Source organism: Pseudomonas sp. R28(2017) (assembly GCF_002112505.1).
In the GTDB taxonomy this organism is placed as follows: Bacteria; Pseudomonadota; Gammaproteobacteria; order Pseudomonadales; family Pseudomonadaceae; genus Aquipseudomonas.
This window is the reverse complement of sequence record NZ_NEHW01000007.1, coordinates 1-114549: the sequence shown is the minus strand read 5'-3', so window position 1 is coordinate 114549 and position 114549 is coordinate 1. Positions and strand designations below refer to the sequence as shown.

Here is a 114549-nt window from a genome sequence, read left to right as displayed (position 1 = left end):
ATCAAGCTCGGTGCGGGGGGTATCCGTGAGGTCGAGTTCATCGCCCAGGCCTTCCAGCTGATCCACGGCGGGCGCGACCTGAGCCTGCAGCAGCGGCCGCTGCTCAAGGTGCTGGCGACCCTTGAAGGCCAGGGTTACCTGCCGCCAGCAGTGGTGGCTGAGTTGCGCGAAGGCTATGAATTCCTGCGTTACACCGAGCATGCCATCCAGGCTATCGCCGACCGCCAGACGCAGATGCTGCCGGACAGCGAGCTCGACCGTGAGCGTGTCGCCTATATCCTCGGTTTTGCCGACTGGCAGCGCTTCCACGATCAACTGATGTACTGGCGCGGTCGGGTCGACTGGCACTTCCGCCAGGTCATCGCCGACCCGGATGAAGACGAAGGCGAAGGCGAGCTGGTGGTGGGTGGCGAGTGGTCGCCGCTGTGGGAGCAGGCCCAGGATGAAGATGCGGCGGGCCGCCAGCTGGAGGAGGCCGGCTTCAAGCAGCCGGCCGAAGCCCTGCGCCGCCTGGCCGGGCTGCGCGCCAGCCCGCAGCTGCGCTCGATGCAGCGCATTGGCCGCGAGCGCCTGGATGCCTTCATTCCACGCTTGCTGGCCCAGGCTGTGGAGCACGACAACCCGGACCTGGTGCTGGAGCGCGTGCTGCCACTGGTCGAAGCCGTGGCGCGGCGTTCGGCCTATCTGGTGCTGCTCACCGAAAACCCGGGTGCCCTGCGGCGCTTGCTGACCCTGTGCGCCGCCAGCCCGTGGATCGCCGAGCAGATCGCCCGCTACCCGTTGCTGCTCGACGAGCTGCTCAACGAAGGCCGCCTGTTCAGCCCGCCGCTAGCGCCGGAGCTGGCCGCCGAACTGCGCGAGCGGCTGACGCGCATTCCTGAGGACGATCTGGAACAGCAGATGGAAGCGCTGCGCCACTTCAAGCTGGCCCACAGCCTGCGCGTGGCGGCATCGGAAATCAGCGGCAACCTGCCGTTGATGAAAGTCAGCGACTACCTGACCTGGCTGGCCGAAGCCATTCTCGACCAGGTGCTGGCCCTGGCCTGGCGCCAGACCGTGGCCCGCCATGGCCAGCCCAAGCGCAGCGACGGCAGCCTGTGCGACCCGGGCTTCATCATCATCGGCTATGGCAAGGTCGGCGGCCTGGAGCTGGGCCATGGCTCGGACCTGGACCTGGTGTTCATTCACGATGGCGACCCGCAAGCGGAAACCGACGGCGCCAAGCCCATCGACAGTGCGCAGTTCTTCACCCGCCTGGGCCAGCGCATCATCCACCTGCTGACCACCCAGACCAACTCTGGCCAGCTTTACGACGTCGACATGCGTCTGCGCCCGTCCGGCGCGGCGGGGCTGCTGGTCAGCTCGCTGGGGGCGTTCGAACGCTACCAGCAGAGCGAGGCCTGGACCTGGGAGCATCAGGCCCTGGTGCGCGCTCGTGTGCTGGTGGGCTGCAAGCAGGTGGCGACGGCGTTCGAGGGCGTACGGGCCAAGGTCCTGGGCCAGGCCCGCGACCTGGGCAAGTTGCGCAGCGAGGTGAGTGAGATGCGCGCCAAGATGCGCGACAACCTCGGCACCAAGGCCACGGCCGCCGGTACCGCAGCCAATGCCTTCGACGCCGGTGTGGCGTTCGATATCAAGCAGGATGCCGGCGGTATCGTCGATATCGAATTTATGGTGCAATACGCCGCTTTGGCCTGGTCTCACGAGCACCCGGCCATACTCCGATGGACCGATAACATCCGCATTCTGGAAGAGCTGGAGCAGGCAGGGTTGATGCCGGCCAGTGACGCGGTGCTGTTGCGTGAGGTGTACAAGGCGTTCCGCTCGGCGTCGCACCGCCAGGCCCTGCAGAAGCAGGCCGGGGTGATCGATGCGGCGCAGTTTGCCGATGAGCGCCGCGAGGTGCGGCGGATCTGGGGTGAATTGGGCCTGAGCTGATACTGCGTTGGCTTCTTCGCGGGCAAGCCCGCTCCCACAGGGGCTGTGCGATACCTGTGGGAGCGGCGGTTCGGCGCCCCGACTTGCCCGCGAAGGGGCCATGCGAGTGGTACACTGTCCGCCACATAGCCTGAATATAAAGAGGGGAGGCCAGGCTGTATGCAGCCTGTAGCCTCCCCGAGCGTTTCTGGACTAAGCATGAGAATACTGATCATTGGCCCCAGCTGGGTCGGCGACATGGTGATGGCGCAGACCTTGTTCCAGTGCCTGAAACAGCAGCACCCCGACTGCGTGATCGACGTGCTGGCGCCCGAGTGGAGCCGGCCGATCCTCGAACGCATGCCCGAAGTGCGCCAGGCCTTGAGCTTCCCGCTCGGCCACGGCGCGCTTGAGCTGGCCACGCGGCGGCGCATCGGCAAGTCCCTGGCCGGCCAGTACGACCAGGCCATCCTGCTGCCCAACTCGCTGAAGTCGGCGCTGGTGCCGTTCTTTGCCGGCATCCCCAAGCGCACCGGCTGGCGCGGCGAAATGCGTTTCGGCCTGCTCAATGACGTGCGCAAGCTGGACAAGGCCCGCTACCCGCTGATGATCGAGCGCTTCATGGCCCTGGCCTACGCGCCCGGTGCCGAGTTGCCGCAGCCGTATCCGCGGCCGAGCCTGCAGATCGAAGCGCACAGCCGCGAAGCCGCCATGGCCAAGTTCGGCCTGGCGCTGGACCGCCCGGTGCTGGCGCTGTGCCCAGGCGCCGAATTCGGCGAGGCCAAGCGCTGGCCGAGCGAGCACTATGCCGCCGTGGCCGATGCGATGATCCGCCAGGGCTGGCAGGTGTGGCTGTTCGGCTCGAAGAACGATCACCCAGTCGGCGAGCAGATCCGCGACCGCCTGATCCCGGGCTTGCGTGAAGAGTCGTACAACCTGGCGGGTGAAACCTCGCTGGCCGAGGCCATCGACCTGATGTCCTGCGCCGATGCCGTGGTCTCCAACGATTCCGGCCTGATGCACGTGGCTGCCGCGCTGAACCGCCCGCTGGTCGCGGTGTACGGCTCCACCTCGCCAGGCTTTACCCCGCCACTGGCCGAACAGGTGGAAGTGGTGCGCACCGGCATCGAATGCAGCCCGTGCTTCGACCGCACCTGCCGCTTCGGCCACTACAACTGCCTGCGCCTGCTGGAGCCCGGCAAAGTCATCGCCGCCCTGCACAGCCTGGGTGGTCCGAACCTGATCGATACCGTGGCCGAGGTCGACTAAGTGCGGGTACTGATCATCAAGACCTCGTCGCTGGGTGACGTGATCCACACCCTGCCGGCGCTTACCGACGCCGCCCATGCCATCCCGGGCATCCGCTTCGACTGGGTGGTGGAAGAAGGCTTCGCCGAAATCCCCAGCTGGCACCCGGCGGTCGACCAGGTCATCCCGGTGGCGATCCGCCGCTGGCGCAAGAACATCTGGCAGACGATCCGCAGTGGCGAGTGGAAGGCGTTCAAGCAGCGCGTTCGCGCGCGCAAGTATGACCTGGTGATCGATGCCCAGGGCCTGGTCAAGTCAGCCTGGCTGACCCGCTACGTCAAGGCGCCGGTCGCCGGCCTGGATCGCTATTCGGCCCGCGAAGGCTGGGCCAGCCGCTTCTACGACCGGCCGCTGTCGGTTGCCGTCGGCCAGCATGCCGTGGAGCGGGTGCGCCAACTGTTCGCCATGGCCCTGGCCTACGACCTGCCAGAAGGCATCGGCCACTACGGCCTCGACCTCGACCGCCTGCAACTGCCGCCGGCTGCGCCCTACGTGGTGTTCCTGCACGGCACCACCTGGGCGACCAAGCACTGGCCCGAAGCCTACTGGCGCGAACTGGCCGAGCGCCTGGGCCGGCGCAAGCTGCAGGTGCGCCTGCCGTGGGGCAACCCGGCCGAGAAGGCCCGCGCCGAGCGCATCGCCCAGGGCTTGAACAACTGCCAGGTGCTCCCCAAATTGAACCTTGCCGGGGTCGCCCGTGTACTGGCGGCGGCCAAGGCCTGCGTGGCGGTGGATACCGGCCTCGGCCACCTGGCCGCAGCGCTGGACGTGCCGACCATTTCGCTGTTCGGCCCGACCAACCCGGGCCTGACCGGCGCCTACGGCCGCGTGCAGGTTCACCAGGCCAGCGATTTCCCGTGTGCACCGTGCCTGCAAAAGAAGTGCACCTACAAACCGAGCGCTGACGACCTGCGCCGGTTCGATCTGAAACGCGAGTGGCCGCTGTGCTTCACTCGCCTGAATCCCGAGCATGTAGCGAGCCGCCTGAGCGCGCTGCTGCTGGCTGAGGATGTTCGTTGATGCAACTGGCTTTCGTGCTTTACAAATATTTCCCCTTCGGCGGGCTGCAGCGCGACTTCATGCGCATTGCCCTGGAATGCCAGAAGCGGGGCCACCAGATCCGCGTGTACACGCTGATCTGGGAGGGTGACATTCCGCCGGGCTTCGAGGTGCTGGTGGCGCCGGTCAAGGCGATCTTCAACCACCGGCGCAACGAGAAACTGAGCGCCTGGATGGCAGCGGACCTGGCCAAGCGCCCGGTCGACCGCCTGATCGGCTTCAACAAGATGCCGGGGCTGGACGTGTACTACGCCGCCGACGGCTGCTTCGAAGACAAGGCGCAGACCCTGCGTGGCGGCCTGTACCGGCGCTGGGGCCGCTACCGGCACTTCGCCGAGTACGAGCGCGCCGTGTTCGCCAAGGACGCGCGCACCGAAGTCCTGATGATTTCCGAAGTGCAGCAGCCGCTGTTCATCAAGCACTACGGCACCCCGGTGGAGCGCTTCCACCTGCTGCCGCCAGGTATCTCCCAGGACCGCCGCGCGCCGGCCAATGCCGCCGAGATCCGCGCCGAGTTCCGCAAGGAATTCAACCTGGGCGATGACGACCTGCTGCTGGTGCAGATCGGTTCGGGCTTCAAGACCAAGGGCGTCGACCGCAGCCTCAAGGCCCTGGCCGCGCTGCCTTCGGCGCTGCGCAAGCGCACGAAGTTGATGGTCATCGGCCAGGACGACCCCAAGGTGTTCCAGCTGCAGAGCGCCACGCTGGGCCTGGGCGAGCAGGTGCAGTTCCTTAAGGGCCGCAGCGACATCCCGCGCTTTTTGCTGGGCGCCGACCTGCTGATCCACCCGGCCTACAACGAGAACACCGGCACGGTGCTGCTCGAGGCCCTGGTGGCCGGCCTGCCGGTGCTGGTGTCCAAGGTCTGTGGTTACGCCCATTACATCGCCGAGGCCGACAGTGGCCTGGTGCTGGACGAGCCGTACGAACAGGAACAGCTCAATGCCTACCTGCAGCGCATGCTCGAAGACGGGCAGGCCCGCGCCGAGTGGTCGCGCAACGGCCTGGCCTTTGCCGACAGCGCTGACCTGTACAGCATGCCGCAGCATGCTGCCGATGTGATCCTGGGGCAGGAGAACCCATGAAGCTGATACTGGCCGAACCCTTCAAGCGCCTGTGGGCCGGGCGTGACGCCTTCGATGCCGTGGAAGCGCTGCAAGGCGAGGTGTATCGCGAACTCGAAGGCCGCCGCACGCTGCGTACCGAGGTCGATGGCGAAGGCTTCTTCGTCAAGATCCACCGTGGCATCGGCTGGGGTGAGATCTTCAAGAACCTGCTCACCGCCAAACTGCCGGTGCTCGGTGCCGGCCAGGAATGGCAGGCCATCCAGCGCCTGCATGAAGTGGGCGTGCCGACCATGACCGCCGTCGCCTATGGCGAGCGTGGCAGCAACCCGGCCAGCCAGCATTCGTTCATCGTCACCGAAGAGTTGGCGCCGACCATCAGCCTGGAAGACTTCAGCATCGACTGGGTCAAGCACCCACCCGCGCCGCGCCTGAAGCGCGCGCTGATCGCTGAAGTGGCGAAGATGACCGGTGGCATGCACCGCGCCGGGGTCAACCACCGCGACTGCTACATCTGCCACTTCCTGCTGCACACTGACCGGCCGGTGACGCCGGAAGACTTCAAACTGTCGGTGATCGACCTGCACCGCGCGCAGACCCGGGCGAAAATCAGCCGGCGCTGGCGCGACAAGGACCTGGCCGCGCTGTACTTCTCGGCGCTGGATATCGGCCTGACCCAGCGCGACAAGCTGCGCTTCCTGCGCGGGTACTTCCAGCGCCCGTTGCGCCAGGTGCTGGCCGAGGAAGCCGCGCTGCTCGCCTGGCTCGAACGCAAGGCGCAGAAACTCTACGATCGCAAGCAACGCTATGGGGATGCACTCTGATGGCGGGTTGGACACTGGCGCCAGGCTACGAACACCTGGCGTCGGACTTCGGCAGCCTCGATGCGGTCTTTGCCCTCAAGGGCGAACACCTCACGCGTGACCCGCTCAGCGAGGTCATCCGCATCGAGCGTGACGGGGTCAACTACTACGTCAAGCGCTACACCGGCGCTGGCAAGCACATGCGCCGCTACCTGGGCCGGCCACGCATCAAGGCCGAATGGCAGAACCTCAAGCAGTTCGCCAAGTGGGATATTCCCACGGCCGAAGTGGTGGCCTGGGGCCTGGAACGCAAAGGCCTGGCCTTTGGCCGTGGCGCGATGATCACCCGCGAACTGCCACGCACCGAAGACCTCTCGGCCCTGGCCGAGCGCAACGATCCGCGCCTGGCCGATCGCGTCTGGGTCGACAAGCTGAGCCGCCAGCTGGCGCGCCACACCCGGGTCATGCATGAACACCGTTTCGCCCACAATGACCTGAAGTGGCGCAACCTGCTGGTCGACGACCTGGGCACGCTGTTCTTCATCGACTGCCCGACCGGCGACTTCTGGCGTGGCTTCATGTGGCGCCACCGCATGATCAAAGACCTGGCATGCCTGGACAAGGTGGCCAAATATCACCTGTCGGCGACCCAGCGCCTGCGCTTCTACCTGCAGTACCGTGGGCGTCAGCGCCTGAATGTGCGCGACAAGCGGCGCATTCGTCAGGTGCTGAGCTTCTTCGAGGGAAGGGAATGACCGACTACCTGGCCGGCGCGGACCTCGCGCTGCTCAAGCGCCATGGCTTGAACGACTTCGAAGCGCTGTGGGCGCTGCAGCTCGACGCCGTGGACGAACCCAATACTGGCCGCGGCGGCTGGAGCAGCGTCTACCGCCTGGAACTTGAAGGTAAAGGTTATTATCTCAAGCGCCAGAGCGATTACCTGACCCGCACCTTGCACCGGCCGTTTGGCGAACCGACCTTCGCCCGCGAATTCCGCAACATCAGCCGTTACCAGAAGCTGCGCATTCCGGCCTTGCAGGCCGTGTTCTACGGCGAGCGCAAGCACAACGGCCAGCACCGGGCGATCCTGATGACCCGTGCGCTGGACGAATGGAGCGACCTGGAGGGCCTGCTGGCCCAGTGGCCGCAGCTCGCCGATGAGGCCCGGGCGGGCATCCTCAAGGCGTGCGGCCAGCTGGCGCGCACCCTGCACGGCGCCGGTCAGGTGCACGGCTGCTTCTACCCCAAGCACATCTTCCTGCGCCAGCGCCGCGAGGGCTGGGAAGCGCAGCTGATCGACCTGGAAAAGACCCGGCCGCTGCTGTTTGGCATGCGCGACCGCCTGCGCGACCTGGAGCCACTGCTGCGCCGTGCCCGTGCCTGGAGCGAGGCGGACGTGCGCCAGCTGCTGGCCGCCTACCTGCAGCAGCCTGCCGACAGCGCCCTGGTCGGCACCTGGCTGCAACGCCTGACGCAACGCCGTCGTGAAAAAGAGGCCCGCTGATGCGTTTGTCCGAACTCAAAGACGCCGGGCGCAGCCCGTCTCTGCCATTGAGCATCACCTTGGCCGACGCCGCTGGCACGGCTGACCTGCAATTGCTCAGCCTGTTGCGGGTGCTGCCTGGCCAGCGTTATGTCGGCGCCGGCATCTGGCGTGGCACCCCGGTGCTGGCCAAGCTGCTGGTCGGCGGCAATGCCGCACGGCATTTCCAGCGCGAGCTGGATGGCGTGAAACTGCTGGCCAAAGAGGGCCTGACCACGCCACAGCTGCTCGCCGATGGCCTCAAGGAAGGCGAAGGCGGCTGGTTGCTGTTCGAATTCCTCGAGGGCGCCGAAAGCCTGGCCGACGCCTGGGCTGCGGTGGAAAGCCTGCCGGTGCTGGCTGACGAGCAGCACCTGGTGCTGGGCGAAGCTCTCACTGCCGTGGCACAGATGCATGCACAAGGCCTGTGGCAGGAAGACCTGCACCTGGACAACCTGCTGCGCCATGGCGGCAAGCTGTACCTGATCGACGGTGCCGGCATCAAGGTCGAGACGCCCGGCCAGCAGTTGTCGCGGCCGCGTGTGCTGGAAAACCTCGGGGTGTTCTTCGCCCAGTTGCCCAAGCGCCTGGAGCCGTTCATCGAAGAGCTGCTGGTGCATTACCTGCTGGCCAATGCCGAGCATGCGCTGCCGATGGAAGCGCTGCAGAAGCAGGTGGACAAGGTGCGCAACTGGCGGCAGAAGGACTACCTGGAAAAGGCCGGCCGCGAGTGCAGCCTGTTCAGTGTCGAGCGCAGCCTGTCAGGCCTGCGGGCGATACGCCGCGAAGAGGTGGGTGCCATGCTGCCGGTGCTGCAGCAGGCAGATGCACTGATCGACAAGGGCCATCTGTACAAGACCGGTGGCGCGGCCAGTGTGGCGCGTATCGAGGTGAACGGCCGCAAGCTGGTGCTCAAACGCTACAACATCAAGAACACCGCACACTGGTTCAAGCGCTTCTGGCGCCCGAGCCGGGCCTGGCACTCGTGGATCGAAGGGCATCGCCTGGCGTTTCTCGACATCGCCACGCCGCGCCCACTGGCGGTGCTGGAACAGCGGGTGATGGGCCTGCGCAGCCGTGCCTACCTGGTCACCGAGTTTGTCGAGGGGCCGGACCTGACCGCGTGCTTCGCCCCCTACGTGGAGAACGGTGACGCGCCCGAAGAGCAGGTCGACGCGCTGGTCCACGTGATGCAGCAGTTGATCCGCGAGCGCATCAGCCATGGCGACTTCAAGGGCCACAACCTGTTCTGGGACAAGGGCCAATGGTCGCTGATCGACCTTGATGCCATGTGTCAGCACGCTACCCAGCTCAGCTTCGCGCCAGCCTACGCCCGTGACCGGGCGCGGCTGCTGCGCAACTGGCCGAGTGGCAGCGCCCTGCATCAACGCCTGGACAGGCTGTTGCCGCGGCTCGGCGAGTAATCCTCTGGCAGGGCCAGCCAGTCGCTGCCGCGGCCTGGCTGGCGCACGCGGATCTGCCATGCGTCCTGTTCGCGGCGCAGGACTGCCCAGGCGGGAACCGTGCCGCTGAGCCCTGCGGGCAATATCAGGTGGTAGTGCCCGGGCAGCAAGTGGCGGCGTACCGGCAGCTGGTGGTTCAGCAGCTGCAGGTACAACGTGCTGCCATGGCTTAACAGATTGTTCTCGTGCTCATCGGCGACGCCCTCCAGGCGCGGTTCCAGCCGGCATTGGCCAAGCAGCTGCGCGATATCGGGCAGCCCCTCATGCCAGTGCACCGCTGAATCGACGATCCAGTTGCCGTTCTGGCTGCGCTTGATCGGCAACTTCAGGTACGCATAAGGCTGGTCAGGGTCGGTGGCGCGCCAGCGGTTGCCGTCAAAGCTCACGTTGAAGTAATGGCCCTGGTTGTCGCGCACGAAGTACTGGGTCAGGCCGGGGTTGACCGACAATTGTTCATACACCGCTTCGCCGTGTACCGAGTCGATCCGGTAGCGCAGCCTGCTCATGTCGGGCGCCACTTGGTAACGCTGCGGCAGCGGCACCGGTGGCGGCTTCGGCAGCCCGCGCAATGCGCGGCGCATGAGGCTGGACCCTGCCATTTCGTTGAGACCCGCGCTGGCGTGGCCAAGGGCGGCCACGGCATGGTGCAGGGCACCGGCATGGTCGTCCTGGTCGAATGCCTCGAAGCCATCCCAGATCGAGATCGCCATGCGGCCGAACGCCAGCGCCAGCAGTGCCCGTTGTGGCAGGACGAAGGTGACGAGGTCCAGCACCAGCCTGAGCACGTTGACCGAGAACTCGCCCAGCAGTTCTTCGTTGCTGCGGGTAGCGATGTCGGTTTGCGCGATCAGGCTTTTGACTTCGGCCCGGTACAGCGCTTCGAACAGGTTGCCGGTGATGGTCTGGCGCGTGACGATTGCGCCGATCCGGCCTTTTTTCAGCCGTGCGCCGAGGAGTTTGCCGCTGGCCTGTGGCAGGCGTTGGGTCAGGTAGCCCTGAAAGCCCGGATCATTGCGGGCAGCGTGAATCAGCGCTTTGGTGTCGCTGTACTCGCGCCAGAAGCGCCGGTCAGGTACATCCGGGCAGTACAGCACGATGCGTTTCGAGTTTTCCGGTGAAACCAGCAGCAACACGCCCAGCAGCGTGTCCCCCTGTACCAGCAGCTGCTGTGCAATCACCTGCTGTTCATTGTAGTGCGGGCGCGTATCGCTGTCGGGCGCGCTGATCACCGTGCTGGCCCAGCCATAGCCTTGCTCGAACGTATCCGGCAGGAAGTGCCTGACATAGCGCGCCTTGACCGCTTCGGCATTCATCCGCGTGCGGGTGATCTGCCCATGCGCGGCTTGGCGCCAGCGCCCCTCGGGTGACTCCAGCAGTTGGGTGCGCAGGTAGGCCTTGTAGCCACTGCCAGCATTCAGCCGCCGCACGATGGCCTTGACCCGTTGCGGGGTCAGGGCAGGTAGCGGCTGGTCATCGTTCAGGTAGACGCGGGCAGTCAGCCAGTAATCCACATCGAACCAGGCAATGTTCAGCAAGGCCAGTTCATCGAGCCTGTAGGTGTGGCGTACCACTTCGATGGTATCGCCGGCCTGCGGCCTGCTGGCTACCGGTATGTAGCCGCTGGTCCCGCCGATCGGTAGCGGGTTGACGATCGGCCCCGTCTGGCGGGCTAGCGTGACGCTGATGGAAATATCCCGTGGGTCGCAATCCAGGCCAGGGTCTCGTTGCAGGTATTCGCGCAGGCGCTCGTTGACCCAGTTCAGCAGGCTGTGCTGCTGGCGGAACTGCTCGAGGGTGAGAATGCCGGGTGCACTGGCCACCTGAATGGCGAGCACTTGTTCCTGCATGGCCTGCATGATGTGCGTGACACCTTGGCGCGACGTTGCGCGCAGCCAGTTTGGCAGGTGTTTTTCGAGCAGCAGCCCATAACGGTTGGCCATAGGGCCGCGGCTGCCGACCGTTCGCCTGATGTCCAGGGCGTTGGCCAGCGCGGCATCCAGCTGCTCGATGCTGCGTTGTTGCCCCTGTTCCCAGGCCTTTTGCCAGGCATGGCTGAGGTGGCTGGTTTGCGCGTCGCGTATGGCGAAGGCCAGAAACTCGGCAGGGTCCTCGGTGTACCAGTCATAGCGCAGGCGTTCGGCCTGGCGGGCCTGCTGCTGGTTGCCAGGCTCGCTCAGCATGGCCAGCAGGTGCCCGCTCTGCAGCGGGTCTTCCAGGCGCTCGCAGACCTCAGCATGGAGTGCGGCAAGGCTGTCGAAGGCTTCTATGCCATGGGCGACACTGCACAGTATCGCCAGGCCCACGGGTTCGTCGTGTTCGAGCAGGCGCCCTTCGGGCCCTTGTTCGGTGAGCACCAGAAAACCCGGCACATGGCAGCGCCAGTTGGGGGCGGTGCTGGCAAGGAGCAGGCGATAGGTTTGTGGCCGCGATGTGACGGGCAGGTGCCGACGCTGCCAGGGGCGCGGCAGCTCCAGGCAGGTCCTGAGCAACTGCGCATGCCCGGGCGACAGGGTCTGGTCGGTGCTGCGCAGGCGAATTTCTGCATCCAGCTGGTCACGATAATGGGAGGCCAGGCGAATCAGACGCGTCAGTCCCTTACTGTCGCGCTCCAGCCAGTAGCTTGCCAGGCGGGCATGCAGATCCTGGCGAATGTTCTTGCAGAAACCGTCGATATGGCTGGCGAAATTTGCCGGCAAGTTAAGTGTGGAGTAGCTGGCATGGCGCGCTTGACTGCCTGTGGGCAAGCGAAACGTGCCGCCGTCGAACAGATGGAAACCCACCAGCTGCAGCAACTGATGCGTGCCGAAATACAGCGTGCGTGCAGTGATCGTGAGGTCTGGAAAAAGCTGTGCGAGGGCGATGTCCAGGCTGGGCTCGACGCCGTCGATGGGGGGCAGAAGTGCTTCCAGTCTGCTGTCCAGGGTCTGGAAGCGGTGCAGTGTGGTCATGGTCCGTCTCCGGGGGAAAGGCGGACGATGGTGCGTGAGTGAGCCCTTGCGGCTGTGTTAGCCGGTTACCTCAGCGTCGGCAAAGGCCGCGTATCGATAGCCACGCCGGGACACCCAGGCCCAGCCAGGAAAGCACGTCCCACCCGCCGTCGCCGAGCAGCGCGGCGAACAGCCCCAGCGCACCGAGCACGGCGATCAGCAGCGGCCAGGCAAAGACCCGCGAGGTGGCCTGCGACTTGTGGGTCATGTGCGTGCCTCCCGGTGCTTGCGCTGCTTGCCCCACCACAGGTACAGGCCGCTGCCGAGCACGATGAGGGTCAGCACATCGAGTACTGCCCAGAGCATCTGCATCGGCCGGCCGCCATAGTCACCGAAGTGCAGCGGTTGCGACAGGCCCATGGCGTCCATGTACCAGGGGCGTTCGCCCACGGCCGTCACCGCCAGGGTGCGCGCATCGATCAGCACGGGCGTCAGCAGGTGCGAGGTCAGGTGCGTGGCGCCCTTCATGAACACGGCGTAGTGGTGCTCGCTGGAGAAGCGCGTGCCGGGGAAGGCGATGAAGTCCGGGCGCATGCCGGGCGCGGCGCGCTCGGCGATCGCCAGCAGCTCGGTGGCGCTGGCCCGTTCGGTGAGGGCCGGGGCGTCGCGGTAGGGGGCGACCATCGCCGCCAGGCTGTCGTTGCGCCATGCAGCGATGACCAGGTCGGAGAGGGCGCTGATGACACCGGTGACACCCACCGTCAGCGCCCAGGCCAGGGTGACCACGCCAATCAGGTTGTGCAGGTCGAGCCAGCGCAGGCGCCTGGACTTGTCGTGGCGCACGGTGGCGAAGTCCAGGCGGCGCATGAACGGTGCGTAGAGTACGGTGCCGGAGACGATCGCGACGACGAACAGCACACCCATGAACGCCAGCAGCAGTTTGCCGGGCAGGCCGGCGAACATGTCCACGTGCAGGCGCAGCATGAGCATCATGAAGCCGCCATTGGCGGCAGGCATGGCCACGGCTTCGCCGGTGCGGGCGTCGAGCATGAAGGTGTGTGACGCATTGGGCTCGGTGCCGGCAGTGGCGGCGGTGATCGCCAGCACGCCGTTGGGCTCGTCCTCGTCGAAGCCGAAGTACTGCACGACCTCGTCGGGGCGGTGTTGCTCGGCCTTGATCACCAGCTGCTGCAGGTCCAGCTGCGGGGTGCCGGCGGGCAGCTCGCGCAGTTGCGGGGCATCGCCGAGCAGGTGTTCGAGTTCGTGGTGGAAGATCAGCGGCAGGCCGGTCAGCGCCAGCAACAGCATGAACACCGTGCAGACCAGGCTGCTCCAGGTGTGGATCACCGACCAGCGGCGGATGGTTGGGCTTTTCATCACGGTACCGATTTATGTCTGTTGGACCGTGGGGCTGCGCAGCAGCCCCCGCTCACTCAGAACTTGTAGGAAGCGCTGGCAACGACGCTGCGCTCGTCGCCGTAGTAGCAGTAGAAGCTGTCGCAGGTGGAGATGTAGTCCTTGTTGAACAGGTTGGTGGCATTGACCGCCACCGACGCGCCCTTGAGGCTGGTGCTCAGGCGACCGAGGTCGTAGTGCACCGAGGCATCGAACACGGTGTAGGCGTTGGCCTTGCCCAGGTAGGTGTTGGCCTGGTCGCCGTAGGTGTTGCCGGTGTAGCGCGCGCCACCGCCGATGCCGAAGCCGTCGAGCACACCGCTGTGCCAGGTGTAGTCGGCCCACAGCGAGGCTTGCTGGTTGGGCATCAGTTGCAGGCGGTTGCCTTTGTACAGGCCGTCCTGTACTTCAGACTTGGCCAGGGTGTAGGCAGCGGTCAGCTTGAGGTTTTCGGTGACATCGGAAACCGCTTCCAGCTCCAGGCCATGGACTTTCACTTCGCCGGTCTGGCTGGTGACAGTAGTGTTCCCATCGTTATTGGTGACCAATACGTTCTTCTGGGTAAGGTCATACACAGCGGCCGACAGCAACGTGTTGGAGCCGGGCGGCTGGTACTTGACGCCCAGTTCCCACTGTTTGCCTTCGGTTGGCTTGAACGAGCTGGTCGGGTCTACGTCCGCCTTGCTGGCCGGTTGGAAAGATTCGGCATAAGACAAATAGGGAACGAATCCAGAGTCGAAGACGTAACTGATTGCGGCGTTACCGCTAAAGTTGCTGTCGCGTTGTGTGTTGGTGGCGTCACCTTTATTGAAGAATTTGGTGCTGGTATGTACCCAATCCTCACGGCCACCCAACGTCAAACGCCAGTTCCCGAGCGCCATCTGGTCTTGAATATAGACGCCTGTCTGGCGGGTTTTCTGGTCGTAGTCGTAGTAGGCAGTGGAACGATCCGGGCGAGTGATCGGCAAACCGTAAACGGGATTGTTCACGTTGATGCTGGGTGCAGTGCCGTAGATCGTCAGGAAATTGTTATTGGTGCGCTGGTGGTCCAGCCCGATCAGCAGAGTGTGGCTGATGTCGCCGGTGTTGAAGTTGCCCTCGAAATTGTTGTCGACGGCGAACTGGCTAATGTCCTCATCAACGTTTGTGGTACTCCGGCCAACATTGCCGTCGTTATCCACTACCATGCCGAACTCGGGGAAGTAGCTGTTTACGGTGATGGTCTGGAACGACAGATCCGACTTGGTGTAGCGAAGGTTCTGGCGGAACTGCCAAACTTCGTTGATGCGATGCTCGAAGGCGTAGCCCAGCGCGTAGTAGGTGCGATCGTAGAACTCGTAGTTCGGGTCACCCAGGTTCTTGTGGTGGGAGATCTTGCCGAACGGCATGTCGATCTTGGTGCCTTGAATCGGCCGGAACTGGCTGGTGACACCGGTATCGTCGCGGGTGAACTGGGTCAGCAGGGTCAGCGAGGTATCGTCGTCGATGTTCCAGGTCAGGCTTGGCGCGATGTTGTAGCGCTTGTCATCGATATGGTCGATCTGCGTGCCGCCATCGCGAATCACGCCACTCACGCCGTACAGGAACCGGCCATCGTCATCGATCTTGCCGGTGCTGGCGAAGTTGATCTGGCGATGGTTGTCGCTGCCGTACTGCACTTCGATCTCGTTGGCGCTTTCGGCCTGAGGGCGGCGGCTGACCATGTCCAGCAAACCGCCGGGCGGCGTCTGGCCATAGACTGAGGAGGCCGGGCCGCGCAGCAGGGCCAGGCGGTCGAGGTTCCAGGTTTCGGCTTTCGGGTTGGCATACACGCCACGTGGCAGCGGCAGGCCGTCGAGGAACTGGGTCGGCTCGAAACCGCGCACGCGCATCCAGTCGTAGCGGGTGTCGCTGCCGAAACTGGCGGAGACGATGCCCGGCATGTATTTCACGGCGTCATCGAGGCTGTGCACGCCACGGTCGCTCATCTGCTGACGGGTGGCCACGGAGATCGAGCGCGGTACTTCGACCAGTGCGGTGTCGGTCTTGGTACCGGCGGCGGTGCGCTTGGCCAGGTAGCCGTCGACCGGGCCCCAGGCGCTTTCGGAAGCGCTGGCGGCGTTGACGGTGGTTTCCGGCAGTGCCAGGGCGCCATCCGGCACGGCGACCAGGCTATAGCTGCCGACGCTGCTCTGTTGCAGTTGCAACCCGGTGCCGAGCAAGGCCGCCTGCAGGGCGCCGAGGCCACTGTACTGGCCATTGACCGGGGCCGAGGTACGGCCGCTGACCAGCGCCGGGTCGATGGCCAGGGCGATGCCCGACTGGCTGGCGATCTGGTTCAGGGTGGTGGCCAGCGGCGCGGCGGGCAGGTTGTAGGCGCGCGGCGCGGACTGCTCGGCGGCGAACAGGGCGGTGCTGGACAATGGCGCGGCCATGGCGATGGCCAGGGCCATCAGGCTGGGACGCAGGATACGATCAACGGCACGGGACATGCAGCGGCTCCTCGACGGATAAGTGCTAACTGCTTCCTTGCCGAGCGAGATTCCAGAAGTGACAGGGGGAATCGGAAAAAAAGTGAGAATTATTTGAATCTGGCTTTTTCCTGCACCGGCCCCTTCGCGGGCAAGCCCGCTCCCACAGGTGCGCCGCAGATTCAAGGGCTGCGGAAATCCTGTGGGAGCGGGCTTGCCCGCGAAGAGGCCAGTACAGGATTACTTGGGAACGACAGTCACCCACCACGGCGTATGCCGCTCGATCTTCACCGGCAGCGCCGGCGTCAGCGAAGCCAGGGCCAGGTCGGTGTCGGTCAGCGGGAAGCTGCCGGTCACGCGCAGGTCGGCCACTTCATCGGCCACACCCAGGTGGCCGCTGCGGTACTGGCCCAGCTGTTTCAGCAGGTCGGCCAGGCGCACGTTGTCGACCACCAGCATGCCGCGAGTCCAGGCGTCGGCCCCGGCCTGCACCGGGCCGATCCGGCCCAGGCCGTTGCTGTTCATCAGCACTTGCTGGCCTTCGCGCAGGACCTGCTCGTCGCCGCTGTTGTGTGGCATGGCGGCGACCGACGATTGCAGCACCTCCAGGCGCGTGCCCTGGTCTTCGCGACGCACCAGGAAGCGCGTACCCAGTGGCCGCAGGCGGCCATCGTCGGTACGTACCAGCAGCGGGCGTGGGTCGTCATGGCCGGTCTCGACCGAGATTTCGCCCTGATGCAGCACGATCAGGCGCTGTTCGCCCTGGTAGTCGATGTCGACGGCGGTGTGGGTGTTCAGGCTCAGCAGCGTGCCGTCTTCCAGGCGCAAGGTGCGCAGTTCGCCCGTGGCGGTGCGCTGATCGGCCAGCCAGTAGCTGGGCGCCAGTGACGGGGCACCGATCCAGGCCAGCAGCGAACCGAGCAGGAACATCCCGGCCAGCCCGCCACCGACTTTGCCGATGCGCCGTCGCAAACCGGCGCGCGATTGCAGCAAGGCCTGGCGAGCCGGGCCGGCAGCAGCGCTGACGCGTTGGTCGAGGGCGCCAAGCTGGCGCCAGGCACGGGCATGTTCTTCGCTGGCGGCATGCCAGCGGATGAATTCGGTGCGCTCGTCAGGCGTGCCACTGCTGTCGTCCAGGCTCATTTTCCAGGCGATGGCGGCTTCCAGCACCTGCGACGAAACCGGTGTGTTGTTCACGTCGGTTCCCCGTACAGGGCCACGTAGCACTGGCGCATGCCCTGGGCGATGTACTGGCGCACACGCGACACCGAAACGCCCAGGCGCTCGGCGATTTCGGCGTGGCCCATGCCATCCAGGCGGTTGTGCAGGAAGGCCGCGCGGGCCTTGCTCGACAGCTTGCCGAGCAGGCGGTCGATGGCCTTGAGGTCTTCGAGGATCAGGTGCTGAGTTTCCGGGGAGGGGTGTTCGGCTTCGGGGATCGACGCCAGCTCGGCCAGGTAGGCCTGCTCCAGCGCCGCGCGGCGGAAGTGGTCGAACATCAGGCCCTTGGCCACGGCGGCGAGGAACGCGCGTGGTTCGCGCGGGGTGTCCAGCTGCTCGCGGCCGAGCAGGCGCACGAAGGTGTCCTGGCTCAGGTCTTCGGCACGTTGGCGGCAGGCCATGCTGCGCTGCAGCCAGGCGAGCAGCCAGCCGCGATGGTCGCGGTACAGCGAGCCGACCAGATCGGCATGTGGGCTGTGGGCAGAAGACACGCAGCGTCCCCCCGGAACGAATGCATTAACTAACGATAATTATTCGCGATTGTTACAGAGGCAAGGGGGTGGGTGCAATGGACGCTTATCGGATGGCCATCATTCAGGATGTGTTGCTTGGGCCGGCCTCTTCGCGGGCGCGCCCGCTCCTACAGGGCTTTCGCCAACCTTGGAAGCTGCGCGTTACCTGTGGGAGCGGGCGTGCCCGCGAAGAGGCCAGCGATTAACTAAAGGCCGTGATGATGCGCGGCGCGCCTGCGCCATCCCCTCAGTCGCTGCTCCAGCTGCAACGGGCTGTCGAGCTGCTGGCGCCGGGCCTGGCTGAACAGGATCAGCGCCAGCTCCGCCGTGACCTGCGCATCGGCGCTGGCATGGTGACGCTCATCCACCTGCAGGCCGAAGCGCGCCACCCAGTCGTCCAGCCCGGCCTCGCGCAACACGGTGTCGGGGTTGAGCATCGGTGCCAGTTCCGCCACGTCGAGGAAGGGCAACTGCAAGCGATGGCCCAGGCTCTGTTTCAAGGCACGGGCCAGCATGCGCTGGTCGAACGGCGCATGGAACGCCAGCACCGGGCTGTCGCCGATGAATTCGAGCAGGTCGAGCAGCGCTTCGGCCGGGTTGCAGCCAGCCGCCAGGGCACTCGGGCCGAGGCCGTGGATCAGCACGCTGGCGTTGGTTTTCTGTTCAGGGCGGTGCAGGGTGCGTTCGAACTGCTGGGCGAAATCGATGGCCCCGTCCTCGATGGCCACCGCACCGATCGACAGCACTTGGTCGCGATTGGGGTTGAGGCCGCTGGTTTCCAGGTCGAGCACCACCCAGCGCTGCTCGCGCAACGGGCATACGCCCAGCGGCTTGGCCTTGGGCAACCGCGCCAGGCGCTGGCGCAAGACATCGTCCAGCAGCGGGGCAGCAGGGCGCAGCCAGGCGAACAGGCTCATAACTGATACCGCAGGGCCAGGCTGCTCTGCAGGCGCTGGGCCTGACGCAGGGATTCGCGCAGGATGCGCCGGTCCAGATGGTTGAGGCTGTCCGGGTCGAGACGGTTGGAGTACGGCAGGTTGTCGCGGGTCTGGCGCTGGTGCTGCTGCATGCGGGTTTGCTGGATGAAGTGGTAGGCCTCTTCATAGGCAGCGCCGTCGAGCGCCTCGATGACCCCCTTGGCGACCAGCTGGCGCAGGCGCTCCAGGGTGTTGCAGGCGCCAATGCCATTGGCCAGTGCCAGCAGGCGGGCGCCATCGACGAAGGGCGTCAGGCCCTGGACCTTGAGGTCGAGGGTGGCGGCCTTGTCGTTGCCCTGGCGGGTCAGCACGAACTCGCGCAGGCGGCCCACCGGCGGGCGCTGGCGCAGGGCGTTGTCGGCCAGCATGCGCTGGAAGATGCGGTTGTCCGCCACCTGCTCCAGCAGTTGCCGGCGCAGTTGTTCACAGCCCTGTTCATCACCCCAGACCACGCGCAGGTCGAAGTAGATGCTCGAACCCAGCAGGTTCTCCGGGCTGGCCTCGCGCACGAAACCGGCAAAGCGCCGTGCCCACTGCGCGCGTGACAGGCACAGCTCGGGGTTGCCGGCCATGACGTTGCCCTTGCACAGGGTGAAACCGCACTGGGCCAGGCACTGGTTGATGTACTGCGCCAAGGGCAGCAGGCGTGCGCGAATGGCCTCGGCTTCGGTGTCGTCGGCGGCTTCGAAGAGGATGCCGTTGTCCTGGTCGGTGTGCAGGGTCTGCTCGCGGCGCCCTTCGCTGCCGAAGCACAACCAGCTGAACGGCACACCGGGGTCGCCACGTTCGGCAATGGCCAGCTCGATCACCCGGCACACCGTGTGGTCGTTGAGCAGGGTGATGATCTGGGTGATCTGCGTCGAGGAGGCGCCGTGGGCGAGCATGCGCTCGACCAGCTGGCCGATCTCGCCACGCAGCTGCACCAGCGAATCGAGGCGCGGCGCATGGCGGATGGTGCGCGCCAGGTGCACCAGGTCGACCCGCTGCAGGGAAAACAGGTCACGCTCGGACACCACGCCACACAGGCGCTGGTTGTCCACCAGGCAGACGTGGGCGATATGCCGTTCGGTCATCGCCATGGCCGCGTCGAAGGCGCTGGCCTGGGGGCTGAGGTAGAACGGCCTGGCGGTCATGTGCTGATCGATCGGCGCACCGAGGTCGGCATCGGCGGCGGCCACCACCTGGCGCAGGTCGCGCAGGGTGAAGATACCCACCGGGTAGCGCTGCGGGTCGACCACGACAATGCTGCCGACCTGCTGTTCATGCATCAGCCGCACCGCCTCGCGCAGCGGTGTATCCGGCGCGCAGACCACCGGGTGACGCATGGCCAGTTCGCCCAGCGGGGTATTCAGCGAGTACTGGGTGCCGAGGGTTTCCACTGCACGTTGGCGTACCTGCTGGTTGACCTGGTCGAGCAGGCTGCTGACCCCACGCAGTGCAAAATCTCGAAACACTTCCGACATCGAGAACACGCGGATGAACGCGGCTTTGTTCAATTGCAGGCAGAAGGTGTCTTCGCCGGCCAAATGTTCGGTGCGCGTCGCCCGCTCGCCGAGCAGTGCCGCCAGCGGGAAGCATTCGCCGCTGGTGATCTCGAAGGTGGTTTCCACCCCGGGCTTGACCAGGTGCTGGCGCTCGCCGACCACACGGCCCTGCTTGACGATGTAGAAGTGCTCGACCGGCCCGTCCGTGGGTTTGATGATGCTTTCGCCGCTGGCATAGAAGCGCAGCTGGCACTGTTCCACCAGGAAGGCCAGGTGGCTCTGCTCCATCTGGTTGAACGGCGGGAAACGCTGCAGGAACTGCAAGGTGCCCTGGATGTTCTGCAGTACTGCCGTTCTGCCCGCCTGAGTGTAGGCGTCCTTTTTGCTCATGACACTGACCGTATCGCTACGCCGAACTATATATATCTATATATAGGTGCGGCCTTGTTGTTCTCGGTCCCCATGGTCGGCTGGCAGCGGGATGGTGCCCATTGGACGTAAGTCTATGGGCCGCGCTGTCAAAGACCCGACGAAAGGCGAACCGGGTTACCGGGCTTTTGCGGTCCTAACCACTGAGCGAAGTTTTTTTGACGAGATGACCATGGCTGAGCATGACGACATCCTGAGTGACGCCGAACGCGAGGCATTGGCCGTGGTGAGCGCACCCGTTGCGCCGAGTCCAGTGGTTTTGGTTGTCGATGACAACCCGGTCAACAGCGAGGCGCTGAAGCTGTACCTGAAGAGCAGGGGCATCGAGAGCATGACTGCTGACGGGGCGCAGGAGGCAATGCTCAAGCTGCATTACGAACCGCGCATCGCCCTGATGATCACTGACCTTCGCATGCAACCCAACGATGGCCTTGAACTGATCCGGCAGATTCGCGAGTCGGAGCGGGCGGCATTGTCGATCATCGTGGTGTCGGGCGACACCGATGTGAAGGAGGCGGTGGACGTGATGCACCTAGGGGTGGTGGATTTTCTGCTGAAACCGGTGGATCTGGGGAAGCTGCTGGGGTTGGTGAAAAGAGAGTTACGGATCGAATAGCGGAGTAGGGCATTCGCGGGCAAGCCCGCTCCCACAGGTAATGCGCTGCCTTTGAGAGCAGCGGTGTACCTGTGGGAGCGGGCTTGCCCGCGAATCGACCTTACAGCCCGTTACGCGCCTTGAACTCGCGACGACGGCGGTGCAGCACCGGCTCGGTGTAGCCGTTCGGTTGCTTGGCACCTTCGATCACCAGCTCGATGGCCGCCTGGAACGCGACGTTGTCGTCGAAGTTCGGCGCCATCGGGTGGTACAGGGCGTCACCGGCGTTCTGCTTGTCGACCACTGCGGCCATGCGCTTGAGGCTTTCCAGCACCTGCTCCTGGCTGACCACGCCATGGCGCAGCCAGTTGGCCAGCAGCTGGGCCGAGATGCGCAGGGTGGCGCGGTCTTCCATCAGGCCGACATCGTTGATGTCCGGGACCTTCGAGCAACCCACACCTTGGTCGATCCAGCGCACGACATAGCCGAGGATGCCCTGGGCGTTGTTGTCCAGTTCGTTGCGGATCTCTTCAGCCGACCAGTTGGTGTCGGCCGCCAGCGGGATGGTCAGGATGTCATCGACCGAAGCCGGGGTGCGTGCAGCCAGCTCGCGCTGACGCGCTTGCACGTCGACCTTGTGGTAGTGCAGGGCATGCAAGGTGGCGGCAGTTGGCGACGGTACCCAGGCGGTGTTGGCGCCGGCCAGCGGGTGAGCGATCTTCTGCTCGAGCATGGCGGCCATCAGGTCCGGCATGGCCCACATGCCCTTGCCGATCTGCGCACGGCCTTGCAGGCCGGTGGCCAGGCCGACGTCGACGTTGTTGTTCTCGTAGGCGCCGATCCACTTCTCGTTCTTCATGGCGCCCTTGCGCACCACGGCGCCGGCTTCCATCGAGGTGTGGATTTCGTCACCGGTGCGGTCGAGGAAGCCGGTGTTGATGAACACCACGCGCTCGGCGGCTGCCTTGATGCAGGACTTCAGGTTGACCGTGGTACGGCGCTCCTCGTCCATGATGCCGACCTTGACGGTGTTGCGCTGCATGCCCAGCAGGTCTTCGACGCGGCTGAAGATTTCGGCGGCGAAGGCGACTTCTTCCGGGCCGTGCATCTTCGGCTTGACGATGTACACGCTGCCGCTGCGGGTGTTCTTGCGGCTGGTGTTGCCGTTGAGGTTGTGCAGGGCGATCAGGTTGGTGAACAGGCCGTCCTGGATGCCTTCAGGGATTTCGTTGCCCTGGCCATCGAGAATCGCCGGGTTGGTCATCAGGTGGCCGACGTTGCGCACGAACAGCAGCGAACGGCCGTGCAGGGTTACGCTGCCGCCGTTGGGCGCGGCGTATTCGCGGTCCGGGTTCATGGTGCGGGTGAAGGTCTTGCCGCCTTTGCTCACGCTTTCGGCCAGGTCGCCTTTCATCAGGCCCAGCCAGTTGCGGTAGACGATGACCTTGTCGTCGGCATCGACGGCGGCGACCGAGTCTTCGCAGTCCATGATGGTGGTCAGGGCCGATTCCATCAGGATGTCTTTGACGCCGGCGGCATCGGTGCTGCCGACCGGGGTGCTGGCATCGACCTGGATCTCGAAGTGCAGGCCGTTGTGCTTGAGCAGTACGGCGGTCGGTGCCTTGGCGTCGCCATGGAAGCCGATCAGCTGGGCGTCATCACGCAGGCCGCTGTTGCTGCCGCCTTTCAGGGCGACGACCAGTTTGCCGCCTTCGATGCGGTAGCCGGTGGAGTCGACGTGGGAGCCGGCTGCCAGGGGCGCGGCTTCGTCGAGGAAGGCGCGGGCGAAGGCGATGACCTTGTCGCCACGCAGCTTGTTGTAACCCTGGCCTTTCTCGGCGCCGCCTTCATCGCTGATGGCGTCGGTGCCGTACAGGGCGTCGTACAGCGAACCCCAGCGGGCGTTGGCGGCGTTCAGGGCGAAGCGGGCGTTCATCACCGGGACGACCAGCTGCGGGCCGGCCATGTGGGCGATTTCTTCGTCCACGTTCTGGGTGGTGGCCTGGAAATCGTCGGCTTGTGGCAGCAGGTAGCCGATTTCCTGGAGGAATGCTTTGTAGGCTACGGCGTCGTGTGCCTGGCCTTTGCGTGCCTGGTGCCAGGCGTCGATCTTGGCTTGCAGCTCGTCGCGCTTGGCGAGCAGGGCTTTGTTCTTTGGAGCGAGGTCATTGATGATCTTCTCTGCACCGGCCCAGAACTGCTCGGCGACGATGCCGGTCCCCGGCATGGCTTCGTTGTTGACGAAGTCGTACAGGACCTTGGCGACCTGAAGGCCACCGACTTGAACGTATCCAGTCATTGCTTGCCTCACTCTGCTCAGCTATTTCGCTCTTCTGTATTAAGCCTGTAGCGCTTCTCTAAACACGTTCCAGTGCTTGCCCTCGTCGGATGGCGCGAGCGCGGCTGGGTGCGGCCTGCCAGACGGGCTGGCAGACAGTGTGCGTATTTTCACAGGCGCCTTGGCAGACATCCAAACGACGTTTTGTAGTCCGCGCCACGGGATACTACATGAAGCAGTAGGCGAGGCAAAATCAGACTAAAAGCGCCGTTATGCGACCGGTTGGTCGCGTATGGTCACGCTGGGAGAACGTATGTTCGCAAAAAACCGGTGGATTGTTCCAGATAAATCTTGAAACAGTACACGATTGTTTGTGCGGATTGCCCTGCGGCAGGTTGCCGCGCCTTGCCTATACTGAGTCGATCCCCCGTATTTACGCCGCCTCGGGCGGCCCGACGCAGAGGAAGGGCCTGTGGATCATCTTGTATTGACCGTGATTGCCCCGGACAAGGCCGGCCAGGTCGAACGCATTGCCCAGTGCATCGCCGATCATAACGGCAACTGGCTGGAGAGCCGCATGTCGCGGATGGCCGGGCAGTTTGCCGGGATCCTGCGGGTGGCGGTGCCGGCGGAAAACTACGACGAGCTGGTGAAGTCGCTGCAGGCGCTTGGGCAATACGATATTCGCGTGCTGATCGCCGAGAGTGGCATCGAACCGTCATGCACCTGGAAACCGATTGCCATGGAGCTGGTGGGCAACGACCGCCCAGGCATCGTGCGCGATATCACCCGCTTGCTGGCGGACCAGGGGGTGAACCTGGAGCGCTTCACCACCGAAGTGCGGCCGGCGCCGATGAGCAGTGAGCCACTGTTCCATGCCGATGCCTTGCTGGCGTTGCCTTTGACGTTGTCGCTGGACGAATTGCAGCAGAAGCTGGAAAGCCTGGCGGACGATTTGATGGTGGAGTTGAAGTTGCGGCCTGAGGATTGATCTGCAATTGCCGGGGCCGCTTCGCGCCCCATGGCGGTTATCCCGATTTCACGGGGACGGCCCTGTGGATAAGCTGGGGGTGCACCTCGCCAGCCCAGCAACGGCAAGCCTTCCCGAGGTTTGAGCAAAAAACGTACAGAAATCAGCCGCTTGTGCACAAAGCACGGGGACGAGGGTGTGGATAACCTTTGGAGATGTTGCTGCAGGCCACGAACGACGTGGCCTGCAAGGTTTTGATCGTTTTTTGATCAGGCGCGCTTGCGCAGATTGAGCCAGGCATCGACGCTATAGACCGCCAACCCCGCCCAGATGAACAGGAACGCCATCAAGCTGCTCGACGACAGGTGCTCATCGAACAGCAGCACCGCCTGCAGCAGCACCAAGGTTGGCGCCAGGTATTGCAGGAAGCCCAGGGTGGTGTAGGGCAGGTGGCGTGCTGCTGCGTTGAAGCACACCAGCGGCACCAGTGTTACCGGCCCTGCCGCGATCAGCCACAGCGCCTCGCTGGTGCTGTAGAAGTCAGCCTGAGCGCTTATCGCCGCCGGGTGCAGCAGCATCCAGCCCAATGCCAACGGCACCAGCATCCAGGTTTCCACCACCAGGCCGGGCAGCGCCGCTACCGGTGCCTGTTTGCGGATCAGGCCATAGAAACCGAAGCTCAGGGCCAGTGCCAGCGACACCCACGGCAGGCTGCCCACCTGCCATACCTGCTGCGCAACGCCCACCGCCGCCATGGCCACCGCCAGCCATTGCAGGCGGCGCAGGCGCTCGCCGAGCAGCAGCATGCCCAGCAGTACATTGATCAACGGGTTGATGTAGTAACCCAGGCTGGCTTCGAGCATGCGCCCGTTGTTCACCGCCCAGACATACGTCAGCCAGTTGCCGGCGATCAAGGTACCGCTCAGGGCCAAAATTGCCAGCCGGCGCGGGTTCTCGCGCAGCTCGCGCCACCAGCCGGGGTGCTTCCACACCAGCAGCAACAGTGAACCGAACAGCGCCGACCAGAGCACCCGATGGACGATGATCTCCACCGCCGGAACGCTCTGGATAGCTTTGAAGTACAGTGGGAACAAGCCCCAGATGATGTAGGCGCCAAGGCCCAGAAGGTACCCGCGGCGCGGGTTTGCAGCGTGCATGGAGAGTCCTTGCTCAGTAAAGCGAGGCCTATTGTAGACAGAGGCGCGCTTGCTTCTAGAACAATTTCAGTGGTTGCTCGTCCAGTGCTGCCAGTTGCTCGCGCAACGCGAGGATCTGGTCACCCCAATAGCGCGGCTGGCCGAACCACGGGAAGCTCGGCGGGAACGCCGGATCATCCCAGCGTCGTGCCAGCCAGGCGCTGTAATGCAGCTGGCGCAGGGCGCGCAAGGGTTCGATGAGGGCCAGTTCGCGCGGGTCGAAGTCGTGGAACTCGTTGTAGCCGTCGACCAGTTCGGCCAGTTGCCCCAGGCGTTCCTCGCGGCTGCCGGCGAGCATCATCCACAGGTCCTGCACCGCAGGGCCCATGCGGCAGTCATCGAGGTCGACCACGTGGTACACCTCGTCGCGGTGCATCAGGTTGCCGGGGTGCAGGTCGCCATGCAGGCGGATGACCTGGTGCGGGGTGCGGGCGTAGGCATCCTCGACCCGCTCGAGCAGGTGGCGAGCCACGGACTCGAAAGCGGGCAGCAGCTCCTTGGGGACGAAGCCACCGTCGAGCAGGGTGTTCAGCGAGGCGTGGCCGAAGTTGTCCACAGCCAGCGCTTCACGGTGTTCGAACGGGCGCGCGGCCCCCACGGCATGCAGGCGGCCGAGCAGCTGGCCGAGGCGGTAGAGTTGGTCAAGGTTGCCAGGCTCCGGCGCGTGGCCGCCACGGCGCGGGAACAGGGTGAAGCGGAAGCCCTTGTGTTCGAACAGGGTCTGGCCACCGTGTGGCAACGGCGCGACCACCGGCACTTCGCAGTCGGCGAGCTCGGCGGTGAACTGGTGCTCTTCGAGGATCGCCGCATCGCTCCAGCGGCCCGGGCGGTAGAACTTGGCGATCAACGGTTGCGAATCTTCGATGCCCACCTGATAGACGCGGTTCTCATAGCTGTTCAGCGCCAGCACCCGGGCATCGCTGAGAAAACCCAGGCTTTCCACGGCGTCCAGGACCAGGTCGGGGGTGAGGGTGTCGAAGGGGTGGGACATGGGGGCTCCGGGGATGGGCGACATGTCGGCATGGTAACCCATTCCATGGCCTGCCCAGGCTAAACCGGCACCCCGAGCAACACATAGGATGGATGAAACTGCACACGCACTTTGCTCCCCTCACTGACGGCCTGCCCGGCCAGCCAGCGCGCCTCGGCAAACGCACAGAGCGTCTGCCCATTGCCCAGCGCCAACCGCACTTCACTGTCGCCCTGAGCATCGGTCAGCACCTCTTCGACGGTGGCGTTCAGCACATTGCTGTCGGCCTCGGCTTCATCACCCGCTGCCAGCAACTGCACCCACCCGGCCTTGAGCAGTGCCATCACCGTGGCCCCCAGCGTCAGCTCCAGCCGCGCCGTGCTGTCATGGGTGATCAACGCGTCGATCTCCAGCCCGCCGCCCAGCGCCAGGCTGACCCGGTCATGGCGGCCCTCCCTGCGCAACCCGCTGACCTGCCCCTGCAACTGGTTGCGCGCACTGGTGCGCAGCATCAGGCGGCCTAGCAGGTCGAGGTCGCTGGACTCTTCCGCCGCTTCGAGAATCTGCGCCTGCAGTGCCTGCACTTTCTGGTACAGGCGCAGCACCCGCTCACCCTCCGCCGAAAGCCTTGCGCCACCCCCGCCTCGGCCGCCCGTGCTGCGCTCGACCAGGGGCTGGCTGGCCAGGTTGTTGAGTTCATCGATCGCATCCCAGGCTGCCTTGTAGCTGATGCCGGCAGCCTTGGCCGCGCGGGTGATCGAGCCTTGTTCGGCAATATGCTGAAGCAGGGCGATGCGCTGCGGGCGACGGGCGATGTGCTGGGTGAGGAGAGCGGGCAGGGACATGGTGGCGCCTATCTGAAACTGACCCGTCAAGCTTGCCCCGGTTTTGCCGTACGTGCCAGGCAATACACATCGATCCTTCGCGCACCGGCCTGACGCAGCAGTTGCGCGATAGCCTGGGCGGTGGCCCCGGTGGTCAGCACGTCATCGATCACGGCGACGTGCCTGCCTTTGAGCGATGCCGCGCTGGCCAGCGCGAACGCCCGGCGCAGATTGCGCTGGCGTGCCCGGGCATCCAGGTGTTGTTGAGCCGGTGTTTCTCGCGTGCGCAGCAACAAACGCTCATCGCATCCAATAGCCAGTGCTTGCGACAGCCAACGCCCGAGCATGCCGGCCTGGTTGAAGCCCCGCTCGCGCAGTCGACGCCGCGCCAGCGGTACGGGCAGCAGCAGGTCGGGTTTGGGCAGGCCTTCCTGAAAGCGGTGGCGCAGGTTCAGGCTCAGCATTTCGGCCATCAGCCGACCCAGCGGCCATTGGCTGTTGTGCTTGAAGCGGCTGATCAGCGTGTCCAGCGGAAACCCATAGTGCCAGGGCGCAACCACCTCATCGAAGGCTGGCGGGCGGCGGCTGCACTGGGCGCAGATCAGGCCGGCCATCGGCAAGGGCAAGGCGCAGCGCAGGCAGTGATCATTGAGCCAGGGCAGCTCCTGCTCGCAGGGCACACACAGTGGATAGTGCTGTTCGGCAGTTTCATTGCACAGCAAACAGGTATGGTTAATATTTATACACTTGTAAACCAGTGCTTTTAACCAAGGTTGACAGTTCATAGGCCTTCCATGACTATGCGAGCTATCCGTGATGCGCTGGCGGGCACTTGTGCCTCGGCGCCAGTTACAGCCTAAACAAGGAAACGCCGATGAGCGCCAGCACAACTGCAACAACACGTCACGACTGGTCCCTGCCTGAGGTCAAGGCATTGTTCCAGCAGCCCTTCAATGACCTGCTGTTCCAGGCGCAGAGCGTGCACCGCGCGCATTTCGACCCGAACCGAGTACAGGTTTCGACGCTGCTGTCGATCAAGACCGGCGCCTGCCCGGAAGATTGCAAATATTGTCCGCAGTCCGGCCACTACAACACCGGGCTGGAAAAACAGAAGCTGATGGAAGTGCAGAAGGTCCTCGAGGAAGCCGCGCGCGCCAAAGCGATAGGCTCCACCCGCTTCTGCATGGGTGCGGCCTGGAAGCACCCGTCGGCCAAGGACATGCCCTACGTGCTGGAGATGGTCAAAGGCGTCAAGGCCATGGGCCTGGAAACCTGCATGACCCTCGGCAAGCTCGACCAGGAGCAGACCGTGGCCCTGGCCCAGGCGGGCCTGGACTACTACAACCACAACCTCGACACCTCGCCGGAATTCTACGGCAGCATCATCACCACCCGTACCTATGGCGAGCGCCTGCAGACCCTGGCCTACGTGCGTGACGCCGGGATGAAGATCTGCTCCGGCGGCATCCTCGGCATGGGCGAGTCGCTGGACGACCGCGCCGGGCTGCTGATCCAGCTGGCCAACTTGCCCGAGCACCCGGAGTCGGTGCCGATCAACATGCTGGTCAAGGTCGCCGGTACCCCGCTGGCCGAGGAGGAGGACGTCGACCCGTTCGACTTCATCCGCATGCTGGCGGTCGCCCGTATCCTCATGCCCAAGTCGCACGTGCGCCTGTCCGCCGGGCGCGAGCAGATGAACGAGCAGATGCAGGCATTGGCCTTCATGGCTGGCGCCAACTCGATCTTCTACGGCGAGAAACTGCTGACCACCGCCAACCCGCAGGCCGACAAGGACATGCAACTGTTCGCCCGCCTGGGCATCAAGCCTGAAGCGCGCGAAGAGCATGCCGACGAGGTGCACCAGGCGGCTATCGAGCAGGCCCTGGTCGAGCAACGCAGCAGCGAGCTGTTCTACGACGCAGCAACGGCCTGAGATGGCCTTCGACCTGGCGGCGCGCCTGGCCGAACGGCGCGCCGCAGACCTGTATCGGCAGCGGCCATTGCTGGAGAGCCCACAGGGGCCTGAGGTCGTGGTCGACGGCCAGCGGTTGCTGGCCTTCTGCAGCAATGACTACCTGGGGCTGGCCAACCACCCTGAAGTGATCACCGCCTGGCAGGCTGGCGCCGAACGCTGGGGTGTCGGTGGCGGTGCCTCGCACCTGGTGGTCGGCCACAGCGCGCCGCACCATGCCGTCGAAGAGGCGCTGGCCGAACTGACCGGCCGCCCGCGCGCGCTGCTATTTTCCACAGGCTACATGGCCAACCTTGGCGCCATCACCGCACTGGTGGGGCAGGGCGACACCGTGCTGCAGGACCGCCTCAATCACGCGTCGCTGCTCGATGGCGGGTTGCTCAGCGGTGCGCGTTTCAGCCGCTACCTGCACAACGACGCTACCAGCCTGGCCAACCGCCTGGGCAAGGCCACCGGCAACACGCTGGTGGTGACTGACGGCGTGTTCAGCATGGATGGCGACCTCGCCGACCTGCCCGCGCTGGCCAGCGTCGCACGCGCACGTGGTGCCTGGCTGATGGTCGACGACGCCCATGGCCTGGGCACCTTGGGCAAGCAAGGTGGCGGCATCGTCGAGCACTTCGGCCTGGGCATCGACGAGGTGCCGGTGCTGATCGGCACCTTGGGCAAGGCCTGTGGCACCGCCGGTGCCTTCGTCGCCGGCAGTGAGGAGCTGATCGAAGCACTGGTGCAGTTCGCCCGTCCGTACATCTACACCACCAGCCAGCCCCCGGCGCTGGCCTGCGCCACGCTCAAGAGCCTGGAGCTGCTGCGCCGCGAAACCTGGCGCAGCGAGCACCTGGCCGCGCTGATTCGCCAGTTCCGTGAGGGGGCCGGGCAAATCGGCCTGCAGCTGATGGACAGCCCGACGCCGATCCAGCCGATCCTGATCGGCGACAGTGCCCAGGCCCTCAAGCTGTCGCGCATGCTGCGTGACCGTGGCCTGCTGGTGACCGCCATCCGCCCGCCCACCGTGCCTGCCGGCAGTGCCCGCCTGCGGGTCACCCTGAGCGCGGCGCACAGCGAGGCGCAGGTGCAGCTATTGTTGAATGCATTGGCCGAGTGTTATCCACAGCTGGAGGCCGCCGATGCGTAACCGTTTGATCCTTCTTCCCGGCTGGGGCTTGGGCACCGCCGCCCTCGAGCCGCTCGCCGCCAGCCTGCGGGCCCAGGATGCCCGCCTGCAGGTCGAGCTGATGCCGCTGCCGGAACTGGCCGATGCCGATGTGCAGGCGTGGGTTGACTACCTTGACCGCAAATTGCCCAGCGATACCTGGCTGGGTGGCTGGTCGCTCGGCGGCATGCTCGCCAGCGAGCTGGCGCGCAAGCGCGGCGACCATTGCTGCGGCTTGCTGACCTTGGGCAGCAACCCCAGTTTCGTGGCCCGCCCCGGCTGGCCCCACGGCATGGCCGACGACACCTTCGGCACCTTCCTCGACGGTTGCCGCAGCCACACCTCGGTGACCCTCAAGCGCTTCCGCACGCTGTGCAGCGAAGGTGCCCTGCAACCGCGCACGCTGCTGCGCCAACTGGGTGTCGGGGTGCCAGACACCGATCCGCTGTACCTGGCCACCGGCCTTGAAGTGCTGGCGCAGCTCGATACCCGTGAAGCACTGCAGGCCTATGGCGGCCCGCAGTTGCACCTGTTCGCCGGCAGCGACGCGCTGGTGCCGGCCGAGGCGGCCAAGGCGCTGAGCGAGCTGCTGCCCGATGTGGAAGTCGGCCTGGTCGAAGACAGTTCCCATGCCTTCCTGCTGGAATATCCACAGGAGCTGGCGGCGGGCATCAAGAGTTTCCTGCATGAGAGTGGCGATGACTGACCTTTCCCGTCCAACCCTGCCCGGCGCGTTGCCGGACAAGCGCCAGGTGGCCGCCTCGTTCTCCCGTGCGGCGGCCAGCTACGACAGCGTCGCGGCCCTGCAGCGCGCCGTGGGCGTGAGCTTGCTGAACCAGTTGCCCGATGACCTGGCGCCGACACGCTGGCTGGACCTTGGCAGTGGCACCGGGTATTTCAGCCGGGTGCTCGGTGAACGCTTCGAACAGGCAACCGGTGTGGCTGTGGATATCGCCGAAGGCATGTTGCGCCATGCCCGTGGCGAGCGCGGCGGGGCGCACTACCATGTTGCCGGTGATGCCGAGCGCCTGCCGCTGGGCGATGCCTGCGTCGACCTGGTGTTCACCAGCCTCGCGGTGCAGTGGTGCGGCCACTTCGCCAGTGTGCTGGACGAGGCCCGGCGCGTACTGCGCCCGGGTGGCGTGCTGGCCTTCAGCAGCCTGTGCGTCGGTACGCTCGATGAGTTGCGCGCCAGCTGGCAGGCGGTGGATGGCATGGTGCATGTCAATCGCTTCCGCAGGTTTGAAGACTATCAGCGCCTGTGTGCTGCCAGTGGCCTTGAACAGCTCAGCCTGCAGCGTCAGCCGCATGTGCTGCACTACCCCGATGTGCGTAGCCTGACCCATGAGCTCAAGGCCCTGGGCGCCCACAACCTCAACCCCGGGCGGCCCTCTGGCCTGACCGGCCGGGCGCGCATGCAAGGCCTTCTGCAGGCCTACGAAGCGTTTCGCCAGCCCCAGGGGCTGCCCGCCACCTACCAGGTGGTCTATGGTGTGATGCGCAAGCCACAGGCATGAGAGGAGCGACATGAGCCAGGCCTATTTCATCGCCGGGACCGACACCGATGTCGGCAAGACCACCATCGCCGCCGGGCTGCTGCATGCGGCGCGGCTGCAAGGGCTGAGTACCTTGGGCGCGAAGCCGGTGGCTTCGGGCTGCACCGTGACGCCAAAAGGCCTGCGCAACAGCGATGCCCAGGCGCTGATCGACGAAAGCTCGGTCAAGCTCGCTTACGAAGAGGTCAACCCGTTTGCCTTCGAGCCGGCCATTGCCCCGCATGTGGCTGCCCGGGAGGCGGGCATTGCGCTGGAAGTAGGTGTGTTGTCCAAGGCCATGCGCCATGTGCTGGACCAGGGGGCGGACTTCACCCTGGTCGAAGGTGCGGGCGGTTGGCGAGTGCCATTGTCCAATCACGCCAACCTGTCGGACCTGGCTATCGCCCTCAAGCTGCCGGTCATCCTGGTGGTCGGGGTACGGCTGGGCTGCATCAACCATGCCTTGCTCAGTGCCGAGGCGATAGCCCGGGACGGGCTGCAGCTGGCTGGCTGGGTGGCGAACATCATCGAACCGCGGACTTCGCGCCTGGAAGAAAACCTGGCCAGCCTGGCAGAGCGCTTGCCAGCGCCTTGCCTGGGGCGGGTGCCGAAGCTCAAGCAGGCAACGGCGGATGCAGTGGCGGAGCACCTGCAGCTCGACCTGCTGGATTGAGCGTTGCCAGGTATGCCCGTGGCCTATCAAGTAGCACGGGGCCATTAGGGATTTAAACGGGCCTTTTCGTGCCTGGCCTGCTTTAATTGGCCCTGTTCATATCCAGCGTCATTGGAGTTCTGACATGGAAATCACCGGCAGCACCGCGTATTACGCGGGCCTCAACGCCATCTACAACGGCCAGAACCGTGTCGATCAGGCCGCTGGGCAAATTGCCAACGCCTCGGTCGAGCGCGCCGCCACCAGCCAGTCCAGCGACTTCCAGGCCGAGCGCCTGCGTGGGGTCGACCGCAGCCAGCAGATGGACCTGGCAACCAGCACCGTGCAATTGGCCCTGGGCAAGACCGAGGTCGAACTCGGTGCAAAAGTGGCCAAGGCTTCCGACGAAATGCTCGGGCGGTTCATCGACACCTACGCCTGATCGGCCACTTCACCCGACTTGCACACAGCCCCTGTGGGAGCGGGCTTGCCCGCGAATGCGTCAGATCAGGCAGCTCTGTTGTCTGTCTTGGCCCTTTCGCGGGCAAGCCCGCTCCCACAGGGGCATTGTTTTTTCTCGGATTGGCATAAACGCCATCTTTCGCGGCGTAAATGGCACCATAGTCCCTTCTTGACATCAGGCGGTCCTAAACGTAAGTTTCAAACAACTGTTTGACCGAAAGCCGACAAGAGCTGGTCGGTACCAGCGGTCCCCTACCGAACTCATCACAGAGGTTCATCGCAATGCCTGATTACAAAGCCCCCTTGCGTGATATTCGTTTCGTCCGCGACGAGCTGCTCGGCTACGAGGCGCACTATCAGAGCCTGCCGGGTTGCCAGGACGCCACCCCCGACATGGTCGACGCGATCCTGGAAGAAGGCGCGAAGTTCTGTGAGCAGGTGCTGTCGCCGCTGAACCGTGTCGGTGATCAGGAAGGCTGTACCTGGAGCGAGTCGGGCGTGAAGACGCCGACCGGTTTCAAGGCAGCCTACGAGCAGTTCGTGGAAGGCGGCTGGCCGAGCCTGGCGCATGACGTCGAGCACGGTGGGCAGGGCCTGCCGGAGTCGCTGGGCCTGGCCCTGAGCGAAATGGTCGGTGGTTCGAACTGGTCGTGGGGCATGTACCCGGGCCTGTCCCACGGCGCCATGAACACCATCTCCGCGCACGGTACCGCCGAGCAGCAGCACACCTACCTGACCAAGCTGGTGTCCGGCGAGTGGACGGGCACCATGTGCCTGACCGAGCCACATTGCGGTACCGACCTGGGCATGCTGCGCACCAAGGCCGAACCCCAGGCCGATGGCAGCTACAAGGTTTCCGGCACCAAGATCTTCATCTCGGCCGGCGAACACGACATGGCCGACAACATCGTCCACATCGTGCTGGCGCGTCTGCCGGATGCTCCGGCGGGCACCAAAGGGATCTCGCTGTTCATCGTGCCGAAGTTCCTGCCCAACGCCGAAGGCGGCGTGGGTGAGCGCAACGGCGTGAGCTGCGGCTCGATCGAGCACAAGATGGGCATCCACGGCAACGCCACCTGCGTGATGAACTTCGACGGTGCCACCGGCTACCTGATCGGCCCGGCCAACAAAGGCCTGAACTGCATGTTCACCTTCATGAACACCGCACGCCTGGGTACCGCGCTGCAAGGCCTGGCCCACGCCGAAGTGGCGTTCCAGGGCGGCCTGAAGTATGCCCGCGAGCGCCTGCAGATGCGTTCCCTGACCGGCCCTAAAGCGCCGGACAAAGCGGCAGACCCGATCATCGTCCACCCGGACGTGCGTCGCATGCTGCTGACCATGAAGGCCTTCGCCGAAGGCAACCGCGCGATGGTGTACTTCACCGCCAAGCAGGTGGACATCGTCAAGTACAGCCAGGACGAGGAAGAGCGCAAGAAGGCCGACGCCCTGCTGGCCTTCCTGACCCCGATCGCCAAGGCGTTCATGACCGAAGTCGGCTTCGAAGCCGCCAACCATGGTGTGCAGATCTACGGCGGCCACGGCTTCATCGCCGAGTGGGGCATGGAGCAGAACGTGCGCGACAGCCGTATCTCCATGCTGTACGAAGGCACCACCGGCATCCAGGCACTCGACCTGCTCGGCCGCAAGGTACTGATGACCCAGGGCGAAGCGCTCAAGGGCTTCACCAAGATCGTGCACAAGTTCTGCCAGGCGCAGGAAGGCAACGAAGCGGTCAAGGAGTTCGTCGCGCCATTGGCTGCGCTGAACAAGGAGTGGGGCGAGCTGACCATGAAAGTGGGCATGGCCGCGATGAAGGACCGCGAAGAGGTCGGCGCTGCTTCGGTGGATTACCTGATGTACTCCGGTTATGCGTGCCTGGCCTACTTCTGGGCTGACATCGCCCGCCTGGCTGCGGAGAAACTGGCTGCCGGCACCAGCGAAGAGGCCTTCTACACCGCCAAGCTGCAGACCGCGCGCTTCTACTTCCAGCGCATCCTGCCGCGCACCCGTACCCACGTGGCCACCATGCTGTCGGGCGCCAACAACCTGATGGACATGAAGGAAGAAGACTTCTCGCTGGGTTATTAAGCCTATGTGAGCTACTGAAAAAAACGCCGCTCCTCGTGAGCGGCGTTTTTTTGTGGCTGTCATTTTTGTTTGCCTGCTTGCTTCAATATTTTTATTTGGGAATAGCTGGCGCAGCACAACTTTTAGGTGTGTGCAGTATTCGTGTTTCTGGAAGTTTTAGTTGGCTTGTATTTCCGAAATTTCCAACTATTGGTTTCTCGTTCAGTATGACGTAGCAAATACATTGCCAAGGTTTTCTGTTCGCATTCGCCGCGCAGCATGCCTCTGTGCCGGGGCTTGCGTGGTGTTTGTGAACGCTTTGTGAATTGACTTTGGGGAATGCCACCCACTAGTGGGGATGCGTTTGCACCAGAACTGAGTAAGTTGGGTCATCCTTATTTATCGGTATTGGCGTCTAAATAAACCGGTATAAAAAACCTTTGAATGTTTCATGCTGAAATACTTTGTTACAGCTATGGTGGCATTAAGCGCACTCGTTGCGTGAACGATCAGCCTGATAAATCTGCGCCGTCGGGAAGTCCATCATGGTCGACTATCTGAGTAATGTGCGAATCCCCCGCCTGGCCTGTGCGATCGCGATGACGTTCGCCGCCGGCCTTTCTTTTACCAGCGCCAGGGCTGCGGACCCGGCCGGGAGCGTGCCGGTGGTGCCGGATGTGCCCAGCCTGCAGTCGCTGCGTGGCATGACGCCGCCGGACCCTTCCGGTACCGAGGGTGGCCGCAAGGTCGACCTGATGTCCGACTATGTGATCAATCGCGGGGCGGTGGTGTTGTTGGGCAAGGCCCTGTTCTGGGACATGGCGATCGGCAGTGACGGCGCCACCGCCTGCGCTTCCTGCCATTACCACGCAGGGGTCGATCACCGGGTCACCAACCAGATCAACCCCGGCCAGGCCAATACCAACGCCAACGTCGCGTCGATCTTCAACAAACCGTTCACGGCCGCCGATATTCCCGGCGACGTGCCGAGCTACGCCACGCGCTCCGGTGGCAAGGGCGGCCCGAACTACACCTTGAAAAAAGGCGACTTCCCGACCCATGTGCTGGCCAACCCCCTGGACCGCAACTCGGCGATTGTCTATTCGAGCGATGACGTGATCGGCTCGCAGGGTGTGTTCGATGCCAACTTCGTCAAACCCCGCCAATCGCGCTTCGACAAATGCACCCAGCAACCGGACGGCATCTTCCAGGTGGGCGGCATCAACGTGCGCCGCAGCACCGGGCGCAATGCGCCGTCTGTGATCAACGCGGCCTTCAACGTGCGCAACTTCTGGGATGGCCGGGCCAACAACGTGTTCAACGGCTTCTCGCCGTTCGGTAACCGCGACCCTGACGCGGGGATCTTCGTGACCAAGGATGCCAGTGGCGCGGCGGTGAAGGTGCGATTGGCCCTCAAGGATGCCTCTGCCGCCTCGCAAGCGGTCGGCCCTCCCGGCAGCGCGGTGGAAATGTCCTGTGGCGGGCGTACCTTCGCCGACATTGGCCGGCGCATGCTCGACACCATGATGCTCAAGGGGCAGAAGATCTCGCCCACCGACTCGGTACTCGGGCCCGTCTCCAGTGCCCGCCGGCCGACCTATCGCGAGCTGATCAAGAATGCCTTCCAGCCGCGCCTGTGGAATGCCACGCAGCAGGTCTCGCTGGGCGGCGAGCCCTACACCCAGATGGAGGCGAACTTCCCGCTGTTCTTCGGGCTGGCGATCCAGATGTACGAGTCCACGCTGATCTCCGATCAGGCGCCTCTGGATGCCTATCTGCAGGGCGATCACACCGCCATGAACGCGCAGCAGGTGCAGGGCATGGAACTGTTCCTGGGCAAGGGCAAGTGCGTGGCCTGCCACGGTGGCGCGGAGTTGACCAACGCCGGCAGCCGGCTGCTGTTCCAGCCGCGTGAGCGCATCGAGCGCATGGTCATGGCGGACGGCCTGACCACGCTGTACGACAACGGCTTCTACAACACCGGTGTGCGCCCGACCTCCGAGGACCTGGCGCTGGGCGGCTCGGACGCCTGGGGCAACCCGCTGTCCTTCACCCGCCAGTACAACACCCAGCTGCAGGGCGGCAATATTCCTGACCCACTGGATGTCGATGTGTGCACCTTCGAGGTGCCGCTGAGCGCAGCGGTCCCCTGCGACCCGACACTCAAGCCCAGTGTCGGCTTCCGCGACTCGGTCGATGGCGCCTTCAAGACCCCGACCCTGCGCAACATCGCCTTGACCGGGCCGTACTTCCACAATGGCAGCCGGGCAACGCTGCAGCAGGTGATGGAGTTCTACAACCGCGGCGGCGACCGGCGTGGCGAAGACGCCAGCAACACCAGTGGCTTCGAGCACCCGGCCGTGAATCAGCACAACGGCTCCAACCTCGATCCGGACATGACCGCGTTGAACCTGACCCCGGATGAAGTGGATGCACTGGTCAAATTCATGGAAGTCGGCTTGACCGATCCGCGCGTCGCCTGGGAACGGGCACCGTTCGATCACCCGTCACTGGTGCTGCCACAGGGTGAGAAGGGCGATGAAAACTCGGTTGGGCAAAAACCGCCCAGCGCGCAGATCACCTCTCGGCAAGCACAGGACGCCGACTTCCAGCTCAACGCTGTTGGTGCCTCAGGCCGCTCCACAGCGCAGGGGCCACTGCTGCCGTTCAACAACGACTTGTAACGCTCTCCAGGCGTGCGCTGTACTTGTGGGAGCCGCGCTTGCCGGCGAAGGGCCGCAAAGCGGCCCCACGATTTCAAAGGTGTTGCATGAATTGCTGGGGCCGCTTTGCGGCCCATCGCCGGCAAGCGCGGCTCCCACAGGGACCGCGCCATTTTAAAGTCCAGTTACAAGAAATGCTCAAGCCCTCCACTCCCGCTGCCGTTAACCCACCGGTACTCATCTATTCACGTGTGCTGCCGATGAAGTAAAGGCACAATGCTATTATTGATCTGCCGGGTCGGAGATTGCCCTTGTTTCGTCTAAACGCTGTTCGCGCGAGCCATTTCCTGCCTTCGCTGTTTCTGTTGCTGGCTGGGCTTGCGGCGGCTTATGTAAGAGACCTCAGCGTCTTCTTCACCTCACTGTTCAACGTCCTTCCCACCCTGGTCCTGCTGCTGGGTGGCGCCTATTGCGCCGTGTATCGCCGCCAGCGTGAGCTGTTCCTGATGGTCACGGTATACATCGCCTATTTCCTGCTCGACACGCAGACCGACTACTACCGCGACAACGGCCGCGTGCGCGAGGACGCGGCGGTGATCTTCCACCTGGTGTGCCTGTTGCTGCCGGCGCTGTACGGCCTGTTCGGCGCATGGCAGGAACGTACCCACCTGGCCCAGGACCTGCTGGCCCGCTTCGCGGTACTGTTCGCCGTCGGCAGCGTGGCGGTGGCACTGGAGCAAAGCTTCCCTGAGGCGCTGCTGAGCTGGCTGGCGGAGATCCGCTGGCCGTCGCTGCATGGGCAGTGGATGAGCCTGATCCAGATGGTCTACCCAGTGTTCCTGGTGGTGTTCGCCCTGCTGGTGGTGCAATACCTGCGCGAGCCCCGGCCTTTGCACGCGGCGCAGCTGATCGGCCTGGTCGGTATCTTCTGGATGCTGCCCAAGACCTTCATCCTGCCGTTCACCCTGAACATCATGTGCAGCCAGGTGATGCTGATGATTGCCGCCGCGGTATCGCACGAGGCCTACCAGATGGCCTTCCGTGACGAACTGACCGGGTTGCCTGGGCGCCGCGCGTTGAACGAGCGCATGCAGCGCCTGGGGCGCAACTATGTGATCGCCATGACCGACGTCGACCACTTCAAGAAATTCAACGACACCCACGGCCACGATGTCGGTGACCAGGTGCTGCGCCTTGTCGCCAGCCGCTTGTCCAAGGTCACCGGCGGTGGCCGCGCCTATCGCTACGGTGGCGAGGAATTCGCCCTGGTGTTCGCCGGCAAGACCGCCGAAGAGTGCGTGCCGCACGTGGAAGCGGTGCGCGAGATGATCGCCAACTACACCATGCACCTGCGTGACCAGAACAGCCGCCCGCAGGACGATTCCGCCGGGCGTCAGCGCCGCAGTGGCAGCGCCGGCGGCACGGTTTCGGTGACCATCAGCATCGGCGTGGCCGAGCGGCTGGTCGACCATCGCAACCCTGAAGAAGTGCTCAAGTCCGCCGACCAGGCGCTCTATAGCGCCAAGGGGGCCGGACGTAACTGCGTCATGGTCTATGGTCAACAATCCCAGCGCGGGGCGGTGCGGATGGCGTGACCGTAATTGACTATATGGTCGCGTGATGACCCTATGTCTCGCAAAAGTTGTTCGGTTACACTGGATTCAACCCCGGGTTGCTTTTTTTTACCAACCCCGTGCCGCGGTCCGTGTGGCCGCCCCGACCCGACCAGCGAGAGGTTGTCATGGCTGACTATAAAGCGCCCCTGCGCGACATGCGCTTCGTACTGAATGAAGTCTTCAACGTGGCCGAGTTGTGGGCGCAACTGCCCGAACTGGCCGAGGCGGTCGATGCGGACACCGCCATGGCTGTGCTGGAAGAAGCCGGCAAGGTCACCAGCAAGAGCATTGCCCCGCTCAGTCGTGCCGCCGACGAAGAAGGCTGCCACTGGGACAACGGTGCCGTGCGCACGCCTGAAGGCTTCATCGAGGCCTACAACACCTACGCCGAAGGCGGTTGGGTGGGCGTGGGGGGTGACCCGCAATTCGGTGGCATGGGCATGCCCAAGGCGATCTCAGCCCAGGTCGAGGAAATGGTCAACGCTTCGAGCCTGGCCTTCGGCCTGTACCCGATGCTGACCGCCGGCGCCTGTTTGTCGATCAATGCCCACGCCAGTGAAGCGCTGAAGGAACAGTACCTGCCGAACATGTACGCCGGCGTATGGGCCGGCTCCATGTGCCTGACCGAACCGCATGCCGGTACCGACCTGGGCATCATCCGCACCAAGGCCGAGCCCCAGGCCGATGGCAGTTACAAGGTCAGCGGCACCAAGATCTTCATTACCGGCGGCGAGCATGACCTGACCGAGAACATCATCCACCTGGTGCTGGCCAAGCTGCCGGACGCCCCGGCGGGCCCCAAAGGTATCTCGCTGTTCCTGGTGCCCAAGTTCCTGGTCAATGCCGACGGCAGCCTCGGCGCGCGCAACCCGGCCAACTGCGGCTCGATCGAGCACAAGATGGGCATCCAGGCGTCGGCGACCTGCGTGATGAACTTCGACGAGGCGGTCGGCTACATCGTCGGCGAACCGAACAAGGGCCTGGCGGCCATGTTCACCATGATGAACTACGAACGCCTGGGCGTAGGCATCCAGGGCCTGGCGTCGGCCGAGCGTTCCTACCAGAACGCTGTGGAGTACGCCCGTGATCGCCTGCAGAGCCGCGCGCCAACCGGGCCGCAGGCCAAGGACAAGGCCGCCGACCCGATCATCGTCCACCCGGATGTGCGGCGCATGCTGCTGACCATGAAGGCGCTGATCGAGGGCGGTCGTGCCTTCTCGACCTATGTGGCGATGCAACTCGACAGCGCCAAGTACAGCGAAGACCCGGCTACGCGCAAGCGCAGCGAAGAGCTGGTGGCGCTGCTGACCCCGGTGGCCAAGGCGTTCCTCACCGACCTTGGCCTGGAGTGCACGGTGCACGGCCAGCAGGTATTCGGTGGCCATGGCTACATTCGCGAATGGGGCCAGGAGCAATTGGTGCGCGATGTGCGTATCACCCAGATCTACGAAGGCACCAACGGTATCCAGGCGCTGGACCTCATGGGGCGCAAGGTGGTGGCCAGCGGTGGCGCGTACTACAAGCTGTTCTCTGCCGAGATTCGTCAGTTCATTGCCGGCGCGGGCAGCGAGCTGGAGGAGTTTGCCAAGCCGCTGGGCGCCTATCTCGATCAGCTCGACGGGCTGACCGAATGGGTACTGGAGCAGGCCAAGGGCAATCCGAACGAGATCGGTGCCGCGTCGGTCGAGTACCTGCAGGCCTTTGGCTATGTGGCCTATGCCTACATGTGGGCACTGATGGCGCGTGCGGCCAAGGCCGGTGAGGGCGACGAGGCGTTCTATGCGGCCAAGCTGGGCACGGCGCGCTTTTACTTTGCGCGCTTGCTGCCGCGGGTGAATTCGTTGGTGGCCTCGGTGAAGGCGGGCAGTGAGTCGCTGTACCTGCTGGATGCCGAACAGTTTTGAAGTGTTTGCGAAAGATTACTTCTTGTAAGCCTTTTCCTACATCACGTGGTGACTTTTCGCCACTGGCGCCAGATTGGATCCACAGTTAATCTTTCTACATGGACGTTGCGCAGGAAGCGCAAAGGACAGAACAGGGACAACGAAGGATTACCTGCCAGGATGGTGGGGCGATAGGGATGTCACAGGGAAACAGTCTAGAGAACCCCGCTTCGGCGGGGTTTTCTTCGTCTGGGTGTTTTTCAGCCCAGCACATCCAGCGGCGTGGCGCCCAGCTGCCGGGTGTCGGCCTCTTCCTCCAGCAGCGTGCGCAGCAGCTCCACCGACGCCTGCTGGCGCTGGGCATCACGGAATACCAGGCCGACCTTGAGCGGCACACGCGGCTCACTCAGCGGCTTCCACAGCAAGCCCTGGTCATCCTCGGCGGCGTCCTTGGCCCGCCCCGGCAGGATGGTCGCCAGTGCCGTGTGCGCCAGGCTGTCGAGAATCCCCGCCATGTTGTTCATCTCGGCTTGCACCTGTGGCCTGCGGCCCTGGGCGGCCAGCTGTTCCTTCCAGATCTGGCGGATCTGGAATTCCTCACCCAGCATCAGCATGGGTAACTCGGCGGCCTGCTTGATGGAAACCTTCTTGAAGTCCTTCAAGGGGTGGGTATTGGGGATTACAACCTGCAACTCGTCTTCGTACAGCAGCGAGCCGTGTAGCCCAGGCTGGCGCGGTGGCAGGTAGCTGATGCCAATGTCCAGGTTGCCATTGAGCAGCCGCCGTTCGATCTCCAGACCCGACAATTCGTAGATCTGCACCACCAGATGCGGCTGGGCCTTGCGCACACGCTCCAGCAACTGCGGCACCAGGCTTGGCCGCACGGTCTGCAGCACGCCGATGGCCAGCGTGCGCAGCGACTGGCCCTTGAAGTTGCGCATGGCTTCATGGGCCCGTTGCAGGCCATCGAGCAGCGGCAGGGCATGGTTGTACAGGGTGTGCGCCGCCAGGGTCGGCAGCAGGCGCTTGTTGCTGCGCTCGAACAGGCTCAGGTCGAGGCTGTGCTCGAGCTGGCGAATCTGTTGTGACAGTGCCGGTTGCGACAGGGACAGGCGTTCGGCAGCGCGGCCGACATGGCCTTCTTCATACACCGCGACGAAATAACGCAGTTGGCGAAAATCCATAAGTAACACTTATCGAAAAAGCTGGGAAAACGAAATGGCCGCAAACGCTGCCGACGCCTAGTCTATCGCCGTATTCCAACGGGTTACAGCGATCAATCCGCTCATTGTTACCGCGTTTGAAAAACACTTTTGATAGGCAAGGCAAAATTATTCAGCGCCGGCAACAAGACCGGACCCCTGGCCGCCCTTTACCGTGATTGGTTGGAGCCCCGATGAACCTGTTCAACCTGCGCCGTTCGGCCCCTGCCGCGGTTGCCGAACCCAAGCGTACGCCGGTGACCGTGGCGGATGCGCCGCAGTTGTCCCGCGAGCGCCTGATGCCGAGCACCGAGCGTGCGGCGCAGGTGTTCGTGCGTGGTCAGGGCTCCTGGTTGTGGGACAACGAAGGGCACGCCTACCTGGACTTCACCCAGGGCGGCGCGGTCAACAGCCTCGGGCACAGCCCGACAGCACTGGTCAAGGCGCTGGGCAACCAGGCCCAGGCGCTGATCAACCCGGGGGCGGGTTACCACAGCCGTGGCCTGCTGGCGCTGGTCAACCGCCTGTGCCAGAGCACGGGCAGCGACCAGGCCTACCTGCTCAACAGCGGTGCCGAGGCCTGCGAAGGGGCGATCAAGCTGGCGCGCAAGTGGGGCCAGCTGCACCGCAACGGCGCCTACCACATCATCACCGCCAGCCAGGCCTGCCATGGCCGCAGCCTGGGCGCGCTGTCGGCCTCCGACCCGCTGCCGTGCAACCGGTGCGAGCCGGGCCTGCCGGGGTTCAGCAAGGTGCCGTTCAACGACCTGGGGGCGCTGCATGCCGAGGTCGATTCGCGCACCGTGGCGATCATGCTCGAACCGATCCAGGGTGAGGCGGGGGTGATCCCGGCGACCCGCGAGTACCTGCAAGGCGTGGCAAAGCTCTGCCGGGAACTGGGCATCCTGCTGATTCTCGATGAGGTGCAGACAGGCATTGGCCGCTGTGGGGCATTACTGGCGGAACAGACCTACGGCGTGCGTGCCGACATCATTACCCTCGGCAAGGGCCTGGGTGGTGGTGTGCCACTGGCCGCCTTGCTGGCTCGTGGGACCGCCTGCTGCGCCGAACCGGGCGAGCTGGAGGGCAGCCATCACGGCAATGCGCTGATGAGCGCTGCGGGCCTGGCCGTGCTGGAAACCGTGCTGGAGCCGGGCTTTTTCGAGCAGGTGCAGGACAGTGGTCGCCATCTGCGCGATGGCCTGAGCCGCCTGGCAGGCCGCTATGGCCAGGGCGAAGTGCGTGGCCAGGGCCTGTTGTGGGCCTTGCAGTTGCAGGAAAACCTGGCAAAGGGGCTGGTCGACGCCGCCCTGCACGAGGGCTTGCTGTTGAATGCCCCGCAGCCCGATGTGGTGCGCTTCTCGCCGGCACTGACCGTGAGCAAGGGCAACATCGATGAAATGCTTCTACGCCTGGCGCGGGCCTTTGCCCGCCTGCATGCGCAACAACAGGCCCGCCGCGAGATGCCGGCCTGACCACGAATTCAACGAACCGTCTGGCGTTCCTGCGCATCGCCCCGTGCCTGTTTCATTTGGCCCGGGGCGTTTTTTTTGGCCTGTGGAACCTCTGCGAGGCGCGGCTAGTCTTTCATGTAACCCCTTCAGGAGAGACCCGCATGGACTTCATTCGCATCATCATCGCCATCATCCTGCCGCCGCTCGGCGTGTTTCTGCAGGTGGGGTTTGGCGGGGCGTTCTGGCTGAACATTCTGTTGACCCTGCTGGGCTACATCCCAGGGATCGTGCACGCGGTGTATATCATCGCCAAGCGCTGAGGATGCCGGGGGCCGCAGAGCGGCCCCAAGGGCATCAGCCCTCCAGCACTCGGCAATAGAACTTCCACTCTTCTTCCAACGCATGCGCCAGATTCTCGGCCTTGCGGAACCCGTGTCGTTCCCCTGCGTAGAAATGTCCCTCGGCCTCGATGCCATTGGCCTGCAACGCCGCCAGCATCGAACGCGTCTGCTCCGGCACCACCACGGCATCCAGCTCGCCCTGGAAGAAGATCACCGGCACCTTGATCCGTGAGGCATGCAGCAGCGGCGTGCGCTGGCGGTAGCGCTCGGCATCCTGTTGCGGGTCGCCGATCAGCCAGTCCAGGTAATCGCCTTCGAACTTGTGCGTGGCCCGGCCCAGGGCTACGGGATCACTGACCCCGTAAAGGCTGGCACCGGCGCGGAACACGTCGTGGAAAGCCAGCGCGCACAGCGTGGTGTAGCCACCGGCACTGCCACCGCGAATAAAGGCCTTGCCGGGGTCGATCAGGCCAAGCCCGGCCAGATGCGCGACGGCGGCGCAGGCATCCTGCACATCGCTTTCACCCCAGCGCAGGTGCAGCGCCTGCCGGTAAGCCCGGCCATAACCAGTGCTGCCCCGGTAGTTCAGGTCGGCCACGGCGAATCCGCGTTGGGTCCAGTACTGGATGCGTGGGTCGAGTACCGGGTAGCAGGCCGAGGTCGGCCCACCGTGGATGAAGACCAGCAGAGGCGAGGGGCCTTGGGTGCCGGTTGCCGGATAGAAAAAGCCATGGGCAAACGTGTCGCCGCTGCCGTAATGGATCGACTGCGGCAGGCTGATTTGCGCTGCCGGCAACACTTCGGCGCCGCCGGCCAGCACGCTGACCTCATGGCTGGCGCGGGCAATGGCGATCACCGCCGGTGGGCTGATCGGCGAGGCCGCGACGGCATACAGGTGTTCGGCGTCCATGGCCAAATTGCGGAAGCGGGTGTAGGCGCTGGCGAAGCGTTCCGTACGGCCATTTTCACCGTACAGGCCCAATTGCCCGATACCGCCTTCGGACCAGGTGGCCAGGTAGTGTTGCGGGCCGACCGGCAGCCACGTGCTGGTGCCCAGTTGCCAAGGGGCAGCGGCATGGTCGGCCGGCTCGGCCGGCAGCGCTTGCCAGTGGCCATCCACCTCACCCCAGGGTTGCCAGAAGCCATGACGGTCAGACAGGCAGTACAAGCGGCCTTCGGCGTCGAAGCGCGGCTGCTGCAGCGACTCGTCCTCGGCGGCGATACAGTGCGCGGGCCCCCAGTCGCCGTTGGCGTCACGCTTGCGGCTTACCAGCCGGGTAACGGTCCAGGGTTGTGCCGGCCGGTCCCACTCGACCCAGGCCAGGCGTCGACCGTCAGCGCTGACCGTGGGCGAGGCATAGAAGTCGGCACCCTCGGCGAGCACTTCGCGGGTGGTTTCACCCAGTGCCACCAGGCGATGCTCGACGCTTTCGCCATGGCGCTCCTCGACTGCCAGCACCTTGCCGGCGTGCCACTGCAAATCGCCATAGCGGCAATCGCCCGCGGCGGTCAGGGCGCGTGGCGCAGTACCGTCGAAGCGCTGGGTGTAGACCTGCTGATCCTGCTCGTTGACGAACAGCAGCCCGTCACCCCCCAGGCAGAAGCTGCCGCCACCGTATTCGTATACCCGGCTGCGCACGCTGAAACCGTCGGGCGTCAGGCAACGCGCCTGGCGGTCATGCCACTGCCAGATACGGCAGGCGCCATCGGCGGGGCGGAACTCGTTCCAGAACAGCCCCTCGGCACCGACCTTGAGTTCGGCGAAGTCGGTACCGGCGGCGACGGCCTGGGCCGCGGTGAAGTCAGCTGCGGACGATGACACGGGAGTTGCGCTCATTGCGGAAGGTCATCTCGTCGATGGCGAGTTGGGCGGTTTCCGCCTCCTCGCGGGCCTTGAGGATGATGCCATGGTCGGCCGACTTGGCGCACACCGGGTCGGCCTTGCTGGCATCGCCGGTCAGCATGAAGGCCTGGCAACGGCAGCCGCCGAAGTCCTTTTCCTTCTCGTCGCACGAACGGCACGGCTCGGGCATCCAGTCGTATCCGCGGAAGCGGTTGAAGCCGAACGAGTCGTACCAGATGTGCTGCAGGTCATGGTCGCGCACGTTGGGGAACTGCACCGGCAGTTGCCGTGCGCCGTGGCAGGGCAGGGCCGTGCCGTCCGGGGTGATGGTCAGGAACAGGCTGCCCCAGCCATTCATGCAGGCCTTGGGGCGCTCCTCGTAGTAGTCCGGGGTGACGAAAATCAGCTTGCAGGGGCTGCCCTGGGCCTTGAGCTTCTCCCGGTACTCGTTGGTGATGCGCTCGGCGCGCTCAAGCTGCGCACGGGTCGGCAACAGGCCCAGGCGGTTGAGGTGCGCCCAGCCGTAGAACTGGCAGGTGGCAAGCTCGACGAAGTCCGCCTCCAGGGCAATGCACAGCTCGATGATGCGGTCGATCTTGTCGATGTTGTGCCGGTGGGTGACGAAGTTGAGCACCATCGGGTAGCCGTGGGCCTTCACTGCGCGGGCCATCTCCAGCTTCTGCGCGAAGGCCTTCTTCGAGCCGGCCAGCAGGTTGTTGACCTGCTCGTCACTGGCCTGGAAGCTGATCTGGATGTGGTCCAGCCCGGCCTCCTTGAAGGCGGCGATGCGTGCTTCGGTCAGGCCGATGCCAGAGGTGATCAGGTTAGTGTAGTAGCCCAGCCGGCGGGCCTCGCCGATCAGCTCGGCAAGGTCCTGGCGCACCAGCGGTTCACCACCGGAAAAACCGATCTGTGCGGCGCCCATCTCGCGGGCTTCGGCCATCACCTTGAACCACTGCGCGGTGCTCAGCTCCTGGCCCTGGGCGGCGAAGTCCAGCGGGTTGGAGCAGTACGGGCACTGCAGCGGGCAGCGGTAGGTCAGCTCGGCCAGCAGCCACAGCGGCAGGCCGACTGGCACCTCAGGCGAGGGTGATCCAGTGTTCGGCACGGGCCACCTCCATGAATTGCTCGATGTCGTCGCCGACTTCGGGCACACCTGGGAATTGCTGCTCAAGTTCGGCGATGATCGCCGCCACATCGCGCTTGCCGTCGATCAGCCCGCCGATCAGGCCGGCGCTGTCGTTGAGCTTGATCATGCCTTCGGGGTACAGCAGCACATGGCCTTTTTGCGCCGGCTCGTACTGGAAGCGGTAGCCGGGGCGCCAGTTCGGCGTTTGCTTGCGGTCGAAACTCATAGGGCGATCCCCTTGTGCCATACCCGTTGCTGGGTGACGGTGTGGTAAGGCGGGCGGTTCAGCTCGTAGGCCATGCTCATGGCGTCGAGCATGCTCCAGAGGATATCCAGCTTGAACTGCAGGATTTCCAGCATACGCTCCTGGCCCGCACGGGTGGTGTAGTGCTGCAAGGTGATTGCCAGGCCGTGCTCGACGTCACGCCGGGCCTGGCCCAGGCGGGTGCGGAAGTATTCGTAGCCGGCCGGGTCGATCCACGGGTAGTGCTGCGGCCAGCTGTCCAGGCGCGACTGGTGGATCTGCGGGGCGAACAGCTCGGTCAGCGAGCTGCTGGCCGCTTCCTGCCAGCTGGCGCGGCGGGCGAAGTTGACGTAGGCGTCGACGGCAAAACGCACGCCGGGCAGTACCAGCTCCTGGGAACGCAACTGGTCGGGGTCGAGGCCGACCGCCTGGCCCAGGCGCAGCCAGGCTTCGATGCCGCCGTCCTCGCCGGGCGCGCCGTCATGGTCGAGCAGGCGCTGGATCCACTCGCGGCGCACTTCGCGGTCCGGGCAGTTGGCCAGGATCGCGGCATCCTTCATCGGGATGTTGACCTGGTAGTAGAAACGGTTGGCCACCCAGCCCTGGATCTGCTCGCGGCTGGCGCGGCCTTCATACATCGCCACGTGGTAAGGGTGGTGGATGTGGTAGTAGGCGCCCTTGGCGCGCAGGGCCTGCTCGAATTCGGCAGGGGTCATTGGCAGTACGTCGCTCACGGGGCCTCCTTACAGCTCGATGCTCATGCCGTCGAAGGCGACTTCGACGCCACGGCGCTGGACTTCGGCGCGCTCGGGGGAGTCTTCGTCGAGGATCGGGTTGGTGTTGTTGATGTGGATGAGCACCTTGCGCTGGCGCGGGAAGCCGTCCAGCACTTCGAGCATGCCGCCGGGGCCGTTCTGCGCCAAATGGCCCATCTCGCGGCCGGTACGGGTGCCGACACCGCGGCGCTGCATTTCATCATCTTCCCACAGCGTGCCGTCGACCAGCAGGCAGTCGGCGCCGTGCATCATCTGCAGCAACGGGGCGTCGACCTGGCCGAGGCCGGGGGCGTAGAACAACTTGCCGCCAGTGCGAGTATCCTCGACCAGCAGGCCGAGGTTGTCGCCGGGGTGCGGGTCGAAGCGGTGCGGCGAGTAGGGTGGCGCGGCACTGCGCAGCGGGAACGGCGTGAACCTGAGGTTGGGGCAGGCTTCGATGACGAAACTGCCGTCGAGCTCGATGCGGTTCCACTGCAGGCCACCGTTCCAGTGGCTGAGCATGTTGAACAGCGGGAAGCCGGTGGTCAGGTCCTGGTGGACCATGTCGGTGCACCAGACCTGGTGCGGGCAGCCTTCGCGCAGGCTGAGCAGGCCGGTGGTGTGGTCGATCTGGCTGTCGAGCAGGACGATGGCGTTGATGCCGGTGTCGCGTAGGGCCCGCGCCGGCTGCATTGGCGCGAAGGCCTGGAGCTGGGCGCGGATGTCGGGTGAGGCATTGCACAGTATCCAGTGCTCACCGTCGTCGGACAGGGCGATGGACGACTGGGTGCGAGCCGTGGCGCGCAGGCTGCCGTCGCGAAAGCCCTTGCAGTTGACGCAGTTGCAGTTCCACTGCGGGAAGCCACCGCCGGCGGCGGAACCGAGAATCTGGATGTACATGGCCACTCCTTCTGCGAAAAGCCGTATCGGAAAAACGACAACGCCCCGGCGGGCCGAGGCGTCATGCCGCAAAGCAGGGCTTAGCGGTTGGCGAAGTACATGGTCACTTCGAAGCCGATACGCAGGTCAGTGTATGCAGGTTTGGTCCACATGGGCGTTCTCCTTCCGGATGAGTTGAGGGTGTTTCAGCTACTAATTGGGTGCCGCCTCGAGCAGGAGGTTCCATTGGCTGAGATAGCGTTATCTTACAAGAAAAATTTGTACCGAAAGGTTAATTCTTTGATAAGCGCCCTTGCAGCAAACGTAACAATCCCTGCGGGATCAGTGCCAGGACGCATCTGGCGCGGCGCTGTTGGCCAGGCATAGCCAGGCGCAATCGGTGCCGAGCAGGTCGCGTAGCAGGTCATCCAGATCCGCTTGTTGCGTCATCAGAATAGACCGCTGCAGCGCAAGCAGGTCGCCGGGTTGTGTGGCCAGGTGTGTCTGCCATGCCCATTCGGCGACCTCAGCGTTGGTCATGGCGGGCTCGTCGAACTGCTCGGCCAGTGCCTGCCGGGCGCCGGTGTCGAGTGTGACCCCTTGGCTTAGCAGCGCCCGCAGATGGCCGAGGATTTCGGCCTGGCTGGCATGCGGCGATTGCACGCCGAACAGCAGGCCACCGATGCCCTCGATCTGACGGAAGGTACTGAACACCGCGTAGCCGAGTTGCAGTTCGACCCGCAGGCGTTGATACACCGGGCCTTGCAGCAGTTGCGCCAGCAGGCGCCCGCTGGCTTGCCGATCGGCGGGCAGAGGGCAGAACAGCAGCAGGGCATGTTCACTGCCCGCCACCTTGGCATGCTGCCAGCGGTGGCCAGTCCAGAGTGCGGCTGGCATGGGCGCTGCACCTTGCCCTGGGCAGTGCTGCAGTACTGCACCGAGCGCCTGCGCGGCGCCGCTATCGAAGCCTGCGGCCAGCCCCTGCCAGTGGCTGTGTTGCCAGGCATCGTCGAGCAGCGCCTGGTCGAACGTGCTGGGCGGCGTTGCTTCGGGGCGAGTGCCGAGCACTGCATCAGGCAGTTGATTGATCAATGCCCTGATCGGTATCAGATTGAGCGCCTCAGGTGGCGCTGGCTGCCAGCGGGAGGGCGCCCGCAACAGCGCCAGGGCTTGGCCTGTGGCGCGTATCACAGCTGCTGGGTGGCCAGCGCAGCGTAACTGCCAGTACTCGCCTGTTGCACTGAACTGCAGTTGCACGCAGGCCTGCTCGCAACGCACTTGCAGGGGGTGCAAGGCGCGTTCAAGCAAGCCATGAAGCTGCTGGTGCATTGCCGATGGCACCTGCCAGCGCAGATAAAGTGCCGCGTATTGCCTGGCTGGAGGAAGCAGGTTGCTGATGCTGAGCGCAGGTGGCAGCGCTGCGGTTCGAGACGAGGGTAGTTCTTCGAGCAGCAAAGGCTCGGCTGCAGGCAGTTGCCATTGCCCATAGGCGCGGCACGGCAGCTGTGCCAGCAGCGCTTCAAGCGCCGCCAGCGCCTGTTTATCCAGCGCTGCAAACGGCTGCCCGGCGCTGTCGCGGCGGGCCAGCTCCAGCGCGCTGGCACTGCGTTCGCGGCGTTGTTGCAAAAGATTGAACGCGCTGTTGAGTGGGGTGGGGGCGGCATGACGGATGAAGTCGAACCAGCCGTGCAGCAGCTTCAGTGCCTCATCGGTGCCGGCTTGCGCGCCAAGTTTCAGGTCGATGTGCCAGAGCAATTGACCGGCGAAGGCATACAACTTTTCAACCTTGAACCCTTTGAGCCAGCCTCGTCGCTCCAGTGCATCCAGCCAACTGCCGGGGCGGTTGTCAGCGAGGTTGGCCATCAGCAGCTCCAGCGCCTGTTCTGCACCTGCGGGCAGGCCCTCGTGGGCGAACAGCAGCGACTGGTTGGCGGCCAAGGCGGGTGGCACGGCTTGTGGCGCAAGAGCGCCCGTTGCGAAGAGGCCAGTGTATTGCCTGCCGAGTTGCTCCAGTTCATCCAGCGGCTGCGGGCCGCAGAGACTCAAGGTGATCTGGCCACCCTGGTAGAAGCACTGGTGGAAGCCCGTGAGCGCTTGCTGAAAGGCAACATTGTGCAAAGCGAGGGTATGGCGGTTGCCTGCATGAAAACCGCTTAGCGGATGGCCGCCGGCCACCGATTGCAGCAAGGCGAACTGCTGCTGTGCTTGCGGGTTACGCGACCAGGCGATGAACTCGGCGTGGATGACTTCCCGTTCACGGTGCTGTCGCTCGATGCCCAGGTCCGGTTCGGCCAGCATCTGGCACAGGCGCTCCAGGCCACCGGCCAATGCGGCGGGTGGAACCTCGAAGAAGAAATCGGTGGTGCGCTCGCCTGTGCTGGCGTTGACCTGGCCGCCCAAGGCCTGGACGTAGCGCATCAGGCCGTCTTCCAGTGGGAAGCGCGTGCTGCCGAGGAAAAACAGGTGTTCGAGGAAGTGGGCCAGGCCCGGCCACTGGCGCGGCGCATCGTGGCTACCCGCGTGTACGCGCAGGGCTGCAGCCGAGCGCTTCAGGCGCGGGGCGTGGCGCAGGGTCAGCTGCAGGCCGTTGGCGAGTGTGAGGTGGCGGGTGGCGTCAGGCATGGAAACTCCGGGGCAGGAGTTCATGCTAACCCATTTGCAACAGCAGGCCCGGCCTCTTCGCGGGCAAGCCCGCTGCTACAGGGCCCAAGGCCTGTCAAAACCCTGTGGGAGCGGGCTTGCCCGCGAATGGGCTGCAAAGCAGCCCCCGGTTAGTCCTTGAGGTGATGCAGCTCCCGACGCAGATCGGTCAGATAAGGGAACGCCTCACGCCCCCGTACCACCCGTTCATGCTCAACCTCTGCCAGCAACTGGCACTCATCGCGCCCGGCCATGGCCAGCAGGCTGCCGTCGGGCCCGATGATGCTGCTCTGCCCGCAGTACTGGATCTCGTCCTCGGCCCCACAATAGTTGGCATACACCAGGTAGCACTGGTTCTCCTGCGCCCGCGAGCGCACGGTCACCTGGCATACGAAATCGTAAGGCGTCATGTTCGCCGTCGGCACCAGGATCAGCTCGGCGCCGGCCAGCGCGAGGCGCCGGGCGTTCTCCGGGAACTCGATGTCGTAGCAGATCAGCATGCCGACCTTCCAGCCCTCCAGCTCGACCACCGGAAAATGGTCGGCACCGGCGCTGAACATCGCCCGGTCCAGCTCGCCGAACAGGTGAGTCTTGCGGTAATTGCACAGGCTGCGGCCATGGGCGTCGATCAACTGCACGCTGTTGTAGATCGCGCCGTCATCGGCGCGCTCCGGGTAGCCGTAGACGATGGCGATGCGATGCGCCTGGGCGATCTCCACCACCGCCATGGCCGAAGGGCCATCGTCGGCTTCGGCCAGCCGTTCGACCTGGGCCAGGCCGATGTTGTAGCCGCTCAGGAACATCTCCGGGCACACCAGCAATTGCGCGCCACCCTCGGCCGCCCGTTGCGCCTGGTGGCGCAGCCGTTGCAGGTTGCCGGGCACGTCCAGCGGGTTGGGTGCGCCCTGGAACAGAGCGATGCGCATGCTGCCTCCTTGGTTTCAGTCAGCCAGGGCGATGGGGCCGATCTCGTCGAACACATCGCCCGGGCCTGGGTTGTCCGCGTGAGTGCGGCCACCGAAGTGGTTCATGATACCCCACACCGCATTCAGCGACGTCTGCACCGCGCCTTCGACCCAGGCCGGGGTCCACGACACGTCGTCGCCGGCGATGAACATGCCGCGTTGCTCGGCAGGCATGTCCTGCTGCATGAAGTGCGCATACATGCGCTGGTTGTAGCGGTAGTGGCCCGGCAGCGCGCCCTTGAAAGCGCCGAGGAAGTGCGGGTCGGCTTCCCAGGAAATGGTGATCGGGTCGCCGATGATATGCCCGGCGATGTCGGTCCTGGGGTAGATTTTCTTCAAGGCATCGAGGGCCAGCTGCACGCGCTTTTCCACCGGATGCGGCAGCATCTTCAGGGCGTCGCTCATCCAGGCGTAGGACAGGCAGATCACCCCTGGTTTATCGTCACCGTTGTCGAACAGGTAGGTACCGCGGGTGAGGCGATCGGTGAGGGTCATGCTCATCAGGTCGCGGCCGGTCTGCGGGTCCTTGTCCTTCCAGAACGGCCGGTCGACCATGACGAAGGTTTTCGACGATTGCATGTAGCGGGTGCGGTCCAGGGCCATCCACATCTTTTGCGAGAACAGCGATTCCTCGCAGTCGATCTGGGTGGTCAGCAGCCAGCTCTGGCAGGTGGCGAGCACCGCGCCGTAATGGCGGGTGTCACCCCAGTTGTCGGTGACTGCCAGGCGCCCGTCCGCGGCACGCGCAATGCGTTTGACCCCGGTGCGCGGCGCGCCGCCATGCAGCGAACTGAGGCTGGTGCCTTCCGGCCAATGGGCACAGCGCTCCGGCACATGGCGCCAGATGCCTTGAGGGACTTGCTCGACGCCGCCGACGATCAGGTGCTGGTGGTCGTCGCAGTTGGTCATCACCACGCGGAAGATTTCCAGCATCGAGTTGGGGAAGTCCGAGTCCCAGCCGCCGGTGCCGAAACCAACCTGGCCGAACACTTCGCGGTGCTGGAAGCTCAACTGGGCGAACGAGCGCGAGGTAGCGACGAAGTCGTAGAAGGTGCGGTCGTCCCACAGGGGTACCAGCTTGTTCCACAGTGCTTTCAGCCGAGGTACGTCACGGTCACGGATCGCCTGCTGGATGTCGGCGAACTGTGCGCCGCTTTCCAGCGCATCGGCCCAGGCGTCGGCCACTTCATGGAACAGCTTGGGCAGGTCACTGGCCTTTTCGGCGTAGTAGGTCTGGCCTTCGAGGTCGATCACCGTGCTGCCCGAGGCAGAGGTCAGCGGGTTGGGGAAGGGTTTGGTTTCCAGGCCCAGCTTGTCGACGTAATGGTAGAAGGCGGTGGAGGACACCGGAAAACGCATGCCGCCGAGCTCGGCGATGATGCCATCGGTGCCGTTGAAAGCCTGCGAACGCAACCGTCCGCCGAGTTTCGAGGCCTCGTACACCACGGGCTTGAGGCCCAGCTTCATCAGTTCGTAGGCCGCGACCAGCCCGGCGATGCCGGCGCCAACGATGGCGACTTCCTCACCATGGCGCTCGGCCGGGATGCTGCCCAGGCCGGCGGGGTGTTCCAGCCAGTCGTCGAAGGCGAAGGGGAAATCCGGGCCGAAGATGGTGATGGGCTGTTTGCCGTCGGCGGGGTGGCGGTTTTTCTTGTTCATGAATTGACCTTGCCAGAGCGGCTGCGCGAGGGACGGAGCCTGAGTATAGGAGATGGCTGTAGGTCATTTTATGAAGCGGGGTGTTCGTAATTAAGATACAAATTAGTGTCGTAATGTAGATGAAGTCGTCATTTTAACGATAGTTACATTGATTTAGACGTATTAGTTGAGAGTGGCAAGGTGCCTCACCGTTTCCGGGTACTTTTGTACCAAGCGGATCAAGGCGACGGCCTGGGCATTGGGTTTTGAGCGGCCTTGCTCCCAGTTTTCCAGGGTCCGCGCATTAGTCCGCAGATAGTTCGCGAAGAGCGCTCTGGACATGTTCAGCTGCTCGCGCAATTCAAGCAGCTCATGGGGAGCCAGTGGTGCGAGTTCCTCGAAGGTGACCTTGTGCGAGCGCAGGGTCTTCTTTCCTGCTCGCTCCTCGGCCAGGGCATCGAAGCCTTCGCTGAGCTCAGTGAAGAGGTTGCGGGGCATGGTGTGTCCTCATTAGGCATTCGCGTTCTAGCAACGTTCTCAGGGTCTTACGTTGTTGATCTGTCAGATCATCCTGCATGTCTTTCCCGTAGAGGGTGAACAACCAGAACTGCATGCCCGATAACCAGTAGTAGTAAATGACGCGGATGCCACCTCGTTTGCCCTTGTGTCGAAGGGGGTCAGAAAAGCGCATTTTTCTCAGCCCTCCGGTTCCTCTGATGACATCGCCTGCATGTGGGCAACTCAACAAGATCTGCTGTAGGCAGCGAAACTGCTCTTCGCTGAGCAACTCGGCGCGGTAGCGTTCGAAAGGTGGCAATTCAACAAAAACAGCGTCCATGATTGTACGTTATCTGCGTATAGTCTGGATGGATTGAAAGGGCTCGTCAATCGGCCTTTTTTCCAGCCTATACACCTCGGCGCGTTGCGGGGGCGCCATTGAATTGCAGCTTGTAACGCCCGCAGGAAAGATCGGAATTATCCCGCGAAATCTCGGATGGTTGCCGATTCAGACCGGCTGCCCGCGATCGACCTTGCTGCTGAGGATGATGGACGTGGTGGTCTTTTCCACCCCCTCGACACTGCCAATCTGGTCCAGCAGCTGGTCGAGTTGCTCCGGCGAATCGCTGTGCAGCCAGGCGACGTAATCGAACTCGCCACTCACCGCGCACAGCTGCTGTACCTGCCCCATGGCACTCAGGCGCCGTACCACTTCCTTGCCGGAGCGTGGCTGCACCTTGATCCCGACATAAGCCTGCAGCCCACCGCCAATCAGGCGCTGGCCAAGGCGTACGCCATAGCCGGTGATGACTTTGTTCTTCTCCAGCCGCTCCAGGCGTGAGTTGACCGTGGTGCGGGCGATGCCCAGCTGGCGGGCGAGGGTGGCGACGCTTTCGCGGGCGTTGATCTGCAGCAGGGCGAGCAGTTGACGGTCGATTTCGTCAAGGGTGATGGGGCGGGCGTCCGACATGGTGAGTCTCTACAGTGGGGCCGTTAGCCTAGCCAGCTGAAGACGAGCAGGGCAAGCCCTAAGGTTTTTCAAGCCATCGGGCACAAAAAAGCCCCGCTGATGCGCGGCTTTTTCATGTCTGGTGGGCCCACACGGACTCGAACCGTGGACCAAAGGATTATGAGTTCGCCAATGACACCGTTGCGCTAGGTTTCATTGGGTTGCGCGAGAAAACGGTACTGTACGTGAAAGCTGAGCGAAATCAGTACGTTAGCGAGCGGTACAAGTGAGGACCTTCGTGCTGTACCGCTAGCGTACCTGTTTTAGAGGTACATCAGCCCGGCATGAGGTCGGTGTTGACCTTGTTCGACTTATATCGTGTCCCAGAAAGTGGTGTAACTGAACCAGCGAAGGTGTCACTGGAACAGAGACAGTTCATGTGTTGAAAACGCGCATCAGTTTGCTGGAAATCGAGGGTATGGGCCGAGACCGTAGCATGCTGCAGAGGTAGAGAAACTTCTTCAAGGCTTAGCGTTTCTGATCAATGGAGTTAATCGGACACTTATCGAGCACTGCTTTGAATGCTAATGCGCCATCGTTCTGAACTAAGCCTAATTCAGGTAATTATGTAAGGCCAGTGAGTTTAGTTATGAGCGCGCCGATATAGGTAGTGGTTAGCCCCATGAGTAGAAGGCCCATCGGGCGTTCCCACCAGCTTTTTACCTCCCCTGGTGGCATGGGTAAGCTCAAAACCAGGACGTTTGCCGGCTGGTTGATCACGGTAGACTGGTCTTGAGGGAGCATGGAGCGAAGCCAGAGTTCGTCGCGCGCTTTCTTCCTGATTGTCGCAACATCAGCGGCGAGTTGCCTGCCGCAGTCGCGTATATATACGCCCGTTATAAAGACTACCACGATGCCGAACAGAAATAAGGTGTCGACACTCAACGGCCGGTAGATATCGATAAGAGGTGTGATTTTCCAAAGAGGCAGAAGAAAGGAGGTTTTTTGATAAGTCAAATTGCAAATATCTTGAAGGGCGTACCCCAATTGCGGGATTAGCCTGCTCAAATGTTCGCCAAACTGGTAGGCGAATAGCACGGTGAACATCGCGAATTGCAGGGCTGTGACGATCATCAGTGCCCAGCCTAAGCGCTTCATGCGGGTTGCTTTGCGAATTGCTTCTGAAACGGTCATATCGGTTGACTTTCCATTCAACGGGTCAGTGTCCATGTGCGCAGCGTCATCGCATGCAAAAAAGCCGCGCAGTGCGCGGCTTTGAAGGTGGTGGGCCCACACGGACTCGAACCGTGGACCAAAGGATTATGAGTCCTCTGCTCTAACCGACTGAGCTATAGGCCCTCAGTAAGTGCCCGGATTATAACGAGGGTTTTGAAAGCGTGCCATCCGAAAGATCAGACAGTGCTATACGAAGAAACGTCGCCGCGAATTCATCCGGCGGTAACGGCAGGCTGACGATATAGCCCTGGATCTGCTCGCACCCTTCAGCCGCCAGGAAGCGTTGCTGGGCCTGGTTCTCCACGCCCTCGGCGATGATCGTCAGTTGCATGCTGCGCCCCAGCGCGATGATGGCGCGGGCGATGGCTGCGTCGTGTGGGTCGTCTGGCAGGCCGCGGATGAATGATTTGTCGATCTTGAGAATGTCCAGCGGCAGGCGCTTGAGGTAGCTCAGCGACGAATAGCCAGTGCCGAAGTCGTCGATCGCCAGCTGTACGCCCAGCTGCTTGAGCTGGTGCAGCACGGCCAGGGCTTCTTCGGCCTGGCTCATGATGAAGTTCTCGGTGATTTCCAGCTGCAGGTCACCCGCTTTGAGCTGGTAGACCTTCAACAGGTGCTCGATACGCTTGGCCAGGTTGAGGTGGCGCAGCTGCGCGCCCGCCAGGTTGATCGACAGCGGGCCAAAGGCTTGGTAGGCCTTCTTCCAGCGGTGCATCTGCTGGCACGCCTGCTCCAGCACCCAATCGCCCAGCTGAAGAATGGTGCCGTTCTCTTCGGCCAGGTGAATGAAATGCTCGGGCGGTACCTCGCCGAATGTCGGGTGGCTCCAGCGAATCAGCGCTTCGGCGCCGACCAGGGCCTGGGTCTTGAGGCTCAGCTTGGGCTGGAAGCTCAGGCTCATCTCGTTACGCTCGATGGCACGGCGCAGTTCATGCTCCATGGCGATGCGTTCGCTGGCCTGCACGGTCAGGTCACGGGTGTAGGCTTCCACGCGGTTGCGGCCTTTGGCCTTGGAGCGGTACATGGCGGCGTCGGCGTTGCGAATCAGCGTGGCGACGTCGGTGCCGTCCTGCGGGTAAAGGCTGATGCCGATGCTGGCGCTGGTGAAGAACTCGTGCTCGCCGGCCTGGAACGGGGCGACGAAGCAGGCCAGCAGTTTATTGGCGATGGCATGGGCATCGCTGGGTTTGTGCAGGCCGGGCAGCAGAATGATGAACTCGTCGCCACCCAGGCGGGCCACGGTGTCGACGTCGCGCACCTGCTCCTTGAGGCGCTGGGCGATACCCTTGAGCAACAGGTCGCCGACCGGGTGGCCGAGGCTGTCATTGATGTGCTTGAAGCGGTCCAAGTCGAGGAACAGCACGGCGCCCTGGCGGTTGGACACCTGCGAGCAAGTCAGTACGGCCTGCAGCCGGTTTTCGAAGAGGGCGCGGTTGGGCAGGCCGGTCAGCGGGTCGTGGTGGGCCTGGTAGTCGAGTTTGGCCTGGGCGTGCTTGAGGCTGGAAATGTCGGCGAACACCGCGACGAAGTGGGTTATGTCCCGCTCGTTGTTGCGTACGGCGCTGATGGTCAGCCAGCCGGGATACAGCTCGCCATTCTTGCGCTTGTTGTAGATCTCGCCCTGCCAGTGGCCTTCAGCGGTGAGCTGGTGCCACATCGCGGCATAGAAGGCGCTGTCATGCTGGCCGGAGGCGAGCAGCCGCGGGGTCTGGCCAAGGGCTTCGATTTCGCTGTAGCCGGTGATCTCGCTGAAGGCGCGGTTGACCGCGCTGATGCGTTGGTCGGTGTCGGTGATCAATACGCCTTCGGCGGTGTTTTCGAACACGGTGGCAGCCAGTTGCAGTTTTTCCTGCATCAGGTGGCGTTCGGTGATGTCGCGGGCGATGGTCAGCATGCAGTCGACACCACCGATCGGCAGTGGCCGTGCCGACAGCTCGCACAGGCGAATCTGCCCGTCACTGCGGCGCAGGTGGCAGCTGAAGTCACGCACGAAGCCATCGCGGCCGAGCTGGTCGATCAGGCGCTTGCGCTCGTTGAGGTCGACCCAGATCCCCAGGTCGAACGAGGTCTGATCGATAGGCGGGTTGAACTCGTAGCCGGTCAGGCGGCAGAAGCCCTCGTTGACCTCCAGCAGCAGGCCATCGCTCTGGCGCGACAGCAGCAGGCCGTCAGGCGAGGCATGGAAGGCCTTGGCGAACTTTTCTTCGGAGGTTTGCAACTGTTGCTGGGTCTGCTTGAGCTGGCTGATGTCGCGTACTGCCACCACCAGCGCCGGGGTGCCGTCGAGCTCGAAGGTTTCGGCTGAGGTCAGGCCGGTGAACATCTGGCCATTGCTGCGGCGGAAGGTCATTTCCAGGTTGCGGATGCCACCTTGGTGCAGGCGTTCGAGCAGCTTCGGGCCCATGCCTTCGATGCCCCACAGGTTGAGCTCGGTGGCGGTGCGGCCGATGACTTCGCCTGGGGTCAGGCCGATCTGTTCTTCGAAGGCTTCGTTGACTTCGAGCAGCACGCCATCGCTGTGCCGGGCAATCAGCAGAATGTCCGGGCACTGCTCGAACACCGAGGCGAACTTCTGTTCCGACAGGCGCAGGGCGTCTTCGGTACGCTTGGTTTCGCTGATGTCGATCATCAGGCCGCGCATCACGGGGCGGTGGCCGTGTTCGATCATGCTGACGATGTTGCGCACCCACAGGGGCTGGCCATCGGCGCGCATCACCCGGTAATCGAGGCTGTGATCACGCCCGGCGGCGGTCTCGCTCTCGCAGAAGGCCTGGGCCCAGAGTGCATCGTCCGGGTGCAGTATGCTGCGCCAGAAGCCGGGCTTGAGCCAGTCGTGCAGCGGATAGCCCAGCAGGTCTTCGGCATGCGGCGAGACATAGCTGTAGGTGAAGTCGTTGGCGTCGGCCTCCCAGGCGATTGCCGACAGGCTTTCGATCAGGCCGCGGTAATGGTACTCGCTGCTGCGCAGTTCCTGCTCCAGGGCGATGCGCCGGGAGATTTCCGAACTGAGCCGGCGATTGATGCGGATGACCACGGCGAGGATGGCGATCAGCAACAGGACGGCGGGCAGGCCATAGAGCAATGTGTCATGCCAGAAGCTGCGTTGGTCCACCACATTGCCGACCCAGCGCTGCTGGATATGGCTGATTTCATCGCTGGACATGTCCGCCATGACCTTGTCGAGGATGCCGATCAGGACCTGCTGGTCACGGGGCGCGGCCATTGCCAGTTGATAGCGATAGGGCGTCTCGCCGCTGACATACAACCCTTCGAGCTTGAGCTGGCGCAGGCTCCAGATGCTCGAGGCGAGGTCGCCAACCACGGCGTCCACCGCATCGGTGGCCAGTGCCTGCAGGGTCGAGCTGACATTGGGCATCGCCACCAGGTTGAGGTCCGGGTGGTGGGTGCGCAGCAGTTCATGGGGGGCGTAGTTCTCTACCACGGCCACCTTCAACCCGTACAGGTCCTTGAGCGTGCGCGGTTGCGGGCCGCCGTCATGGGCCAGGATGACGATGGGGAAATCGAGGTAGGGGCGGGTGAATGCCAGGTAGCCCTGGCGTTCCGGCGTCGACATGATGCCGGGCAGCAAATCGATGCGGCCTTCGCGCGCCTGCTGCAGCACCTCGGTCCAGCTGCTGGGCTCGACCGGTTTCAAAGATACCCCCAGGCGATCCTGGAGCAAGGCGATGTAATCGGCGGCCAATCCCTGGTACCGGCCCTCTTGGTCACGAAATTCGAATGGTGGCCAGGAGGCGTCGACGCCCAGCCTCAACTGCGGGTGGGCAGTGAGCCAGGTTTTTTCCTCGTCTGTCAGGGTCAGGGCGCCGGCCGTCGTGTTCCACAGCATCAGGAACAACAACAGAATGGCCGGCATCGGCAGCATAGCGGCCTCGCATTCAGTTGGTCTGAAGTCGAGTGTAGACGGGCATTCAGCCAGCCGGCCAGCTGATCACAACTATTTGTCGGATAAGAAAAACCCCGGCCTGGGCCGGGGTTTGTCATCACTCGTCGAGGAAGGAGCGCAGATGCTCGCTGCGAGTCGGGTGGCGCAGTTTGCGCAACGCCTTCGCTTCGATCTGACGGATCCGCTCACGGGTCACGTCGAACTGCTTGCCCACTTCTTCGAGGGTGTGGTCGGTGTTCATGTCGATGCCGAAACGCATGCGCAGCACCTTGGCTTCGCGTGCGGTCAGGCCCGAGAGCACGTCACGGGTGGCTTCCTTGAGGCTTTCGACCGTGGCCACGTCGATCGGGGACTGCATGGTCGAGTCCTCGATGAAGTCGCCCAGGTGCGAGTCTTCGTCGTCACCGATCGGGGTTTCCATGGAGATCGGCTCTTTGGCGATCTTCAGTACCTTGCGGATCTTGTCCTCAGGCATTTCCATGCGCTCACCGAGCTCTTCCGGGGTCGGTTCACGGCCCATTTCCTGCAGCATCTGGCGGGAAATACGGTTGAGCTTGTTGATCGTCTCGATCATGTGCACCGGAATACGGATGGTGCGCGCCTGGTCGGCGATCGAGCGGGTGATCGCCTGGCGAATCCACCAGGTGGCGTAGGTCGAGAACTTGTAGCCGCGACGGTATTCGAACTTGTCCACCGCCTTCATCAGGCCGATGTTGCCTTCCTGGATCAGGTCGAGGAACTGCAGGCCACGGTTGGTGTACTTCTTGGCGATGGAGATCACCAGACGCAGGTTCGCCTCGACCATTTCTTTCTTGGCGCGGCGGGCTTTCGCCTCACCGATGGACATGCGACGGTTGATTTCCTTGATCTCGGCGACGGTCAGGCCGGTCTCGGTCTCGAGGTCGATCAGCTTCTGCTGGCAGGCGACGATGGCGGCGTCCTTTTCACCCAGGGCGGCAGCCCACTTGGTGCTGCGCTTGGCCAGGTCACCGGACCAGGTCTGGTCGGTCTCGTTGCTTGGGAACAGGCGCAGGAAGTCGGCACGCGGCATGCGGGCGTCACGCACGCACAGTTGCATGATCGCACGCTCTTGCTGACGCAGGCGGTTCAGGGCATCGCGCACGCGCTCGACCAGGACGTCGAACTGCTTCGGCACCAGCTTGATCGGCATGAACAGGTCAGCCAGGGCCTGCAGGGCCTCGATGCTTTCCTTGACGTCACGGCCGTTCTTCTTCAGGACCTTGGAGGTGGCCTGGAGCTGATCGGCAACGGCACCGAAGCGCTGAGCTGCAACGACCGGATCAGGACCGCTTTCGGTCTCTTCCTCGTCGTCACCGCCTTCACTTTCTTCGTCTTCGTCGTCCGATTCTTCCTTGGCCGCAGGTGCCTTGGCACCAGGAACCGGCACTTCGTCGGTCGGTGCGGCGATGTTGTCGTCAGGGTCGATGTAACCGCTGAGAACGTCGGACAGGCGGCCGCCTTCGGCGGTGACGCGGTCGTATTCGCCGAGGATGTAGTCGACAGTACCCGGGAAGTGAGCGATGGCGCCCATGACTTCACGGATGCCTTCCTCGATCCGCTTGGCGATTTCGATCTCGCCTTCACGGGTCAGCAGCTCGACGGTACCCATTTCGCGCATGTACATGCGCACCGGGTCGGTCGTGCGGCCGATATCGGTTTCAACTGCCGCCAACGCAGCAGCGGCTTCTTCGGCCGCAGCTTCGTCGGTGTCGGCTTCCGCCAACAGAAGGGCATCCGCATCCGGAGCACTCTCGAATACGTTGATCCCCATGTCGTTGATCATGCGGATGATGTCTTCCACCTGTTCCGGATCTGAAATATCCTCAGGCAGGTGGTCGTTGACCTCCGCGTAAGTCAGGTAGCCCTGCTCACGACCGCGGGTGATCAACTCTTTGATACGAGACTGCTGTTGCGCTTTTCCGGACATAACACCCTATCCACTGAAGGTCTTGGCGGGCAAAAAACAAGCCGAGGATTATACCCGAGCATGGGCCTCACGCGCCAGATGAGGTCGGCGTTTGTGCGGGAACATTCCGGCTCAGCAGGGCGAGGAGCTGTGATTTTTCCTCGCTGGTCAATTCGCTTTGACGTGATTTCCTGAGCAGTTGTTCCAGGCTGCGCTCGCGTTGGCGGGCGGACAAGCTAGTTATAGTGTCGAAAAACTGTTGTTCAAGGTTGTCGGCCACGATCAACCATTCTTTTTCTGCCAGGGCCCGCAGCAGGCGGCCTTGTTCAGTACCGTGCCAACGTGCGATCAGCTGCATTGAGCTTAGCCCAGGATTCTTCTGCGCCGCTTCGATCAGCGCCACCAGCAGCTGGCTGTACAGGTGTTCTTCGTCGGCGAAGTGGCTGGCATCCTCGACCTTGCCGGCCAGCAGCGGATGGTGCAGCAAGGTGCGCAGGGCGGCCAGGGTCGGCGGTTCGACCGGCGCCGGTACGCGTGGCGGCGCTTCGTCGCGTTGCTGCCATGGCTTGCCGCCCTTGCGGTTCTTGTCCCAGGGCTTGTCGCTCCACTGTTTCTTGCCCCCGCCCTTGTTCGGCTTCCACGCTTGTTCCTGATGAACGGGCGCGTAGTCGTGCTGCGGCATGTCGCCGTAGTCGGGGGTGTAGCTGGCCATGGCATCGTAGTCGTAGCCAGGGTCGTAGTCCGGCACGTTGCTGGCCGCTGGTGCCTGCTGTGCCAGTTGCTCGACCTGCTGCGGATCGAGGCCGGTGATTTCCTTCAGGCGGTTGCGCATCAGCTGGCGCAGGTTGGCGCCAGGGATCTTTTCGATCAGCGGTGCGGCCAGGGTCGCCATGTGGGCCTTGCCTTCCAGCGAGCGCGGGTCGGCTTCGTTGCTCAGCTGCTCGAAGAAATAGTCGGCCAGCGGTTGTGCGTGCTGGTTGATCCGGGCCATGAAGGCATCGGTGCCTTCGGCGCGCACCAGGCTGTCCGGGTCTTCGCCTTCGGGCAGGAACAGGAAGCGCGCCCGGCGGCCGTCCTGCAGCGCCGAGAGGGTCGACTCCAGTGCGCGCCAGGCGGCCTTGCGCCCGGCCTGGTCGCCATCGAAGCAGAACAGCACGGCGGGCACCACGCGGAACAGGCGCTTGAGGTGCTCTTCGCTGGTGGCGGTGCCGAGGGTGGCCACCGCATTGCGCAGGCCCTGCTGGGCCAGTGCGATCACGTCCATGTAGCCCTCGACGACGATGATTTCGTCGAGGTTGCGGTTGTGCTTGCGTGCCTCGTACAGCCCGTAGAGCTCCTGGCCCTTGTGGAACACCGGGGTTTCCGGGGAGTTGAGGTACTTGGGCTTGTCGTCGCCCAGCACCCGGCCGCCGAAGGCAATGATGCGCCCGCGGCTGTCACGGATCGGGAACATCACCCGGTCGCGGAAGCGGTCATAGCGTTTGCCGCTTTCGGCGTTCTCGATCAGCAGGCCGGCGTCGATCATCACCTTCTGTTGCAGGGTGTCGGCGCCCAAGTGCTTGAGCAGGTTGTCCCAGCCCGGCGGCGCGAAGCCCAGGCCGAAGTCCCGGGCGATTTCGCCCGACAAGCCGCGACCCTTGAGGTAGTCCACCGCCGCCTTGCGGGTCGGATGGCTGCGCAGGGCCTGGCGGTAGAACTCCGAGGCGGCATCCAGCAATGGGTACAGCGGCGAATCGGTCGGCTGGCGCGGCTTGTTGTCGCGACGGCCTTGCTCCCTGGGCACTTCCATGCCGGCAGCGCGGGCCAGCTCCTCGACAGCCTGGGGGAAGTCCAGGTTGTCGTGGTCCATGACGAAGCCTAAGGCGTTGCCGCCGGCACCGCAGCCGAAGCAGTAGTAGAACTGCTTGTCGGGGCTGACCGTGAAGGAGGGGGTCTTCTCCTTGTGGAACGGGCAGCAGGCGGAGTAGTTCTTGCCGGTCTTTTTCAGCTGAACGCGCGAACTCACCACATCGACGATGTCGAGGCGGTTGATCAGGTCGTCGATGAAGCTTTGGGGAATCAGCCCGGCCATGGCAGTCTCGTCATCTGGCAACTGGCAAGTCTAAACGCTAACGGGGCGAGTGATGCTAGGGGAAGTGCGAGGGGGTGTGTGCTCGTCGCCAGCCTTCAGCTTAACTGAGGGCTCGTCAGTCAGGACGTGCACGCCTGGCCGAAACCAGATCTGACGTTTTTAAACCATTTGCCCGCTGCGCGTTGCGACAGGCACCTTGGGCTAGCTGCTCAAGGTCAAGCAAACCGCTGCCATCGGCCCGGCGGTGAGCCGGGCAGGGCAGAAGCTCTAGCGTAGAACGCCTGTATTAGTACAGACGAACGGCGCGGCGCTGTTCGCGCTGAACTTTCTTGGCGTGACGCTTAACAGCAGCAGCTGCTTTGCGCTTACGCTCGGCGGTCGGCTTCTCGTAAAACTCGCGGCTACGAACTTCAGCCAGTACACCGGCTTTTTCGCAGGAGCGCTTGAAACGACGCAGAGCTACGTCGAAGGGTTCGTTCTCTTTAACTTTGACGGCTGGCATCCAGGGCTACCTTAATTCATTACCGGGGTAGACGTGCTCCTGGCAAAACAAAAGGTGTGCTGGAGAACGTCGGTTTTCAAGGGTTGCGGATGTTAACCCTTAGTACGCCGGAATGCAAAGCCTCTGATCGAAAACCGCTGGTCGGCACCCGGCACGGGGACTATCATGCGCGGCTTCGAATTCAGCCCCCACAAGGGACGAGCCCATGCTAGTACTGGGATTGGAAACATCCTGCGACGAAACCGGCGTCGCATTATACGACAGCGAGCGCGGTTTGTTAGCCGACGCGCTGTTCAGTCAGATCGACCTGCACCGCGTGTTCGGTGGCGTGGTGCCCGAGCTTGCCTCGCGTGACCACGTCAAGCGCATGCTGCCGCTCATCCGCCAGGTGCTGGAGGAGGCCGGCTGCGTGGCCACCGAGATCGACGCCATCGCCTACACGGCAGGCCCTGGCCTGGTCGGTGCGCTGCTGGTCGGTGCCTCGTGCGCCCAGGCTCTGGCCTTCGCCTGGGATATCCCGGCGATCGGCGTGCACCATATGGAAGGCCACCTGCTGGCGCCGATGCTGGAAGAAAACCCGCCCGAGTTTCCGTTCGTCGCTTTGTTGGTTTCCGGCGGCCATACCCAGCTGGTGCGGGTAGACGGCATCGGCCAATACGAGCTGCTGGGCGAGAGCCTCGACGATGCTGCCGGCGAAGCGTTCGACAAGACCGCCAAGCTGATCGGCCTCAACTACCCAGGTGGCCCGGAAATCGCGCGCCTGGCCGAGCAGGGTGTGCCAGGGCGCTTCGTCTTCCCGCGGCCGATGACCGATCGGCCGGGCCTTGAGTTCAGCTTCAGCGGCCTGAAGACCTTCGCGCTGAACACCTGGCAGCAATGCAAGAATGCTGGCGACGACAACGAGCAAACCCGTTGCGACGTATCCCTGGCATTCCAGCAGGCGGTGGTGGAGACTCTGACCATCAAGTGCAAGCGCGCCCTCAAGCAGGCCGGCCTCAAGCGCCTGGTCATCGCCGGTGGCGTGAGTGCCAACAAGGCGTTGCGTGCCTCGCTGGAAGAGATGCTGGCTGGCCTCAAGGGTAACGTGTACTACGCGCGTCCGCAGTTCTGCACCGATAACGGCGCGATGATCGCCTATGCCGGTTGCCAGCGCCTGTTGGCCGGGCAGCAGCAGGACCTGGCGATCAGCGTGCAGGCACGCTGGCCGATGGAGCAGCTGCCGCCGCTGTAAAGATTAGCGGGTGCGTCAGAAATGCCTTTCGCGCCCGGCAAACAAGTCGCGCAGATTGTTGCGGTGGCGCCAGACGATCATCACCGTGAGCACGGCGATCGGCAGCAGCGCCTCCGGCTCGCGCCAGGCCAGCAGTGGCAAGGTCAGCGGGGTTGCGACAAGCGCCGCCAGGGAGCTGGTGCGGGTGAGGTAGAAGGTCAATAGCCAGGCGCCGATGGCCAGCAATGCGGCCGGGAAATACAGGCCCATCAGCATGCCGGCGGCGGTGGCGACACCTTTGCCGCCGCGAAAGCGGAAGTACAGCGGGAACAGGTGGCCGAGCACTGCGCAAACACCGACCCAGGCCTGCTCCTGCAGGCCAAGGCCGGCAGCGCGGGCGAGTAAAACCGGCAACAGGCCCTTGCACAGGTCGCCCAGCAGGGTCAGGATCGCCAGTTTACGGCCCGCCAAGCGTAGCATGTTGGTGGCGCCAGCATTGCCTGAACCGCTGGAACGCGGGTCCGGGCTGCCTGAAAGGCGGCTGAGGACGATGGCGAAGGACAGCGAGCCGAGCAGGTAGGCGAGCAGCGCCAATAACCAAAACATGCTAACTATTCCGGGCGAGGACGCCCTGATTCTAACGGCGCCCGTCGCCCTTGTCGTGCTGTGGAGAGAAGTGCTTGGACAGAGTGTTCATCGAAGGCCTGGAAGTCGATACCGTCATCGGTGCCTATGACTGGGAACGGGATATTCGTCAGTGCCTGCGCCTGGACCTGAGTTTCGCCTGGGATAACCGCCCGGCGGCGGCCGGCGATGACCTGAACCTGGCGCTGGACTATGCCAGTGTGTCGGCGCGGGTGCAGGCCTTTGCCGAGCAGGCGCGCTTCGAGCTGGTGGAAACCTTCGCCGAGCGCCTGGTGGCAACGCTGATGGAAGAATTCCACATTCCCTGGGTGCGGCTGAAGCTGACCAAGCCGGGCGCCGTTCCTGCCGCGCGTGGCGGTGTTGGCGTGGAGATCGAGCGCGGATGTCTCTGAGCACGGTTTATCTGGGCCTTGGCAGCAACATCGATCGCCATCAGCACCTGTGTGCGGGGCTCGATGCGTTGGCGGCCATTCTCAGCGACATGCAGTGTTCCCCGGCGTTCGAGAGCCAGGCGGTGGGCATCAAGAGTGGGCCGTTCATCAACTTCGTGGTCACCGGCAAGACCGACCTGCCACTGACGGAGCTGGATCGCCGGCTTAAGTTCATCGAGGCCGACAATGGCCGCTATGCGCCGGACCGCAAGGGTTTGCCGCTGGATATCGATGTGCTGATGTATGACGATCTGCATGGCACGTTCGACGGGCTGGTGCTCCCTCGGGCGGAGATTCTGAAGAATGCCTTCGTGCTGTGGCCGTTGTCGCTGCTGGCGCCGGAGCTGATCCACCCTGGGGCGGAGAAAAGCATGGCGCAGTTGTGGCAGGAGGCGCAGATCGACCAGGTTTTGGCGCCGGTCGCATTCCAATGGCGTGGGTTGCAGCTGACTCCGGCGTAGGCCAGTAGAGTCAGCCGGACTTGTAAGCCTCGAGCGCTTTCAGCCGCTCACTTTTGAGGGCCTCGCCCAGGCCTTGCCCGGTCAGCCCGGACTCTACCAGTGGCTTCACGTCCACCGCCCGGGCCACCGCAGCCGCTGCGCGCAGATAATCGGCCTGTGGATAACCTCCAGATGTGGCCATCTCGCAAGCGGCGATGAAATCTTCAAAGCGCTGCGGTCGCCGATATACGTCGAACTTTTGCAGCATTTCCAGCAAGTTTGCCGGTGTTAGCTGCAAAGCGTTGTCGGCGCGCCCGGCAAATTCACCCACCAGCACGGCCAGTTCCTGGCATTCACGCGGTGCCTTGAAGCGCTGATTGAGCGCTTTGATCGCCGCCGGTTCCAGCCCCCGCAACAAGCACGCCCAGCGTACCGCCAGCGGTTGCTGGTGCTCAGCTGCCCGCTGCAGGGCCTCCAGCGTATCCACGCCATGCTCCAGCTCCGGCATCAGCTCCGTCAGGGCGTCAGCTTCGCGCAGCACCTGGATGAACACCTGCGGCTCGCTTTCCATCAGCGCCCGTTCGATCTCCTTCCAGCTGCGCTCGGCGGTCAGTGCCTGCAGCTCGCCCGATTTGGCGATCTGGCGCATCAGTGTCAGTGTTTCGTCGGCAACCTTGAAACCCAGCGGGGCATAGCGTGCGGCAAAGCGGGCAACGCGCAGTACGCGCAGGGGATCTTCGGCGAACGCCGGGGAAACATGGCGCAGGATGCGCTGCTCAAGATCGGCCTGGCCATGGTAGGGGTCATGGACCGTGCCCTGCTCATCCTCGGCCATCGCATTGATGGTCAGGTCGCGGCGGATCAGGTCTTCTTCCAGCGTCACGTCGGGGCTTGCGTGAAAGGTGAACCCGCCATAACCGCGCCCACTTTTGCGTTCGGTGCGCGCCAGGGCATATTCCTCGCCCGTCTTCGGATGCAGGAAAACCGGGAAATCGGCGCCGACCGGGCGATAGCCCTGGGCGTGCATTTCTTCGACCGTGGCGCCGACCACCAGCCAGTCGATATCGCTGACCGGGCGCCCGAGCAGGCGGTCGCGTACCGCGCCGCCGACTTTGTAGATGTGCATGTGCAGCCTCCATTACTGCCCACAGGATACCCTGTCGGCAGTAATGGCGGTGCAATCAGAGGTGGTGGATGACGGCGAGGTCCATGCGCCCGTAGTCGCCGCTCTCGGCATGCTCCCCACGCGGCGGCATGTGATGGGTCTTGACCACCTGGTCGCCCTGTACGGTCTCCAGGTGGATATCGAAGCCCCACAGGCGGTGCAGGTGCTTGAGCACTTCCTCGGTGGAATCGCCCAAGGGTTTGCGGTTGTGCTGCTGATGGCGCAGGGTCAGCGAGCGGTCGCCACGGCGGTCGATGCTCCAGATCTGCACGTTGGGTTCGCGGTTGCCGAGGTTGTACTGCGCCGCCAGTTGCTCGCGAATGATCCGGTAACCGGCTTCGTCATGGATGGCCGGTACCAGCAGGTCGTCGCGCTGGTCGTCATCGAGGATGCTGAACAGCTTCAGGTCGCGCATCACCTTGGGTGACAGGTACTGCAGGATGAAGCTCTCGTCCTTGAAACTGCTCATGGCGAACTTGATGGTAGAAAGCCAGTCGCTGCCGGCAATGTCGGGGAACCAGTGGCGATCTTCCTCGGTAGGGTTTTCGCACATGCGGCGGATGTCGGTGTACATCGCAAAGCCCAGCGCGTACGGGTTGATGCCGCTGTAGTACGGGCTGTCGAAGCCGGGCTGGAACACCACGCTGGTGTGCGACTGCAGGAACTCCATCATGAAGCCTTCGGTGATCAGGCCTTCGTCGTACAGGTCGTTCATCAGGGTGTAATGCCAGAAGGTCGCCCAGCCTTCGTTCATCACCTGGGTCTGGCGTTGCGGGTAGAAGTACTGGGCGATCTTGCGCACGATGCGCACCACTTCGCGTTGCCAGGGCTCGAGCAGCGGGGCGTTTTTCTCGATGAAGTAGAGGATGTTTTCCTGCGGTTCGGAGGGGAAGCGCGCATCGTCGCGCTCACCGCCTTTGTCGGCACTCTTGGGAATGGTGCGCCACAGGTCGTTGATCTGCCGCTGCAGGTGCTCTTCACGGTCTTTCTGGCGCCGGCGTTCTTCTTCAGCGGAGATCGGATAGGGGCGCTTGTAACGATCGACGCCATAGTTCATCAGCGCGTGGCAGGAGTCGATCAGGTCTTCCACGGCATCGATGCCATGGCGTTCCTCGCACTGGGCGATGTACTGCTTGGCGAACACCAGGTAGTCGATGATCGACGTGGCGTCGGTCCAGGTGCGGAACAGGTAGTTGCCCTTGAAGAAGCTGTTGTGGCCATAGCAGGCGTGGGCGATCACCAGGGCCTGCATGCACATGGTGTTCTCTTCCATCAGGTAGGCGATGCACGGATCGGAGTTGATCACGATCTCGTAGGCCAGGCCCATCTGGCCGCGGCTGTAGGACTTCTCGGTGCTGAGGAACTGCTTGCCGTAGGACCAGTGGTGATAACCCAGCGGCATGCCGACGGAGGCATAGGCATCCATCATCTGTTCGGCGGTGATCACCTCGATCTGGTTGGGGTAGGTGTCCAGGGCGTAACGCTCGGCCAGCCGGCTGATTTCCCGGTCGTAGGTCTGGATCAGCTCGAACGTCCACTCGGACCCGGTGGAAATGGGTTGGCGTCTCTGTGCTCTGGCGGTCATGTGGCTAACCTGCGCTGGAAGAGTTCACGGAAGACCGGGTAGATATCGCCGGCCGATACCAACTGCTGCTGGGCGAATGTGTCGGGGAAGGCTTCGCCGATTCGCTCGTACTCGTACCACAACGCCTGATGCTCACGCGGGGTGATCTCAACGTAAGTGTAGTACTGCACATGCGGCATGATCTGCTTGGACAGGATCTCGCGGCAGATCGGCGAGTCGTCGTTCCAGTTGTCGCCGTCGGAGGCCTGGGCGGCGTAGATGTTCCAGTCGGCGGCCGGGTAACGTTCGGCCATGATCTCCTGCATCATCTTCAGCGCGCTGGAGACGATGGTGCCGCCGGTTTCCCGGGAGTAGAAGAACTCTTCCTCGTCGACTTCGCGGGCGCTGGTGTGGTGGCGGATGAACACCACCTCGATGCGGTCATAGTTACGCTTGAGGAACAGGTACAGCAGGATGAAGAAGCGTTTGGCGATGTCCTTGGTCGCCTGGGTCATCGAGCCGGACACGTCCATCAGGCAGAACATCACCGCCTTCGAGCTGGGGTTGGGCTGCTTGACCAGCAGGTTGTACTTGAGGTCGAAGGTGTCGAGGAAAGGCAGGCGGTTGATGCGTGCCTTGAGCCGCTCGATTTCCTGTTCCACTTCCTGGATGTCGGTGAAGTTGTCGGGCTCCTCGACTCTCAGCCGGTCCAGTTCCTTCTGCGCTTCGCGCAGCAATGCACGGCTGCTGCCGGTCAGGGCGATGCGCCGGGCATGGGCCGAACGCAGGGTGCGGACGATGTTGATGCGTGACGGATTGCCTTCGTTGGCGATACCGGCCCGTACGGTCTTGAAGGTGTCGGCGCCGGTCAGGTGGCGTTTGACCAGGTTGGGCAGCTCGAGGTCTTCGAACATGAATTCGAGGAACTCTTCCTGGGTGATCTGGAAGACGAAGTCGTCCATGCCCTCGCCGGAGTTGCCGGCCTTGCCGCGGCCACCGCCACCCCCACCGCCCTGGGGCCTGGGGATATGCTCGCCGGCGGTGAATTCCTTGTTGCCTGGGTGCACGATGGTCTGCTTGCCGCCACGACCATGGTGCAGCACCGGTTCATCGATGTCCCGTCCCGGAATGCTGATCTGTTCGCCGTGCTCCATGTCCATGATAGAGCGGCGGCTGACGGCCTCTTCGACGGCCTTCTTGATGTGTTCACGGTAACGCCGCAGGAAGCGCTGGCGGTTGACCGTGCTCTTGTTCTTGCCGTTCAGGCGTCGGTCGATAACGTAGCTCATGGTCCCTCCGGTAGCTGGGAGCAGCTGCAAGCCACAAGCTTCAGGCTGCAGGAAAATGCAGCCACCGCTGCTGCAAGCTGCGGCGCCGGGCTTGCGCTCGGCGCTGTGCAGCTTGAAGCTTGCGGCTTGTAGCTTGCCGCCTTATTGCGATTTCCTGACCCGCAGGTACCATTCCGACAGCAGGCGCACCTGTTTGTCGGTGTAGCCACGTTCCACCATCCGCGTGACAAAGTCGTTGTGCTTCTGTTGGTCCTCCTTGCTGGCCTTGGCGTTGAAGCTGATGACCGGCAGCAGGTCCTCGGTGTTGGAGAACATTTTCTTCTCGATCACCACCCGCAGCTTCTCGTAGCTGAGCCAGCTCGGGTTCTTGCCATTGTTGTTGGCACGGGCACGCAGCACGAAGTTGACGATCTCGTTGCGGAAGTCCTTCGGATTGCTGATGCCTGCCGGTTTCTCGATCTTTTCCAGCTCTTCGTTGAGGGCGATGCGGTTGAGGATCTCGCCGGTCTCCGGGTCGCGGTACTCCTGGTCCTGGATCCAGAAGTCGGCGTACAGCACATAGCGGTCAAAGATGTTCTGGCCGTATTCGCTGTAGGACTCGAGGTAGGCCGTCTGGATTTCCTTGCCGATGAACTCGATGTAGCGCGGTGCCAGGTACTCCTTCAGGTAGCGCAGGTAGCGCTCGCGTACTTCGGCCGGGAACTGTTCCTGCTCGATCTGCTGTTCCAGCACATACAGCAGGTGCACCGGGTTGGCTGCCACTTCATGCGGGTCGAAGTTGAACACCTTGGAGAGAATCTTGAAAGCGAAGCGGGTCGACAGGCCGTTCATGCCTTCGTCGACGCCTGCAGCATCGCGGTATTCCTGGATCGACTTGGCTTTCGGGTCGGTGTCCTTGAGGTTCTCGCCGTCGTAGACGCGCATCTTCGAGTAGATGTTGGAGTTTTCCGGCTCCTTGAGGCGCGAGAGCACGGTGAACTGGGCGAGCATCTTCAGTGTGTCTGGCGCGCAGTGGGCTTTGGCCAGCGAGCTGTTGACCAGCAGCTTGTCGTAGATCTTGATCTCGTCGCTGACACGCAGGCAGTACGGCACCTTGACGATGTAGATCCGGTCGATGAACGCCTCGTTGTTCTTGTTGTTGCGGAAGGTGTGCCACTCCGATTCGTTGGAGTGGGCCAGCAGGATACCGGTATAGGGAATGGCCCCAAGGCCTTCGGTACTGTTGTAGTTGCCTTCCTGGGTGGCGGTGAGCAAGGGGTGCAGGACCTTGATCGGCGCCTTGAACATTTCGACGAATTCCATCAGGCCCTGGTTGGCCCGGCACAGTGCGCCCGAGTAGCTGTAGGCGTCGGCGTCGTTCTGCGGGAATTCCTCGAGCTTGCGGATATCCACCTTGCCGACCAGGGCAGAGATGTCCTGGTTGTTTTCGTCACCCGGTTCGGTCTTGGCGATGGCGATCTGGTTGAGGATGGAGGGGTACAGCTTCACCACCCTGAACTTGCTGATATCGCCGCCAAATTCCTGCAGGCGCTTGGTGGCCCAGGGCGACATGATGGTGTTCAGGTAGCGCCGCGAGATGCCGTACTCTTCCTCGAGAATGGCCCCGTCCTCGGTGGCATTGAACAAACCCAGGGGCGACTCGAATACTGGCGAACCCTTGATTGCGTAGAAGGGCACCTTTTCCATCAGCTGCTTGAGTTTCTCGGCCAGCGACGACTTGCCGCCGCCTACCGGGCCCAGCAGATAGAGGATCTGTTTCTTCTCTTCCAGGCCCTGGGCGGCGTGGCGGAAGTACGAAACGATCTGGTCGATGCACTCTTCCATGCCATGGAAGTCGGCAAAGGCCGGATACCGGCGAATAACCTTGTTGGAGAAGATTCGCGACAGCCTGGAGTTGGTAGAGGTGTCGATCAGCTCTGGCTCACCGATGGCCAGCAACAGCCGTTCAGCCGCCGATGCGTAGGCACTGCGATCCTCTTTGCACAGCTCGAGGTACTCCTGCAGCGAGAGTTCTTCCTGGCGCGTAGACTCGAAGCGTTGTTGGAAGTGGCTAAAAATACTCATGACGTCACCTCGCTCGATACGTGGAGACGACGCCGGATCAGTCAGCTGATGCTGGCATGCAACCGGGTTCGCCGATTGCTGTATACCCCCCAGAACACCCTGAAACGCTACCGATGACCCGCACGCCGGTGTACCGGCTCTCCCCTTTTTTTGGATGGCCTGCGCTTAAGAATAGTTGGTTATCCGCAAGGTCAAGGGCGAGCGGCGGAGAAGTTGCCGGCGACCGTTCGTCAGGTGGGCTGCAAGCCCACGTGGGGCGCGGGCTGCAGTAAAAATGAAAAAATTATTCGGCAGCGCCCTGGGCGGTCTCGGCCGGGTAGGTGGTGCGCCACAGTTCGAAGCCGCCATCGACGCTGTACACGTCGGAGAAGCCCTGGCCGACCAGGTAGGCGGCTGCGCTCTGGCTGGAGTTGCCGTGGTAGCAGACCACCAGGGTCGGGGCATCCAGGTCGGCATTGCGAATGAACTCGGCGACCGAGTGGTTATCCAGATGCTTGGCGCCGGTGATGTGCCCGGCGGCAAAGGCTTGCGAGTCGCGAATGTCGACGACTACCGCACCTTGCGCGCGCAGGGCCAGGGCCTGCTCGGGAGGGATGCGCTTGAATTCGCTCATGGGTACGGCTTCCTTCAGGGGTGGTCGATAAGTGTAGGTGTTTGCGTGGGGAGGCGTAAGTTGCCGTCGTCGGCGCAGTCGCAGCGGTGGTATTCGCCGCTGTCGACGTTGTACAGGGTCATGGCGCCACCCCACACGCAGCCAGTGTCGAGGGCGATGATGCCGGGTACGTCGACCTGGCCCTGGAGGGCAGCCCAGTGGCCGAAAATGATCTTCACGTGGCGCGAGCGGCGCTCCTTGTGCGCAAACCAGGGCTTGTAGCCTTTGGGTGCGGTGTCCAGGCCTTCCTTGCTCTTGAGGTCGAGCTTGCCTGCCGCGGTACAGAAGCGCATGCGCGTGAGGTAGTTGGTGATCACCCGCAGGCGCTCGATGCCGGTGAGGCTCTTGCTCCACTTGTTCGGCTCGTTGCCGTACATGCCGTCCAGGTACAGTTGCAGGCGGTTATCGTCGCGCAGCACCTGCTCGACTTCTTCTGCCAGTTGCAGCGCCTGGCCGAGTGTCCATTGCGGCGGGATGCCGGCATGCACCAGGGCGATGCCGCGGGGCTCATCGTAATGCAGCAGTTTTTGCTGGCGCAGCCAGTCGAACAGCCGGTCGGCATCCGGCGCTTCGATGACCTCGCGCAGGGTGTCGCTTTTCTTCAGGCGCTCGACGTTGTGCCAGGCCGCCAGCAGGTGCAGGTCATGGTTGCCCAGCACGCACACCAGCGATTGGCGCATCGAATAGAGATAACGCAGGGTCTCCAGCGACTCGGGGCCGCGGTTGACCAGGTCGCCGACCAGCCACAGGCGGTCGACGGCCGGGTTGAAGTTGACCCTCGCCAGCAGGCACTTGAGCGGTTCCAGGCAGCCTTGCAGGTCTCCGACGGCGTAGGTGGCCATCAGTGCAGCGCCCCAGGGACCGCGAGGCGGAAGGGCGCGATGTCGGCTTCGAAGCGCTTGCCGTCTTCGGCGAACATTTCGTAGCTGCCCTGCATGGTGCCAACACGCGTGCTGATCACCGCGCCACTGCTGTAGGTGTGGCTCTGGCCGGGTTCGATGGTCGGCTGCTGGCCGACAACGCCGGCGCCGCGTACTTCCTCGACCTTGCCGTCACCGTTGGTGATCAGCCAGTGCCGTGACAGCAGCTTGGCTGTGACCGAGCCGTTGTTTTGCACGGTGATGGTGTAGGCGAAGGCGAAACGACTGCTTTCGGGGTCGGATTGGTCTTTCAGGTAACGGGTCACGACGCTGACGTCGATCTGGTAGCGAGGGTCGGACATGCAAGGGCCTTGGGCGAACTGACGCAATAATGCAGTCTAGGCCATTGAGAGGGGGGAGGGCCAGCGGTGGGGCTTTTGATGCCTGTGCCGGCCTTTTCGCGGTTTTACCCGGATACAGGCCGGTACTGGCGAAATCAGGCCTGCTGGGTGGCCAGCTGATCGGCCAGGCGCACGAACGCCGCCAGGTCGAGCTGTTCAGGGCGCAGGCTGCCATCCACGCCAGCGGCCTCGATGGCGGCGCTGTCGAGCAGGCCTTTCAGGGTGTTGCGCAGGGTCTTGCGGCGCTGGTTGAACGCTTCGCGCACTACCTGCTCCAGCAGCCGTGCATCCTTGGCCGGATGCGGCAGCACTTCATGCGGCACCAGGCGCACGATTGCCGAATCAACCTTCGGCGGCGGGTTGAACGCGCCCGGGCCGACGTTGAACAGGTGCTCCACGCGGCAGTGGTACTGCACCATGATCGACAGGCGGCCCCAATCGCCACCGCCCGGGCCGGCGGCCATGCGCTCGACCACTTCCTTCTGCAGCATGAAGTGCATGTCACGGATCAGCCCGGCGTGGCTGAGTAGGTGGAAGATCAGCGGGGTGGAGATGTTGTAGGGCAGGTTGCCGACCACTTTCAGGCTGCGCGGTGGGACGCCCAGCTGGTTGAAGTCGAACTTCAGGGCGTCGCCCTGATGCAGACGGAAGTTGTCGCGGCCAGCGAACTTGTGCTGGAGGATCGGTACCAGGTCTTTGTCCAGTTCCACCACGTCCAGCTGGGCACCACTGCCCAGCAGGCCTTCGGTCAAGGCGCCCTGGCCCGGGCCGATTTCCAGCAGGTGTTCGCCAGCCTTGGCGTTGATGGCGCGCAGGATGCGGTCGATGATGCCCGCATCGTGCAGGAAGTTCTGGCCGAAGCGCTTGCGCGCCCGGTGTTGGTATTGCTCGTTCATGGTCGGTTCTCGGCCATCTGGTAGGCGGTTTCCAGGGCGACGCGCAGGCTGCCGGTGTCGACCTTGCCGCTGCCGGCCAGGTCCAGGGCGGTGCCGTGGTCGACCGATGTGCGGATGATCGGCAGGCCCAGGGTCACGTTGACGGCAGCGCCGAAGCCTTTGTACTTGAGTACGGGCAGGCCTTGGTCATGGTACATCGCCAGCACCGCGTCGCAGTGCTCCAGATATTTGGGGGTAAACAGGGTATCGGCCGGCAGCGGGCCGCGCAGGTCCATGCCTTCGGTGCGCAGGCGGGCCAGCGTTGGCTCGATGATGTCGATTTCTTCGCGGCCAAGGTGGCCGCCTTCCCCGGCATGCGGGTTGAGGCCGCAGACCAGGATGCGCGGGTTGGCAATGCCGAACTTGTCGCGCATGTCGGCGTGCAGGATACGGGTGACCCGTTCCACACGTTCGGCAGTGATGGCGTCGGCAATGTCCCGCAGGGGCAGGTGCGTGGTCACCAGGGCCACACGCAAGCCGCGGGTGGCCAGCATCATCACCACCTGGGCGGTATGGGTCAGGTCGGCAAGGAATTCGGTGTGGCCGGAGAAGGCGATACCGCTTTCGTTGATCACGCCCTTGTGCACGGGTGCGGTGATCATCCCGGCGAATTCCCCGTCAAGGCAACCTTGGCCGGCACGGGTCAGTGTCTCCAGTACGAACGCCGCGTTGGCTTTGTTTAGCTGGCCAGGCACCACTGGCGCGGCCAGGGGGGTGTCCCACACGTACAGGCTGCCAGCGGGTGCTGGCTGGTCGGGCCATTGGCCAGGCATTACCGGCAGCAGGCTGACAGCCAGCCCCAGCTGCGTGGCCCGCTCGGCGAGCAGGTCACGACTGGTGATGGCAATCAGCGGGTGGGGCTGGGCGTCGGCGGCGAGCAGCAGGCACAGGTCGGGGCCTATGCCGGCTGGTTCGCCGGGGGTGACGGCGAAGCGCAGGGGCTTCACTGTGCGGCCTGGTCGGCGCCAGGCAGCTTGATTTCAACGTAGGCTTCGTCGCGGATCTGGCGCAGCCAGGTCTGCAGCTCTTCGTCGTACTTGCGGTTGCGCAGCACGTTCATCGCCTGTTGCTCACGCGCCTGCTCGGTGCTGTCGGTGGCACGACGGCCCAGCACTTCCAGGACATGCCAGCCGTACTGGGTCTTGAACGGTTTGGTCACCACACCTTGCTGGGCGTTGGCCATCTGCTCGCGGAACTCCGGTACCAGGCTGTTCGGGTCGACCCAGTTGAGGTCGCCGCCATTGAGTGCGGAGCCCGGGTCTTCCGAGAAGCTCTTCGCCAGCTCGCCGAAGTCCTCGCCGTTCTGGATGCGGTCGTACAGGCGCTCGGCCAGCTGCTTGGTGGCCGCTTCGCTGCGGATTTCGCTCGGCTTGATCAGGATGTGGCGGACATGCACTTCGTCACGCAGCACGTTCTCGCCCCCCCCACGCTTCTCCTCCAGCTTGAGCAGGATGAAACCGTTGGGGATGCGGATTGGCTGGGTGATGTCGCCGACCGCCATGCTGCTGAGCATCTTGGCGAAGTCCGGTGGCAGCTGGGCTGCTTTACGCCAGCCCATTTCACCGCCTTCCAGGGCGTTTTCGCTGGCCGAGTTGGCAATCGCCACCTGGCCGAAGTCGGCACCCTGACGCAGTTGCTGGTACAGCTCACCGACCTTGCGCGCGGCTTTCTGGATGTCGTCCGAGTTGGCGGCTTCCGGGGTCGGGATGAGGATGTTGGCCAGGCGGTACTCTTCCGACATCTGCATCTTGCCCATGTCCGAGTTGAGGAAGTTCTTCACTTCCTGCTCGGAGACCTGGATGCGCTCGGCAACCCGGCGCTGGCGTACGCGGCTGATGATCATCTCGCGCTTGACCTGCTCACGGGCGTCGTCGAACGACAGGCCGTCGTGGGCGAGGGCGGCGCGGAACTGCTCCAGCGACATGCCATTGCGCTGGGCAATGGTGCCGATGGCCTGGTTCAGCTCTTCGTCGGTGATGCGGATGCCCGAACGTTCGCCAATCTGCAGCTGCAGGTTCTCGACGATCAGGCGTTCCAGTACCTGCTGCTCCAGTGCGCCGGTCGGCGGCACGCCGCCGCCACGCTTGGCGATGGTCTGCTGCACCTCGTGGACGCGCTGGTCCAGTTGGCTCTGCATGACCACGTCGTTGTCGACGATGGCCACCACGCGGTCCAGAGGTTGTACCGCGGCATGCACCGCGCCACTCAGCAATGCAGCGCCCAGCAACACCGGGCGCAGTCGATCAATAAGCTTGGTCTTCACGTGTACGGTAACCTTGAATGCCTTGGTCGAGGAACGATTCGACTTTATTGCCCACTACACCACCGAGGCCTTTCAGCACGATCTGCAGGAAGATGCCGTGGTCACCCTTTTCGTTTGACGGGGTGGCCTGGCTGAAGTCGTCATAGTCGATCCAGTAACGGTTGATCAGGCGCAGCTTCCAGCAGCAGTTGTCGTACTCGAAACCGCCCATGGCTTCCAGGGTGCGGTTGCGGTTGTAGTCATGCTGCCAGCGGGCGATGACGCTCCATTGCGGCACGATCGGCCAGATGACCGAGAAGTCGTGCTGCTGGATCTTGTAGTAATCCTTGATGAAGTTGTCGGTACCAGGTGTGCCATAGTCGCCGCCGCCCACTTTCCAGGTACCGGTAGTGGAATCGTAGGAAATGGTGTCATTGCGGTAGCGATAGCCGAGGTTGACCACCTTGTTCGGGTTGTCTTCAGGCTGGTAGTGGAACATCGCGCTGCCCGAGCGGGTGCTGCGGCTGTCCGGGTCCCAGTTGAAGTCCGAATTGAAGCGCCAGTCGCGGTTGAAGTAGTAGTTGTACAGCAACGCGTACGGCGAAACATCAGACTGCGAGTCCTGGCGGGTGCGATAGTCGATACCTGGCAACTGAACCTTGCGGTCCTTGAAGTAGTAAGCCTGGCCGATGCTGAAGTTCTGACGCTCGAAGCCATTGTCTTCGATCCAGCGGGTCGTCACACCCAGCGACAGCTTGTTCTCGTCGCCGATACGGTCGGTGCCGGAGAAGCGGTTGTCACGGAACAGCGAGTCATAGCTGAACAGCGTTTCGCCCGTGTCGAACAGCGGGATGTCCTTCTGGTCCTTGTAAGGAACGTAGAGGTAGAACAGGCGCGGTTCGAGGGTCTGCCGGTAGTTGGTGCCAAACAGCGACGTGTTGCGGTCGAAGTACAAACCGCTGTCGATAGACGCGATTGGAATGTCGCGATTGAGCGTGCTGTTGTAGCTGCCATAAGCCGGATTGGCCGATTGCGCGATCGCTTGTGCCTGACCCTGGCTGTCCAGGTCCAGGTCATAGTGCGTGTACGCGTATTTCAGCTTTGGGGTGATGTAACCGTAGCTGGCTTGCATCGGCAGGCTGATCGACGGCGCGACATTAAGGCGCGTGCCGTTGGCCCGTGCAATACCGCTGACGTTCTGGTCCAGGCGGCGGCCATCGGCGCCAGCGGTGGTGTCCAGGTTGCCGTCCTTGTCGAATACGGTGCCATCCTTGAGGTCACGGTCGAAGCGTACCGCTTCGGTCTCGTATCCAAGGTCCAGGCCGCCCGGGTGGAACGGCAGCGCACCGTTGAAGGTGATCTGCGGCAGCTTGTTGTACGGGGTGATCTGCGACAGGGTCGCCATCTCGTACGCTTGCGCATTCAGGCGAGCGGTGTAGCTGTCACCACGCCAGGTCAGTGCACCCTGCTGGTTGACCACATCATTGCTCTTGACGCCGATCTGGTCGGTTTCCAGGTCCTGGAAGTAGAACGGATCGCTGATGTCGGTGTAATCGACTTCAGTCAGCAGGCGCTCGTCCAGGCCACCTTTGTGCTGCCAGTTGACCATCCAGCGTTCTTTCTTGTAGTCCGTCTGCAGCTTGCGGTCATCGTCCTCGTCGTTGAGGTAGCCGCCGCCGAACTGGCCTTCGCTGGACTTGGTCAGGTAACGGAACTCGCCTTCCATCAGCAGGCCGCGCTTGGTCATGTAGCGCGGGTACAACGTGGCGTCATAGTTCGGCGCCAGGTTGAAGTAGTAAGGCGTGACCAGCATGAAGCCGGTGTCGCTGGTGCTGCTGAACGACGGCGGCAGGAAGCCGGACTGGCGACGGTCGTCGATCGGGAAGTAGATGTACGGTGTGTAGAACACCGGGAAATCCTTGACCCGAAGGGTGACGTTGGTCGCGGTACCGAAGCCGGTCGCCGGGTTCAGGGTGATGTTGTTGCCCTTCAGCTGCCAGGCGTTGCTGCCCGGTTCGCAGGTGGTGTACGTACCGTCCTTGAGGCGGATGATGGCGTTTTCGCCACGCTTGGCGTACAGGGCGTTGCCGCGGATGTGCGACTTGTGCATCACGTATTCGGCGTTGTCGACCTGGGCTTCGCCCGTGTCGAGCTGGATCTGCGCCTGGTCGCCGACGACCAGCGAGCCATTGTCGCGAATCTTGACGTTGCCCTTGAGCTCGCCACGGTTCTCGGCCTGGTACAGGTTGGCTTCGTCGGCTTCAGCCTGCATGCTGCCCTGGCGCATGACCACGTCACCGGCGAGGGTAGCGATCTGCTGCTCCTGCTGGTACTTGGACACCTTGGCGTTGATGTAGGTCGGCGACTCGTCCTTCGGCGTGGAGTCGGCCATGCCTGGGCGGGTAGGCTCGATGTACGCGCCACCGCAGTACGGGCCGGTTTCGGCCAGCTGGGCTGCAGTGAGCTTCTCGCGTGGAACCCAGTCGAGGTGGCTGTAGTCTTCGCTGCGCGACTTCAGGCCGCGGCCCTTGGCCTCGGTGACCAGCATCGGCTTGTCAGCGCTCTCGGCCTCGGCCGACTCGGCTTCGGTGCCCGACGTGAGCGCGGCTCCTTCATGCACGGGGCGCGGCGGCAGGTTGTTGACGGGGGTCTTGGGCTTGCAGTCCCAACCACCAGAGGCGGACACTTGGCAGTCGAACTGCTCGGCTGCCACCACATAAGAGGTGGCCAGAGGTTGCATGGCCAGCAGACCGCCGGTTACCAGCAACGGAAACTTTCTACGAAACGCGGGGGATTTCAATGCCATCTTATTAGTCCGGGCTTCCTGCGTGCCATCTGCCCGCGTGTGGGGCCGCACGCCTCTCGATGGTCTGAAAAAGATGCTGGATAATAAAGCATGACCCGCTTGACGGCTAGGGCCGTCGGAGACCCTTGTAATGCCTGATCACGATGTACGCCTGCAACAACTGACTGTCTGGCTCCATGAGCAGCTCGATCAACTTTTCCGCGAAAACGCCTGGGGCGAGGTGCCCGAGGGCAGCCTGACCGCCGCCAGCAGCGATGCCAGCTTCCGCCGTTACTTCCGCTGGCAGGGTGCAGGCCACAGCTTCGTGATCATGGACGCGCCGCCGCCTCAGGAAAACTGCCGACCATTCGTCGCCATCGACCACCTGCTGGCCGGCGCCGGTGTCCATGTGCCTGAAATCCATGCGCAGGACCTGGAGCGTGGCTTCCTGTTGCTGGGTGATCTGGGCCACCAGACCTACCTGGACATCATTGATGCCGACAACGCCGATGCATTGTTCGCCGATGCCATCGACGCGCTGCTGGCCTTCCAGCGCCTGCCAATGGACGCGCCATTGCCCAGCTATGACGACGCCTTGCTGCGCCGCGAGGTCGAACTGTTCCCGCAATGGTATGTAGGCCGTGAGCTCGGCCTGGCCTTCAGTGACGCGCAGAAGGCCAGCTGGCAGCGCATCAGCCAGCTGCTGATCGACAGCGCCCTGGCCCAGCCCAAGGTGCTGGTGCACCGTGACTACATGCCGCGCAACCTGATGCAGAGTACCCCCAACCCAGGTGTGCTGGACTTCCAGGACGCGGTCTACGGCCCGGTCACCTACGACATCACCTGCCTGTTCAAGGACGCTTTCCTCAGCTGGCCCCAGGCGCGGGTCGAGGCCTGGCTGCGCCGCTACTGGGACCAGGCGCAGGCTGCAGGCATCCCGGTGCAGCCGACGTTCGAGGATTTCCAGCGCGCCAGCGACCTGATGGGGGTGCAGCGCCACCTCAAGGTGATCGGTATCTTCGCGCGAATCTGCCATCGCGACGGAAAACCGCGTTATCTGGCCGACGTCCCACGATTCTTCGCCTATATAGATGAAGTGATCAGCCGTCGTCCGGAGCTTGCCGAGCTGGGCCAGCTGATCGCCGAGTTGCAAGCCGGAGCGCGTGCATGAAGGCAATGATTCTTGCAGCAGGCAAAGGCGAGCGCATGCGCCCGCTGACCCTGCATACCCCCAAACCACTGGTGCCCGTCGCGGGTCAGCCACTGATCGAGTATCACCTGCGCGCACTGGCGGCGGCCGGGTTTACCGAGGTGGTGATCAACCACGCCTGGCTTGGTCAGCAGATTGAAGACCATCTTGGCGATGGCAGCCGGTTCGGCCTGCGCATCCGTTATTCGGCCGAAGGTGAGCCGCTGGAAACCGGCGGCGGAATCTTCAAGGCCTTGCCGTTGCTGGGGAATGAGCCGTTCGCCCTGATCAACGGCGATGTCTGGAGCGATTATGACCTGGCTCGCCTGCGCACGCCGCTGCGCGGGCTGGCGCATCTGGTGCTGGTCGACAACCCGGGCCATCACGGGCGTGGTGACTTCCGCCTGAAGGGCGAACAGGTGGTCGATGGTGACGACGCCCCCGGGACGCTGACCTTCAGCGGCCTGTCGGTGCTGCACCCGGCGTTGTTCGAAGGCTGCCAGGCAGGCGCCTTCAAACTGGCGCCGTTGCTGCGCCAGGCGATGGCCGCAGGCCAGGTGAGTGGCGAGCACTACCGTGGCCACTGGGTGGATGTCGGCACCCTCGAGCGCCTGGCTGAAGCCGAGCGCTTGATCGGCGAGCGCGCCTGACATGTGGTGGCCAGGCACGGTAATCGGACTGGGCGCAGGCTTTGCGGTCGCCAGTATCCCCGGTGCGTTGCTCGGTGCCTTGCTGGGCCAGGCGATGGACCGGCGCATCCGCTTGCGGGGTTGGGAAGACATGCGCGAGCGCCTGGGCGGTCGCCCGGCCTTGCAAGACGATGAGTTGCTGTTCGTGCTGCTCGGGCGCCTGGCCAAGAGCGATGGCCGTGTGGCCGAACAGCACATCCAGCAGGCACGCCAGGAAATGGTCCGGCTGGACATGGCCGAGGCCGCGCGCTTGCGGGCGATAGCCGCGTTCAACCGGGGCAAGGCAGGCAAAGACAGGCTGACTGGCCATCTGCGTCGCATCCGGCTGCAGCCGCATGCTGCCGAAGGCACCTTGCGTGCCTGCTGGCGCATGGCCTGGGCCGACGGCAAGGCCGGGCGGCACGAGCGTGAACTGCTGCTGGACTGGGGGCAGAAACTGGGCCTGAGCCGGCGTCAGGTGCAGGCGATGTCGCTGGAGTACGAGCCGCGCAAGGCGCCAGTGTCAGGTGGCGTGATGAACTATGCGGCAGCGCTGCGCTTGCTGGGCATCGAGGACGACAGCGAAGGTGACCAGGTCAAGCAGGCATACCGGCGCCTGGTCAGCAAGCATCATCCAGACAAGCTGGCGGGCAGCGGAGCAAGCGAAGCACAAGTGCGCGAAGCAACCGAGCGGACTCGCGAACTGCACCAGGCCTACGCCATCGTTCGCAAACGGCGTGGGTTCTAGAAGGGGGCGCCCGGCGCCCCTGGCATTGCGAACTACTGTTGCGGGCTCATCCAGCCCCGAACCCTACGGAACAGCTGCTCCTGCTCACCGGCCTTGTTGGCCGGCATGGCAATCAACGACAGCTGCTTGTACTGGCTGTCCTTCTGCCGCTTGCTGGCTTGCAAACGCTGCGCTGCGGCATTGCGGTCGCCGGTGCGGGTGGCGAAATAGAGGTCGGCCGTTGGCACCTTGAGGGTCGGCGTCAGGCTTTCCAGGTCATGCTCGACCCGGGCCGGCGTCTGTGCGGCAACCATCACCAGCTTCTGCACCTGCGGCGGTTGCTTTTCGCTCAGGTAGCGCGCGGCCCAATAGGCGCCGCTGCCGTGGCCGATCAGCACGATGCTGCGCGAGTTGTGTTGCTGAGCGTAGGCCACGGCGGCATCCAGGCGGGCGAAGATGCGTTCGGCGTCGGCCGCGTCGTTCTGCTCGCCGGCTTGCTCGGCATCGGTGCTTTCTGCGGTATCGGCGTCGGCGGCGGTGGCCTGGGCGACGTTGGCGTTGGCATCGGCGGGGGTGTCCTTGGCCGGTGCGCTTTCGCCCGCCTTCTTCTCAGGCTCTGCTGCCGGCTTGGCTTCGACCCGTGCCTGCGGGGCGTCGGCGAGCAGGTCGGGCAGGCTCACGCTCAGGCTGTGCCAGCCGACATCCGGGAACTTGCGCCGCAGCGGGCCGACCACGTTGGGCCAGTCGGCATTCTCGCCAGCGCCAGGGACGATGATCACCGCCCCTTGCGGATCACTGGCGTTGGCCGGCTTCCAAAGGGCCAGGAAGCTGTCGGCGCCAGCCTGCAGGGTCTGCTGTTCGGCCTTGGGGACCAGGCGCTCCAGGGCTTGTGCATCCTCCTGGCTGCGCTCCAGCAGGGGCGGGCGTGGCGCCGGGGCGGCGGGCGCCTCGGCGGCGGCCTCCGGTTTTGTGGCATCAGCGGCCAGGGCGCCGAGTGGTAGGAGCGAGGCCAGGCAGCACATTGCCAGCGTCGTGCGATAAAGTGTGGACATGAATCAACCCAAGGCCAGAATGATACCGGCAGCCTAATAGTATTTGCCCGCGACGGCCATGCTGCATGGCCGCCCTTGCCAAGACGAGCGTGTTAATGAAGCGATTGCGTCGCCTGTTGGTTATCGGCGGGTTGTGCCTGCCCTTGATCGCCTTGGCACGGCCGGACGTGCCGCCGACGGTGGCGCTGGAGCCTGCCCAGCAGCAATGGCTCGATAGCCATCGCAGCCTGCGTGTCGGCCTGGTGCTGCAGGCGCCCTACGCGCAGTTCGACCGCCGTCTGCAGCAGCTTTACGGCGCCAACGTCGAACTGGTGAACGGGCTGGGGCAGGCATTGGGCCTTGACCTGACCTGGCGCAATTTCGCTGACCAGGCCGCCCTTGAACATGCCCTGCAGGCGGGTGAGATCGATTTTGCCCCGGGTCTGACGCAAACGCCGGCCAGCCTGCGCCTGTGGCTGTTCAGCGACCCTTACATGCGGGTACCGCAGCTGGTGGTGGGGCCCCGCACCGGGGCGATGGCCGTGGAGCTGGAGAAGCTCGATGCCGAAACCCGTGTGGCGGTGCGCATGCCCAGTGTTCTGGCCGACTACCTGCGCGGCAATTACAGCGGCCTCAACCTGCAAGGCGTGCCCAGCGAGCGCGAGGCCTTGCAGCTGGTGGTCGGTGGCCAGGCCAGTTACGCCGTGCTCGATGAAGCACAGCTGAGCCGGCTGTCACGGGAGAGCGAGTTCGCCGAACTGGTGGTGGTGGGTGATATCGGCTTGCCGCAATTGCTGCGGGTGGGGTCGCGACGCGATTGGCCGGTGCTTGCCGATGTGCTCGAGCGCGGGCTGCAGGCCATGCCGGCCAAAGAGCTGGAGCAACTTCACCAGCGTTGGTTGCAGCCCAAATACCCACGCTTGAGCGAGTCGCCGGGCTTCTGGCAGAACCTGGCCTTGCTGTTCGGCCTGCTGCTGCTTTGCGCCCTGGCCACCTTGGTGTGGCAGCGTCGCCAGCAGCGCCAGCTGGAGCGCAGCCTGCTGGCCACGCGGGAAAGCCTGACCGAGCGGCAAGGGCGTGAGGAGGCCCTGCGCCTCAGCCAGTTCGCCATCGACCAGAGCACGGTGGGCATTCTCTGGGTCAACTGGGACAGCCATGTACGCTACGCCAACCATGCGGTAGAGGGCATGCTCGGCTATGCCGAGGCCGAGCTGCTGGAGCGCCCGCTGATCGATTTCGAGCCAAACCTGACCATGGACCGCTGGCTCGAACTGTGGAAGGGAGCCCGTGCCGGCGATGGCGGTGCCCGGCAGTTCGAAACCCAGTGTCGGCGCGCTGATGGCAGCTTGCTGCCGGTGGAGCTGTCGCTCAGCTTCCTGCGTTTTCGCGACGCCGAATACCTGGTGGTATACCTCGCCGATGTTACCGAGCGCCATCGCGCCCTGGCGGCATTGCGCGAAAGCGAGGCGCGGCTCAAGGGTATCGCTGGGAATGTGCCGGGCCTGGTATTTCGCCTCGAACCCGCGCCTGCCGAAGGTGAACCGGAGTTTCCTTACATCAGCGAGGGCAGCGAGGCCTTGGTCGGCTACACGCCCGCGCAGATCCAGCACCCGCTGATGGGGCTGCGCAATCTTGTTCACCCGGATGATCGGGCCGACTATCACCAGGTACAGGATCTGGCCATCGCCAGCGATCAGGACTGGTCGTGGCAAGGGCGTATCCTCACCCGCCAGGGCGAGCAACGCTGGGCCGACATCAAGGCCAGTGCCCGGCGCTTGTCCAATGGCCGGGTGGCCTGGGACGGTGTTGTCTGGGACATCACCCAGGGCAAGCGCGCCGAGCTGGCGCTGGCCCAGTCGCAGGAACAGCTGCGCGAGCTGTCGGCGCACCTGGAGAGCGTGCGCGAGGAAGAAAAGGCGCGCATCGCCCGCGAAGTGCACGATGAGCTGGGGCAGATGCTGACCGTGCTGAAGCTGGAAGTGTCGATGTGCGAGCTGGCCTTCGCCGAACTCGACCCCGGGCTGCACGAGCGCCTGGGTAGCATGAAGCGCCTGATCGCCCAGCTGTTCCAGCTGGTGCGCGATGTCGCCACGGCGCTGCGCCCGCCGATTCTCGACGCGGGCATCGCCTCGGCCATCGAATGGCAGGCGCGGCGTTTTGAAGCGCGTACGCAGATACCCTGCCTGGTACAGGTGCCGGATAATCTGCCAGCATTGAGCGATGCCAAGGCCACCGGTTTGTTCCGTATCCTGCAGGAGGCGCTAACCAACGTGATGCGCCATGCCCAGGCGCACAGTGTGGAGATCGAGCTGGTGCGTGAAGACGGGCAACTGCGCATGACCGTCAGCGACGACGGCACCGGGTTTTGCCGGGACCAGCCCAGGCCCACCTCGTTCGGCCTGGTCGGCGTGCGTGAGCGGGTGCTGATGCTTGGTGGCAGCATGGCGTTGGACAGCGAACCAGGCGAGGGCACCAGCCTGAGCGTGGCCATTCCCTTGGAGTAGGAGAGCGAGCGTGATTCGAGTGCTGGTGGCCGAAGACCACACCATTGTCCGTGAAGGCATCAAACAGTTGATCGGCCTGGCCAAGGACATGCAGGTGGCAGGGGAGGCCGCAAATGGCGAGCAGTTGCTCGAGACCTTGCGCCACACACCCTGTGAGGTGGTGTTGCTGGATATCTCCATGCCAGGGGTGAACGGCCTGGAGGCGATCCCGCGTATCCGTGCGCTGCACGATGCCCCGGCAATCCTGATGCTGTCGATGCATGATGAGGCGCAGATGGCTGCCCGCGCGCTGAAGGCCGGCGCTGCCGGTTATGCGACCAAGGACAGCGACCCGGCCCTGCTGCTGACAGCCATTCGCCGGGTGGCGAGTGGCGGCCGTTACATCGACCCGGCGCTGGCTGACCGCATGGTCTTCGAGGTGGGCCTGACCGAAACCCGGCCGCTGCACACGCTGCTCTCCGAGCGCGAATTTTCGGTGTTCGAGCGCCTGGCCCAGGGTGCCAACGTCAACGACATCGCCCAGCAGCTGGCGCTGTCGAGCAAGACCATCAGCACCCACAAGGCCAGGCTCATGCAGAAGCTCAAGGTCAATTCGCTGGCCGAGCTGGTGAAGTACGCCATGGAGCACAAACTGATCTGAGTGTTCTGATTGCGACAGCTGACCTATCCGGCGCGGTGGCTAACCCTGGGGGAGCAACTGTCTTGCTCAATGTCTAGAATCTGGCGCTCAGATCCCTGTGGGAGCGGGCTTGCCCGCGAACACGGGCGAAGCCCGTGCCATTCACCACGGTGTCGGCTTCGCGGGCAAGCCCGCTCCCACAGGGAATTGTCTCTGTGCTGAAAGCGCCGTTCTTGTAGGGCAATCCCTACAGCAAATCTTCCAGCCGGATGATGGCATTCTCTCAGTACCGCCGATTTTCGGGCGCTTGCGGCTCTTCTACTCTTTTGCCTACGCAGTCATTCCAACAAGAAGGTGCAGGCATGAGCGAGGCGAATTCGAACGCTGCCACCGGCGAGACGCTGGTCAGCTTCCGTGGTGTGCAGAAGAGCTACGACGGCGAATCGCTGATCGTCAAAAACCTCAACCTGGACATTCGCAAGGGTGAGTTCCTCACCCTGCTCGGCCCTTCCGGCTCGGGCAAGACCACCAGCCTGATGATGCTGGCCGGCTTCGAAACCCCCACTGCCGGTGAAATCCAGCTCGCCGGGCGCTCGATCAACAACGTGCCGCCGCATAAGCGCGACATCGGCATGGTGTTCCAGAACTACGCACTGTTCCCGCACATGACCGTGGCCGAGAACCTGGCGTTCCCGCTGACGGTGCGCGGCCTGAGCAAGACCGACATCAGCGAGCGGGTCAAGCGTGTGCTGAACATGGTCCAGCTCGACGCCTTCGCCAAGCGCTACCCCGGGCAGCTTTCCGGTGGCCAGCAGCAGCGCGTGGCGCTGGCCCGGGCGCTGGTGTTCGAACCTCAGCTGGTGCTGATGGACGAACCGCTGGGCGCCCTCGACAAGCAGCTGCGTGAACACATGCAGATGGAGATCAAGCACATTCACCAGCGTCTGGGCGTGACCGTGGTCTACGTGACCCACGACCAGGGCGAGGCGCTGACCATGTCCGACCGCGTGGCGGTGTTCCACCAGGGCGAGATCCAGCAGATCGCCGACCCGCGCACCCTCTATGAAGAACCCTGCAACACCTTCGTCGCCAACTTCATCGGCGAGAACAACCGCATCAACGGCACCCTGCTCGCCAGCGATGGCAAGCGTTGCCAGGTGCAGCTGGCCCGCGGCGAGCGGGTCGAGGCGCTGGCAGTGAACGTCGGCCAGGCCGGCGAGCCGGTGACCCTGTCGGTACGCCCCGAGCGCGTACGCCTCAACGGCCACAGCGAAAGCTGCGTCAACCGCTTTTCCGGCCGTGTGGCCGAGTTCATCTACCTGGGCGACCACGTACGGGTGCGCCTGGAAGTCTGCGGCAAGGCCGACTTCTTCGTGAAGCAGCCGATCGCCGAGCTCGACCCGGCGCTGGCCGTGGGCGATGTGGTACCGCTGGGCTGGGAGGTGGAGCACGCCCGCGCGCTCGATCCGATTGCCGAAGCCCACTGATGGATTGCTTCACCAACCCTGTACTGTGGAGAGAATAATAATGCGCAAGCAGTTGAAACTGACCGCCCTGGCCCTCGGCCTGTGCGCCGCCGGCCAGAGCATGGCGGCGGACCTGACCGTGGTCTCCTTCGGCGGTGCCAACAAGGCGGCCCAGGTCAAGGCGTTCTACGAGCCATGGGAGAAGGCCGGCAAGGGCAAGATCGTCGCGGGCGAGTACAACGGTGAAATGGCCAAGGTCAAAGCCATGGTCGACACCAACAGCGTGTCGTGGAACCTGGTGGAGGTGGAGTCGCCAGAGCTGGCCCGTGGTTGCGACGAGGGCATGTTCGAAGAACTCGACCCGGCACTGTTCGGCAACGAGTCCGATTACGTGAAGGGCGCCATTCAGCCGTGCGGCGTGGGCTTCTTCGTCTGGTCGACGGTGCTGGCCTACAACGCCGACAAGCTCAAGAGCGCGCCCACCAGCTGGGCCGACTTCTGGGACACCAAGAAATTCCCGGGCAAGCGTGGCCTGCGCAAGGGCGCCAAGTACACCCTCGAGTTCGCCCTGATGGCCGACGGCGTGGCGCCGAAGGACGTGTATCAGGTGCTGGGCACCAAGGAAGGCGTGGATCGCGCGTTCAAGAAGCTCGACGAGCTCAAGCCGAGCATCCAGTGGTGGGAAGCGGGCGCCCAGCCGCCGCAGTACCTGGCCTCGGGTGACGTGGTCATGAGCTCGGCCTACAACGGCCGCATCGCCGCCGTGCAGAAAGAGAGCAACCTCAAGGTGGTGTGGAACGGCGGCATCTACGACTTCGACGCCTGGGCGATCCCGAAAGGCGCCAAGGATGTGGAAGAGGCGAAGAAGTTCATCGCCTACACCGTGCAGCCGGAGCAGCAGAAGACCTACTCCGAGAACATCGCCTACGGGCCGGCCAACTCCAAGGCCGTACCGCTGCTGGCCGATGCGGTGAAGAAAGACATGCCGACCACGCCTGAGAACATTGCCAACCAGGTGCAGATCGATGTGGCCTTCTGGGCCGACAACAGCGAGCAGCTGGAGCAACGCTTCAACGCCTGGGCGGCGAAGAAGTAAGAAACCGGGAAGCGGGGCCGCAGTGCGGCCCCATTTTCAGCCTGTATCGCGGAGTTCGCCATGGCCATTGCAGTGCCCCTCAACGAAGGCGCAGGTCCAAGTCTCAAGCAGCGCCTCAAGCATGCCGAGCGGGTCAACCGCTGGAAGGCGCAGGCGTTGATCGCGCCGCTGGCGCTGTTTCTCCTGCTGGTGTTCCTGGTGCCGATCGCGGCGTTGTTGTACAAGAGCGTCGGCAACCCGGAAGTGGTTGGCGGCCTGCCGCGCACGGTTGAAATGATCAGCCAGTGGGATGGCAAGAGCCTGCCCGGTGAAGACGTCTACAAGGCGCTGAGCCAGGACCTGGCCGAGTCGCGCAAGAACCAGACCCTGGGCGATCTCTCCAAACGCCTGAACATGGAGCTGGCCGGCTACCGCAGCCTGTTGGCCAAGACTGCACGGGCGCTGCCATTCAAGGCCGAGCCTGCTTCCTATAAAGATGCCTTGCAGGCGCTCGACGAGCGTTGGGGCGACCCAGCCTACTGGCAGGCGATCCGCCGCAATACCAGTTCGGTCACCTCGTTCTACCTGCTGGCTTCGCTCGACCACCGCATCGATGACCTCGGCGAGCTGGCCAAGGCCACCCCCGACCAGGCCATCTACCTGGATATCTTTGCCCGCACCCTGTGGATGGGTGTGGTGATCACCGCCATCTGCCTGGTGCTGGCCTATCCGCTGGCCTACCTGCTGGCCAACCTGCCGACCCGGCAGAGCAACTTGCTGATGATCCTGGTGCTGCTGCCGTTCTGGACCTCGATCCTGGTGCGGGTGGCCGCATGGATCGTGCTGCTGCAGTCCGGCGGCCTGATCAACAGCGCGCTGATGGCAATGGGCATCATCGACCAGCCGCTGGAGCTGGTGTTCAACCGCACCGGCGTGTACATCTCGATGGTGCACATCCTGCTGCCGTTCATGATCCTGCCGCTGTACAGCGTGATGAAAGGCATTTCGCCGAGCTACATGCGTGCGGCGATTTCGCTGGGCTGCCACCCGTTCGCCAGCTTCTGGCGGGTGTATTTCCCACAGACCTACGCCGGCGTGGGTGCCGGTTGCCTGCTGGTGTTCATCCTGGCCATCGGCTACTACATCACCCCGGCGCTGCTCGGCAGCCCGAACGACCAGATGGTCAGCTACTTCGTCGCCTTCTACACCAACACCAGCATCAACTGGGGCATGGCCACCGCCCTGGGCGGGCTGCTGTTGCTGGCGACCGTGTTGCTGTACCTGATCTATAGCTGGCTGGTCGGCGCCAGCCGCCTGCGCCTGAGCTGAGGAGCCTTGAGATGCTGAGCCCCTACATGTCGCCCGTCGAACGGGTGTGGTTCTACACCCTGCGCACCCTTTGCGGCCTGATCCTGCTGTTCCTGGTGCTGCCGGTGCTGGTGATCGTGCCCCTGTCGTTCAACAGTGGCAGCTTCCTGGTGTACCCGCTGCAGGGATTCTCGCTGCAGTGGTACCACGACTTCTTCGCCTCGGCCGAGTGGATGCGAGCATTGAAGAACAGCATCATCGTCGCGCCGGCAGCCACTGTGTTGGCGATGGTCTTTGGCACCTTGGCCTCGATTGGCCTGACCCGTGGCGATTTCCCCGGCAAGTCGCTGGTGATGGCGCTGGTGATTTCGCCGATGGTGGTACCCGTGGTGATCATCGGCGTGGCCAGCTACCTGTTCTTTGCCCCCCTGGGCATGGGCAACAGCTTCATCTCGCTGATCCTGGTGCATGCGGTGCTGGGTGTGCCGTTCGTCATCATCACAGTGTCGGCGACCTTGCAGGGCTTCAACTACAACCTGGTGCGTGCGGCAGCCAGCCTGGGCGCCTCGCCGTTGCTGACCTTCCGTCGGGTGACCTTGCCGCTGATCGCCCCCGGGGTGATCTCGGGGGCACTGTTTGCCTTTGCCACGTCGTTCGATGAAGTGGTGGTGACGCTGTTCCTCGCCGGGCCGGAGCAGGCGACCCTGCCGCGGCAGATGTTCAGTGGCATTCGCGAGAACCTCAGCCCGACCATCGCGGCGGCGGCGACCCTGCTGATCGTCTTCTCGGTGGTGCTGTTGCTGACCCTGGAGTGGTTGCGTGGGCGTAGCGAGAAGCTCAGGACGCAACAACCCGCCTGATGATGGGTTGCCTGTTCCGGCCCCTTCGCGGCTAAAGCCGCTCCCACAGTGATTGCGCAGGTCGTCAGATGTGCACAGAACCTGTGGGAGCGGCTTTAGCCGCGAAGAGGCCGGAACAGGTTAAAACGGTTACAATGCGCGCCACCGTGATTCTGCCAACAGGTGCGCCATGCAGCCCTACGCTATTGCCCCCTCCATTCTCTCTGCCGATTTCGCCCGTCTGGGCGAGGACGTCGACAAGGTGCTGGCCGCGGGTGCCGACATCGTCCACTTCGATGTCATGGACAACCACTACGTACCCAACCTGACCATCGGCCCGATGGTCTGCACCGCGCTGCGCAAGTACGGTGTGACCGCGCCGATCGACGTGCACCTGATGGTCAGCCCGGTCGACCGCATCATCGGCGACTTCATCGACGCCGGCGCCACCTACATCACCTTCCACCCGGAAGCCTCGCAGCACATCGACCGTTCGCTGCAGTTGATCAAGGACGGCGGTTGCAAGGCCGGCCTGGTGTTCAACCCGGCCACCAGCCTTGATGCACTGAAGTACGTGATGGACAAAGTCGACATGGTCCTGCTGATGAGCGTCAACCCAGGCTTCGGCGGCCAGAAGTTCATCCCCGGCACCCTCGACAAGCTGCGCGAAGCCCGTGCGCTGATCGACGCCAGCGGCCGTGACATCCGCCTGGAGATCGACGGTGGCGTCAACGTCAACAACATCCGCGAGATCGCTGCCGCTGGCGCCGACACCTTCGTGGCCGGCTCGGCGATCTTCAACGCCCCGGACTACCAGGAAGTCATCGCCAAGATGCGCGCCGAACTGGCCCAGGCCCGCCCATGAGTGGCTTCGAGCAGCTGTTCCCGGGGACGCTGCCCAGGTTGGTGATGTTCGATCTGGACGGCACCCTGATCGACTCGGTCCCTGACCTGGCTGCTGCCGTCGACCGCATGCTGCTCGAACTGGGGTGCCCGCCTGCGGGCCTTGAGGCGGTGCGCCAATGGGTTGGCAACGGCGCCCAGGTGCTGGTGCGCCGCGCGCTGGCTGGCGGCATCGAGCATGATGCCGTGGATGACGCGCTGGCCGAGAAAGGCCTGGCGCTGTTCATGGACGCCTATGCCGAGAGCCACGAGCTCACCGTGGTCTACCCTGGTGTGAAGGACACCCTGCGCTGGCTGCAGAAGCAGGGGGTGGAAATGGCGCTGATCACCAACAAGCCGGAGCGTTTCGTCGCGCCGTTGCTGGACCAGATGAAGATCGGCCGCTATTTCCGCTGGATCATCGGCGGCGATACCTTGCCGCAGAAAAAGCCCGACCCGGCGGCGCTGCTGTTCGTCATGCAGATGGCCGGTGTCAGCCCGCAGCAGTCGCTGTTCGTCGGCGATTCGCGCAGCGATGTGCTGGCGGCCAAGGCGGCCGGGGTGCAATGTGTGGGCCTGACCTACGGCTACAACCATGGCCGGCCGATCACCGAAGAATCCCCCAGCCTGGTGGTCGACGACCTGCGCGCACTGCTGCCCGGTTGCGCAGACCCGGCCACTGGGATAACGTTGGCGGACCTTCAAGCCTCCCAAGACAGAGAGTCCACCGTGGCGGTCACTGGCAAATTCTGGATGAAAGTCATCAAGGCCCTGGCCCGTTGGCGCTGGCGCGCCTGACTCCTGCCCGCCGGCGCCTGCCGGCCCGTCCGCTTGCCCGACCCTATTGCTGCTTGCCACGAGGCTACCCATGACCCGCGAAGAATTCCTGCGCCTGGCCGCTACCGGCTATAACCGCATCCCTTTGGCCTGTGAAACCCTGGCCGACTTCGACACGCCGCTGTCGATCTACCTGAAACTGGCTGACCAGGCCAACTCCTACCTGCTCGAATCGGTGCAGGGCGGCGAGAAGTGGGGCCGTTACTCGATGATCGGCCTGCCGTCGCGCACCGTGATGCGTGTGCATGGCTACCACGTGAGCATCCTGCAGGATGGCGTGGAAGTGGAAAGCCACGACGTCGAGGACCCGCTGGCCTTCGTCGAAAGCTTCAAGGACCGTTACAAGGTCGCCGACATCCCTGGCCTGCCGCGTTTCAACGGTGGCCTGGTCGGCTACTTCGGCTACGACTGCGTGCGCTACGTGGAGAAGCGCCTGGGGGCGAGCCCGAACCCGGACCCGCTGGGCGTGCCGGATATCCTGCTGATGGTCTCCGACGCGGTGGTGGTGTTCGACAACCTGGCGGGCAAGATGCACGCCATCGTGCTGGTCGACCCGGCGCAAGAGCAGGCCTTCGAGCAAGGGCAGGCGCGCCTGCAAGGCCTGCTGGAGAAACTGCGCCAGCCCATCACCCCGCGCCGTGGTCTGGACCTGAGCGGGCCGATGGCGGCCGAGCCGGAATTCCGCTCCAGCTACACCCGTGACGATTACGAGAACGCGGTGGGCCGTATCAAGGAATACATCCTCGCCGGCGACTGCATGCAGGTTGTGCCGTCCCAGCGCATGTCGATCGACTTCAAGGCCGCGCCGATCGACCTGTACCGTGCGCTGCGCTGCTTCAACCCGACGCCGTACATGTATTTCTTCAACTTCGGCGACTTCCATGTGGTCGGCAGTTCGCCGGAAGTGCTGGTGCGGGTGGAAGACAACCTGGTCACCGTACGGCCGATTGCCGGTACCCGCCCACGTGGGGCTACCGAGGAAGCCGACCGGGCGCTGGAAGACGACCTGCTGTCGGACGAAAAAGAGATCGCCGAGCACCTGATGCTGATCGACCTGGGCCGCAACGACGTGGGCCGGGTGTCGTCGACCGGCAGTGTGCGCCTGACTGAGAAGATGGTGATCGAGCGTTACTCGAACGTGATGCATATCGTGTCCAACGTGACCGGGCAGCTGCGCGAAGGCCTGACGGCGATGGATGCGCTGCGGGCGATCCTGCCGGCGGGCACCTTGTCGGGCGCGCCGAAGATCCGCGCGATGGAGATCATCGACGAGCTGGAGCCGGTCAAGCGTGGCGTCTACGGTGGTGCGGTCGGCTACTTTGCCTGGAACGGCAACATGGATACCGCGATTGCCATCCGTACTGCGGTGATCAAGGACGGCGAACTGCATGTGCAGGCCGGTGGCGGTATTGTCGCCGACTCGGTGCCAGCGCTGGAGTGGGAAGAGACCATCAACAAGCGCCGGGCGATGTTCCGTGCCGTGGCCTTGGCCGAACAGACCACCGTCAAGTAAACCGATTGGGGCTGCTGCGCAGCCCTTTCGCGGCTAAAGCCGCTCCTACAGGGAATCGCTATCTCTTGTAGGAGCGGCTTCAGCCGCGAAAGGGCCGCACAGCGGCCCCGGCTATTCAGAAGTCCACACTAACGCCCAAGCTCACCCCTTGCTGGGTCAGCTCATCACTCTTGCGCCAGTTGTAGTTCCCGCGCAGGTGCACCCCCGCCACCAGTTCATGGCTCACCCCCAGACTCGCCCGGGTCAAATCACTGTGCGGCGTATACCCGGTCAACGTGAAGTCATTGCCCGGCAACGTCGTCAGGTGCAGGGTCACGTCCTGCTGGTCATCCTCGAACTCATGTTCCTTCGCCACTTCGGCGAACAGCCTGGTGCCCGGCAGTACCTGCACGCTGCCTAGCAGCCCGACACCCAGGCGCCGCGAAGTCCGCTCCTGGTCATCGAAGCCCAGCGCCGTCGAACGCCCGCTCTTCTCGTCATAGCCATCGACCTTCACCCGCGCATAGTCGGCACTGATGAACGGTGCCAGTTGCCAGCGGCTGCTCTCGGCCGCCAGGTTGTAGCCCAGCCGGGCAGTCACGGCCCAGGCCTCGCCGTCGGTGTCGCCTTTCTCGCTACGGTCGTTGACACCAAGTGCGAAGGTGCGCTTGAGGTCGTGGTAATCCAGATGGCCGGCGCTCAGCACGGCATCCGCCCACCAGCGGTCCTGGCGAAACTGGGCGAAGGCGCTGGCCAGGTAGCTGTCGAGCTTGTAGTCCGAGTCCTGTTCACCGGCTTCCAGTTTCTGCCGGTACACGCCACCGGCCAGGCCGAGGCGCCAGGCGTCGTTCAGCCGGTAACTGCCACCGAGGGTCAGGTTGTAGCCGCGACCGTCAGCGCTGGCGGCGCTGCGCTGATCGTCGAAGTCCAGGTCCTGGGCGCCGGTGCTGACGAAAGCCTGCCATTGGCCGATTGCCTGCCAGGGTGTCTGCCACTGGTTGCGCAGTTCGTCCTGGTGCGCGCGCAGGCTGGCGTGGGCCATTTCCGGGAGCAAGGTCAGCTCCCAAGGGGCGGAGATGATCGAGTAGGCGTAGTCGGCAATCAGCTGCTGGCCGGCGATAGTCGGGTGTACGGCGTCGTTGAACAGCAGTTTGGTCGGGTCTGGCGAAAGACCGTTGATGCCATAAATCGGGTTTTCCACGCACCCTTCGCCGCTGTAGCAGGTACCCACCAGGTTCTGGCCCGTGGCCAGGCCGAACTGACCGGGGCTGGCCAAGGCTTCACTCAGCAGCACCGGTATGTTCAGGGGGATGATTTCGGCATCGATCTGCCCCAGCTGGTTGAGGAGCGACTGGTTGAAGGCACCGGACAGCTGAGACAGCGGGTTTTGCTGTGGGGTGCCACTGAAGTTCGGGGTCTGCCCGAGGTCGGGCAGCAGCCAGACCATGATGTAGCGGGCGCCGCCCTGCTGAAGGGCCTGGGCGCTAGCGGCCAGGCGGGCACCGGCGGCCACGGCGTCGGCCGGGCTGTTTATCAGGCCCTGCAGGAAGTCGTTACCGCCACCGGTCAGGTAGTACAGCGCGTTCGGGTCGGCGCGCAGGCCGTTGGCCAGGTAGCCTGGCTTTTCACGCAGCACTTGCCCGGCGCCCGGTCGCCCGGGTGGGATGACCGTTTCGGACGTGTTGAGGATCGAGTCCAGGATCTGCTGTGTTGTGTAACCGCCAACGGCCCAGTTGTTGCCGTCGGGAAGCCCCAGCACCGGGTTGAGCGGAGAGGTCGAAGGGCCCAGTTCGGCCGGGGCTACACCCAGGCGGCCGCCGAGGATCATCGGCGACACCGGGGCATAGTTGCCATTGGCATCACGGTTGGTGAAGCGCATGCCGCCAAACTGCCCGGCGTCGCTGAGGCTGTCACCAAACACGACCAGGGCGGAGTAAGGCGAGGGTGCCGCGAAGGCCTGGCTGCAGGCCAGGGCCAGTGAGGCGAGGGTGAAACGCAGTAGGGGTGCTTTTCGCATCAGAGAACATCCTTTTCTTTGTTTTTATGAGGGCGACCCGATCGACCTTAGCAAATCGCTGTGCATCGCTCCCAAGTCCATTCGTTTCCCCGTGTTTACGGGCATATTGCGCCCGCCGCCCCGGTAGGCTACTGTGCGTGCAAGTATGAGCGAGACTTATCCTGTGTTGATCGTCAGCAAACTCTTGATGCGCGTTATCAAGGCTCACGCCCGTTGGCGTTGGCGCGCCTGACTTTATCTCTCTGCCGGCCTGTCCGGCCCGTCCCCGTTTGCCTTCCTGTTCGTTTAGCGACCGCCCTTCGTGGCAAAGCCGTGCCTGCGGCCGGTGTAGGAAGGTTCGATTTTTGAAGTCAGTAGATTCAAGAGGTTTAGCCCGATGTTACTGATGATCGACAATTACGACTCATTCACTTACAACGTCGTACAGTACCTTGGCGAGCTGGGTGCCGAGGTCAAGGTCATTCGCAATGACGAAATGACCATCGCCGAGATCGAAGCCCTCAACCCCGAGCGCATCGTCGTTTCTCCAGGCCCGTGCACGCCAAGCGAAGCGGGCGTGTCCATCGAAGCCATCCTGCACTTTGCCGGCAAGCTGCCGATCCTCGGCGTATGCCTGGGCCACCAGTCCATCGGCCAGGCCTTCGGCGGTGATGTGGTGCGTGCCCGTCAGGTCATGCACGGCAAGACCAGCCCGGTGCACCACCGCGACCTCGGCGTGTTCGCCGAGCTCAACAACCCGCTCACGGTGACCCGCTACCACTCCCTGGTGGTCAAGCGCGAAACCCTGCCGGATTGCCTGGAAGTCACCGCCTGGACTGCCCATGAAGACGGCTCGGTCGACGAGATCATGGGTCTGCGCCACAAGACCCTGAACATCGAGGGGGTGCAGTTCCACCCCGAGTCCATCCTCACCGAGCAGGGCCACGAGCTGTTCGCCAACTTCCTCAAGCAGACCGGCGGCCGCCGCTAAGGATCGATCATGGATATCAAGAGCGCGTTGAGCCGCATCGTCGGCCACCTGGACCTCAGCACCGATGAAATGCGCGATGTCATGCGCCAGATCATGACTGGCCAGTGCAGCGAAGCGCAGATCGGCGCCTTCCTGATGGGCATGCGCATGAAGAGCGAGAGCATCGACGAGATCGTCGGCGCGGTCTCGGTGATGCGCGAACTGGCCGACAAGGTCGAACTGAAAAGCCTCGATGGGGTGGTCGATATCGTCGGTACCGGCGGCGATGGCGCCAACATCTTCAACGTTTCCACCGCTTCGTCGTTCGTCCTCGCCGCCGCCGGCTGCACTGTGGCCAAGCACGGCAACCGCGCAGTATCGGGCAAGAGCGGCAGCGCCGACCTGCTGGAAGCCGCCGGCATCTACCTGAACCTGACCCCGGCCCAGGTCGCCCGCTGCATCGATAGCCTGGGCATCGGCTTCATGTTCGCGCAAAGCCATCACACTGCCATGAAGCATGCCGCTGGCCCGCGTCGCGACCTGGGGCTGCGTACCCTGTTCAACATGCTCGGCCCGCTTACGAATCCGGCCGGAGTGAAGCACCAGGTGGTTGGCGTGTTCACCCAGGCGCTGTGCCGTCCGCTGGCCGAGGTGCTGCAGCGCCTGGGCAGCAAGCATGTGCTGGTGGTGCATTCGAAGGATGGCCTGGACGAGTTCAGCCTGGCTGCGCCCACCTTCGTCGCCGAGCTGAAGAACGACCAGATCACTGAATATTGGGTCGAACCCGAAGACCTCGGCATGAAGAGCCAGAGCCTGCATGGCCTGGCCGTCGAGACGCCACAGGCCTCGCTGGAGCTGATCCGTGATGCCCTGGGCCGGCGCAAGACCGAAAACGGCCAGAAGGCTGCCGAAATGATCGTGCTCAATGCTGGCGCGGCGCTGTATGCCGCTGACCATGCCATGAGCCTGAAGGCTGGCGTGGAACTGGCCCACGACGTGCTGCACACCGGGCTGGCCTGGGAGAAGCTGCAGGAACTGGGCGCCTTTACTGCAGTATTCAAGGTGGAGAACGAAGCATGAGTGTGCCGACGGTGCTGGAAAGGATCATCGCCCGCAAGTTCCAGGAAGTGGCCGAGCGCAGCGCGCGCGTGAACCTTGCCGAACTGGAGCGCCTGGCCAAGGCTGCCGATGCCCCGCGTGGCTTTGCCAATGCGCTGATCGGGCAGGCCAGGCGCAAGCAGCCGGCGGTGATCGCCGAAATCAAGAAGGCTTCGCCGAGCAAAGGCGTGATTCGCGAGAATTTCGTGCCGGCCGACATTGCCGTCAGCTACGAAAAGGGTGGGGCGACCTGCCTGTCGGTGCTGACCGATGTGGATTACTTCCAGGGTGCCGACGCGTACCTGCAACAGGCCCGCGCCGCCGTTTCGCTGCCGGTGATCCGCAAGGACTTCATGGTCGACCCGTACCAGATCGTCGAGGCTCGTGCCCTGGGTGCTGACTGCGTGCTGCTGATCGTGTCGGCGCTGGATGATGTGAAGATGGCCGAGCTGGCTTCGGTGGCCAAGGATGTCGGCCTCGATGTGCTGGTCGAAGTGCATGACGGCGATGAGCTGGAGCGTGCGCTGAAGACCCTCGATACGCCGTTGGTGGGGGTGAACAACCGTAACCTGCACACCTTCGAAGTCAGCCTGGAAACCACGCTCGACCTGCTGCCGCGCATTCCACGTGACCGCCTGGCCATTACCGAGAGCGGTATTCTCAACCGCGCCGATGTCGAGCTGATGGAGATCAACGAGGTCTACTCGTTCCTGGTCGGTGAAGCATTCATGCGCGCCGCGCAGCCGGGGCTGGAACTGCAGCGGTTGTTCTTCCCTGATCAGGTGAAAAAAACCGTTCAGCCTCTGGACTGATCGACACGAAGCCGGCTTTATGCCGGCTTTTTTGTATGCCTGTCCTGGCCTCTTCGCGGGCGAGCCCGCTCCCACAGGTACTGTGTACACCCGAGGGCGATAGAAATCTTGTGGGAGCGGGCTTGCCCGCGAAAAGGCCGGTAAACCCAACATCAAAGGTGGATCAATGACCGATCAACCCCTGGCGCTCACTGTCGAGCAAGGTTTGCATGCCGAGCAGGAGCTGCTGGCAGCCGTCTGCCGCGGCGAGCGCGATGCCGGTGTGCTGTTCTGGCGCCCAACCGATCACGCGCTGGTCATGCCCCGGCGCATGAGCCGGCTGGACAACTTCGAAGCCGCCTGTGCGGAGCTGGCGATTGCCGGCTGGCCGGTGCTGTTGCGTGAAACGGGTGGCGAGCCGGTGCCGCAGTCGCACGCGACGGTGAACGTTGCGCTGGTCTACGTGGCCCCGCGCAGCGAAGGCGATCATGGCCGTATCGAAAGCGCCTATGAGCGCCTGTGCCTGCCGTTGTGTGACGTGCTGCGCGAGTGGGGCGGCGTGGCGTCGGTGGGTGAGATCGACGGTGCCTTCTGCGATGGCCGTTACAACGTCAACCTCAACGGCCGCAAGCTGGTCGGCACGGCCCAGCGCTGGCGCCAGGGGCTGGGGGGCAAGCGCCCGGTGGTGCTGGTGCATGGCGCGCTGCTGCTGGACAACGAACGCGAGTCGATGGTCGCCGCGGTCAACCGCTTCAATGAATGCTGTGAGCTGGAGCAGCGCTGCCGTGCCGACAGCCATATCGCCCTGCACGAAGTCGCCCCCGAGGCGCCCTGGTTCGAGCGCCTGTCCCTGGCCTACCACGACGTGCTGGCAGCCTTGCCCAAGGATTAACGGGTGCCGTAGACCACCATGGTCTTGCCCTTGACCTGCACCAGGCTGCGTTCTTCGAGGTCCTTGAGGACGCGGCCGACCATTTCCCGCGAGCAACCGACGATACGGCCGATTTCCTGGCGGGTGATCTTGATCTGCATGCCATCTGGGTGGGTCATGGCGTCGGGTTGCTTGCACAGGTCGAGCAGGCAGCGGGCCACACGGCCAGTGACGTCGAAGAAGGCCAGGTCGCCGACCTTGCGTGTGGTGTTGCGCAGGCGCTGGGCCATCTGGCTGCCCAGGGCATAGAGAATCTCCGGGTCCTGGCGGGCCAGTTCGCGGAACTTGTCGTAGCTGATCTCTGCCACTTCGCACTCGGTCTTGGCGCGCACCCAGGCGCTGCGCTGCTGCTCGCTGCCAGCCGGTTCGAACAGCCCCAGCTCGCCGAAGAAGTCGCCATTGTTGAGGTAGGCGATGATCATCTCGTGACCTTCGTCGTCTTCGATCAGGATGGTGACCGAGCCCTTGATGATGAACGACAGCGTTTCGGCACGGTCACCGGCGCAGATGATGTTGCTTTTGGCGGTGTAGCGGCGGCGCTGGCAGTGCACCAGCAGCTTGTCGATGTTCTTGATCTTGGCGGGTAGGGCTGAGGCAACCATCACGAAATCCTGTTCGATGCGAGGCATAGGCTCTTGTTAGACCTTGGCTGACGCGACGCGCCAGTCAATTGGCGCCAGCTTATCAGACAGCGCTGGAAGTTTTGGCACTAAAGCGACTCGCATTGAGCTTTTCCGACAGGCATACAAGGCTTAAGCTGACACCCTTTTGCGAAATCCAGGAGTACGGACAGATGAAGGCACGCATCCAGTGGGCCGGTGAAGCGATGTTCCTCGGTGAATCGGGGAGCGGCCACGTGGTCGTGATGGACGGCCCGCCCGAGGCCGGTGGCCGCAACCTGGGCGTGCGCCCGATGGAAATGCTCCTGCTCGGGCTCGGTGGCTGCAGCAGCTTCGACGTGGTGAGCATTCTGAAGAAGTCGCGCCAGGCGGTGGAAAGCTGTGAAGCGTTCCTGGAAGCCGAGCGTGCCAGCGAAGACCCGAAGGTGTTCACCAAGATCCACATGAATTTCGTGGTGAAAGGGCGTGGGTTGAAAGAGGCCCAGGTCAAACGTGCGGTGGAGTTGTCGGCCGAGAAGTATTGCTCGGCGTCGATCATGCTCGAGCGTGCCGGTGTTGAAATCACCCATGGTTATGAAATCGTAGAGCTGGGCTGACTTCGAGATGTTGGGGCTGCTTTGCAGCCCATCGCCGGCAAGCCAGCTCCCACAGGTTATGTGAGGACTTCAAGGCTGGCGCTGGACCTGTGGGAGCTGGCTTGCCTGCGATGGGCCGCAAGGCGGCCCCGGCGATCTTCAGTCAATCGCGCAAGGCAGGAAGGGCAGCCAGCACCCATCCCGGCAAGCTGCTTCTGACCGCCCGGCTCAACCGCTCCCGCCGCTTCTGATACCCCAGCCCCAAGCCGATCACCCCCAACCCGATCAGGGTCAGGACCACCGGGAACAGCAACGACTCGGCAAACACCTCGTAAGACAGGTACCCCAGATAACCCGCTATCCCCAGCGCCCCGAAGACCATGAACACCGGCCGCCGCAACAGCACCGCCATGCCCATCAGCCCCAGGTTGATCAGGCAGTACAGTGCCTTGTCCAGTTCACTGTCGCTTTCCATCATCGTCAGCCCGCCCCAGAATGCCGCCAGGCCCGCCAGATAGCCCCAACGGGCATAGTCCTCGAGGGTACGGCCGTCCACGACCAGGAACACCAGCAGCAAGCCAAGCCCGAACCAGAGCGACACCGTGCGCCGCTGTTCCCATGAGAAGGGCGAGCCATACACCCATTCGCTCAGGTCCATCGACATGAACCACAGCGCCACGGCAATCGGCATCACCACGAAGGGGTAGGGGACCAGGCGCAGCATCAGCAGCCCGGCAACCACGGTGGCCGCCTCCATCAGCAACCAGCCGCCCTGCACATAGGTGTAGTACTGGTGGTAAGCCACTTGCGCATCATCCAGTGGCCACCAGCCCGCCAGGCGTTCGATGGCGAACACCACCAACGGCACGATGCTGACCGCGACGGCGGCCAGCACGCCGGCGGCGACGGCCTGCTTGCGCCCCTGCAGGTTAAGGGCGAACGAGGTGAGAAGAACGATGTAAAGGGTGGCGACGGCCAGCAATGCCCCGTCGCCAATGGTCATCCAGGCTTCGGTGAGCAGCCAGCCCATCGCCCCCATGATCAGCAGGGCGCCGAAATAGAAGGCCACATGGGCAAGCTGGAAACTGCCCCGGGCGGGTGGTTGCTGGCGCAGGAACGCCAGCAGGGCCTGGTCCTGGCCTGGCTGGAGAATGCCGGCTTGCACGGCGCGCGCCAGGTCCTTGGCGTCGATACGGTCCGTCATGTGTGCGCCCTTAGATGCGGTAGGTGCTCTTGGTCATGACCTTGGCCAGCAGGCTCATGCCGAAACGCACCGGCATCGGGAAGCGATAGCCGCCAGCCTCCAGCGCGGACTCGGCGTGCTGCTCTTCATCCACGCGCATCTGTTCAAGGATGGCGCGGGACTTTTCGTCCTGCTGGGGGAGTTGCTCCAGGTGTTCGTCCAGGTGCTTGCATACCTGATGCTCGGTGGCGGCGACGAAACCGAGGCTGACCTTGTCGCTGACCAGGCCGGCGAGGGCACCGATGCCGAACGACATGCCGTAGAACAGGGGATTGAGCACGCTGGGGTGGCTGCCCAGCTGGCGGATGCGCTGTTCGCACCAGGCCAGGTGGTCGATTTCTTCCTCGGCGGCATGTTCCATGGCCTTGCGCACTTGCGGCAGCTTGGCGGTCAGGGCCTGGCCCTGATACAGCGCCTGCGCGCAGACTTCGCCGGTGTGGTTGATGCGCATGAGCCCGGCAATGTGGCGGGTCTGGTTGTCATCCATTTCGGCATCTGGCTGGATGATCGCCGGCGACGGGCGGGAGGGTTGGCCGCTGAAGGGCAGCAAGGTGCGCATGGCGGTATCGGCCTGCAGCAACAAGCGGTCGAGCGGCGAGTAGTGACGTTCGGTGGCCATCGGGCACCTCCGCTGAAGTGATGCCCGACAGTTTACCTCAATCGCTTGGGAGGGGCTTGCCTTGGATCAGCCCGGTGGCCAGTGCATCTGGCGCTGGCCAAGCACGTGCATGTGGATGTGATAGACGGTCTGGCCGCCTTGCTCGTTGCAGTTCATGACCACGCGGAAGCCTTCCTCGCAGCCCAGTTCTTTCGCCAGGCGCTGGGCGGTGAACAGGATGTGGCCGGCCAGGCCCTTGTCCTCTTCGGTCAGGTCGTTGAGGGTGCGGATGTGCTTCTTCGGGATGACCAGAAAATGCACCGGCGCCTGCGGCGCGATATCGTGGAACGCCAGAACCTGGTCGTCCTCGTAGATGATCTTCGCCGGAATCTCCCGGTTGATGATCTTGATGAATAAATCGTCCACAGCACTTGCTCCAGGGTGAGTGTCGGCCGAGTGTACTCAGCCGGGCGCCACTCGCCCAGAGGCTATTCCATGCCGACCGGGCAGTAGCGGCGGTGGATGAAGCCGGCGAGCTTGCGCGTCAGCCAGCGCGGCAGCAGGCGCGGAGCGAAGGCCAGCCAGCGATTGCGCCGGCCGGGCATGATCACTGCGCGATTCTTGGCCAGCGCGCGCACGGTGTACAGCGCCACTTCTTCAGGGCTCAGGCAACGGCTGTTGCCTTCAAGCCGAGGGATGCGCCTGCGCGACGAGCGTACCGGGCCGGGGCAGAGAACCGATGCCTTGATGCCGGCCGGCTTGAGCTCTTCGCGCAGCGCTTCGGTGAAATTCATCACATAGGCCTTGCTGGCGGCATAGGTGGCCATGCCCGGCCCTGGCGCGACGGCGGCCAGGCCGGCGACGTTGAGAATCTGCCCGCCGCCTTGCACCGCCATCAGGTTGCCAATGGCGTGGCACAGCCGGCTCAGGGCGAGGATATTGACCTCCAGCAGGTCCTGCTCGTCGGCCCATTCGTGGGCCAGGAACGGGCCGTAGGTCCGTTGGCCGGCGCAGTTGACCAGCAGGTCGATGCGACGCTCGCCTTCCTCCAGTTCCAGCACGAAACCGGACAGGCGCAGGGGCTGGCTGAGGTCACAGGCGCGCAGCAGCACCTCGACGCCGAAGCGCTGGGCCAGTTCGAGCGCGACCGGCTCCAGCGTTTCTCGATGGCGTGCTACCAGGATCAGGTTGCGCCCGCGCCGCGCCAGGGCTTCCGCCAGGGCCAGGCCCAGGCCGCTGGAAGCACCGGTGATCATGGCGTAACGGGTCATGCAAGGCTCCTGGGGGCTGAAGAGGGCGCCTAGTGTACAGCCTGGCCAGGCGAGTTGTTGCCTTTTGCTACAAGGCTTTGGCGCGCAATGCCTGGGTACGCTCCAGGGCGACGCGGTACTCGCCGTGCAAGCGCTCGATCAGTGCGGCGGCCGCGGGCAGGTCATCGATGTCGCCTACGCCCTGGCCGGCGGACCAGACGGTTTTCCATGCCTTGGCTTCGTCGTCGATCGGCTTGAGCTTGCCTTGCTCGTGCCCGGATTTCAGTGCCGCCATGTCATAGCCGGCCTGTTCCAGGCTGGGCCGCAGGAAGCTGGCGGGGATGCCGGACACGGCAGGGGTGTGGATGATGTCGGCCGCATGGGCATCGAGCAGCATCTGCTTGTAGCCGTCCTGGGCATGGCTTTCCTGGGTGGCGATGAAGCGTGTGCCCATGTAGGCCAGATCGGCACCGAGCAACTGCGCGGCGAGAATCTCGTGGCCGTGGTTGATGCAGCCGGCCAGCAGCAAGGTCTTGTCGAAGAACTGGCGAATTTCGGCTGCCAGGGCGAACGGGCTCCAGGTTCCGGCATGCCCTCCGGCGCCCGCCGCCACGGCGATCAGGCCATCGACGCCAGCCTCGGCGGCTTTCTCGGCATGCCGGCGGGTGGTTACGTCGTGAAACACCAGGCCGCCATAGCCGTGCACTGCATCCACCACTTCCTTCACCGCGCCGAGGCTGGTGATGACGATGGGCACGCGGTGCTCGACGCACAGTGCCAGGTCGGCCTGCAAGCGTGGGTTGGTCGGGTGCACGATCAGGTTCACTGCATAGGGCGCCGGCGCCTGCCACTGCGTCAGGCCTGCCTCGATTTCTTCCAGCCAGGCCTTGAAGCCGGCGCTGTCACGCTGGTTCAGTGCCGGAAAGCTGCCGACCACGCCGCTGCCGCAGCAGGCCAGCACCAGCGGAGGGTTGGAAATCAGGAACATCGGCGCTGCGACCACAGGCAAGCGCAAACGTTGTTCGAGCGAAGCTGGCAGGGGCATGGGTGAGGCTCCATCGTCTTGATGTCAGAACGGTTTGACCACCACGAGTATCACGATACCCAGCAGGAACAGTACCGGTACTTCGTTGAACCAGCGGTAGTACACGTGAGTGCGGGTGTTGGTGCCAGCGGCGAAGCGTTTGCGCTGGGCACCACAGATGTGATGGTAGCCGGTCAGCAGAATCACCAGGGTGAGCTTGGCATGCAGCCAGCCTTGGCTCAGCCAGCCCGGCGTGAGGTAGAGCATCCAGGCGCCGAACACGTAGGTGGCGATCATTGCCGGGTTCATGATGCCGCGGTACAACTTGCGCTCCATGGTGACGAAGCGTTCCTGGCTGATGCTGTCCTGGCTCTGGGCGTGGTACACGAACAGCCTGGGCAGGTAGAACAGGCCGGCGAACCAGCAGACCACGCTGACGATATGCAGCGCTTTGATCCATAGGTAAAGCATGGAGGGAGTTCCTTCAGGTAATCACGGTCGTCAGATAGTAGAGCCCAAGCGCCCGAAGGGGCACCCCAAGAGTTGTTACAGGCGCTTTGCGCCCCTATTATCGTGCGCTTTCCAGACGGCTCGTTGAAAAGGGGCAAGCGTTATGATCAAGGTCGGTATCGTCGGCGGCACGGGTTACACCGGGGTCGAACTGTTGCGTCTGCTGGCACAGCATCCACAGGCCGAAGTGGCGGTCATCACTTCGCGCTCCGAGGCGGGCGTGGCGGTCGCCGACATGTATCCGAACCTGCGCGGCCACTACGACGGCCTGGCCTTCAGCGTGCCGGACAGCAAGACCCTGGCCGCCTGCGACGTCGTGTTCTTCGCCACCCCGCACGGTGTCGCCCACGCCCTGGCTGGCGAACTGCTGGCTGCCGGGACCAAGGTCATCGACCTGTCTGCCGACTTCCGCCTGCAGGACGCGACCGAATGGGGCAAATGGTATGGCCAGCCGCATGGTGCGCCGGAGCTGCTCAAGGACGCCGTCTACGGCCTGCCTGAAGTCAACCGTGAAAAGATCCGCCAGGCACGCCTGATTGCCGTGCCGGGCTGCTACCCGACCGCCACCCAGCTGGGTTTCCTGCCGTTGCTCGAAGCCGGCCTGGCCGACCCGGCGCGCTTGATCGCCGACTGCAAGTCGGGCGTCAGCGGCGCTGGCCGCGGGGCTGCAGTCGGTTCGCTGTTCTGTGAGGCTGGCGAAAGCATGAAGGCCTACGCGGTCAAAGGTCACCGTCACCTGCCCGAAATCAGCCAGGGCCTGCGCCTGGCGGCGGGCAAGGACATCGGCCTGACCTTCGTGCCGCACCTGACGCCGATGATTCGCGGTATCCACGCCACCCTGTACGCAACCGTCGCCGACCAGTCGGTCGACCTGCAGGCGCTGTTCGAGAAGCGCTACGCCGATGAGCCGTTCGTCGATGTGATGCCGGCCGGCAGCCACCCGGAAACCCGCAGCGTGCGCGGTGCCAACGTCTGCCGTATTGCCGTTCATCGCCCGCAGGGTGGTGACCTGGTGGTGGTGCTGTCGGTGATCGACAACCTGGTCAAGGGCGCTTCGGGCCAGGCGGTGCAGAACCTGAACATCCTGTTCGGCCTGGATGAGCGCATGGGCCTGTCCCACGCCGGCCTGCTGCCGTAAGGGTTCGTCGCTTGGAAGGGCCCGCGCTGTGCGGGCCTTTTTGTTTGTCGCGACTAAAGCCGCACAATTCTTGACCAATTTTCTCGGAGAAGCGGATAATGCGCGTCATCGAGTTTTATGGCGGCTACAGCGCCGGGAGAATCAACATGAGCGTCGAAACCTTCACCCCTACGGCTTTGGAATTCACCCACGGCGCCGCGCAAAAGGTGAAGAACCTGGTTTCCGAAGAAGGCAATGACCGCCTGAAGCTGCGCGTGTTCGTCACCGGTGGCGGCTGCTCGGGCTTCCAGTACGGTTTCACCTTCGATGAAGACGTGGCCGAAGATGACACCATCGTCGAGCGTGAAGGCGTTTCGCTGGTTGTCGACCCGATGAGCTACCAGTACCTGGCCGGTGCCGAGGTGGACTACCAGGAAGGCCTGGAAGGTTCGCGTTTCGTGATCAAGAACCCGAACGCCGCGACGACCTGCGGTTGTGGCTCTTCGTTCTCGATCTGAAGCCAGGTTGTATGAAAACGCCGCGCAATTGCGCGGCGTTTTGCATTCTGGCGTGGGGGTCAGGCCGGGTAGATTGCACCGAGCACGCGTAGCCCCTTGGCTGCGGTCACGCTTGGGCGATTGGCGGCAATGCCCTCGAGGCAGCAGTGGGCGAGCCAGGCAAAGGCCATGGCCTCGACCCAGTCCGGGTCCACGCCATGCGCACCGGTGCTGGTGACCTGGGCCTTTGGCAGCAGTTCGGCGAGACGAGCCATCAACGCGCCATTGCGCGCGCCGCCGCCGCATACCAGGAGCGCTTCGGTGTCATGCTGGGCGTTCTGCAGTGATTCGATGATGCTGCGCGCGGTCAGCTCCAGCAGCGTCGCCTGAACATCTTCTTCACGGTAGGCAGGCAGGCGCGCCAGGTGGCTATCCAGCCAGGGCAGGTTGAATACCTCGCGGCCGGTGCTTTTCGGGCCGCTGCCGGCGAAGAACGGGTCACTCAACAGGCTGCCGAGCAACTCGCCTTGCACGTTGCCACTGGCCGCCCAGGCACCGTCGGCATCATAGGCCTGGCCATGCTTGCGCTCGATCCAGGCGTCCATCAGCACGTTGCCTGGCCCGCAGTCGAAGCCATGCACGGGTTTGTCGCGCTCGATCAGGCTAAGGTTGCTGAAACCACCCACATTGAGCACTGCCAGGCGCTGGCCGAGGTGGCTGAACAGGGCTTCATGGAAGGCCGGCACCAGCGGTGCGCCCTGGCCGCCTGCCGCCACATCGCGACGGCGGAAGTCGGCAACCACGCTGATGCCGGTTAGCTCGGCGAGCAGCGCCGGGTTGCCGATCTGCACGGTGAAGCCGCGCGCCGGCTCATGGCGGATGGTCTGGCCGTGGCTGCCGATGGCACGGATGGCCTCGGCCTGCAGCCCTTGCTTGCCGAGCAACTGCCGAACACCTTCTCCTGCCAGGCTGGCCCAGCGGTTTTCTGCCAGGGCGGCGCGGGCAATCTCGTCAGGGCCGCTGCTGCACAGGCTGAGCAGATCCTGACGCAGGTCGGTTGGCATCGGCAGGTAATGGGTGGCGAGCAGTTGCAGCTGCTCGCCTTGTTCGATCAGGGCAATGTCCAGGCCGTCGAGGCTGGTACCGGACATCACCCCCAGGTAAAGCGCCATGGGTCAGCGCTTGTTCGCCGCGAGCATGGTGGCCTTTTCCTGGTCCATGCGGGCGATCAGTGGCTGGCTTTGTTGCAGGAAACGCTGGCGTTCATTCTTGGCGATCGGGTCTGCCATCGGCACCTTCTGGCTCAATGGGTCGACGTGGACGCCGTTGACCTGGAACTCGTAATGCAGGTGCGGGCCGGTCGAAAGGCCGGTGGTACCGATATAACCGATGATCTGGCCCTGCTTCACGTTGCTGCCGGTCTTGATGCCCTTGGCAAAGCCCTGCATGTGGCCGTATAGCGTCTTGTAGCTGTTGCCGTGGGCGATGATCACGGTGTTGCCGTAACCGCCGCGGCGGCCAGCCAGTTCGATGCGGCCATCACCCGCTGCCTTGATTGGCGTGCCGCGGGGGGCCGCGTAGTCCACGCCCTTGTGCGCACGGATCTTGTTCAGGATCGGGTGTTTGCGGCCGGCGGAGAAGCGCGAGCTGATGCGGGCGAAGTCGACCGGGGTACGGATGAACGCCTTGCGCAGGCTGTTGCCGTCGGCGGTGTAGTAGCTGGTGTTGCCCTGCTTGTTGGTGTAGCGCACGGCGGTGTAGGTCTTGCCGCGGTTGGTGAAGCGCGCGGACAGGATGCTGCCGGTGCCAACCACCTTGCCGTCCATGACCTTCTGCTCGTAGACCACGTCGAACTCGTCGCCAGGGCGGATATCCTGAGCGAAGTCGATGTCGTAACCCAGGACCTTGGCCATGTCCATGGTCATGCTGTGGGACAGGCCGGCGCGCTGGGCCGAAGCCGACAGCGAGCTCTTGATCACGCCGTGGGCATAGGCGGTGCGCACCACGGGCTTGCTGATCTCGCGATCGAAGGTGTAGCCCTTGGCAGTCTTGGTCAGGCGGATGGTTTCGAGGTTGCTGACTTTGCTGTGCAGGCTGGCCAGTTGGCCATCCTTGTCGAGTTCGAACTGCAGCACCTGGCCATGCTTGAGCTGGCTGAACTGCTTGGCCTGCTTGTTGCTGGCCAGCAGGTCGTGCACCGCGTTGGCCGGCAAGCCGACCTTGGCGAACAGGGTGGACAGGGTGTCGCCGCGGGCTACGGTCACTTCGCGGTGGCCTGGCTCCTTGGCTTCAGGTTTTTTCTCGGTGGCAGGCGCTTCCTGGGCAGCCTGCTCGGTGTTGGTTTCAGCGCCGTCGATCTGTGCGAAGGGAGAACCCTGATCGGCTTGCGCCTGTACCAGCGGGGCGGCGTCGGCCCCGTCCTTAATTTGCTCGGCCGGGCTTTCCAGCTCCAGGCTGAGGGTGGTCTTCTTGGCTTCGACTTCGCTGGAGGGGAATACCAGCAGTGCCAGGCTGAGCAGGGCGGCGATGCCGCTGGCGGCCAACAGATGGCTTTTCGGATAAAGCGGGGGCGCTTTAGGCGTTTCGTTGGTCATAGGTAAGGTGACTTTGAAGAAAAATGAATATGGAAAAGATGAATGACATGATGAAGATGAAATAACTGTATAAAATATAACCAAATCTGGTTTCGCGCAAGGGCGCGTAGACGCCGTGACGCGTCGGTCGGGTCACATTTCATTTCGAAACTTGTAATTGATGGCCGATCTTGTATGGTTGGCTCCCTTTGAATCTGAGCCTTGCGGGTCTGTCTATGAAGTCGGTTGAAGAGCAGCTGGCGCTTATCAAGCGCGGTGCGGAAGAGGTGTTGGTCGAGTCGGAACTGGTCGAGAAGCTCAAGCGCGGCCAGCCACTGCGTATCAAGGCAGGCTTCGACCCGACTGCACCTGACCTTCATTTGGGGCACACGGTGCTGATCAACAAGCTGCGCCAGTTCCAGGAGCTGGGGCATCAGGTCATCTTCCTGATCGGCGACTTCACCGGCATGATCGGTGATCCGAGCGGCAAGAGCGCCACGCGTCCGCCGCTGACCCGCGAGCAGGTGCTGGAAAACGCCGAAACCTACAAGCAGCAGGTGTTCAAGATTCTCGACCCGGCCAAGACCGAGGTTGCGTTCAACTCCACCTGGATGGACAAGCTGACCCCTGCCGACTTCATTCGCCTGGCATCGCAGTACACCGTTGCCCGCATGCTCGAGCGCGATGACTTCGACAAGCGCTACACCACCAACCAGCCGATCGCCATCCACGAGTTCCTCTACCCGCTGGTGCAGGGCTATGACTCCGTGGCGCTGAAGGCGGACGTGGAACTGGGCGGTACCGACCAGAAGTTCAACCTGCTGATGGGGCGCGAGTTGCAGCGCGCCTATGGGCAGGAAGCACAGAACATCGTGACCATGCCATTGCTCGAAGGGCTTGATGGCGTGAAGAAGATGTCCAAGTCGTTGGGTAACTATGTCGGTATCCAGGAAGCGCCAGGCGTGATGTACAGCAAGCTGGTGTCGATCCCGGACACCCTGATGTGGCGTTACTTCGAGCTGCTGAGCTTCCGCTCGATGGAAGAGATCGACCAGTTCCGGGCTGACGTTGCCAACGGCGCCAACCCGCGTGACATCAAAATCAAGCTGGCCGAAGAGATCGTTGCGCGTTTCCATGGCGAAGAGGCGGCGGCGAATGCTCACCGTGCGGCGGGTAACCGTATGAAGGAAGGCGAACTGCCGGAAGACCTGCCCGAGATCGAAGTGGCTGCGGCTGAAGACTTGCCGATCGCTGCCGTGCTGAACCGCGCTGGCCTGGTGAAGAATTCGGCCCAGGCGCGTGACCTGCTTAGCGGTGGTGCAGTGAAGGTCGACGGTGCGGTGGTCGACAAGGACTTCATGTTTGTCCTTGGCGCGACCCATGTGTGCCAGGCAGGCAAGAAGTCGTTTGGCCGGGTTACCCTCAAGGCTGAGTGATCGCCTGGTGGTGTAGCTATATAGAAGCGGGGAGGCCGACAGGCCTCCCCGCTTTGTTTTTCAGCGATATTAACGTTTCTTGAAATTAAGGCTTGACGGCCTTTCGAATCCCCTTATAATGCGCCCCACTTCCAGCGACATCGGAACGACAAACTCCTTGAGATTCAATGAGTTAGGTGGTTAAGATGGTGTTGGAGGCGCTTCGATCGAATGATCGGCAGCGGTTGAGATGAAGGTTGACAGCGGTTTTAAACGCTGTATTATTCGCCTCCCGCTACGAGAGATCGCAGCGAGTCAAGTGTTTGAAGCTAAACGAGTTTCTCGCAAAAAACTTCAAAATAAACGCTTGACAGGCCCTGAGGAAAGCGTAGAATGCGCGCCTCGGTTGAGACGAAAAGCTCTTAACCAAACGCTCTTTAACAAATCGAATCAAGCAATTCGTGTGGGTGCTTGTGA

General features: G+C 63.7%; 100 protein-coding genes and 1 tRNA gene (1 of these 101 only partly in view). 46 read left to right on the top strand and 55 right to left on the bottom strand.

Translation table 11 applies throughout. The features are described 5' to 3' along the window. The 8 genes from glnE to CAF78_RS14090 form a co-directional block, all read left to right on the top strand. On the top strand, positions 1–1938 hold the 3' portion of the coding sequence (glnE, locus tag CAF78_RS14125; RefSeq protein WP_085676288.1) for a bifunctional [glutamate--ammonia ligase]-adenylyl-L-tyrosine phosphorylase/[glutamate--ammonia-ligase] adenylyltransferase. It extends 996 nt beyond the left edge of the window; only the last 1938 of its 2934 coding nucleotides appear in the window; its start codon lies off the left edge, out of view; its stop codon occupies positions 1936–1938. Between the two features lie 198 nt (positions 1939–2136). Continuing rightward, entirely contained in the window at positions 2137–3186 is a 1050-nt protein-coding gene (gene waaF / locus CAF78_RS14120; RefSeq protein ID WP_085676287.1) for a lipopolysaccharide heptosyltransferase II, read from the top strand. Next, on the top strand, positions 3187–4245 hold the full coding sequence (gene waaC / locus CAF78_RS14115; protein WP_085676286.1) for a lipopolysaccharide heptosyltransferase I: 1059 nt from the start codon (positions 3187–3189) through the stop codon (positions 4243–4245). Further along, positions 4245–5369, top strand: coding sequence for a glycosyltransferase family 4 protein (locus tag CAF78_RS14110; protein ID WP_085676285.1), 1125 nt, complete (start codon positions 4245–4247; stop codon positions 5367–5369). The genes waaC and CAF78_RS14110 overlap by 1 nt, the downstream gene beginning before the upstream one ends. Further along, the gene (rfaP, locus tag CAF78_RS14105) at positions 5366–6172 is read left to right on the top strand and encodes a lipopolysaccharide core heptose(I) kinase RfaP (protein WP_085676284.1); all 807 of its coding nucleotides are present in this window, start codon (positions 5366–5368) and stop codon (positions 6170–6172) included. Before CAF78_RS14110 ends, rfaP begins: the two co-directional genes overlap by 4 nt. Continuing rightward, entirely contained in the window at positions 6172–6906 is a 735-nt protein-coding gene (locus tag CAF78_RS14100; RefSeq protein ID WP_085676283.1) for a lipopolysaccharide kinase InaA family protein, read from the top strand. Before rfaP ends, CAF78_RS14100 begins: the two co-directional genes overlap by 1 nt. Next, complete coding sequence (locus CAF78_RS14095; protein WP_085676282.1) at positions 6903–7655, top strand: lipopolysaccharide kinase InaA family protein; 753 nt, start codon at positions 6903–6905, stop codon at positions 7653–7655. The genes CAF78_RS14100 and CAF78_RS14095 overlap by 4 nt, the downstream gene beginning before the upstream one ends. Continuing rightward, positions 7655–9097: a lipopolysaccharide kinase InaA family protein gene (locus CAF78_RS14090; RefSeq protein WP_085676281.1), complete on the top strand. Its 1443-nt coding sequence runs from the start codon at positions 7655–7657 to the stop codon at positions 9095–9097. Before CAF78_RS14095 ends, CAF78_RS14090 begins: the two co-directional genes overlap by 1 nt. Here CAF78_RS14090 and CAF78_RS14085 read toward each other — a convergent pair. The 8 genes from CAF78_RS14085 to CAF78_RS14055 all read right to left on the bottom strand — a co-directional run bounded on the left by CAF78_RS14085 (position 9058) and on the right by CAF78_RS14055 (position 20492). Beyond that, the gene (locus CAF78_RS14085; RefSeq protein ID WP_085676280.1) at positions 9058–12084 is read right to left on the bottom strand and encodes a dermonecrotic toxin domain-containing protein; all 3027 of its coding nucleotides are present in this window, start codon (positions 12082–12084) and stop codon (positions 9058–9060) included. The genes CAF78_RS14090 and CAF78_RS14085 overlap by 40 nt on opposite strands. A gap of 70 nt (positions 12085–12154) precedes the next feature. Further along, positions 12155–12331 carry a hypothetical protein gene (locus CAF78_RS28575; RefSeq protein WP_177408539.1) on the bottom strand — a complete coding sequence of 59 codons (177 nt, stop codon included), beginning with the start codon at positions 12329–12331 and terminating at the stop codon, positions 12155–12157. After that, positions 12328–13440 carry a PepSY domain-containing protein gene (locus tag CAF78_RS14080; protein WP_085676279.1) on the bottom strand — a complete coding sequence of 371 codons (1113 nt, stop codon included), beginning with the start codon at positions 13438–13440 and terminating at the stop codon, positions 12328–12330. The genes CAF78_RS28575 and CAF78_RS14080 overlap by 4 nt, the downstream gene beginning before the upstream one ends. A 56-nt stretch (positions 13441–13496) precedes the next feature. Then, a complete protein-coding gene (locus CAF78_RS14075) occupies positions 13497–15929 on the bottom strand; it encodes a TonB-dependent siderophore receptor (protein WP_085676278.1) in 2433 nt (810 codons plus the stop codon). A 219-nt stretch (positions 15930–16148) separates the two neighbouring features. Next, positions 16149–17105 (bottom strand): FecR domain-containing protein, encoded by a 957-nt coding sequence (locus CAF78_RS14070; protein ID WP_085676277.1) that lies wholly within the window; start codon positions 17103–17105, stop codon positions 16149–16151. Continuing rightward, a complete protein-coding gene (locus tag CAF78_RS14065; protein WP_085676276.1) occupies positions 17102–17620 on the bottom strand; it encodes an RNA polymerase sigma factor in 519 nt (172 codons plus the stop codon). Before CAF78_RS14065 ends, CAF78_RS14070 begins: the two co-directional genes overlap by 4 nt. A 227-nt stretch (positions 17621–17847) precedes the next feature. After that, the gene (locus tag CAF78_RS14060; protein WP_085676275.1) at positions 17848–18558 is read right to left on the bottom strand and encodes a PolC-type DNA polymerase III; all 711 of its coding nucleotides are present in this window, start codon (positions 18556–18558) and stop codon (positions 17848–17850) included. After that, complete coding sequence (locus CAF78_RS14055) at positions 18555–20492, bottom strand: DUF294 nucleotidyltransferase-like domain-containing protein (RefSeq protein ID WP_085676274.1); 1938 nt, start codon at positions 20490–20492, stop codon at positions 18555–18557. The genes CAF78_RS14060 and CAF78_RS14055 overlap by 4 nt, the downstream gene beginning before the upstream one ends. A gap of 115 nt (positions 20493–20607) precedes the next feature. Here CAF78_RS14055 and CAF78_RS14050 point away from each other — a divergent pair, with 115 nt between their 5' ends. Next, entirely contained in the window at positions 20608–21147 is a 540-nt protein-coding gene (locus CAF78_RS14050) for a response regulator (protein ID WP_085676273.1), read from the top strand. 100 nt (positions 21148–21247) lie between these two features. Here the strand turns inward: CAF78_RS14050 and CAF78_RS14045 are convergent, their stop codons facing one another. Then, the gene (locus tag CAF78_RS14045) at positions 21248–23425 is read right to left on the bottom strand and encodes a malate synthase G (RefSeq protein ID WP_085676272.1); all 2178 of its coding nucleotides are present in this window, start codon (positions 23423–23425) and stop codon (positions 21248–21250) included. Positions 23426–23876: 451 nt separating this feature from the next. On the opposite strand from CAF78_RS14045, the gene CAF78_RS14040 reads away from it, so the two are divergent. Beyond that, positions 23877–24395, top strand: coding sequence for a glycine cleavage system protein R (locus tag CAF78_RS14040; RefSeq protein WP_085676271.1), 519 nt, complete (start codon positions 23877–23879; stop codon positions 24393–24395). A 248-nt stretch (positions 24396–24643) separates the two neighbouring features. Here CAF78_RS14040 and rarD read toward each other — a convergent pair whose 3' ends face one another. From rarD to CAF78_RS14020, 4 genes are read right to left on the bottom strand one after another with little or no spacing between them, the layout of a single operon-like run. After that, a complete protein-coding gene (gene rarD / locus CAF78_RS14035) occupies positions 24644–25531 on the bottom strand; it encodes an EamA family transporter RarD (protein ID WP_085676270.1) in 888 nt (295 codons plus the stop codon). Between the two features lie 55 nt (positions 25532–25586). Then, positions 25587–26561, bottom strand: coding sequence for a serine/threonine protein kinase (locus tag CAF78_RS14030; protein WP_085676269.1), 975 nt, complete (start codon positions 26559–26561; stop codon positions 25587–25589). A gap of 59 nt (positions 26562–26620) precedes the next feature. Further along, positions 26621–27385, bottom strand: coding sequence for a TOBE domain-containing protein (locus CAF78_RS14025; protein WP_085676268.1), 765 nt, complete (start codon positions 27383–27385; stop codon positions 26621–26623). A gap of 26 nt (positions 27386–27411) precedes the next feature. Beyond that, positions 27412–28149, bottom strand: a complete 738-nt coding sequence (locus CAF78_RS14020) for a ComF family protein (RefSeq protein ID WP_085676267.1) — start codon at positions 28147–28149, stop codon at positions 27412–27414. 89 nt (positions 28150–28238) lie between these two features. Here CAF78_RS14020 and bioB point away from each other — a divergent pair, with 89 nt between their 5' ends. The 10 genes from bioB to CAF78_RS13970 all read left to right on the top strand — a co-directional run bounded on the left by bioB (position 28239) and on the right by CAF78_RS13970 (position 41388). After that, positions 28239–29297, top strand: a complete 1059-nt coding sequence (gene bioB / locus CAF78_RS14015) for a biotin synthase BioB (RefSeq protein ID WP_085676266.1) — start codon at positions 28239–28241, stop codon at positions 29295–29297. A 1-nt stretch (position 29298) separates the two neighbouring features. After that, on the top strand, positions 29299–30471 hold the full coding sequence (gene bioF / locus CAF78_RS14010) for an 8-amino-7-oxononanoate synthase (RefSeq protein WP_085676265.1): 1173 nt from the start codon (positions 29299–29301) through the stop codon (positions 30469–30471). After that, positions 30464–31195 (top strand): alpha/beta fold hydrolase, encoded by a 732-nt coding sequence (locus tag CAF78_RS14005; protein WP_085676264.1) that lies wholly within the window; start codon positions 30464–30466, stop codon positions 31193–31195. The genes bioF and CAF78_RS14005 overlap by 8 nt, the downstream gene beginning before the upstream one ends. Continuing rightward, the gene (gene bioC / locus CAF78_RS14000) at positions 31188–32006 is read left to right on the top strand and encodes a malonyl-ACP O-methyltransferase BioC (protein ID WP_085676263.1); all 819 of its coding nucleotides are present in this window, start codon (positions 31188–31190) and stop codon (positions 32004–32006) included. The genes CAF78_RS14005 and bioC overlap by 8 nt, the downstream gene beginning before the upstream one ends. A 10-nt stretch (positions 32007–32016) precedes the next feature. After that, positions 32017–32697, top strand: a complete 681-nt coding sequence (bioD, locus tag CAF78_RS13995) for a dethiobiotin synthase (protein ID WP_085676262.1) — start codon at positions 32017–32019, stop codon at positions 32695–32697. A 124-nt stretch (positions 32698–32821) separates the two neighbouring features. Then, positions 32822–33118, top strand: a complete 297-nt coding sequence (locus CAF78_RS13990) for a hypothetical protein (RefSeq protein ID WP_060512164.1) — start codon at positions 32822–32824, stop codon at positions 33116–33118. A gap of 302 nt (positions 33119–33420) precedes the next feature. Next, a complete protein-coding gene (locus CAF78_RS13985; RefSeq protein ID WP_085676261.1) occupies positions 33421–35226 on the top strand; it encodes a phenylacyl-CoA dehydrogenase in 1806 nt (601 codons plus the stop codon). A gap of 524 nt (positions 35227–35750) precedes the next feature. Beyond that, positions 35751–37889 carry a cytochrome-c peroxidase gene (locus CAF78_RS13980; RefSeq protein WP_256573914.1) on the top strand — a complete coding sequence of 713 codons (2139 nt, stop codon included), beginning with the start codon at positions 35751–35753 and terminating at the stop codon, positions 37887–37889. 290 nt (positions 37890–38179) lie between these two features. Beyond that, positions 38180–39463 (top strand): diguanylate cyclase, encoded by a 1284-nt coding sequence (locus tag CAF78_RS13975; RefSeq protein WP_085676260.1) that lies wholly within the window; start codon positions 38180–38182, stop codon positions 39461–39463. A 146-nt stretch (positions 39464–39609) separates the two neighbouring features. After that, positions 39610–41388: an acyl-CoA dehydrogenase C-terminal domain-containing protein gene (locus CAF78_RS13970; RefSeq protein WP_085676259.1), complete on the top strand. Its 1779-nt coding sequence runs from the start codon at positions 39610–39612 to the stop codon at positions 41386–41388. A gap of 239 nt (positions 41389–41627) precedes the next feature. Here CAF78_RS13970 and CAF78_RS13965 read toward each other — a convergent pair whose 3' ends face one another. Then, positions 41628–42551, bottom strand: coding sequence for a LysR family transcriptional regulator (locus CAF78_RS13965; protein WP_085676258.1), 924 nt, complete (start codon positions 42549–42551; stop codon positions 41628–41630). Between the two features lie 212 nt (positions 42552–42763). Here CAF78_RS13965 and CAF78_RS13960 point away from each other — a divergent pair, with 212 nt between their 5' ends. Then, positions 42764–44044, top strand: coding sequence for an aspartate aminotransferase family protein (locus CAF78_RS13960; protein WP_085676257.1), 1281 nt, complete (start codon positions 42764–42766; stop codon positions 44042–44044). Between the two features lie 140 nt (positions 44045–44184). Next, positions 44185–44343 carry a YqaE/Pmp3 family membrane protein gene (locus tag CAF78_RS13955; protein ID WP_009681539.1) on the top strand — a complete coding sequence of 53 codons (159 nt, stop codon included), beginning with the start codon at positions 44185–44187 and terminating at the stop codon, positions 44341–44343. Between the two features lie 34 nt (positions 44344–44377). On the opposite strand, the gene CAF78_RS13950 is transcribed toward CAF78_RS13955, so the two are convergent. The 18 genes from CAF78_RS13950 to rpsU all read right to left on the bottom strand — a co-directional run bounded on the left by CAF78_RS13950 (position 44378) and on the right by rpsU (position 65544). After that, on the bottom strand, positions 44378–46201 hold the full coding sequence (locus tag CAF78_RS13950) for a S9 family peptidase (protein WP_085676256.1): 1824 nt from the start codon (positions 46199–46201) through the stop codon (positions 44378–44380). Further along, positions 46167–47315, bottom strand: coding sequence for a pyrroloquinoline quinone biosynthesis protein PqqE (gene pqqE / locus CAF78_RS13945; protein ID WP_085676255.1), 1149 nt, complete (start codon positions 47313–47315; stop codon positions 46167–46169). Before pqqE ends, CAF78_RS13950 begins: the two co-directional genes overlap by 35 nt. Next, positions 47287–47562: a pyrroloquinoline quinone biosynthesis peptide chaperone PqqD gene (gene pqqD, locus CAF78_RS13940; protein WP_085676254.1), complete on the bottom strand. Its 276-nt coding sequence runs from the start codon at positions 47560–47562 to the stop codon at positions 47287–47289. Before pqqD ends, pqqE begins: the two co-directional genes overlap by 29 nt. Beyond that, positions 47559–48296 carry a pyrroloquinoline-quinone synthase PqqC gene (pqqC, locus tag CAF78_RS13935; RefSeq protein WP_176247323.1) on the bottom strand — a complete coding sequence of 246 codons (738 nt, stop codon included), beginning with the start codon at positions 48294–48296 and terminating at the stop codon, positions 47559–47561. Before pqqC ends, pqqD begins: the two co-directional genes overlap by 4 nt. A gap of 27 nt (positions 48297–48323) precedes the next feature. Continuing rightward, complete coding sequence (gene pqqB / locus CAF78_RS13930) at positions 48324–49235, bottom strand: pyrroloquinoline quinone biosynthesis protein PqqB (protein ID WP_085676252.1); 912 nt, start codon at positions 49233–49235, stop codon at positions 48324–48326. An 80-nt stretch (positions 49236–49315) separates the two neighbouring features. Further along, positions 49316–49387 (bottom strand): pyrroloquinoline quinone precursor peptide PqqA, encoded by a 72-nt coding sequence (pqqA, locus tag CAF78_RS13925; RefSeq protein WP_003243383.1) that lies wholly within the window; start codon positions 49385–49387, stop codon positions 49316–49318. 169 nt (positions 49388–49556) lie between these two features. Further along, a complete protein-coding gene (gene pqqF / locus CAF78_RS13920; RefSeq protein WP_085676251.1) occupies positions 49557–51836 on the bottom strand; it encodes a pyrroloquinoline quinone biosynthesis protein PqqF in 2280 nt (759 codons plus the stop codon). Between the two features lie 149 nt (positions 51837–51985). Further along, positions 51986–52780 carry a carbon-nitrogen hydrolase family protein gene (locus CAF78_RS13915; protein ID WP_085676250.1) on the bottom strand — a complete coding sequence of 265 codons (795 nt, stop codon included), beginning with the start codon at positions 52778–52780 and terminating at the stop codon, positions 51986–51988. Between the two features lie 15 nt (positions 52781–52795). Continuing rightward, positions 52796–54478: an NAD(P)/FAD-dependent oxidoreductase gene (locus CAF78_RS13910; protein WP_085676249.1), complete on the bottom strand. Its 1683-nt coding sequence runs from the start codon at positions 54476–54478 to the stop codon at positions 52796–52798. 162 nt (positions 54479–54640) lie between these two features. Next, positions 54641–54955, bottom strand: a complete 315-nt coding sequence (locus tag CAF78_RS13905) for a DNA-binding transcriptional regulator (RefSeq protein ID WP_085676248.1) — start codon at positions 54953–54955, stop codon at positions 54641–54643. Further along, positions 54933–55295, bottom strand: a complete 363-nt coding sequence (locus tag CAF78_RS13900) for a toxin (RefSeq protein WP_085676247.1) — start codon at positions 55293–55295, stop codon at positions 54933–54935. Before CAF78_RS13900 ends, CAF78_RS13905 begins: the two co-directional genes overlap by 23 nt. Before the next feature lie 168 nt (positions 55296–55463). Continuing rightward, complete coding sequence (locus CAF78_RS13895) at positions 55464–55925, bottom strand: Lrp/AsnC family transcriptional regulator (RefSeq protein ID WP_085676246.1); 462 nt, start codon at positions 55923–55925, stop codon at positions 55464–55466. Between the two features lie 603 nt (positions 55926–56528). Beyond that, the gene (locus CAF78_RS13890; protein WP_139831406.1) at positions 56529–57134 is read right to left on the bottom strand and encodes a YniB family protein; all 606 of its coding nucleotides are present in this window, start codon (positions 57132–57134) and stop codon (positions 56529–56531) included. 52 nt (positions 57135–57186) lie between these two features. Then, positions 57187–57263 (bottom strand) — tRNA-Ile (locus tag CAF78_RS13885). A 16-nt stretch (positions 57264–57279) separates the two neighbouring features. Further along, a complete protein-coding gene (locus CAF78_RS13880) occupies positions 57280–61023 on the bottom strand; it encodes a bifunctional diguanylate cyclase/phosphodiesterase (protein ID WP_085676244.1) in 3744 nt (1247 codons plus the stop codon). Positions 61024–61141: 118 nt separating this feature from the next. Next, on the bottom strand, positions 61142–62992 hold the full coding sequence (rpoD, locus tag CAF78_RS13875; RefSeq protein ID WP_085676243.1) for an RNA polymerase sigma factor RpoD: 1851 nt from the start codon (positions 62990–62992) through the stop codon (positions 61142–61144). Between the two features lie 67 nt (positions 62993–63059). Next, positions 63060–65042 carry a DNA primase gene (gene dnaG / locus CAF78_RS13870; RefSeq protein ID WP_085676242.1) on the bottom strand — a complete coding sequence of 661 codons (1983 nt, stop codon included), beginning with the start codon at positions 65040–65042 and terminating at the stop codon, positions 63060–63062. Between the two features lie 286 nt (positions 65043–65328). After that, on the bottom strand, positions 65329–65544 hold the full coding sequence (gene rpsU / locus CAF78_RS13865) for a 30S ribosomal protein S21 (protein WP_003255575.1): 216 nt from the start codon (positions 65542–65544) through the stop codon (positions 65329–65331). A 205-nt stretch (positions 65545–65749) separates the two neighbouring features. Here rpsU and tsaD point away from each other — a divergent pair, with 205 nt between their 5' ends. Further along, entirely contained in the window at positions 65750–66775 is a 1026-nt protein-coding gene (gene tsaD, locus CAF78_RS13860) for a tRNA (adenosine(37)-N6)-threonylcarbamoyltransferase complex transferase subunit TsaD (RefSeq protein WP_085676241.1), read from the top strand. Positions 66776–66790: 15 nt separating this feature from the next. Here the strand turns inward: tsaD and plsY are convergent, their stop codons facing one another. After that, positions 66791–67360 (bottom strand): glycerol-3-phosphate 1-O-acyltransferase PlsY, encoded by a 570-nt coding sequence (plsY, locus tag CAF78_RS13855; protein ID WP_054885227.1) that lies wholly within the window; start codon positions 67358–67360, stop codon positions 66791–66793. Between the two features lie 74 nt (positions 67361–67434). Here plsY and folB point away from each other — a divergent pair, with 74 nt between their 5' ends. Both folB and folK read left to right on the top strand, forming a co-directional pair. After that, entirely contained in the window at positions 67435–67791 is a 357-nt protein-coding gene (folB, locus tag CAF78_RS13850; protein WP_027917471.1) for a dihydroneopterin aldolase, read from the top strand. Next, entirely contained in the window at positions 67782–68291 is a 510-nt protein-coding gene (folK, locus tag CAF78_RS13845; protein WP_085676240.1) for a 2-amino-4-hydroxy-6-hydroxymethyldihydropteridine diphosphokinase, read from the top strand. The genes folB and folK overlap by 10 nt, the downstream gene beginning before the upstream one ends. Positions 68292–68301: 10 nt before the next feature. Here the strand turns inward: folK and CAF78_RS13840 are convergent, their stop codons facing one another. The 11 genes from CAF78_RS13840 to CAF78_RS13790 form a co-directional block, all read right to left on the bottom strand. Continuing rightward, positions 68302–69396, bottom strand: a complete 1095-nt coding sequence (locus CAF78_RS13840; protein ID WP_085676239.1) for a multifunctional CCA addition/repair protein — start codon at positions 69394–69396, stop codon at positions 68302–68304. A gap of 55 nt (positions 69397–69451) precedes the next feature. Beyond that, positions 69452–71020 (bottom strand): SpoVR family protein, encoded by a 1569-nt coding sequence (locus CAF78_RS13835; RefSeq protein WP_085676238.1) that lies wholly within the window; start codon positions 71018–71020, stop codon positions 69452–69454. Continuing rightward, positions 71017–72288 carry a YeaH/YhbH family protein gene (locus CAF78_RS13830; RefSeq protein WP_085676237.1) on the bottom strand — a complete coding sequence of 424 codons (1272 nt, stop codon included), beginning with the start codon at positions 72286–72288 and terminating at the stop codon, positions 71017–71019. Before CAF78_RS13830 ends, CAF78_RS13835 begins: the two co-directional genes overlap by 4 nt. 141 nt (positions 72289–72429) lie before the next feature. Further along, a complete protein-coding gene (locus tag CAF78_RS13825) occupies positions 72430–74352 on the bottom strand; it encodes a PrkA family serine protein kinase (RefSeq protein WP_085676236.1) in 1923 nt (640 codons plus the stop codon). Positions 74353–74635: 283 nt separating this feature from the next. Continuing rightward, the gene (glpE, locus tag CAF78_RS13820) at positions 74636–74965 is read right to left on the bottom strand and encodes a thiosulfate sulfurtransferase GlpE (protein WP_085676235.1); all 330 of its coding nucleotides are present in this window, start codon (positions 74963–74965) and stop codon (positions 74636–74638) included. 14 nt (positions 74966–74979) lie between these two features. Then, positions 74980–75846 carry a symmetrical bis(5'-nucleosyl)-tetraphosphatase gene (locus CAF78_RS13815; RefSeq protein WP_085676234.1) on the bottom strand — a complete coding sequence of 289 codons (867 nt, stop codon included), beginning with the start codon at positions 75844–75846 and terminating at the stop codon, positions 74980–74982. Then, positions 75846–76226, bottom strand: coding sequence for a Co2+/Mg2+ efflux protein ApaG (apaG, locus tag CAF78_RS13810; protein WP_085676233.1), 381 nt, complete (start codon positions 76224–76226; stop codon positions 75846–75848). The genes CAF78_RS13815 and apaG overlap by 1 nt, the downstream gene beginning before the upstream one ends. 134 nt (positions 76227–76360) lie before the next feature. Continuing rightward, positions 76361–77161, bottom strand: coding sequence for a 16S rRNA (adenine(1518)-N(6)/adenine(1519)-N(6))-dimethyltransferase RsmA (gene rsmA / locus CAF78_RS13805; protein ID WP_085676232.1), 801 nt, complete (start codon positions 77159–77161; stop codon positions 76361–76363). Then, positions 77158–78147 (bottom strand): 4-hydroxythreonine-4-phosphate dehydrogenase PdxA, encoded by a 990-nt coding sequence (pdxA, locus tag CAF78_RS13800; RefSeq protein WP_085676231.1) that lies wholly within the window; start codon positions 78145–78147, stop codon positions 77158–77160. Before pdxA ends, rsmA begins: the two co-directional genes overlap by 4 nt. After that, positions 78144–79463, bottom strand: a complete 1320-nt coding sequence (locus CAF78_RS13795; RefSeq protein WP_085676230.1) for a peptidylprolyl isomerase — start codon at positions 79461–79463, stop codon at positions 78144–78146. The genes pdxA and CAF78_RS13795 overlap by 4 nt, the downstream gene beginning before the upstream one ends. Further along, a complete protein-coding gene (locus CAF78_RS13790; protein WP_085676229.1) occupies positions 79444–82248 on the bottom strand; it encodes an LPS-assembly protein LptD in 2805 nt (934 codons plus the stop codon). Before CAF78_RS13790 ends, CAF78_RS13795 begins: the two co-directional genes overlap by 20 nt. Before the next feature lie 130 nt (positions 82249–82378). Here CAF78_RS13790 and CAF78_RS13785 point away from each other — a divergent pair, with 130 nt between their 5' ends. Genes CAF78_RS13785 through CAF78_RS13775 form a run of 3 tightly spaced genes read left to right on the top strand, consistent with a single transcriptional unit; the run spans position 82379 to position 84832 of the window. Next, the gene (locus CAF78_RS13785; protein WP_085676228.1) at positions 82379–83398 is read left to right on the top strand and encodes an aminoglycoside phosphotransferase family protein; all 1020 of its coding nucleotides are present in this window, start codon (positions 82379–82381) and stop codon (positions 83396–83398) included. After that, entirely contained in the window at positions 83395–84066 is a 672-nt protein-coding gene (gene murU, locus CAF78_RS13780; RefSeq protein WP_085676227.1) for an N-acetylmuramate alpha-1-phosphate uridylyltransferase MurU, read from the top strand. The genes CAF78_RS13785 and murU overlap by 4 nt, the downstream gene beginning before the upstream one ends. A 1-nt stretch (position 84067) precedes the next feature. Continuing rightward, a complete protein-coding gene (locus CAF78_RS13775; RefSeq protein WP_085676226.1) occupies positions 84068–84832 on the top strand; it encodes a TerB family tellurite resistance protein in 765 nt (254 codons plus the stop codon). 32 nt (positions 84833–84864) lie between these two features. Here CAF78_RS13775 and CAF78_RS13770 read toward each other — a convergent pair whose 3' ends face one another. Further along, entirely contained in the window at positions 84865–85863 is a 999-nt protein-coding gene (locus CAF78_RS13770; protein ID WP_085676225.1) for an alpha/beta hydrolase family protein, read from the bottom strand. Between the two features lie 95 nt (positions 85864–85958). Between CAF78_RS13770 and CAF78_RS13765 the strand changes: the two genes are divergently transcribed. The 9 genes from CAF78_RS13765 (at position 85959) to trpE (ending at position 96885) form a co-directional block, all read left to right on the top strand. Next, positions 85959–88346, top strand: coding sequence for a PAS domain S-box protein (locus tag CAF78_RS13765; RefSeq protein WP_085676224.1), 2388 nt, complete (start codon positions 85959–85961; stop codon positions 88344–88346). A 10-nt stretch (positions 88347–88356) separates the two neighbouring features. Beyond that, positions 88357–88986 (top strand): response regulator transcription factor, encoded by a 630-nt coding sequence (locus CAF78_RS13760; protein ID WP_085676223.1) that lies wholly within the window; start codon positions 88357–88359, stop codon positions 88984–88986. Between the two features lie 341 nt (positions 88987–89327). After that, positions 89328–90452, top strand: coding sequence for an ABC transporter ATP-binding protein (locus CAF78_RS13755; RefSeq protein ID WP_085676222.1), 1125 nt, complete (start codon positions 89328–89330; stop codon positions 90450–90452). Between the two features lie 40 nt (positions 90453–90492). Then, the gene (locus CAF78_RS13750) at positions 90493–91527 is read left to right on the top strand and encodes an ABC transporter substrate-binding protein (RefSeq protein ID WP_085676221.1); all 1035 of its coding nucleotides are present in this window, start codon (positions 90493–90495) and stop codon (positions 91525–91527) included. Positions 91528–91587: 60 nt separating this feature from the next. Next, positions 91588–92835, top strand: a complete 1248-nt coding sequence (locus CAF78_RS13745; RefSeq protein ID WP_085676220.1) for an ABC transporter permease — start codon at positions 91588–91590, stop codon at positions 92833–92835. Positions 92836–92846: 11 nt separating this feature from the next. After that, a complete protein-coding gene (locus CAF78_RS13740) occupies positions 92847–93674 on the top strand; it encodes an ABC transporter permease (RefSeq protein WP_085676219.1) in 828 nt (275 codons plus the stop codon). A gap of 169 nt (positions 93675–93843) precedes the next feature. Beyond that, positions 93844–94518, top strand: a complete 675-nt coding sequence (gene rpe, locus CAF78_RS13735; protein ID WP_085676218.1) for a ribulose-phosphate 3-epimerase — start codon at positions 93844–93846, stop codon at positions 94516–94518. After that, the gene (locus CAF78_RS13730; protein WP_085676217.1) at positions 94515–95333 is read left to right on the top strand and encodes a phosphoglycolate phosphatase; all 819 of its coding nucleotides are present in this window, start codon (positions 94515–94517) and stop codon (positions 95331–95333) included. Before rpe ends, CAF78_RS13730 begins: the two co-directional genes overlap by 4 nt. Before the next feature lie 70 nt (positions 95334–95403). Beyond that, on the top strand, positions 95404–96885 hold the full coding sequence (gene trpE, locus CAF78_RS13725) for an anthranilate synthase component I (RefSeq protein ID WP_085676216.1): 1482 nt from the start codon (positions 95404–95406) through the stop codon (positions 96883–96885). 115 nt (positions 96886–97000) lie between these two features. On the opposite strand, the gene estP is transcribed toward trpE, so the two are convergent. Continuing rightward, a complete protein-coding gene (gene estP, locus CAF78_RS13720) occupies positions 97001–98881 on the bottom strand; it encodes an esterase EstP (protein ID WP_085676215.1) in 1881 nt (626 codons plus the stop codon). A 376-nt stretch (positions 98882–99257) separates the two neighbouring features. Between estP and CAF78_RS13715 the strand changes: the two genes are divergently transcribed. The 4 genes from CAF78_RS13715 (at position 99258) to CAF78_RS13700 (ending at position 102611) form a co-directional block, all read left to right on the top strand. Further along, positions 99258–99851, top strand: a complete 594-nt coding sequence (locus CAF78_RS13715; RefSeq protein ID WP_054885201.1) for an aminodeoxychorismate/anthranilate synthase component II — start codon at positions 99258–99260, stop codon at positions 99849–99851. A gap of 9 nt (positions 99852–99860) precedes the next feature. Then, positions 99861–100910: an anthranilate phosphoribosyltransferase gene (gene trpD, locus CAF78_RS13710; RefSeq protein ID WP_085676214.1), complete on the top strand. Its 1050-nt coding sequence runs from the start codon at positions 99861–99863 to the stop codon at positions 100908–100910. After that, on the top strand, positions 100907–101740 hold the full coding sequence (trpC, locus tag CAF78_RS13705) for an indole-3-glycerol phosphate synthase TrpC (RefSeq protein ID WP_085676213.1): 834 nt from the start codon (positions 100907–100909) through the stop codon (positions 101738–101740). The genes trpD and trpC overlap by 4 nt, the downstream gene beginning before the upstream one ends. Before the next feature lie 166 nt (positions 101741–101906). Then, entirely contained in the window at positions 101907–102611 is a 705-nt protein-coding gene (locus CAF78_RS13700) for a lipoate--protein ligase family protein (RefSeq protein WP_085676212.1), read from the top strand. Here the strand turns inward: CAF78_RS13700 and crp are convergent. After that, positions 102608–103252 carry a cAMP-activated global transcriptional regulator CRP gene (gene crp, locus CAF78_RS13695; protein ID WP_085676439.1) on the bottom strand — a complete coding sequence of 215 codons (645 nt, stop codon included), beginning with the start codon at positions 103250–103252 and terminating at the stop codon, positions 102608–102610. The two genes, CAF78_RS13700 and crp, sit on opposite strands and share 4 nt — an antisense overlap. Positions 103253–103443: 191 nt before the next feature. On the opposite strand from crp, the gene CAF78_RS13690 reads away from it, so the two are divergent. Further along, positions 103444–103866, top strand: coding sequence for an OsmC family protein (locus CAF78_RS13690; RefSeq protein WP_004376171.1), 423 nt, complete (start codon positions 103444–103446; stop codon positions 103864–103866). A 142-nt stretch (positions 103867–104008) separates the two neighbouring features. Here CAF78_RS13690 and CAF78_RS13685 read toward each other — a convergent pair whose 3' ends face one another. From CAF78_RS13685 to hemJ, 6 genes are all read right to left on the bottom strand, one after another. Then, positions 104009–105049 (bottom strand): DUF2157 domain-containing protein, encoded by a 1041-nt coding sequence (locus tag CAF78_RS13685; protein ID WP_085676211.1) that lies wholly within the window; start codon positions 105047–105049, stop codon positions 104009–104011. Between the two features lie 10 nt (positions 105050–105059). Beyond that, the gene (gene coq7, locus CAF78_RS13680) at positions 105060–105707 is read right to left on the bottom strand and encodes a 2-polyprenyl-3-methyl-6-methoxy-1,4-benzoquinone monooxygenase (protein WP_085676210.1); all 648 of its coding nucleotides are present in this window, start codon (positions 105705–105707) and stop codon (positions 105060–105062) included. 66 nt (positions 105708–105773) lie between these two features. Beyond that, on the bottom strand, positions 105774–106112 hold the full coding sequence (locus CAF78_RS13675) for a histidine triad nucleotide-binding protein (RefSeq protein ID WP_013970615.1): 339 nt from the start codon (positions 106110–106112) through the stop codon (positions 105774–105776). Positions 106113–106174: 62 nt separating this feature from the next. Then, positions 106175–106957 (bottom strand): SDR family oxidoreductase, encoded by a 783-nt coding sequence (locus CAF78_RS13670; RefSeq protein ID WP_085676209.1) that lies wholly within the window; start codon positions 106955–106957, stop codon positions 106175–106177. Positions 106958–107024: 67 nt separating this feature from the next. Next, the gene (locus CAF78_RS13665; protein ID WP_085676208.1) at positions 107025–107981 is read right to left on the bottom strand and encodes a nitronate monooxygenase family protein; all 957 of its coding nucleotides are present in this window, start codon (positions 107979–107981) and stop codon (positions 107025–107027) included. A gap of 24 nt (positions 107982–108005) precedes the next feature. Beyond that, the gene (hemJ, locus tag CAF78_RS13660) at positions 108006–108431 is read right to left on the bottom strand and encodes a protoporphyrinogen oxidase HemJ (RefSeq protein WP_085676207.1); all 426 of its coding nucleotides are present in this window, start codon (positions 108429–108431) and stop codon (positions 108006–108008) included. 142 nt (positions 108432–108573) lie between these two features. Here hemJ and argC point away from each other — a divergent pair, with 142 nt between their 5' ends. Then, positions 108574–109608 (top strand): N-acetyl-gamma-glutamyl-phosphate reductase, encoded by a 1035-nt coding sequence (argC, locus tag CAF78_RS13655; protein WP_085676206.1) that lies wholly within the window; start codon positions 108574–108576, stop codon positions 109606–109608. Positions 109609–109754: 146 nt separating this feature from the next. Then, a complete protein-coding gene (gene erpA / locus CAF78_RS13650) occupies positions 109755–110105 on the top strand; it encodes an iron-sulfur cluster insertion protein ErpA (RefSeq protein WP_027917433.1) in 351 nt (116 codons plus the stop codon). A gap of 59 nt (positions 110106–110164) precedes the next feature. On the opposite strand, the gene CAF78_RS13645 is transcribed toward erpA, so the two are convergent. Beyond that, the gene (locus CAF78_RS13645; protein ID WP_085676205.1) at positions 110165–111256 is read right to left on the bottom strand and encodes an anhydro-N-acetylmuramic acid kinase; all 1092 of its coding nucleotides are present in this window, start codon (positions 111254–111256) and stop codon (positions 110165–110167) included. Between the two features lie 3 nt (positions 111257–111259). Then, positions 111260–112678, bottom strand: a complete 1419-nt coding sequence (locus tag CAF78_RS13640; protein WP_085676204.1) for a peptidoglycan DD-metalloendopeptidase family protein — start codon at positions 112676–112678, stop codon at positions 111260–111262. Positions 112679–112893: 215 nt separating this feature from the next. Here CAF78_RS13640 and tyrS point away from each other — a divergent pair, with 215 nt between their 5' ends. Next, on the top strand, positions 112894–114093 hold the full coding sequence (tyrS, locus tag CAF78_RS13635) for a tyrosine--tRNA ligase (protein WP_085676203.1): 1200 nt from the start codon (positions 112894–112896) through the stop codon (positions 114091–114093). Positions 114094–114322: 229 nt separating this feature from the next. Continuing rightward, on the top strand, positions 114323–114549 hold a 227-nt coding region (locus CAF78_RS28645), incomplete at its 3' end, for a hypothetical protein (RefSeq protein ID WP_218189785.1).

What these genes read in the sequence shown, in the direction of transcription:
- waaF (WP_085676287.1), top strand. Translation starts at nt 2,137, where the DNA reads ATGAGAATACTGATCATTGGCCCCAGCTGGGTCGGCGACATGGTGATG.
- CAF78_RS14110 (WP_085676285.1), top strand. Translation starts at nt 4,245, where the DNA reads ATGCAACTGGCTTTCGTGCTTTACAAATATTTCCCCTTCGGCGGGCTG.
- rfaP (WP_085676284.1), top strand. Translation starts at nt 5,366, where the DNA reads ATGAAGCTGATACTGGCCGAACCCTTCAAGCGCCTGTGGGCCGGGCGT.
- CAF78_RS14100 (WP_085676283.1), top strand. Translation starts at nt 6,172, where the DNA reads ATGGCGGGTTGGACACTGGCGCCAGGCTACGAACACCTGGCGTCGGAC.
- CAF78_RS14095 (WP_085676282.1), top strand. Translation starts at nt 6,903, where the DNA reads ATGACCGACTACCTGGCCGGCGCGGACCTCGCGCTGCTCAAGCGCCAT.
- CAF78_RS14090 (WP_085676281.1), top strand. Translation starts at nt 7,655, where the DNA reads ATGCGTTTGTCCGAACTCAAAGACGCCGGGCGCAGCCCGTCTCTGCCA.
- CAF78_RS14085 (WP_085676280.1), bottom strand. Translation starts at nt 12,084, where the DNA reads ATGACCACACTGCACCGCTTCCAGACCCTGGACAGCAGACTGGAAGCA.
- CAF78_RS28575 (WP_177408539.1), bottom strand. Translation starts at nt 12,331, where the DNA reads ATGACCCACAAGTCGCAGGCCACCTCGCGGGTCTTTGCCTGGCCGCTG.
- CAF78_RS14080 (WP_085676279.1), bottom strand. Translation starts at nt 13,440, where the DNA reads ATGAAAAGCCCAACCATCCGCCGCTGGTCGGTGATCCACACCTGGAGC.
- CAF78_RS14075 (WP_085676278.1), bottom strand. Translation starts at nt 15,929, where the DNA reads ATGTCCCGTGCCGTTGATCGTATCCTGCGTCCCAGCCTGATGGCCCTG.
- CAF78_RS14060 (WP_085676275.1), bottom strand. Translation starts at nt 18,558, where the DNA reads ATGAGCCTGTTCGCCTGGCTGCGCCCTGCTGCCCCGCTGCTGGACGAT.
- CAF78_RS14055 (WP_085676274.1), bottom strand. Translation starts at nt 20,492, where the DNA reads ATGAGCAAAAAGGACGCCTACACTCAGGCGGGCAGAACGGCAGTACTG.
- CAF78_RS14050 (WP_085676273.1), top strand. Translation starts at nt 20,608, where the DNA reads ATGGGCCGCGCTGTCAAAGACCCGACGAAAGGCGAACCGGGTTACCGG.
- CAF78_RS14045 (WP_085676272.1), bottom strand. Translation starts at nt 23,425, where the DNA reads ATGACTGGATACGTTCAAGTCGGTGGCCTTCAGGTCGCCAAGGTCCTG.
- rarD (WP_085676270.1), bottom strand. Translation starts at nt 25,531, where the DNA reads ATGCACGCTGCAAACCCGCGCCGCGGGTACCTTCTGGGCCTTGGCGCC.
- CAF78_RS14030 (WP_085676269.1), bottom strand. Translation starts at nt 26,561, where the DNA reads ATGTCCCACCCCTTCGACACCCTCACCCCCGACCTGGTCCTGGACGCC.
- CAF78_RS14025 (WP_085676268.1), bottom strand. Translation starts at nt 27,385, where the DNA reads ATGTCCCTGCCCGCTCTCCTCACCCAGCACATCGCCCGTCGCCCGCAG.
- CAF78_RS14020 (WP_085676267.1), bottom strand. Translation starts at nt 28,149, where the DNA reads ATGAACTGTCAACCTTGGTTAAAAGCACTGGTTTACAAGTGTATAAAT.
- bioB (WP_085676266.1), top strand. Translation starts at nt 28,239, where the DNA reads ATGAGCGCCAGCACAACTGCAACAACACGTCACGACTGGTCCCTGCCT.
- bioF (WP_085676265.1), top strand. Translation starts at nt 29,299, where the DNA reads ATGGCCTTCGACCTGGCGGCGCGCCTGGCCGAACGGCGCGCCGCAGAC.
- CAF78_RS14005 (WP_085676264.1), top strand. Translation starts at nt 30,464, where the DNA reads ATGCGTAACCGTTTGATCCTTCTTCCCGGCTGGGGCTTGGGCACCGCC.
- bioC (WP_085676263.1), top strand. Translation starts at nt 31,188, where the DNA reads ATGACTGACCTTTCCCGTCCAACCCTGCCCGGCGCGTTGCCGGACAAG.
- bioD (WP_085676262.1), top strand. Translation starts at nt 32,017, where the DNA reads ATGAGCCAGGCCTATTTCATCGCCGGGACCGACACCGATGTCGGCAAG.
- CAF78_RS13990 (WP_060512164.1), top strand. Translation starts at nt 32,822, where the DNA reads ATGGAAATCACCGGCAGCACCGCGTATTACGCGGGCCTCAACGCCATC.
- CAF78_RS13985 (WP_085676261.1), top strand. Translation starts at nt 33,421, where the DNA reads ATGCCTGATTACAAAGCCCCCTTGCGTGATATTCGTTTCGTCCGCGAC.
- CAF78_RS13980 (WP_256573914.1), top strand. Translation starts at nt 35,751, where the DNA reads ATGGTCGACTATCTGAGTAATGTGCGAATCCCCCGCCTGGCCTGTGCG.
- CAF78_RS13970 (WP_085676259.1), top strand. Translation starts at nt 39,610, where the DNA reads ATGGCTGACTATAAAGCGCCCCTGCGCGACATGCGCTTCGTACTGAAT.
- CAF78_RS13965 (WP_085676258.1), bottom strand. Translation starts at nt 42,551, where the DNA reads ATGGATTTTCGCCAACTGCGTTATTTCGTCGCGGTGTATGAAGAAGGC.
- CAF78_RS13960 (WP_085676257.1), top strand. Translation starts at nt 42,764, where the DNA reads ATGAACCTGTTCAACCTGCGCCGTTCGGCCCCTGCCGCGGTTGCCGAA.
- CAF78_RS13955 (WP_009681539.1), top strand. Translation starts at nt 44,185, where the DNA reads ATGGACTTCATTCGCATCATCATCGCCATCATCCTGCCGCCGCTCGGC.
- CAF78_RS13950 (WP_085676256.1), bottom strand. Translation starts at nt 46,201, where the DNA reads ATGAGCGCAACTCCCGTGTCATCGTCCGCAGCTGACTTCACCGCGGCC.
- pqqD (WP_085676254.1), bottom strand. Translation starts at nt 47,562, where the DNA reads ATGAGTTTCGACCGCAAGCAAACGCCGAACTGGCGCCCCGGCTACCGC.
- pqqC (WP_176247323.1), bottom strand. Translation starts at nt 48,296, where the DNA reads ATGACCCCTGCCGAATTCGAGCAGGCCCTGCGCGCCAAGGGCGCCTAC.
- pqqB (WP_085676252.1), bottom strand. Translation starts at nt 49,235, where the DNA reads ATGTACATCCAGATTCTCGGTTCCGCCGCCGGCGGTGGCTTCCCGCAG.
- pqqF (WP_085676251.1), bottom strand. Translation starts at nt 51,836, where the DNA reads ATGCCTGACGCCACCCGCCACCTCACACTCGCCAACGGCCTGCAGCTG.
- CAF78_RS13915 (WP_085676250.1), bottom strand. Translation starts at nt 52,780, where the DNA reads ATGCGCATCGCTCTGTTCCAGGGCGCACCCAACCCGCTGGACGTGCCC.
- CAF78_RS13910 (WP_085676249.1), bottom strand. Translation starts at nt 54,478, where the DNA reads ATGAACAAGAAAAACCGCCACCCCGCCGACGGCAAACAGCCCATCACC.
- CAF78_RS13905 (WP_085676248.1), bottom strand. Translation starts at nt 54,955, where the DNA reads ATGCCCCGCAACCTCTTCACTGAGCTCAGCGAAGGCTTCGATGCCCTG.
- CAF78_RS13900 (WP_085676247.1), bottom strand. Translation starts at nt 55,295, where the DNA reads ATGGACGCTGTTTTTGTTGAATTGCCACCTTTCGAACGCTACCGCGCC.
- CAF78_RS13895 (WP_085676246.1), bottom strand. Translation starts at nt 55,925, where the DNA reads ATGTCGGACGCCCGCCCCATCACCCTTGACGAAATCGACCGTCAACTG.
- CAF78_RS13890 (WP_139831406.1), bottom strand. Translation starts at nt 57,134, where the DNA reads ATGGACACTGACCCGTTGAATGGAAAGTCAACCGATATGACCGTTTCA.
- CAF78_RS13880 (WP_085676244.1), bottom strand. Translation starts at nt 61,023, where the DNA reads ATGCTGCCGATGCCGGCCATTCTGTTGTTGTTCCTGATGCTGTGGAAC.
- rpoD (WP_085676243.1), bottom strand. Translation starts at nt 62,992, where the DNA reads ATGTCCGGAAAAGCGCAACAGCAGTCTCGTATCAAAGAGTTGATCACC.
- dnaG (WP_085676242.1), bottom strand. Translation starts at nt 65,042, where the DNA reads ATGGCCGGGCTGATTCCCCAAAGCTTCATCGACGACCTGATCAACCGC.
- rpsU (WP_003255575.1), bottom strand. Translation starts at nt 65,544, where the DNA reads ATGCCAGCCGTCAAAGTTAAAGAGAACGAACCCTTCGACGTAGCTCTG.
- tsaD (WP_085676241.1), top strand. Translation starts at nt 65,750, where the DNA reads ATGCTAGTACTGGGATTGGAAACATCCTGCGACGAAACCGGCGTCGCA.
- plsY (WP_054885227.1), bottom strand. Translation starts at nt 67,360, where the DNA reads ATGTTTTGGTTATTGGCGCTGCTCGCCTACCTGCTCGGCTCGCTGTCC.
- folK (WP_085676240.1), top strand. Translation starts at nt 67,782, where the DNA reads ATGTCTCTGAGCACGGTTTATCTGGGCCTTGGCAGCAACATCGATCGC.
- CAF78_RS13840 (WP_085676239.1), bottom strand. Translation starts at nt 69,396, where the DNA reads ATGCACATCTACAAAGTCGGCGGCGCGGTACGCGACCGCCTGCTCGGG.
- CAF78_RS13835 (WP_085676238.1), bottom strand. Translation starts at nt 71,020, where the DNA reads ATGACCGCCAGAGCACAGAGACGCCAACCCATTTCCACCGGGTCCGAG.
- CAF78_RS13830 (WP_085676237.1), bottom strand. Translation starts at nt 72,288, where the DNA reads ATGAGCTACGTTATCGACCGACGCCTGAACGGCAAGAACAAGAGCACG.
- CAF78_RS13825 (WP_085676236.1), bottom strand. Translation starts at nt 74,352, where the DNA reads ATGAGTATTTTTAGCCACTTCCAACAACGCTTCGAGTCTACGCGCCAG.
- glpE (WP_085676235.1), bottom strand. Translation starts at nt 74,965, where the DNA reads ATGAGCGAATTCAAGCGCATCCCTCCCGAGCAGGCCCTGGCCCTGCGC.
- CAF78_RS13815 (WP_085676234.1), bottom strand. Translation starts at nt 75,846, where the DNA reads ATGGCCACCTACGCCGTCGGAGACCTGCAAGGCTGCCTGGAACCGCTC.
- apaG (WP_085676233.1), bottom strand. Translation starts at nt 76,226, where the DNA reads ATGTCCGACCCTCGCTACCAGATCGACGTCAGCGTCGTGACCCGTTAC.
- rsmA (WP_085676232.1), bottom strand. Translation starts at nt 77,161, where the DNA reads ATGAACGAGCAATACCAACACCGGGCGCGCAAGCGCTTCGGCCAGAAC.
- CAF78_RS13790 (WP_085676229.1), bottom strand. Translation starts at nt 82,248, where the DNA reads ATGGCATTGAAATCCCCCGCGTTTCGTAGAAAGTTTCCGTTGCTGGTA.
- CAF78_RS13785 (WP_085676228.1), top strand. Translation starts at nt 82,379, where the DNA reads ATGCCTGATCACGATGTACGCCTGCAACAACTGACTGTCTGGCTCCAT.
- murU (WP_085676227.1), top strand. Translation starts at nt 83,395, where the DNA reads ATGAAGGCAATGATTCTTGCAGCAGGCAAAGGCGAGCGCATGCGCCCG.
- CAF78_RS13775 (WP_085676226.1), top strand. Translation starts at nt 84,068, where the DNA reads ATGTGGTGGCCAGGCACGGTAATCGGACTGGGCGCAGGCTTTGCGGTC.
- CAF78_RS13770 (WP_085676225.1), bottom strand. Translation starts at nt 85,863, where the DNA reads ATGTCCACACTTTATCGCACGACGCTGGCAATGTGCTGCCTGGCCTCG.
- CAF78_RS13765 (WP_085676224.1), top strand. Translation starts at nt 85,959, where the DNA reads ATGAAGCGATTGCGTCGCCTGTTGGTTATCGGCGGGTTGTGCCTGCCC.
- CAF78_RS13755 (WP_085676222.1), top strand. Translation starts at nt 89,328, where the DNA reads ATGAGCGAGGCGAATTCGAACGCTGCCACCGGCGAGACGCTGGTCAGC.
- CAF78_RS13750 (WP_085676221.1), top strand. Translation starts at nt 90,493, where the DNA reads ATGCGCAAGCAGTTGAAACTGACCGCCCTGGCCCTCGGCCTGTGCGCC.
- CAF78_RS13745 (WP_085676220.1), top strand. Translation starts at nt 91,588, where the DNA reads ATGGCCATTGCAGTGCCCCTCAACGAAGGCGCAGGTCCAAGTCTCAAG.
- CAF78_RS13740 (WP_085676219.1), top strand. Translation starts at nt 92,847, where the DNA reads ATGCTGAGCCCCTACATGTCGCCCGTCGAACGGGTGTGGTTCTACACC.
- rpe (WP_085676218.1), top strand. Translation starts at nt 93,844, where the DNA reads ATGCAGCCCTACGCTATTGCCCCCTCCATTCTCTCTGCCGATTTCGCC.
- CAF78_RS13730 (WP_085676217.1), top strand. Translation starts at nt 94,515, where the DNA reads ATGAGTGGCTTCGAGCAGCTGTTCCCGGGGACGCTGCCCAGGTTGGTG.
- trpE (WP_085676216.1), top strand. Translation starts at nt 95,404, where the DNA reads ATGACCCGCGAAGAATTCCTGCGCCTGGCCGCTACCGGCTATAACCGC.
- estP (WP_085676215.1), bottom strand. Translation starts at nt 98,881, where the DNA reads ATGCGAAAAGCACCCCTACTGCGTTTCACCCTCGCCTCACTGGCCCTG.
- CAF78_RS13715 (WP_054885201.1), top strand. Translation starts at nt 99,258, where the DNA reads ATGTTACTGATGATCGACAATTACGACTCATTCACTTACAACGTCGTA.
- trpD (WP_085676214.1), top strand. Translation starts at nt 99,861, where the DNA reads ATGGATATCAAGAGCGCGTTGAGCCGCATCGTCGGCCACCTGGACCTC.
- trpC (WP_085676213.1), top strand. Translation starts at nt 100,907, where the DNA reads ATGAGTGTGCCGACGGTGCTGGAAAGGATCATCGCCCGCAAGTTCCAG.
- CAF78_RS13700 (WP_085676212.1), top strand. Translation starts at nt 101,907, where the DNA reads ATGACCGATCAACCCCTGGCGCTCACTGTCGAGCAAGGTTTGCATGCC.
- crp (WP_085676439.1), bottom strand. Translation starts at nt 103,252, where the DNA reads ATGGTTGCCTCAGCCCTACCCGCCAAGATCAAGAACATCGACAAGCTG.
- CAF78_RS13690 (WP_004376171.1), top strand. Translation starts at nt 103,444, where the DNA reads ATGAAGGCACGCATCCAGTGGGCCGGTGAAGCGATGTTCCTCGGTGAA.
- CAF78_RS13685 (WP_085676211.1), bottom strand. Translation starts at nt 105,049, where the DNA reads ATGACGGACCGTATCGACGCCAAGGACCTGGCGCGCGCCGTGCAAGCC.
- coq7 (WP_085676210.1), bottom strand. Translation starts at nt 105,707, where the DNA reads ATGGCCACCGAACGTCACTACTCGCCGCTCGACCGCTTGTTGCTGCAG.
- CAF78_RS13670 (WP_085676209.1), bottom strand. Translation starts at nt 106,957, where the DNA reads ATGACCCGTTACGCCATGATCACCGGTGCTTCCAGCGGCCTGGGCCTG.
- CAF78_RS13665 (WP_085676208.1), bottom strand. Translation starts at nt 107,981, where the DNA reads ATGCCCCTGCCAGCTTCGCTCGAACAACGTTTGCGCTTGCCTGTGGTC.
- hemJ (WP_085676207.1), bottom strand. Translation starts at nt 108,431, where the DNA reads ATGCTTTACCTATGGATCAAAGCGCTGCATATCGTCAGCGTGGTCTGC.
- argC (WP_085676206.1), top strand. Translation starts at nt 108,574, where the DNA reads ATGATCAAGGTCGGTATCGTCGGCGGCACGGGTTACACCGGGGTCGAA.
- erpA (WP_027917433.1), top strand. Translation starts at nt 109,755, where the DNA reads ATGAGCGTCGAAACCTTCACCCCTACGGCTTTGGAATTCACCCACGGC.
- CAF78_RS13645 (WP_085676205.1), bottom strand. Translation starts at nt 111,256, where the DNA reads ATGGCGCTTTACCTGGGGGTGATGTCCGGTACCAGCCTCGACGGCCTG.
- CAF78_RS13640 (WP_085676204.1), bottom strand. Translation starts at nt 112,678, where the DNA reads ATGACCAACGAAACGCCTAAAGCGCCCCCGCTTTATCCGAAAAGCCAT.
- tyrS (WP_085676203.1), top strand. Translation starts at nt 112,894, where the DNA reads ATGAAGTCGGTTGAAGAGCAGCTGGCGCTTATCAAGCGCGGTGCGGAA.